The sequence below is a fragment of the Bradyrhizobium sp. USDA 241 genome (assembly GCF_049739505.1).
Taxonomy (GTDB): Bacteria; Pseudomonadota; Alphaproteobacteria; order Rhizobiales; family Xanthobacteraceae; genus Bradyrhizobium; species Bradyrhizobium liaoningense.
Genome location: NZ_JBMGPZ010000005.1, coordinates 3,922,603 through 4,035,483, shown reverse-complemented (window position 1 = coordinate 4,035,483; position 112,881 = coordinate 3,922,603). Strand labels below are relative to the sequence as shown.

Annotated in this window: 97 protein-coding genes and 13 pseudogenes (1 of these 110 only partly in view); 65 read left to right on the top strand and 45 right to left on the bottom strand. The window is 64.4% G+C overall.

The window, feature by feature from the left end; translation table 11 throughout:
* Positions 1-254: 254 nt before the first annotated feature.
* From ABIF91_RS41365 to ABIF91_RS41340, 6 genes are all read right to left on the bottom strand, one after another.
* Complete coding sequence (locus tag ABIF91_RS41365; protein WP_028180896.1) at positions 255-986, bottom strand: aspartate/glutamate racemase family protein; 732 nt, start codon at positions 984-986, stop codon at positions 255-257.
* A gap of 20 nt (positions 987-1,006) precedes the next feature.
* Complete coding sequence (locus ABIF91_RS41360; protein WP_028180897.1) at positions 1,007-1,861, bottom strand: ABC transporter permease; 855 nt, start codon at positions 1,859-1,861, stop codon at positions 1,007-1,009.
* Positions 1,862-1,864: 3 nt separating this feature from the next.
* Positions 1,865-2,698, bottom strand: coding sequence for an ABC transporter permease (locus ABIF91_RS41355; RefSeq protein ID WP_245285506.1), 834 nt, complete (start codon positions 2,696-2,698; stop codon positions 1,865-1,867).
* Between the two features lie 110 nt (positions 2,699-2,808).
* Positions 2,809-4,035 (bottom strand): IS256 family transposase, encoded by a 1,227-nt coding sequence (locus ABIF91_RS41350; RefSeq protein ID WP_038960272.1) that lies wholly within the window; start codon positions 4,033-4,035, stop codon positions 2,809-2,811.
* A gap of 158 nt (positions 4,036-4,193) precedes the next feature.
* The gene (locus ABIF91_RS41345) at positions 4,194-5,483 is read right to left on the bottom strand and encodes an ABC transporter substrate-binding protein (RefSeq protein ID WP_028181538.1); all 1,290 of its coding nucleotides are present in this window, start codon (positions 5,481-5,483) and stop codon (positions 4,194-4,196) included.
* Between the two features lie 41 nt (positions 5,484-5,524).
* Positions 5,525-6,511 carry an ABC transporter ATP-binding protein gene (locus tag ABIF91_RS41340; RefSeq protein WP_028181539.1) on the bottom strand — a complete coding sequence of 329 codons (987 nt, stop codon included), beginning with the start codon at positions 6,509-6,511 and terminating at the stop codon, positions 5,525-5,527.
* A gap of 255 nt (positions 6,512-6,766) precedes the next feature.
* Between ABIF91_RS41340 and ABIF91_RS41335 the strand changes: the two genes are divergently transcribed.
* Entirely contained in the window at positions 6,767-7,474 is a 708-nt protein-coding gene (locus ABIF91_RS41335; RefSeq protein ID WP_028181540.1) for a GntR family transcriptional regulator, read from the top strand.
* Between the two features lie 112 nt (positions 7,475-7,586).
* Here ABIF91_RS41335 and ABIF91_RS41330 read toward each other — a convergent pair whose 3' ends face one another.
* Positions 7,587-8,303, bottom strand: a complete 717-nt coding sequence (locus tag ABIF91_RS41330; protein WP_424579770.1) for a TetR/AcrR family transcriptional regulator — start codon at positions 8,301-8,303, stop codon at positions 7,587-7,589.
* 82 nt (positions 8,304-8,385) lie between these two features.
* Between ABIF91_RS41330 and ABIF91_RS41325 the strand changes: the two genes are divergently transcribed.
* From ABIF91_RS41325 to ABIF91_RS41300, 6 genes and pseudogenes are all read left to right on the top strand, one after another.
* A complete protein-coding gene (locus ABIF91_RS41325; RefSeq protein ID WP_080660044.1) occupies positions 8,386-9,978 on the top strand; it encodes an efflux transporter outer membrane subunit in 1,593 nt (530 codons plus the stop codon).
* A 29-nt stretch (positions 9,979-10,007) separates the two neighbouring features.
* Entirely contained in the window at positions 10,008-11,090 is a 1,083-nt protein-coding gene (locus ABIF91_RS41320) for an efflux RND transporter periplasmic adaptor subunit (RefSeq protein ID WP_080660046.1), read from the top strand.
* 58 nt (positions 11,091-11,148) lie between these two features.
* Positions 11,149-13,455, top strand: a pseudogene (locus ABIF91_RS41315) (efflux RND transporter permease subunit); the annotation flags it as partial.
* 87 nt (positions 13,456-13,542) lie between these two features.
* On the top strand, positions 13,543-14,886 hold the full coding sequence (locus ABIF91_RS41310) for an IS1380-like element ISBdi2 family transposase (protein ID WP_208086440.1): 1,344 nt from the start codon (positions 13,543-13,545) through the stop codon (positions 14,884-14,886).
* A 292-nt stretch (positions 14,887-15,178) separates the two neighbouring features.
* Positions 15,179-16,522 carry an IS1380 family transposase gene (locus ABIF91_RS41305; protein ID WP_424578735.1) on the top strand — a complete coding sequence of 448 codons (1,344 nt, stop codon included), beginning with the start codon at positions 15,179-15,181 and terminating at the stop codon, positions 16,520-16,522.
* Between the two features lie 166 nt (positions 16,523-16,688).
* Positions 16,689-17,468 (top strand): annotated as a pseudogene (locus ABIF91_RS41300) (efflux RND transporter permease subunit); the annotation flags it as partial.
* A 106-nt stretch (positions 17,469-17,574) separates the two neighbouring features.
* Here ABIF91_RS41300 and ABIF91_RS41295 read toward each other — a convergent pair.
* Entirely contained in the window at positions 17,575-18,201 is a 627-nt protein-coding gene (locus ABIF91_RS41295) for a transglutaminase-like cysteine peptidase (RefSeq protein ID WP_028181889.1), read from the bottom strand.
* Positions 18,202-19,238: 1,037 nt separating this feature from the next.
* Between ABIF91_RS41295 and ABIF91_RS41290 the strand changes: the two genes are divergently transcribed.
* The gene (locus tag ABIF91_RS41290) at positions 19,239-20,582 is read left to right on the top strand and encodes an IS1380-like element ISBdi2 family transposase (protein WP_212303970.1); all 1,344 of its coding nucleotides are present in this window, start codon (positions 19,239-19,241) and stop codon (positions 20,580-20,582) included.
* A gap of 268 nt (positions 20,583-20,850) precedes the next feature.
* On the opposite strand, the gene ABIF91_RS41285 is transcribed toward ABIF91_RS41290, so the two are convergent.
* The 3 genes and pseudogenes from ABIF91_RS41285 to ABIF91_RS41275 form a co-directional block, all read right to left on the bottom strand.
* On the bottom strand, positions 20,851-21,462 hold the full coding sequence (locus ABIF91_RS41285; protein WP_024340745.1) for a PilZ domain-containing protein: 612 nt from the start codon (positions 21,460-21,462) through the stop codon (positions 20,851-20,853).
* A gap of 174 nt (positions 21,463-21,636) precedes the next feature.
* Positions 21,637-21,798 (bottom strand): annotated as a pseudogene (locus tag ABIF91_RS41280) (MFS transporter); the annotation flags it as partial.
* A 163-nt stretch (positions 21,799-21,961) separates the two neighbouring features.
* Entirely contained in the window at positions 21,962-23,305 is a 1,344-nt protein-coding gene (locus ABIF91_RS41275) for an IS1380-like element ISBdi2 family transposase (protein ID WP_208086440.1), read from the bottom strand.
* 456 nt (positions 23,306-23,761) lie between these two features.
* On the opposite strand from ABIF91_RS41275, the pseudogene ABIF91_RS41270 reads away from it, so the two are divergent.
* The 5 genes and pseudogenes from ABIF91_RS41270 to ABIF91_RS41250 form a co-directional block, all read left to right on the top strand.
* A pseudogene (locus ABIF91_RS41270) lies at positions 23,762-24,394 on the top strand (zinc-binding dehydrogenase); the annotation flags it as partial.
* A 54-nt stretch (positions 24,395-24,448) separates the two neighbouring features.
* Positions 24,449-25,578 (top strand): IS3-like element ISRj2 family transposase gene (locus ABIF91_RS41265; RefSeq protein WP_129557670.1). Its coding sequence is split into 2 segments (ribosomal slippage): positions 24,449-24,701 and positions 24,701-25,578, totalling 1,131 coding nucleotides; the frame shifts between segments, so codons are not numbered across the junction.
* 181 nt (positions 25,579-25,759) lie between these two features.
* A pseudogene (locus tag ABIF91_RS41260) lies at positions 25,760-26,827 on the top strand (serine hydrolase); the annotation flags it as partial.
* Between the two features lie 312 nt (positions 26,828-27,139).
* Entirely contained in the window at positions 27,140-27,553 is a 414-nt protein-coding gene (locus ABIF91_RS41255) for a VOC family protein (RefSeq protein ID WP_028181136.1), read from the top strand.
* Positions 27,554-27,803: 250 nt separating this feature from the next.
* The gene (locus ABIF91_RS41250; protein WP_424579858.1) at positions 27,804-29,729 is read left to right on the top strand and encodes a DEAD/DEAH box helicase; all 1,926 of its coding nucleotides are present in this window, start codon (positions 27,804-27,806) and stop codon (positions 29,727-29,729) included.
* 78 nt (positions 29,730-29,807) lie between these two features.
* Here ABIF91_RS41250 and ABIF91_RS41245 read toward each other — a convergent pair whose 3' ends face one another.
* Positions 29,808-30,101 (bottom strand): hypothetical protein, encoded by a 294-nt coding sequence (locus ABIF91_RS41245; RefSeq protein WP_028181138.1) that lies wholly within the window; start codon positions 30,099-30,101, stop codon positions 29,808-29,810.
* A 117-nt stretch (positions 30,102-30,218) separates the two neighbouring features.
* Entirely contained in the window at positions 30,219-30,725 is a 507-nt protein-coding gene (locus ABIF91_RS41240) for a GNAT family N-acetyltransferase (protein ID WP_028181139.1), read from the bottom strand.
* A 145-nt stretch (positions 30,726-30,870) separates the two neighbouring features.
* On the opposite strand from ABIF91_RS41240, the pseudogene ABIF91_RS41235 reads away from it, so the two are divergent.
* Positions 30,871-31,258: pseudogene (locus ABIF91_RS41235) on the top strand (hypothetical protein).
* Positions 31,259-31,322: 64 nt separating this feature from the next.
* Here the strand turns inward: ABIF91_RS41235 and ABIF91_RS41230 are convergent.
* Together ABIF91_RS41230 and ABIF91_RS41225 are read right to left on the bottom strand one after the other, a co-directional pair.
* The gene (locus ABIF91_RS41230) at positions 31,323-32,456 is read right to left on the bottom strand and encodes a DJ-1/PfpI family protein (protein WP_028181140.1); all 1,134 of its coding nucleotides are present in this window, start codon (positions 32,454-32,456) and stop codon (positions 31,323-31,325) included.
* Between the two features lie 131 nt (positions 32,457-32,587).
* A complete protein-coding gene (locus ABIF91_RS41225; RefSeq protein ID WP_028181141.1) occupies positions 32,588-33,142 on the bottom strand; it encodes a PAS domain-containing protein in 555 nt (184 codons plus the stop codon).
* A gap of 454 nt (positions 33,143-33,596) precedes the next feature.
* Between ABIF91_RS41225 and ABIF91_RS41220 the strand changes: the two are divergent.
* Together ABIF91_RS41220 and ABIF91_RS41215 are read left to right on the top strand one after the other, a co-directional pair.
* Positions 33,597-34,404 (top strand): annotated as a pseudogene (locus ABIF91_RS41220) (rhomboid family intramembrane serine protease).
* A 191-nt stretch (positions 34,405-34,595) separates the two neighbouring features.
* Positions 34,596-35,024: a CBS domain-containing protein gene (locus ABIF91_RS41215; protein ID WP_028181143.1), complete on the top strand. Its 429-nt coding sequence runs from the start codon at positions 34,596-34,598 to the stop codon at positions 35,022-35,024.
* Positions 35,025-35,042: 18 nt separating this feature from the next.
* On the opposite strand, the gene ABIF91_RS41210 is transcribed toward ABIF91_RS41215, so the two are convergent.
* Positions 35,043-36,062, bottom strand: coding sequence for a patatin-like phospholipase family protein (locus ABIF91_RS41210; RefSeq protein ID WP_028181144.1), 1,020 nt, complete (start codon positions 36,060-36,062; stop codon positions 35,043-35,045).
* A gap of 251 nt (positions 36,063-36,313) precedes the next feature.
* On the opposite strand from ABIF91_RS41210, the gene ABIF91_RS41205 reads away from it, so the two are divergent.
* Together ABIF91_RS41205 and ABIF91_RS41200 are read left to right on the top strand one after the other, a co-directional pair.
* A complete protein-coding gene (locus ABIF91_RS41205) occupies positions 36,314-37,387 on the top strand; it encodes a hypothetical protein (RefSeq protein WP_028181145.1) in 1,074 nt (357 codons plus the stop codon).
* A gap of 422 nt (positions 37,388-37,809) precedes the next feature.
* Positions 37,810-38,004 (top strand): hypothetical protein, encoded by a 195-nt coding sequence (locus ABIF91_RS41200; RefSeq protein ID WP_025037121.1) that lies wholly within the window; start codon positions 37,810-37,812, stop codon positions 38,002-38,004.
* A gap of 25 nt (positions 38,005-38,029) precedes the next feature.
* Here the strand turns inward: ABIF91_RS41200 and ABIF91_RS41195 are convergent.
* The 3 genes and pseudogenes from ABIF91_RS41195 to ABIF91_RS41185 form a co-directional block, all read right to left on the bottom strand.
* Positions 38,030-38,815, bottom strand: a pseudogene (locus ABIF91_RS41195) (zinc-binding dehydrogenase); the annotation flags it as partial.
* Positions 38,816-38,961: 146 nt separating this feature from the next.
* Positions 38,962-40,091 (bottom strand): IS3-like element ISRj2 family transposase gene (locus ABIF91_RS41190; protein ID WP_129557670.1). Its coding sequence is split into 2 segments (ribosomal slippage): positions 38,962-39,839 and positions 39,839-40,091, totalling 1,131 coding nucleotides; the frame shifts between segments, so codons are not numbered across the junction.
* A 37-nt stretch (positions 40,092-40,128) separates the two neighbouring features.
* Positions 40,129-40,389 (bottom strand): alcohol dehydrogenase catalytic domain-containing protein, encoded by a 261-nt coding sequence (locus ABIF91_RS41185; protein WP_424579769.1) that lies wholly within the window; start codon positions 40,387-40,389, stop codon positions 40,129-40,131.
* 103 nt (positions 40,390-40,492) lie between these two features.
* On the opposite strand from ABIF91_RS41185, the gene ABIF91_RS41180 reads away from it, so the two are divergent.
* Positions 40,493-41,353, top strand: a complete 861-nt coding sequence (locus ABIF91_RS41180; protein WP_035681351.1) for a LysR family transcriptional regulator — start codon at positions 40,493-40,495, stop codon at positions 41,351-41,353.
* 1,068 nt (positions 41,354-42,421) lie between these two features.
* Complete coding sequence (locus ABIF91_RS41175; RefSeq protein WP_424579768.1) at positions 42,422-44,884, top strand: putative bifunctional diguanylate cyclase/phosphodiesterase; 2,463 nt, start codon at positions 42,422-42,424, stop codon at positions 44,882-44,884.
* Here the strand turns inward: ABIF91_RS41175 and ABIF91_RS41170 are convergent.
* From ABIF91_RS41170 to thrS, 3 genes are all read right to left on the bottom strand, one after another.
* Positions 44,870-46,138 carry a serine hydrolase domain-containing protein gene (locus ABIF91_RS41170; protein ID WP_028180469.1) on the bottom strand — a complete coding sequence of 423 codons (1,269 nt, stop codon included), beginning with the start codon at positions 46,136-46,138 and terminating at the stop codon, positions 44,870-44,872. The genes ABIF91_RS41175 and ABIF91_RS41170 overlap by 15 nt on opposite strands.
* Positions 46,139-46,201: 63 nt before the next feature.
* Complete coding sequence (locus tag ABIF91_RS41165) at positions 46,202-46,765, bottom strand: nitroreductase family protein (RefSeq protein ID WP_028180470.1); 564 nt, start codon at positions 46,763-46,765, stop codon at positions 46,202-46,204.
* Positions 46,766-46,858: 93 nt separating this feature from the next.
* Positions 46,859-48,901, bottom strand: coding sequence for a threonine--tRNA ligase (gene thrS, locus ABIF91_RS41160; RefSeq protein WP_028180471.1), 2,043 nt, complete (start codon positions 48,899-48,901; stop codon positions 46,859-46,861).
* A 185-nt stretch (positions 48,902-49,086) separates the two neighbouring features.
* On the opposite strand from thrS, the gene ABIF91_RS41155 reads away from it, so the two are divergent.
* Positions 49,087-50,262, top strand: a complete 1,176-nt coding sequence (locus ABIF91_RS41155) for an MFS transporter (protein WP_028180472.1) — start codon at positions 49,087-49,089, stop codon at positions 50,260-50,262.
* A gap of 90 nt (positions 50,263-50,352) precedes the next feature.
* Complete coding sequence (locus tag ABIF91_RS41150) at positions 50,353-50,730, top strand: hypothetical protein (protein ID WP_028180473.1); 378 nt, start codon at positions 50,353-50,355, stop codon at positions 50,728-50,730.
* A 48-nt stretch (positions 50,731-50,778) separates the two neighbouring features.
* Here the strand turns inward: ABIF91_RS41150 and ABIF91_RS41145 are convergent, their stop codons facing one another.
* Positions 50,779-52,116, bottom strand: a complete 1,338-nt coding sequence (locus ABIF91_RS41145) for an alpha/beta hydrolase (RefSeq protein WP_028180474.1) — start codon at positions 52,114-52,116, stop codon at positions 50,779-50,781.
* A 327-nt stretch (positions 52,117-52,443) separates the two neighbouring features.
* On the opposite strand from ABIF91_RS41145, the gene ABIF91_RS41140 reads away from it, so the two are divergent.
* Both ABIF91_RS41140 and ABIF91_RS41135 read left to right on the top strand, forming a co-directional pair.
* Complete coding sequence (locus ABIF91_RS41140; RefSeq protein ID WP_028180475.1) at positions 52,444-53,811, top strand: APC family permease; 1,368 nt, start codon at positions 52,444-52,446, stop codon at positions 53,809-53,811.
* Between the two features lie 2 nt (positions 53,812-53,813).
* The gene (locus tag ABIF91_RS41135; RefSeq protein WP_028180476.1) at positions 53,814-55,028 is read left to right on the top strand and encodes a hypothetical protein; all 1,215 of its coding nucleotides are present in this window, start codon (positions 53,814-53,816) and stop codon (positions 55,026-55,028) included.
* Positions 55,029-55,049: 21 nt separating this feature from the next.
* Here ABIF91_RS41135 and ABIF91_RS41130 read toward each other — a convergent pair whose 3' ends face one another.
* Positions 55,050-55,607, bottom strand: coding sequence for a helix-turn-helix domain-containing protein (locus tag ABIF91_RS41130; RefSeq protein WP_028180477.1), 558 nt, complete (start codon positions 55,605-55,607; stop codon positions 55,050-55,052).
* 356 nt (positions 55,608-55,963) lie between these two features.
* Here ABIF91_RS41130 and ABIF91_RS41125 point away from each other — a divergent pair.
* The 3 genes and pseudogenes from ABIF91_RS41125 to ABIF91_RS41115 form a co-directional block, all read left to right on the top strand.
* Positions 55,964-56,794 (top strand): annotated as a pseudogene (locus ABIF91_RS41125) (MFS transporter); the annotation flags it as partial.
* A 121-nt stretch (positions 56,795-56,915) separates the two neighbouring features.
* On the top strand, positions 56,916-58,259 hold the full coding sequence (locus ABIF91_RS41120; RefSeq protein WP_424578699.1) for an IS1380-like element ISBdi2 family transposase: 1,344 nt from the start codon (positions 56,916-56,918) through the stop codon (positions 58,257-58,259).
* A 446-nt stretch (positions 58,260-58,705) separates the two neighbouring features.
* Positions 58,706-59,143 (top strand): helix-turn-helix domain-containing protein, encoded by a 438-nt coding sequence (locus ABIF91_RS41115; RefSeq protein ID WP_284278657.1) that lies wholly within the window; start codon positions 58,706-58,708, stop codon positions 59,141-59,143.
* A 20-nt stretch (positions 59,144-59,163) separates the two neighbouring features.
* Here the strand turns inward: ABIF91_RS41115 and ABIF91_RS41110 are convergent, their stop codons facing one another.
* Positions 59,164-60,432, bottom strand: a complete 1,269-nt coding sequence (locus tag ABIF91_RS41110) for an IS256 family transposase (protein ID WP_038952271.1) — start codon at positions 60,430-60,432, stop codon at positions 59,164-59,166.
* 98 nt (positions 60,433-60,530) lie between these two features.
* Here ABIF91_RS41110 and ABIF91_RS41105 point away from each other — a divergent pair.
* Positions 60,531-61,250 (top strand): annotated as a pseudogene (locus tag ABIF91_RS41105) (IS256 family transposase); the annotation flags it as partial.
* A gap of 137 nt (positions 61,251-61,387) precedes the next feature.
* Here the strand turns inward: ABIF91_RS41105 and ABIF91_RS41100 are convergent.
* Positions 61,388-61,585, bottom strand: coding sequence for a DUF3606 domain-containing protein (locus ABIF91_RS41100; RefSeq protein WP_035682196.1), 198 nt, complete (start codon positions 61,583-61,585; stop codon positions 61,388-61,390).
* A 36-nt stretch (positions 61,586-61,621) separates the two neighbouring features.
* Between ABIF91_RS41100 and ABIF91_RS41095 the strand changes: the two genes are divergently transcribed.
* The 8 genes from ABIF91_RS41095 (at position 61,622) to ABIF91_RS41060 (ending at position 68,626) form a co-directional block, all read left to right on the top strand.
* Positions 61,622-61,894, top strand: a complete 273-nt coding sequence (locus ABIF91_RS41095; RefSeq protein ID WP_284282952.1) for an HNH endonuclease — start codon at positions 61,622-61,624, stop codon at positions 61,892-61,894.
* Positions 61,895-62,253: 359 nt separating this feature from the next.
* The gene (locus tag ABIF91_RS41090; protein ID WP_035675059.1) at positions 62,254-62,733 is read left to right on the top strand and encodes a helix-turn-helix domain-containing protein; all 480 of its coding nucleotides are present in this window, start codon (positions 62,254-62,256) and stop codon (positions 62,731-62,733) included.
* The gene (locus ABIF91_RS41085) at positions 62,723-64,423 is read left to right on the top strand and encodes a terminase large subunit domain-containing protein (RefSeq protein WP_284282951.1); all 1,701 of its coding nucleotides are present in this window, start codon (positions 62,723-62,725) and stop codon (positions 64,421-64,423) included. Before ABIF91_RS41090 ends, ABIF91_RS41085 begins: the two co-directional genes overlap by 11 nt.
* Positions 64,420-65,775, top strand: coding sequence for a phage portal protein (locus ABIF91_RS41080; RefSeq protein WP_284282950.1), 1,356 nt, complete (start codon positions 64,420-64,422; stop codon positions 65,773-65,775). Before ABIF91_RS41085 ends, ABIF91_RS41080 begins: the two co-directional genes overlap by 4 nt.
* A complete protein-coding gene (locus ABIF91_RS41075; protein WP_284282949.1) occupies positions 65,772-66,491 on the top strand; it encodes an HK97 family phage prohead protease in 720 nt (239 codons plus the stop codon). Before ABIF91_RS41080 ends, ABIF91_RS41075 begins: the two co-directional genes overlap by 4 nt.
* An 11-nt stretch (positions 66,492-66,502) precedes the next feature.
* A complete protein-coding gene (locus ABIF91_RS41070) occupies positions 66,503-67,849 on the top strand; it encodes a phage major capsid protein (protein ID WP_424579767.1) in 1,347 nt (448 codons plus the stop codon).
* 112 nt (positions 67,850-67,961) lie between these two features.
* Positions 67,962-68,147, top strand: a complete 186-nt coding sequence (locus tag ABIF91_RS41065) for a hypothetical protein (protein ID WP_284282947.1) — start codon at positions 67,962-67,964, stop codon at positions 68,145-68,147.
* Positions 68,148-68,248: 101 nt separating this feature from the next.
* Positions 68,249-68,626 carry a hypothetical protein gene (locus tag ABIF91_RS41060; RefSeq protein ID WP_035675067.1) on the top strand — a complete coding sequence of 126 codons (378 nt, stop codon included), beginning with the start codon at positions 68,249-68,251 and terminating at the stop codon, positions 68,624-68,626.
* A gap of 116 nt (positions 68,627-68,742) precedes the next feature.
* Here the strand turns inward: ABIF91_RS41060 and ABIF91_RS41055 are convergent, their stop codons facing one another.
* Entirely contained in the window at positions 68,743-68,985 is a 243-nt protein-coding gene (locus ABIF91_RS41055) for a hypothetical protein (RefSeq protein WP_035675068.1), read from the bottom strand.
* 128 nt (positions 68,986-69,113) lie between these two features.
* On the opposite strand from ABIF91_RS41055, the gene ABIF91_RS41050 reads away from it, so the two are divergent.
* The 11 genes from ABIF91_RS41050 (at position 69,114) to ABIF91_RS41000 (ending at position 76,816) form a co-directional block, all read left to right on the top strand.
* Positions 69,114-69,761: a head-tail connector protein gene (locus ABIF91_RS41050; protein WP_284282944.1), complete on the top strand. Its 648-nt coding sequence runs from the start codon at positions 69,114-69,116 to the stop codon at positions 69,759-69,761.
* Between the two features lie 9 nt (positions 69,762-69,770).
* Positions 69,771-70,112: a head-tail adaptor protein gene (locus tag ABIF91_RS41045; protein ID WP_035675082.1), complete on the top strand. Its 342-nt coding sequence runs from the start codon at positions 69,771-69,773 to the stop codon at positions 70,110-70,112.
* Positions 70,112-70,543, top strand: coding sequence for a DUF3168 domain-containing protein (locus ABIF91_RS41040; RefSeq protein ID WP_284282943.1), 432 nt, complete (start codon positions 70,112-70,114; stop codon positions 70,541-70,543). Before ABIF91_RS41045 ends, ABIF91_RS41040 begins: the two co-directional genes overlap by 1 nt.
* A gap of 43 nt (positions 70,544-70,586) precedes the next feature.
* Positions 70,587-71,087, top strand: a complete 501-nt coding sequence (locus tag ABIF91_RS41035; protein ID WP_284282942.1) for a hypothetical protein — start codon at positions 70,587-70,589, stop codon at positions 71,085-71,087.
* A 40-nt stretch (positions 71,088-71,127) separates the two neighbouring features.
* Positions 71,128-71,595, top strand: coding sequence for an HK97-gp10 family putative phage morphogenesis protein (locus ABIF91_RS41030; RefSeq protein ID WP_284282941.1), 468 nt, complete (start codon positions 71,128-71,130; stop codon positions 71,593-71,595).
* Between the two features lie 39 nt (positions 71,596-71,634).
* A complete protein-coding gene (locus ABIF91_RS41025) occupies positions 71,635-72,051 on the top strand; it encodes a phage tail tube protein (RefSeq protein ID WP_284282940.1) in 417 nt (138 codons plus the stop codon).
* A complete protein-coding gene (locus tag ABIF91_RS41020) occupies positions 72,048-72,647 on the top strand; it encodes a gene transfer agent family protein (RefSeq protein ID WP_424579766.1) in 600 nt (199 codons plus the stop codon). Before ABIF91_RS41025 ends, ABIF91_RS41020 begins: the two co-directional genes overlap by 4 nt.
* Positions 72,647-74,593: a hypothetical protein gene (locus ABIF91_RS41015; protein ID WP_424579765.1), complete on the top strand. Its 1,947-nt coding sequence runs from the start codon at positions 72,647-72,649 to the stop codon at positions 74,591-74,593. The genes ABIF91_RS41020 and ABIF91_RS41015 overlap by 1 nt, the downstream gene beginning before the upstream one ends.
* Entirely contained in the window at positions 74,593-75,156 is a 564-nt protein-coding gene (locus ABIF91_RS41010; protein WP_424579764.1) for a hypothetical protein, read from the top strand. Before ABIF91_RS41015 ends, ABIF91_RS41010 begins: the two co-directional genes overlap by 1 nt.
* Positions 75,157-75,193: 37 nt before the next feature.
* Positions 75,194-76,323 (top strand): IS3-like element ISRj2 family transposase gene (locus tag ABIF91_RS41005; protein WP_129557670.1). Its coding sequence is split into 2 segments (ribosomal slippage): positions 75,194-75,446 and positions 75,446-76,323, totalling 1,131 coding nucleotides; the frame shifts between segments, so codons are not numbered across the junction.
* Between the two features lie 238 nt (positions 76,324-76,561).
* Complete coding sequence (locus ABIF91_RS41000) at positions 76,562-76,816, top strand: hypothetical protein (protein WP_424579763.1); 255 nt, start codon at positions 76,562-76,564, stop codon at positions 76,814-76,816.
* Between the two features lie 101 nt (positions 76,817-76,917).
* Here the strand turns inward: ABIF91_RS41000 and ABIF91_RS40995 are convergent, their stop codons facing one another.
* The gene (locus tag ABIF91_RS40995) at positions 76,918-77,478 is read right to left on the bottom strand and encodes a TetR/AcrR family transcriptional regulator (protein WP_284278711.1); all 561 of its coding nucleotides are present in this window, start codon (positions 77,476-77,478) and stop codon (positions 76,918-76,920) included.
* Between the two features lie 185 nt (positions 77,479-77,663).
* On the opposite strand from ABIF91_RS40995, the gene ABIF91_RS40990 reads away from it, so the two are divergent.
* The gene (locus tag ABIF91_RS40990) at positions 77,664-78,638 is read left to right on the top strand and encodes an alpha/beta fold hydrolase (RefSeq protein ID WP_028178803.1); all 975 of its coding nucleotides are present in this window, start codon (positions 77,664-77,666) and stop codon (positions 78,636-78,638) included.
* A gap of 137 nt (positions 78,639-78,775) precedes the next feature.
* Here the strand turns inward: ABIF91_RS40990 and ABIF91_RS40985 are convergent, their stop codons facing one another.
* On the bottom strand, positions 78,776-79,015 hold the full coding sequence (locus tag ABIF91_RS40985; RefSeq protein ID WP_028178804.1) for a hypothetical protein: 240 nt from the start codon (positions 79,013-79,015) through the stop codon (positions 78,776-78,778).
* A gap of 560 nt (positions 79,016-79,575) precedes the next feature.
* On the opposite strand from ABIF91_RS40985, the gene ABIF91_RS40980 reads away from it, so the two are divergent.
* Positions 79,576-80,547, top strand: coding sequence for an SDR family NAD(P)-dependent oxidoreductase (locus tag ABIF91_RS40980; RefSeq protein WP_424579762.1), 972 nt, complete (start codon positions 79,576-79,578; stop codon positions 80,545-80,547).
* Between the two features lie 250 nt (positions 80,548-80,797).
* Positions 80,798-81,906, top strand: a pseudogene (locus ABIF91_RS40975) (alpha/beta hydrolase family protein).
* 27 nt (positions 81,907-81,933) lie between these two features.
* Here ABIF91_RS40975 and ABIF91_RS40970 read toward each other — a convergent pair.
* On the bottom strand, positions 81,934-82,440 hold the full coding sequence (locus ABIF91_RS40970; protein ID WP_028178807.1) for a MarR family winged helix-turn-helix transcriptional regulator: 507 nt from the start codon (positions 82,438-82,440) through the stop codon (positions 81,934-81,936).
* Between the two features lie 394 nt (positions 82,441-82,834).
* Between ABIF91_RS40970 and ABIF91_RS40965 the strand changes: the two genes are divergently transcribed.
* The gene (locus ABIF91_RS40965) at positions 82,835-84,358 is read left to right on the top strand and encodes a porin (protein ID WP_424579761.1); all 1,524 of its coding nucleotides are present in this window, start codon (positions 82,835-82,837) and stop codon (positions 84,356-84,358) included.
* A gap of 274 nt (positions 84,359-84,632) precedes the next feature.
* On the opposite strand, the gene ABIF91_RS40960 is transcribed toward ABIF91_RS40965, so the two are convergent.
* The 3 genes from ABIF91_RS40960 to ABIF91_RS40950 form a co-directional block, all read right to left on the bottom strand.
* Positions 84,633-85,124, bottom strand: coding sequence for a GcrA family cell cycle regulator (locus tag ABIF91_RS40960; RefSeq protein ID WP_028178809.1), 492 nt, complete (start codon positions 85,122-85,124; stop codon positions 84,633-84,635).
* A 74-nt stretch (positions 85,125-85,198) separates the two neighbouring features.
* Entirely contained in the window at positions 85,199-85,396 is a 198-nt protein-coding gene (locus ABIF91_RS40955; RefSeq protein ID WP_024341172.1) for a hypothetical protein, read from the bottom strand.
* Positions 85,397-85,595: 199 nt separating this feature from the next.
* The gene (locus tag ABIF91_RS40950; protein WP_424579760.1) at positions 85,596-86,537 is read right to left on the bottom strand and encodes an acetamidase/formamidase family protein; all 942 of its coding nucleotides are present in this window, start codon (positions 86,535-86,537) and stop codon (positions 85,596-85,598) included.
* 168 nt (positions 86,538-86,705) lie between these two features.
* Between ABIF91_RS40950 and ABIF91_RS40945 the strand changes: the two genes are divergently transcribed.
* Genes ABIF91_RS40945 through ABIF91_RS40935 form a run of 3 tightly spaced genes read left to right on the top strand, consistent with a single transcriptional unit; the run spans position 86,706 to position 89,502 of the window.
* Complete coding sequence (locus ABIF91_RS40945) at positions 86,706-87,473, top strand: YdcF family protein (protein ID WP_035673866.1); 768 nt, start codon at positions 86,706-86,708, stop codon at positions 87,471-87,473.
* A 58-nt stretch (positions 87,474-87,531) separates the two neighbouring features.
* The gene (locus ABIF91_RS40940; protein WP_028178812.1) at positions 87,532-88,314 is read left to right on the top strand and encodes a DUF169 domain-containing protein; all 783 of its coding nucleotides are present in this window, start codon (positions 87,532-87,534) and stop codon (positions 88,312-88,314) included.
* A 9-nt stretch (positions 88,315-88,323) separates the two neighbouring features.
* A complete protein-coding gene (locus ABIF91_RS40935; protein WP_028178813.1) occupies positions 88,324-89,502 on the top strand; it encodes a saccharopine dehydrogenase family protein in 1,179 nt (392 codons plus the stop codon).
* A 91-nt stretch (positions 89,503-89,593) separates the two neighbouring features.
* Here ABIF91_RS40935 and ABIF91_RS40930 read toward each other — a convergent pair whose 3' ends face one another.
* On the bottom strand, positions 89,594-90,790 hold the full coding sequence (locus ABIF91_RS40930) for an FAD-dependent monooxygenase (protein WP_028178814.1): 1,197 nt from the start codon (positions 90,788-90,790) through the stop codon (positions 89,594-89,596).
* Positions 90,791-90,937: 147 nt separating this feature from the next.
* On the opposite strand from ABIF91_RS40930, the gene ABIF91_RS40925 reads away from it, so the two are divergent.
* On the top strand, positions 90,938-91,414 hold the full coding sequence (locus ABIF91_RS40925) for a MarR family winged helix-turn-helix transcriptional regulator (RefSeq protein ID WP_050995134.1): 477 nt from the start codon (positions 90,938-90,940) through the stop codon (positions 91,412-91,414).
* On the opposite strand, the gene ABIF91_RS40920 is transcribed toward ABIF91_RS40925, so the two are convergent.
* The 3 genes from ABIF91_RS40920 to ABIF91_RS40910 form a co-directional block, all read right to left on the bottom strand.
* Complete coding sequence (locus ABIF91_RS40920; RefSeq protein ID WP_028178816.1) at positions 91,383-92,639, bottom strand: O-antigen ligase family protein; 1,257 nt, start codon at positions 92,637-92,639, stop codon at positions 91,383-91,385. The two genes, ABIF91_RS40925 and ABIF91_RS40920, sit on opposite strands and share 32 nt — an antisense overlap.
* 156 nt (positions 92,640-92,795) lie before the next feature.
* Positions 92,796-94,346 (bottom strand): undecaprenyl-phosphate glucose phosphotransferase, encoded by a 1,551-nt coding sequence (locus ABIF91_RS40915; protein ID WP_028178817.1) that lies wholly within the window; start codon positions 94,344-94,346, stop codon positions 92,796-92,798.
* 118 nt (positions 94,347-94,464) lie between these two features.
* Positions 94,465-95,598 (bottom strand): glycosyltransferase family 4 protein, encoded by a 1,134-nt coding sequence (locus ABIF91_RS40910; RefSeq protein ID WP_028178818.1) that lies wholly within the window; start codon positions 95,596-95,598, stop codon positions 94,465-94,467.
* Between the two features lie 200 nt (positions 95,599-95,798).
* Between ABIF91_RS40910 and ABIF91_RS40905 the strand changes: the two genes are divergently transcribed.
* Positions 95,799-98,084 (top strand): GumC family protein, encoded by a 2,286-nt coding sequence (locus ABIF91_RS40905; RefSeq protein WP_028178819.1) that lies wholly within the window; start codon positions 95,799-95,801, stop codon positions 98,082-98,084.
* Positions 98,085-98,357: 273 nt separating this feature from the next.
* Here ABIF91_RS40905 and ABIF91_RS40900 read toward each other — a convergent pair whose 3' ends face one another.
* A complete protein-coding gene (locus ABIF91_RS40900; protein ID WP_028178820.1) occupies positions 98,358-99,539 on the bottom strand; it encodes a GNAT family N-acetyltransferase in 1,182 nt (393 codons plus the stop codon).
* Positions 99,540-99,667: 128 nt separating this feature from the next.
* Between ABIF91_RS40900 and ABIF91_RS40895 the strand changes: the two genes are divergently transcribed.
* Positions 99,668-100,714 carry a polysaccharide deacetylase family protein gene (locus ABIF91_RS40895; RefSeq protein ID WP_028178821.1) on the top strand — a complete coding sequence of 349 codons (1,047 nt, stop codon included), beginning with the start codon at positions 99,668-99,670 and terminating at the stop codon, positions 100,712-100,714.
* Here the strand turns inward: ABIF91_RS40895 and ABIF91_RS40890 are convergent.
* Entirely contained in the window at positions 100,711-100,932 is a 222-nt protein-coding gene (locus ABIF91_RS40890) for a DUF2842 domain-containing protein (protein ID WP_028178822.1), read from the bottom strand. The two genes, ABIF91_RS40895 and ABIF91_RS40890, sit on opposite strands and share 4 nt — an antisense overlap.
* Before the next feature lie 93 nt (positions 100,933-101,025).
* Between ABIF91_RS40890 and ABIF91_RS40885 the strand changes: the two genes are divergently transcribed.
* Positions 101,026-102,108 carry a COX15/CtaA family protein gene (locus tag ABIF91_RS40885; protein WP_028178823.1) on the top strand — a complete coding sequence of 361 codons (1,083 nt, stop codon included), beginning with the start codon at positions 101,026-101,028 and terminating at the stop codon, positions 102,106-102,108.
* A gap of 26 nt (positions 102,109-102,134) precedes the next feature.
* On the opposite strand, the gene ABIF91_RS40880 is transcribed toward ABIF91_RS40885, so the two are convergent.
* The 4 genes from ABIF91_RS40880 to ABIF91_RS40865 all read right to left on the bottom strand — a co-directional run bounded on the left by ABIF91_RS40880 (position 102,135) and on the right by ABIF91_RS40865 (position 105,614).
* Positions 102,135-102,479 (bottom strand): hypothetical protein, encoded by a 345-nt coding sequence (locus ABIF91_RS40880; protein ID WP_028178824.1) that lies wholly within the window; start codon positions 102,477-102,479, stop codon positions 102,135-102,137.
* A 183-nt stretch (positions 102,480-102,662) separates the two neighbouring features.
* Positions 102,663-103,943 carry an O-acetylhomoserine aminocarboxypropyltransferase gene (locus tag ABIF91_RS40875; RefSeq protein WP_028178825.1) on the bottom strand — a complete coding sequence of 427 codons (1,281 nt, stop codon included), beginning with the start codon at positions 103,941-103,943 and terminating at the stop codon, positions 102,663-102,665.
* A gap of 138 nt (positions 103,944-104,081) precedes the next feature.
* The gene (locus tag ABIF91_RS40870; RefSeq protein WP_028178826.1) at positions 104,082-104,666 is read right to left on the bottom strand and encodes a CoA-binding protein; all 585 of its coding nucleotides are present in this window, start codon (positions 104,664-104,666) and stop codon (positions 104,082-104,084) included.
* Between the two features lie 123 nt (positions 104,667-104,789).
* Entirely contained in the window at positions 104,790-105,614 is an 825-nt protein-coding gene (locus ABIF91_RS40865) for an enoyl-CoA hydratase (protein ID WP_028178827.1), read from the bottom strand.
* 86 nt (positions 105,615-105,700) lie between these two features.
* Between ABIF91_RS40865 and ABIF91_RS40860 the strand changes: the two are divergent.
* From ABIF91_RS40860 to ABIF91_RS40835, 6 genes and pseudogenes are all read left to right on the top strand, one after another.
* Positions 105,701-106,104, top strand: a pseudogene (locus ABIF91_RS40860) (PaaI family thioesterase).
* A 156-nt stretch (positions 106,105-106,260) separates the two neighbouring features.
* The gene (gene rplM, locus ABIF91_RS40855) at positions 106,261-106,725 is read left to right on the top strand and encodes a 50S ribosomal protein L13 (protein ID WP_018642440.1); all 465 of its coding nucleotides are present in this window, start codon (positions 106,261-106,263) and stop codon (positions 106,723-106,725) included.
* 1 nt (position 106,726) lies between these two features.
* Positions 106,727-107,206 (top strand): 30S ribosomal protein S9, encoded by a 480-nt coding sequence (gene rpsI, locus ABIF91_RS40850; RefSeq protein ID WP_028178828.1) that lies wholly within the window; start codon positions 106,727-106,729, stop codon positions 107,204-107,206.
* A 229-nt stretch (positions 107,207-107,435) separates the two neighbouring features.
* Positions 107,436-108,655: pseudogene (locus ABIF91_RS40845) on the top strand (diguanylate cyclase).
* Positions 108,656-108,711: 56 nt separating this feature from the next.
* Entirely contained in the window at positions 108,712-108,948 is a 237-nt protein-coding gene (locus ABIF91_RS40840) for a hypothetical protein (RefSeq protein WP_028178830.1), read from the top strand.
* A gap of 132 nt (positions 108,949-109,080) precedes the next feature.
* Positions 109,081-109,377: an antibiotic biosynthesis monooxygenase family protein gene (locus ABIF91_RS40835; RefSeq protein ID WP_035673823.1), complete on the top strand. Its 297-nt coding sequence runs from the start codon at positions 109,081-109,083 to the stop codon at positions 109,375-109,377.
* A gap of 90 nt (positions 109,378-109,467) precedes the next feature.
* Here ABIF91_RS40835 and ABIF91_RS40830 read toward each other — a convergent pair whose 3' ends face one another.
* On the bottom strand, positions 109,468-110,619 hold the full coding sequence (locus ABIF91_RS40830) for an AI-2E family transporter (protein ID WP_284278680.1): 1,152 nt from the start codon (positions 110,617-110,619) through the stop codon (positions 109,468-109,470).
* A 281-nt stretch (positions 110,620-110,900) separates the two neighbouring features.
* Positions 110,901-112,244 (bottom strand): IS1380 family transposase, encoded by a 1,344-nt coding sequence (locus ABIF91_RS40825; RefSeq protein ID WP_424579759.1) that lies wholly within the window; start codon positions 112,242-112,244, stop codon positions 110,901-110,903.
* Positions 112,245-112,869: 625 nt separating this feature from the next.
* On the opposite strand from ABIF91_RS40825, the gene ABIF91_RS40820 reads away from it, so the two are divergent.
* Positions 112,870-112,881, top strand: partial view of a gamma-glutamyl-gamma-aminobutyrate hydrolase family protein gene (locus ABIF91_RS40820; RefSeq protein ID WP_028182122.1) — the beginning only. 762 nt of this gene lie beyond the right edge of the window; 12 of the gene's 774 nt are visible here — the first part of the coding sequence; it begins with the start codon at positions 112,870-112,872; its stop codon lies beyond the right edge, outside the window.

Below are 112,881 nucleotides of genomic sequence, written 5' to 3'. Positions count from 1 at the left end.
AAAAAGAGGCTGGTTGGGATTAATGGGACGGGCGGGTGCAAAAAGAGGTTCAATAACACCTTTTTTGCCGCTTTTTCGCGAGATTCGCTCAATCCGGTCGCAGGCGTCCCCAAGGACGCGTTGCTGATCCGGTCGTCGGGGCTGCGCTCGTCAGTGATTCCGCATCAGAATCGGTAGGCGAGGCCGACCGCCGCGGTGCGGGCCGGGCACACTGACCCTGTGCTCATGCCGTCCATAGGTATCTGCTGCTGCGCCTACGGCCGAAACTGCGACAACAATCCATCATAGGGCTTCGATCGCGGCGCGGCATAGGGCCCGAGCCGGGAGGTCTTCAGCCCGAGCCGCACCAGCGATTCCGCCAGCGTCACCGCAGCAGTGACGCCGTCGACCACGGGCAGGCCGTGCGTGGCGGCGAGTTCGGTGGCGAGGTCGGCCATGCCGGCACAGCCGAGCACGATGGCTTCGGCGCGGTCGTCGCGGATCGCGGCAGTGATCTCCGCCGAAATTCTGCCGAGCGCATCGGTATTGCGCTCTTCCAGTGCCAGCACGGGCACTTCGGCCGCCCGGACGCCGACGCAGCGCGCGGCGAGGCCGTATTTTTTCAGATTGTGCTCGATCGGCACGATGGACACACCGAGCGTCGTCACCACGGCGAAGCGCGCGGCGATCAGGCTCGCCATGTGGAAGCCGGCTTCGCCGATGCCGATCACCGGCGCCTTTGCGGCGGCGCGCGCAGCGTCGAGGCCGGTGTCGTCGAAGCAGGCGATGATGTGTGCTTCCGCACCGTCGCGGTCGGCCTCGCGGATGCAGCCGAGCATGCCGGGGACCGCGAAGGCTTCGTCGTAGAATCCCTCGATCGAGACCGGGCCCATCGTCGGCTGACGTGCGTCGATCACCGTGCCGGGCAGGGCGACGCTGCGCGCCGCAGCGGCGATCTTCGCCGTCATCGACGCGGTGGTGTTGGGGTTGACGACGTGCAGCCGCATCGGATCAGACAAGTCCCTTGTCAGACGAGTCCCTTGCCGGCGTCCGAACCCTTGGCCGCCTGCCGCTTGTTGAGCACGTGGATGGTGCCGAGCGCAAGCGAGATCACGGTGCCGAGCGCATAGATGTCGGGGTTCGTCACGGTGGTGGTGAGGCCCTGCAGATCGAGCGGCAATGTATTCACCGCGCCGATGGCCTGGCTGGAGCGGGCGAGCTCGTCCCAGGACAGCGTGAAGCCGAACAGGCCGATGCCGATCACCGACGGCAGGATGATCGGCAGCACGACGTGACGGAAGGTCTGCCATGGTGTCGCGCCGAGATCGCGCGCGGCCTCCTCGAGGCGCGGGTCGAAGCGGTTGAAGATCGCGAACATGATGAGCAGCCCGAACGGCAGCGTCCAGGTCAGGTGCGCGCCGAGCCCGGAGGTGAGCAGGCCCATCGAGGTTTCGAAATTCTCGTTCCAATGCGCCTTGATCAGATCGTCGATGATGCGGAATTCGAGCGAGATGCCGAGCGAGGTGATGATCGAGGGCACGATCAGGCTCGCGATCGCCGAATAGAACAGGATGCTTTGCGCCTTGAATTTACGGCGGAACGCCATTCCTGCGGCGACCGACAGCACGACGGTGAGGACCATCACGACGAGGCCAAGCAGCAGCGAACGGCGGAAGGCCGCGCCGAGATCGACGATGCCGGTGCCTTGGAACAGTTTCGCGATCCAGAAGGTCGAGACGCCGTTCATCGGGAAGGTGAGGCCGCCCTGCGGCCCCTGGAACGACAGCACGTAGATCGCGATCATCGGGCCATAGAGGAACAGCACATAGGCCGCGAAGAAGATCGCGAGCACGTAGAAAGAGCGCGGGCGTCCTTCCGTCATGCTCTAGAGCTCCTTCTTGATGTCGACGATGCGCGACATCATGGTGATGATCAGGAAGGTGATGACGAGCAGGATCACCGCGTTCGCGGCGGCAGCCGGGAACTGCAGAGCATTCACCCGCGTCTCGATGATCTTGCCGGCGGCGGCGATCTGCTGGCCGCCCATCACGCCGATGGTGATGAAATCGCCCATCACGATGGTGATGACGAAGATCGAGCCGATCACGATGCCGGGCTTGGACAGCGGAATGATGACGTTGACGAGGGTCTGGAATCCGGTGGCGCCGGCGTCATAGGCCGCCTCGATCAGCGACTTGTCGATGCGCACCATGGAATTGAAGATCGGCACCACCATGAAGAAGGTGAAGAGGTGCACCAGCGCCAGCACGACGGAGAACTCGGAGAACAGCAGCCATTCGATCGGATGGTTGATCAGGCCCGTCTTCATCAGGCCTGAGTTCACCAGGCCGTTGCGCCCGAGCAGTGGAATCCAGGCGATCATGCGGATCACGTTGGAGGTCCAGAACGGGATCGTGCAGAGCAGCGACAATCCCATCTGCCAGGTCTTGGACCTGACGTGGAAGGCGAGGAAATAGGCGACCCAGAAGCCGATGAAGAGGGTGATGGCCCAGACCAGGAAGCACAGCTTCAGCGTCTTCAGGTAGGTCTTGCCGATGGTGCAGAGATCGGGGAGCTGCGCGATGCAGCCCTCGAAAGTGTCGGTGTAGCCGCGGCCAGAGAAAGCCGGCAGCAGCTGGTATTCATTGTAATCCCAGAAGGATACGATGACGACGAAGACGAGCGGAATGAGGAAGAAGGCGAGAAACACCAGCATCATCGGCCCGGCCTGGAGCCAGGAGATGAAGGACGGCGATGGGAGTGTCAGAAGTTTTGTGTAAGAGCGTCTCTGTGAGGGGTTTGCGGGGTCAGCGGACTGACCCCATGGGGTCAGTCCGCTGAGCCTGCAAAGCGCTCGCCGAACTGGATGGCAAACTGGCCCATTGCGGCCGTCCATGCAACCGGTCGTCGCCAATGGATGCCGGCATTTCTGATGGCGAGGTAAAGCAGCTTCATCGCCGCCTCGTCGTTGGGGAAGCTGCCGCGTGTTTTGATGATCTTGCGCAGCGAACGGTTCAGCGCCTCGACCGCGTTGGTGGTATAGATCATTTTGCGTATCTCCGGCGCGAAGGCGAAGAACGGAATGACGTGCTCCCACGCCCGGCGCCAGGCCGCCCCGATCGCGGGATAGCGCTTGCCCCACTCGGCTTCGAAGTCCTCGAGCCTGAGCAGAGCGGCGTCGGCATTCTCGGCATGATAGATCGCCTTGATCGAGGGAAGGATCGCCTTGCGATCCTTCCAGGACACGAAGGATAGGCTGTTGCGGATCAAATGCACGATGCAGGTCTGGACCATCGCCTTGGGAAAGACGCTGTTGATCGCCTCGGGAAAGCCCTTCAGACCGTCGACGACGGCGATCAGGATGTCGGCGACGCCGCGGTTCCTCAGATCGTTCATGACCTTGAGCCAGAATTTGGCGCCTTCGGTTTGCTCGATCCAAAGCCCGAGCACGTCTTTCTCGCCCGATGCAGTGATGCCCAGCACGACGTAGACTGCCTTGTTCTTGACCATCCCCTCATCGCGAATCTTGACCCTGAGCGCGTCGAAGAAGACCACCGGATAGATCGCTTCCAGCGGCCGGCTCTGCCATTCGCGGACCTCGTCGAGAATCGCGTCGGTGACCTTGCTGATCAGATCGGGGGACACCTCGGTGCCGTAGAGCTCGGCCAGATGGCCCTGGATCTCCCGTACCGTCATGCCCCGCCCGTAGAGACTGATGATCTTCTCGTCGAAGCCGTCGAAGCGGGTCTGGCCCTTCGCGACGATCACCGGTTCGAACGTGCCGGCGCGGTCGCGCGGCACCTCGATCTCGATCTCGCCGTCGTCCGTCAACAGCGCTTTGCTGCTTGTGCCGTTGCGGCTGTTGCCCGACCCGCGGCCCGCCGGGTCGCCCTTCTCATAGCCAAGGTGGTGGGTCAGCTCCGCACCCAGTGCGCGCTCCAGAAGCGCCTTCTTCAGTCGTCTGAAAAGCCCGTCTTCGCCGGCTAAGTCTTCTGGCTTGAGACTGCCCCCGGCAAGAAGCTGGTCCAAAATCTCAGGTGAAAAATCCGTAGCCATGTGAGTCTCCTGTCAAAGGTAAACTCACAGAAACCATCTTACACCGAGTTACTGACACCCTCACGGCGATAGGCGCGTCGGCTTTGCGGCGCGCGCTGTGCCCGACCCCGGGATCAAGCCCGGGGTTGCCTGTTGCAGAACTTCTTCCGACATGTCCGTTACGCCGCGATGAACTCATTCCACTTGCGGACCATGTAGTCGTTCTCGTCCATCACAGCGTTCCAGCACGCGACCGCGCCCATGCGGTCTTCGTAGGAGCCGCCGTCACGCACGGCGCCCGCCTTTTCCAAGAGCGAACCGTCGGGCGCCTTGATGTCCTTCTCGGCCGGCTTGCCTTCCATCCAGTACGCCCACTCGTAGGGCTCCATATGCGCCTTCGCGGTGGAGAGGACGGCCGAGTAATAGCCCTGGCGGTTGAGATAGGCGCCGGCGTAGCCGGACAGGAACCAGTTGACGAACTCATAGGCCCATTCGAGCTTCGCGCCCGAGACGCCCTTGGAGACGCAGAAGCCGGAGGCCCAGGAGCGGTAGCCTTCCTTCAGCGGCTGGAAGGTGCAGGCAATCCCCATCGAGCGCACCTTCGTCACCGCCGGCGACCACATCGATTGGATCACGGTCTCGCCCGAGGCCATCAGGTTGACGCTCTCGTTGAAATCCTTCCAGAAGGCGCGGAATTGACCGGCCTTCTTGGCCTCGGTCATGACCTTCATGGTGAGATCGATCTCTTCCTTGGTCATGTTGCCCTTGTCGGCATATTTGTACTTGCCGGAGGCTTCCACGACCATCGCAGCGTCCATGATGCCGATCGAGGGGATGTTGAGGATCGAGGCCTTGCCCTTGAACTCGGGGTTGAGCAGCTCGGACCAGGAATTGATCGGCCGCTTGATCAGGTCGGGGCGGATGCCGAGCGTGTCGGCGTTGTAGACGGTCGGGATCAGCGTCACGAATTCGGTCGCCGACGTCGCGAACTTCTTGGAGTCCTTGCCTTCGAGGTAGAGCACCTTCCAGGGTGCCGTGCCCTGGCCGCCGATCTTCTTGCCGCCGGGCGTCTCGCCCTTGGTGAAAACAGGCGTGATGTTGCCGAACTGTTTGATCTTCCTGGCGTCGAGCGCGAGGATGTTGCCAGACGGCACGATCTTCTTCAGCGAGAAATATTCGGTGTCCAGCACGTCGAAGGAGTTCGGCTGGGTCATCACGCGCTTGGTGACGTCGTCGGTGGTCGCGGTGATGTATTCGATCTTGATGCCGGTGTCCTTCAGGCACTGCTTGGCGATGTCGTCGCCCTCGTTCACGGCGGTGCCGAGATAGCGCAGCACCTTCGCGTCGGCCGACTTCACGTAGGGAAAGCCGGTGATCGCCCCCGAGCCTGCGGCAAGGCCGGCGAGACCTGCGGTGCCCTTGAGCAGCGTGCGGCGGCTGACGCCCTTCGTCCTGGTGGTCTCGGTCATGTCATCACTCCTCTGTTGCGCATTCCGGTGATTGATCGGCGCTATTGCAGGGGTTGCGCCTTGGCGGGATCCCAGGTGGCCAGCACGCGATCGCCCGGACGGAACGGGTGGACGTCGAAGGCGGCCTCGGGAAGGTGGGAGAACAGGGCGGTGCCGTCGTCGAGCGTGAGCGAGACGGCGATGTAGGAGCCCTGGTACTCGGTCTGGGTCAGCAGCGCCGGCGCGCCGAACGCGCCGTCAGCGAACGGCACGATGCCGAGCTGATCGGCGCGCACGGCGATGAGCTTGCCGGAGTCGCTGAGGACGTTGTGGCCGCCGATGAAGCGGGCCACGAATTCGGTGCGGGGATGGTGGAAGATGTCGCGTGCCGTGCCCTGCTGCTCGATCCGGCCCTGGTTCATCACCACGATGTGGTCGGCGAGGGCCATCGCCTCTTCCTGACCGTGGGTGACCTGTATGAAGCTGATGCCGAGCTCGCGCTGCAGCCGCTTCAACTCGCCGCGCATCTTCACCCGCAGGAACGGATCCAGCGCGGAGAGCGGCTCGTCGAGCAGGAGGATCTGCGGCTCGGTGATCAGCGCGCGGGCGAGCGCCACGCGCTGCTGCTGGCCGCCGGAAAGCTGCGCCGGGAGACGGCCCGCATATTGGCTCATCGCGACCAGCTCGAGCAATTCGCCGGCGCGCTTGTGCCGCGTCGGCTTGTCGATCCCGCGCATCTTCAAGGCGAAGGCGACGTTGTCGAGCACGCTGAGGTGCGGAAACAGCGCGTAGGACTGAAACATCATCGCGGTGCCGCGCTTGGCCGGCTCGAGATCGGTGACGTTCTGCGCGCCGAGGATGATGTCGCCCTCGCTGACCGCCTCGTGGCCCGCGATCATGCGCAGGGTCGACGTCTTGCCGCAGCCGGAGGGGCCGAGCAGGCAGCAATAGGTGCCGGCCGGGATCTTCAGGTTGACGTTGTCGACCGCCAGCGTGGTGTCGTAGCGCTTGGTGACGGCGACCAGTTCGAGAGCGGCGGGAGTGGCCATGGCGTGTCCGAGCAGGGGCGATGCTTCCCGCGTCTCTCCGCAAGCTCCGTGCCAACACCCCTCAGCCAACCGATTTCAGAAAACTGTGCAGTGGAGTCAGATCGTTAGGTCAATTCCGACCCCGGCTGGCTGGCCGACGCCGGCGCACCCCTCTGCACACAAAACGGGCGCAGATTGTATAAAGTTTCGCCTGTGATTGGATACAGCTCGTCGACTACCATTCGGCCGAACGTCGCCGATCGAGCCCTCACACCAATGGCCCTCAAGACCCGCCCGAAATCCGATGCGCCAGATGCGAGCGATCGGGTCAGCCGTATCCGGGAGGGCGTGACCGCCGCGATCCTCGAACATCGCCTGCTGCCGGGCACGAAGCTCGGCGAGGACGAGATCGGCGACATCTACGGCGCGAGCCGCACGCTGGTGCGGACCGCGCTGCAGCAGCTCGCGCATGAGGGCATCGTCAACATCGAGAAGAACCGCGGTGCCTTCGTCGCGCGGCCGACGCCCGCCGATGCTCGCGAAGTGTTCGAGGCGCGGCGCCTGATCGAGCCTGCCATCGTCGATCACGCGATCGATGCGGCGTCTCCGGCCTGGATCAATCGCCTGCAGCGCCATCTCACCGAGGAGCGCGAGGCGGAGCTGCGCGGCGATGCGCGCGCCTCGGTGCGGCTCTCCGGCGAGTTTCATCGTCTCGTCGCCGAGATGAGCGGCCACAGCATCTATCTCGGCTTCCTGAAGGAGCTGATCGCGCGCTCCTCGCTCATCATCCTGCTCTACCGCCGCCACGACACGCCGGCTTGCGGCACCGATCACCACGCCGGGATCGTCGAGGCGATCGGCCGGCGCGATGGCGAGGCCGCGCGCGCGCTGATGTTGTCGCATCTGCAGGAGATCGAGGCCGAACTGTTCCTGAAAGAGCTCGACGCCGCGGATAGGCGGCTCGCCGACGTGCTGGGCGCCTGAGCGGTCCTGATACTAAAGCATGATCCGGAAAAGTGCGCAGCGGTTTTCCGAAAAGATCATGCTTAAACGACACCTAAAGCGCGATCACGATTCATCCTATTCGCATCGCGCTTTAGCGGCGCGCGGATGCCTTCGCCGGGTTTCGCCCCGTCTGCTTCGCAGCCGCGGGACGTCGCTCATAGGCCGCGAGAAACACCTTGATGCCATTCTCGATCAGCGCGCGATGGCGGGCCGGGCTCGGCGTCTTCATCGAGAGAGCCCATTTCAGGATCTCCTTGCCTTGGATCAGGCTGAGAAACTGCGTCGCCGCCATGGCGACGTCGGGAACGTCGACAAGGCCCTGCGCCTGCGCTGCACGCAGGAAGGCAGCCACCTCGGCGTCGCAGCGCTCCGGTCCGGACTTCATGAAAACCTCCGCCACGCGCGGATAACGCGAGGCGCAGGACATCACGAGTCTGTGCACGGCAAGCCCGCGCTCGAGAAAGGCTTCGAGGAACGTCGTGCCAATGGCGTGGAGTTCTGCCCTGAGATCGATCTTGCCGCCGTGGTCGCGCCATAACGTCTTCGGCCCGAAGCGCTTGCACTCCTCATTCACGAGCGCCAGCAGCAGATCGTCCTTGTCGTCGAAATGAACGTAGAGCGTCGCCTTCGAGACCCCGGCCTCGCGCGCGATCGCGTCCATGCTGGTGGCATCGAAACCCTGATCGAGAAAAAGAACGCGAGCGCTGTCGAGAATCTGGCTGTGCTTGGCCCTGGCGCGCGGCTTCTGACTCGTATCGGCCAGTCCTTTGGTCTCTCGCATCTGCGCCTTATGCACCGTCGTCGTCATTGACCCGTAACCCCACGGCTTGACTTTTGGTTCCAACCTGCAACATACAGCCTCCCGGACAAAAACGAAACGGTTTAGTTCTTTGACAGCTTCTCTTCCAGGCAGGTCCAGGCACGTCCCCGTCGTCGCAGGAGGGTGGCGGCCGGCGCGGGCCTCGGCCTGGGCCGGCGTCTCGCTCTGCGGCGTCGTGCTGGCGTCCTGTGCGGTCGGACCGGACTTCGTGTCGCCGGCCGGACCGGCCGTGGACGGCTACACACGCGAGCAGCGCCCGTCCGCCACCACGAGTGCGCCGGTGACCGGCGGCAATTCGCAGGGCTTCGAAACAGGCAGGGATATTCCCGGCGCCTGGTGGGCGCTGTTCCGCTCGCGGCAGCTCAACGCCTTTGTCGAGGAAGCCATCCGCAATCATCCCGACGTGCAGGCGGCGCAGTTCGCCTTGCGCTATGCGCGGGAGAATACGCTGGCGCAGCAGGGCAGCCTGTTTCCGCAAGTGTCCGGCAGCGCCTCGGCGGAGCGCGACCGGACGAGCACGTCGCAGTCGGGGGTGTGGCCGGCGCAAGGTTCGACCTACACGCTCTACAACGCTTCCGTCAGCGTGTCCTACGCGCTCGACATCTGGGGTGGCACGCGGCGTCAGGTCGAGGCGCTGCAAGCCCAGGCCGACTATCAGGGCTTCAAGCTCGAAGCGACCTATCTCGCGCTCACCGCCAACGTAGTGACGGCCGCGATCACGGATGCCTCGCTCCGCGATCAAATCCTTGCGACCGAGGAGATCATCAAGGCGGAGTCGGATCAGCTGGCGCGCATCCAGCGCCAGTTCGAGATCGGTGCGATCTCGAAATCCGACCTGCTGTCGCAAGAGGCGACGCTGGCGCAAGCCAGGGCGACGCTGGCTCCTCTGCAGAAGCAGCTGGCGCAACAGCGCAACCAGTTGATGGCCTATCTCGGCCGGCTGCCGAGCCAGGACCGCGGCGAGCATGTGCGGCTGGCCGATCTGCGCCTGCCCGGGCGGCTGCCATTGTCGCTGCCCTCGACGCTGGTACGGCAGCGCCCGGACATCCGTCAGGCCGAGGCGACCTTGCATCAGGCGACCGCGACCGTCGGTGTCGGCATCGCCAACCTGCTGCCACAGCTCACGCTCTCGGGCAGCTACGGCGCCACCAGTCCCGAGCGGCTGTTCTCGCCCGAGACGATCGTCTGGAGTGCCGCTTCCAGCGTCAGCCAGAAGATCTTCGACGGCGGAACGCTGTACCACACCAAGGAAGCCGACGTGGCGGCGTTCGAGAAGGATCTCGCGCTCTACAAGAGCACGGTGGTGACCGCGTTCCAGAACGTCGCGGATTCCCTGCGCGCCATCCAGTACGACGCCGCGACGCTGAAGGCGCAGACCGCCGCCGAGAAGGTGACGGCCGACAGCCTCGCGATGGCGGTCGAGCAGTTCAAGACCGGCGCCGTGCCGTACGCCAACATCATCAACGCCCAGCAATCCTACCTCAACGCACGGGTATCGCGCGTCAAGGCGCAGGCGACCCGCTTTACCGACACCGCCGCGCTGTTTCAGGCGCTCGGCGGCGGCTGGTGGAATCGCGTGGATGAAACGCCGGACGCGCTGCCGCGCGCCAATGCCGGTTACTTCGCCGGCACCGACAAGAAGACCGAGGACGCGTTGCGATGATCAAGCGGATGACAATCATGCTGTGCGGGATGGCGATCCTGTTCGGCGGGCTTTATGGATTCCAGACCTTCAAGGAGATCATGATCAGGAAGGCCATCGGCGCGTTGGCCAATCCGCCGCAGACCGTCTCCACCGTGGTTGCCGCGAACGCGCCCTGGCAGTCCAGCCTGAACGCGGTCGGCTCGCTGCGCGCCGTCAACGGCGCCGATCTCGCGCTGCAGGTCGCCGGCATCGTGCAGAGCATCGAGTTCTCCTCGGGTGACAGCGTCACGGCGGGACAGACCCTGCTGTCGCTGGTCGCGACCGACGACCTCGCCAAGCTACGTTCACTGCAGGCGACGGCGGAGAACTACGCGATCGTGCTCAAGCGCGACGAGGAGCAGATCAAGTTCAACGCAGTGAGCCAGGCGACGGTCGACAGCGACAGGGCCAACCTGAAGAACGCCCAGGCCTTGGTGGACCAGCAGAAGGCCCTGCTCGAGCAGAAGACGTTGAAGGCGCCGTTCTCCGGGCGCCTCGGTATCCGCGCCGTCGATCTCGGCCAGTATCTCTCCGCCGGGACCAGCATCGTCACGCTGCAGAGTCTCGATCCGATCTATGTCGACTTCTACCTGCCGCAGCAGGCGCTGGCCTCGATCCGCATCGGGCAGGACGTGTCGGTCGCAGTCGATGCCTTTCCGGCTGAGCGGTTCACCGGGCAGATCACGGCAATCAACGCCAAGGTGGATTCAAGCAGCCGAAACGTCCAGGTTCGCGCCACCTTGCGCAACGGCGAGGCCCGGCTGCTGCCGGGCATGTTCGCAAAGGTCGAGATCGCCGTCGGCAAGCCCGAGCAGGTCGTCACCCTCCCGCTCACCGCGATCGTGAACAATTCCTACGGCGACCTGGTCTATCTCGTCGACGATCTCCATGACGGGCAGGGCACCGCGCGGCAGATGTTCGTCAAGACGAGGCCCCCGAAAGGCGACCGCGTCGCGGTCAACGATGGGATCAAGCCGGGCGAGACCGTGGTCATCGCCGGCCAGCTGAAGCTGCGCAACGGCAGCCCGGTCAAGGTCGACAATTCACACGTGCCGCAGGCCGAGGCCGCGCCAGACATCGTCGACCAATAGGCTTCGCGACGGCGCGGATACCGCGACAAAGAGTGCCGAGAAACGAGTTCAGGACAAGATGCGCTTCACTGATATCTTCATCCGCCGGCCGGTGCTGGCGCTCGTGGTCAGCGCCCTGATCCTCGTGCTCGGCCTGCGCTCGATGGCGACGCTGTCGATCCTGCAATACCCGCGCACGCAGAACGCCATCGTCACGGTGAGCACCGCCTATGCCGGCGCGGATTCCGACATCATCGCCGGCTTCATCACGACTCCGCTCGAGAATGCCATCGCCCAGGCCAACGGCATCGACTACATGACCTCGAGCAGCGTCACCGGCTCCAGCACCATCACGGTCAATCTGCGGCTGAACTACGATTCCGGCAAGGCGATGACGGAGATCAACGCCAAGGTCAATTCGGTCCTCAACCAGTTTCCGAGCGGCACGCAGCAGCCCACGCTGACGCTCAAGGTGGGTCAGACCATCGACGCCATGTACATCGGCTTTGCCAGCGACGTGCTGGCGCCGAACCAGATTACCGACTACCTGACGCGCGTGGTGCAGCCGCGGCTCCAGGCCGTCGCCGGCGTGCAGACGGCCGAATTGCTGGGCGCCAAGAAGTTTGCGCTCCGGGCCTGGCTCGATCCCGACAAGCTGGCGGCTTACGGCCTCACCGCAAGCGAGGTATCGACCGCGCTGTCGGGCAACGACTACATCTCCGGCCTCGGCACGACCAAGGGCCGGCTCGTGCAGGTCGACCTTGCTGCCTCGACCAACCTCCATTCGCTGGAGCAATACCGCAACCTCGTGGTCAAGACCGTCAACGGCGCCATCATCCGCCTGCGTGACGTCGCGAACGTGACGCTCGGCAACGACGATTACGACAGCGAAACGAAATTCAACGGCAAGACGGCGGTCTATATCGGCATCCAGACGGCGCCCACGGCCAATCTGCTCGACGTCATCAACGGTGTGAAGGCGGTCCTGCCCGACATCAAGGCGCAGCTTCCGAACGGTCTGGCCGGCGAGGTGCTCTACGACTCCACCGACTTCGTCAATTCCTCGATCGACGAGGTCGTCCACTCGCTGGTGGAAGCGGTGCTGATCGTGATCGTGGTGGTGTTCCTGTTCCTGGGCTCGTGGCGATCGGTCCTGATCCCGGTGATCGCGATCCCGCTGTCGCTGATCGGAACATTCGGGCTGATGCTGCTGATGGGCTTCTCCATCAATCTGTTGACCCTGCTTGCACTCGTGCTCGCCATCGGGCTCGTGGTGGATGATGCCATCATCGTCGTGGAGAGCGTGCACCGGCTGATCGACGAAGGCGTCGCGCCGGTCGAGGCCGCGATCCAGTCCGCACGCGCGCTGGCAAGCCCGATCATCGCCATGACCGTGGTTCTGATCGCGGTCTACGTGCCCGTGGGATTCCAGGGCGGCCTCACCGGCGCGCTGTTCACCGAGTTCGCCTTCACGCTCGCAGGCGCGGTCACGGTATCTGCGGTGATCGCGCTGACGCTGTCGCCGATGAACTGCGCCTGGCTATTGCGCAAGACCGAGCGCGATGCGACGAACTGGGAGGCGCGCTTGGTCCGGACGATCGACCACGTGCTTGAGTGGCTCTCAGGCGCCTATCGCCGCCGGCTGGAGGCCGTCTTTGCCATGAAGCCGGTCGTGGCCGTGTTCGCGCTGCTGCTGTTGGCCGGCATTCCCTGGCTCTATGCGACCTCGACCAGCGAGCTCGCGCCCGACGAGGACCAGGGCGTCGTGCTCTCGCTGACGACGTCGGCGCCCTCAGCGACACTTCAGCAGCGGCAATTCTACAGCCAGCAGGTCTACGATCTCGTGGCCAAGCGCCCGGAAACGAAGACCCTCTTCCAGATCGACACGCCCACCCAGGCGATCGGAGGCTGGGTGCTCAAGCCCTGGGACCAGCGCAGCCTGACCACGAAGACTCTTCAGCCGGATTTCCAGAACCTGCTCAACACCATCGCCGGCACGCGCTCGGTCGCCTTCCAGCCGTCGCCGCTGCCCGGCAGCAACGGCCTTCCGATCCAGTTCGTGATCGGTGCGACCGGTTCATACAACGAGCTCGACCAGGTCTCGCGCAACTTCATGGTGCAGGCGCTGAAGAGCGGCCAATTCATCTTCCTCGATACCGACCTGAAAATCGACAGGCCCCAGACGCTGGTCTCCTTCGACCGCGACAAGGCCGGTGATCTCGGCCTGAAGATGAGTGATCTCGGCGGTGCGCTCGCGACCATGCTCGGCGGCAACTATCTCGACTATTTCAGCCTCGACGGCCGCTCCTACAAGGTAATTCCTCAGGCCAAGCAGAACGATCGGCTGACGGCAGACCAGTTGCTAGCCCGTCTTATTCGTAAGAGTGCGCCTGAGGGGTAAAGCGCTGATGCGGCGTAGGATTCGGTTGCGAAGCCAACCCCATCACCTCCAACCGCGAACGCCACGCCCGCCATGACCGACGATACGATTCCGCCCTTCTCGTTTCCAGCCGTTCACGCCAAGAAAGTCACAGCTGCCTTCGATGGTGGGCGCCTAACCTCGAACGGGGGCGTGATGCTTCTGGCGATGGCCGAGCGGCGTCTCGGTTTGGCCAACAATCTGGCCCGGGTGTTCCCGGATCGGCGCGATCCGACGCGGGTCGTGCACAGCCTGGTCGATATGTTCCGCGCTCGCATGTTCGCGATCTGCTGCGGCTACGAGGACGCCGACGACCTCGATCATCTGAGGTCCGATCCGGCATTCAAACTGGCCTGCGGTCGCCTACCGGACACGGGCCGGGATTTGTGTTCCCAGCCGACGCTGTCGCGGCTGGAGAATGCTCCGCGCCTGCGCGACGTGATCCGGCTGACCTACACTTTGGTCGACGCATGGATGGATAGCTACCCGCGCGAGCCGGCATCCGTCACGCTCGACATCGATGATACCTGCGACGTCGTCCACGGCCATCAGCAGCTCTCGCTGTTCAACGCTCATTATGACGAACGCTGCTTCCTGCCGATCCACGTCTACGACACGGAGAAGAGCCGGCCCGTGGCCGTCGTGCTGCGGCCCGGCAAGACGCCGGGCGGCGTCGAGGTGCGTGCCCATCTGCGCCGCCTGGTACGGCATATCCGGACGCGATGGCACAACACGCAAATTACGTTCCGTGGCGACGGGCACTATGCCCGGCCGGAGGCAATGGCGTGGTGCGAGACCAACGGCATCGACTACATCTTCGGTCTGTCCGGCACCAAGCCTCTCGCCAGAAAAGTCGACGAGGTCGCCGACGACATCCGCACGCGACGCGCCATCGAGAACCTGCCGGTTCTGCGTGGCTATACCGAGACGCGCCACAAGGCAAAGTCCTGGGATCGCGAACGGCGCACTGTCGCCCGTATTGAGGCGACGATGCTCGGCCTCGACATCCGCTTCGTCGTCACCAGCCTCGATGTCGGCTCGGCCGAGTGGATCTACGACAGCCTGTATTGCGCGCGCGGCCAAGCCGAGAATCTGATCAAGCTGCATAAGACGCAGCTCGCCTCCGATCGCACCAGCTGCCGTTCGGCGCTCGCCAACCAGGTCCGTCTCGTGCTCCATACGGCCGCTTATTGGCTGATGCTGACCGTGCGCGACGCCATTCCCAAAGCCCGGGAATTGGCCGCTGCCGAGTTCGCGACGCTGCGTCTTCGGCTCTTGAAAATCGCCGCCCGTGTCGTCGAGACCACGAGCCGCATTCGCCTTGCGTTTGCCGCGGCATGTCCCGAAGCCGACCTGATCTGCGGCTTGCCCGGCGCGCTGCTGCCGCTCGGTCCTTGACCGGCGGGGCGTCCGCCCCCGTTCGCCCAACCCATCCCTCAAGCGCGTTGCAAAGTACCGGTCGTCAGGCGGCGAAAAGCCGAAGGCAATCCTGTGCGCCTCGTCAGACAAGATGTGCGGCCGCATCAATCGGGCCCAAAAGCCGCACTCTCACGAATAGGACGGGCTAGCCCGTCTTATTCGTAAGAGTGCGCCTGAGAGGCTGGCGATCGTGGTGTAAAGCGCTGATGCGGCGTAGGATTCGGTTGCGAAGCCAACGCTATCACCTTCAACCGCGAACGCCACGCCCGCCATGACCGATGATACGATTCCGCCCTTCTCGTTTCCAGCCGTTCACGCCAAGAAAGTCACGGCTGCCTTCGATGGCGGTCGCCTGACCTCGAACGGGGGCGCGATCCTTCTGGCGATGGCCGAGCGGCGTCTCGGCTTGGCCGACAATCTGGCCCGGGTGTTCCCGGATCGGCGCGATCCGACGCGGGTCGTGCACAACCTGGTCGATATGTTCCGCGCTCGCATGTTCGCGATCTGCTGCGGCTACGAGGACGCCGACGACCTCGATCATCTGCGGTCCGATCCGGCATTCAAGCTGGCCTGCGGTCGCCTACCGGACACGGGCCGGGATTTGTGTTCCCAGCCGACGCTGTCGCGGCTGGAGAATGCTCCGCGCCTGCGCGACGTGATCCGACTGACCTACATTTTGGTCGACGCATGGATGGATAGCTACCCGCGCGAGCCGGCATCCGTCACGCTCGACATCGATGATACCTGCGACGTCGTCCACGGCCATCAGCAGCTCTCGCTGTTCAACGCTCATTATGACGAACGCTGCTTCCTGCCGATCCACGTCTACGACACGGAGAAGAGCCGGCCCGTGGCCGTCGTGCTGCGGCCCGGCAAGACGCCGGGCGGCGTCGAGGTGCGTGCCCATCTGCGCCGCCTGGTACGGCATATCCGGACGCGATGGCACAACACGCAAATTACGTTCCGTGGCGACGGGCACTATGCCCGGCCGGAGGCAATGGCGTGGTGCGAGACCAACGGCATCGACTACATCTTCGGTCTGTCCGGCACCAAGCCTCTCGCCAGAAAAGTCGACGAGGTCGCCGACGACATCCGCACGCGACGCGCCATCGAGAACCTGCCGGTTCTGCGTGGCTATACCGAGACGCGCCACAAGGCAAAGTCCTGGGATCGCGAACGGCGCACTGTCGCCCGTATTGAGGCGACGATGCTCGGCCTCGACATCCGCTTCGTCGTCACCAGCCTCGATGTCGGCTCGGCCGAGTGGATCTACGACAGCCTGTATTGCGCGCGCGGCCAAGCCGAGAATCTGATCAAGCTGCATAAGACGCAGCTCGCCTCCGATCGCACCAGCTGCCGTTCGGCGCTCGCCAACCAGGTCCGTCTCGTGCTCCATACGGCCGCTTATTGGCTGATGCTGACCGTGCGCGACGCCATTCCCAAAGCCCGGGAATTGGCCGCTGCCGAGTTCGCGACGCTGCGTCTTCGGCTCTTGAAAATCGCCGCCCGTGTCGTCGAGACCACGAGCCGCATTCGCCTTGCGTTTGCCGCGGCATGTCCCGAAGCCGACCTGATCTGCGGCTTGCCCGGCGCGCTGCTGCCGCTCGGTCCTTGACCGGCGGGGCGTCCGCCCCCGTTCGCCCAACCCATCCCTCAAGCGCGTTGCAAAGTACCGGTCGTCAGGCGGCGAAAAGCCGAAGGCAATCCTGTGCGCCTCGTCAGACAAGATGTGCGGCCGCATCAATCGGGCCCAAAAGCCGCACTCTCACGAATAGGACGGGCTAGGCTATTACATCAAGGCGAGCGACAATTCGATGGTGCCGCTCTCGACCGTAGCCCATCTGGAGAACAGGACCGTTCCGCAATCGCGCAATCATTTCCAGCAGATCAATGCGGCGACGATCTCGGGCGTTGCGATGCCGACCGTGTCGATGGGCAGCGCGCTCGCCACGCTCAAGGATCTCGCGAAGACCCTGCCGGCCGGCTACACGGTGGATTTCGGTGGCGCCTCGCGGCAGCTCGAGCAGGAGTCGGGCGGCTTCGTCACGACGTTCGCTTTCGCCGTCATCATCATCTTCCTGGCGCTGGCGGCGCTGTTCAACAGCTTCCTCGATCCCATCGTGATCCTGGTGTCGGTGCCGATGTCGCTGGCCGGCGCCCTGATCTTCATCAGCCTCGGCATCGGCGGTGCCAGCCTCAACATCTACACCCAGGTCGGGCTGCTCACGCTGATGGGCCTCGTCAGCAAGCACGGCATCCTGATGGTCGAGGTCGCCAACGAACTGCGCCTCGAGGGCAAGGGGGTGACCGAGGCGATCATCGAGGCGGCGACGATCCGGCTGCGGCCGATCCTGATGACGACCGCGGCGATGGTGCTCGGCGTCGTTCCGCTGATCACCGCGAGCGGGGCGGGCGCGGTGTCGCGCTACAACATGGGCCTCGTGATCGCGACGGGGCTGTCGATCGGTACGCTGTTCACGCTGTTCGTGGTGCCGGTCGCCTATGCCCTGATCGCACGGCCAGCGGCGGCTCCGGCTGCGAACGAGGCAGCGCCCGCATAGCCGAAAAAGTTGCGCCCAGCCATTGGGGGATGGCTGGGCGCGCGCGAACCGGTCTGGGACGGGGGGGTGGGGATGTGACCGGGCCGCGTAACTCGTTGTCTCGTTCCTACTGATCCTTCGCGCTGGCGGTGGAGACCGCCGGCTTGGTATCGCCCAGCGAGACCCAGACGTTGGGATCGCTCTGCGACTGGCGCTTGACGAAGCGGTAGCCGGTCTCCGTCCAGGCAACGACGTTCTCGTTCTGATTGTCGAGAACGAACTCGCCCTTGTCGGTCTTCACCGTCAGCACCGCGTGGCCTTCGCCCTTCTTGTCGCGCACGACGGTGATCAGCAGGGCCTGGCGCGGCCATCCGGCGTCGATCAGCATCTTGCGCTTCAACAGCACGTAGTCTTCACAGTCGCCGTAGCCGTCTGATGGCAGCGACCACTTCTCGATCACGCCCCAGTGCTCCTGGTCGGTCAAAGGCTTGACGGTCTCGTTGACCCAGCGATTGACCTTGACGAGGTCGCGCCATGCGGCTTGCGACATCACGATGTCGCGCGGCTGCATCGGTGCGCCCTGGCACTGAGCGGCGTTGTCCGCGCAGAACTCGACCCAGCCGATCGGCGCACGCGTGGTGTCGCCGAGGCTCGCGTAGAGCAGACGGCTTTCGCCGGCGTGCGCCGCCGCGCTGATCCCGAAGAGCATGGCGGCCAGCGCCAGCCTCTTCCCCTGTCCCCTGAAGTCAAACATTGCGGTCCCCGTTTCTTGTTGGGACCACATTTCGCATGGAGCTTTTGCGTTGCCACTAAGTCAGTCAAGTCAAGTCGAGACGAATGCAAGTAAAAGGCGCGGCGAATTCGATCTATACTTGAATCGAATTCGAGTAAAATTTGATATGACTGCAATCGATTCAAATTTTACCAATTAACGCGGAAACGCTGGCGGAAGCGGCGGTCGCGCCCATTCGCGACCGACGCGTTAACCCGTCTTATTCGCGAGAGGGCGCCTGAGAGGCTGGCGAGCGTGGTGTAAAGCGCTGATGCGGCGTAGGATTCGGTTGCGAAGCCACCCCATCACCTTCAACCGCGAACGCCACGCCCGCCATGACCGATGATACGATTTCAGACCACTATCGAGAAGCAAGAATTCAACACAAATAAAACCTCTGCCTCGCGCTCGATCTCTTCATGCTTGATAGTCTCGTTTCGGAGGCTGAGCACCTACCGCGTCTAATAGGCCGCTCGCGCCGGTTTCTTTGGACGCGGCACGACCGCGACTCCACGTTTCGGCACAGAAATGATCGGGAGTCACTCAATCTTTCTTCAACTTAACCCGTCTTATTCGCGAGAGGGCGCCTGAGAGGCTGGCGAGCGTGGTGTAAAGCGCTGATGCGGCGTAGGATTCGGTTGCGAAGCCACCCCATCACCTTCAACCGCGAACGCCACGCCCGCCATGACCGATGATACGATTTCAGACCACTATCGAGAAGCAAGAATTCAACACAAATAAAACCTCTGCCTCGCGCTCGATCTCTTCATGCTTGATAGTCTCGTTTCGGAGGCTGAGCACCTACCGCGTCTAATAGGCCGCTCGCGCCGGTTTCTTTGGACGCGGCACGACCGCGACTCCACGTTTCGGCACAGAAATGATCGGGAGTCACTCAATCTTTCTTCAACTTAACCCGTCTTATTCGTAAGAGTGCGCCTGAGGGGTAAAGCGCTGATGCGGCGTAGGATTCGGTTGCGAAGCCAACCCCATCACCTCCAACCGCGAACGCCACGCCCGCCATGACCGACGATACGATTCCGCCCTTCTCGTTTCCAGCCGTTCACGCCAAGAAAGTCACAGCTGCCTTCGATGGTGGGCGCCTAACCTCGAACGGGGGCGTGATGCTTCTGGCGATGGCCGAGCGGCGTCTCGGTTTGGCCAACAATCTGGCCCGGGTGTTCCCGGATCGGCGCGATCCGACGCGGGTCGTGCACAGCCTGGTCGATATGTTCCGCGCTCGCATGTTCGCGATCTGCTGCGGCTACGAGGACGCCGACGACCTCGATCATCTGAGGTCCGATCCGGCATTCAAGCTGGCCTGCGGTCGCCTACCGGACACGGGCCGGGATTTGTGTTCCCAGCCGACGCTGTCGCGGCTGGAGAATGCTCCGCGCCTGCGCGACGTGATCCGACTGACCTACATTTTGGTCGACGCATGGATGGATAGCTACCCGCGCGAGCCGGCATCCGTCACGCTCGACATCGATGATACCTGCGACGTCGTCCACGGCCATCAGCAGCTCTCGCTGTTCAACGCTCATTATGACGAACGCTGCTTCCTGCCGATCCACGTCTACGACACGGAGAAGAGCCGGCCCGTGGCCGTCGTGCTGCGGCCCGGCAAGACGCCGGGCGGCGTCGAGGTGCGTGCCCATCTGCGCCGCCTGGTACGGCATATCCGGACGCGATGGCACAACACGCAAATTACGTTCCGTGGCGACGGGCACTATGCCCGGCCGGAGGCAATGGCGTGGTGCGAGACCAACGGCATCGACTACATCTTCGGTCTGTCCGGCACCAAGCCTCTCGCCAGAAAAGTCGACGAGGTCGCCGACGACATCCGCACGCGACGCGCCATCGAGAACCTGCCGGTTCTGCGTGGCTATACCGAGACGCGCCACAAGGCAAAGTCCTGGGATCGCGAACGGCGCACTGTCGCCCGTATTGAGGCGACGATGCTCGGCCTCGACATCCGCTTCGTCGTCACCAGCCTCGATGTCGGCTCGGCCGAGTGGATCTACGACAGCCTGTATTGCGCGCGCGGCCAAGCCGAGAATCTGATCAAGCTGCATAAGACGCAGCTCGCCTCCGATCGCACCAGCTGCCGTTCGGCGCTCGCCAACCAGGTCCGTCTCGTGCTCCATACGGCCGCTTATTGGCTGATGCTGACCGTGCGCGACGCCATTCCCAAAGCCCGGGAATTGGCCGCTGCCGAGTTCGCGACGCTGCGTCTTCGGCTCTTGAAAATCGCCGCCCGTGTCGTCGAGACCACGAGCCGCATTCGCCTTGCGTTTGCCGCGGCATGTCCCGAAGCCGACCTGATCTGCGGCTTGCCCGGCGCGCTGCTGCCGCTCGGTCCTTGACCGGCGGGGCGTCCGCCCCCGTTCGCCCAACCCATCCCTCAAGCGCGTTGCAAAGTACCGGTCGTCAGGCGGCGAAAAGCCGAAGGCAATCCTGTGCGCCTCGTCAGACAAGATGTGCGGCCGCATCAATCGGGCCCAAAAGCCGCACTCTCACGAATAGGACGGGTTAACCGCAAGGCGGCCGCCTTGGGACGTGAAAAAGGCGGCGTCCGCATCGCGGAGGCCGCCTTCGAGCCTGGAAATAATGAGGTTTTCGCGTCCGCGCGCTTTACCGCGCGGTAACGCTCTCTTCGAGTGTCTCGATCGGCTGCTCGTGCAGGAACTCCAGCGCGAAGCCGTCTTCGAGGTTTCGGACCACGCGGCCCTGGACCCGGCCGAGCAGAACGGTCGATTTCAGCGGCGGGCGGTTCTCCGCGGCGATCGCGGCCCCCGACAGCGAGAGGTCGATGATGCGGCAGGTCATCTTGGTGCCGTCCTCGAGCGTCAGCACCGCGATGGGGTTGCGCGGCACGATACGGTCGTGGCGGCGGTCCTCCGGCAGGTTGAGGATGTCGCGATTGGCGAGCCAGGTCAGCTGGGCCGCGAGCTTGTCGCGCTTCCTCGGCGTCGCACCGATCGTCATGGCGAAGCCGTTGTCGATGATGCGGGTGATCTTGCCCTCGACGCGGCCGATATGGTCGAGATAGGCGACGACGCGGTCGCCGACATTGCCGATGCCGGGCGCGAGCAAAGCGAGGCCGCCCGGCGACATGTTGATCACCTGGCAGGGGAATTCCCGGCGGTCCGGCAGCATGTAACGGCCGAGCAGGTGCACCTTCACCCGCTGGAAGCGCCTCCGCTCCTCGGCGGCCGGAAGAAATTTCTTGTTCGCCAACGCCATTTTCAACACCCGACCCCCCGCCCGGGCGGAGTCCGGGACGACCCTAAGGTGCATAGGGTTAATGTCGCGTTAGGATTGGGCGCTGGCGTTTCCGAACGGAAACAATGCGCTCGGAAGGCCACACCGGGGGCGATCGCAGCGCAGCCGGCGGGGCTGGCTGCCATCCGGCTGCCTTCAGGTCTTCTTCGTCGCGCGCCCGTAGAGAAGGCAGAGCAGGGCCAGCAGCAGCAGAGCCGAGAGCCCAAGCGACCAGTGAATGCCGATCGCCGCGCCGAACAACCCCACCGTGATGCCGCTGAAAGCCCGCATCCCCAGCCCCGCCATGTTGTATAGCCCGTCCTATTCGTGAGAGTGCGGCTTTTGGGCCCGATTGATGCGGCCGCACATCTTGTCTGACGAGGCGCACAGGATTGCCTTCGGCTTTTCGCCGCCTGACGACCGGTACTTTGCAACGCGCTTGAGGGATGGGTTGGGCGAACGGGGGCGGACGCCCCGCCGGTCAAGGACCGAGCGGCAGCAGCGCGCCGGGCAAGCCGCAGATCAGGTCGGCTTCGGGACATGCCGCGGCAAACGCAAGGCGAATGCGGCTCGTGGTCTCGACGACACGGGCGGCGATTTTCAAGAGCCGAAGACGCAGCGTCGCGAACTCGGCAGCGGCCAATTCCCGGGCTTTGGGAATGGCGTCGCGCACGGTCAGCATCAGCCAATAAGCGGCCGTATGGAGCACGAGACGGACCTGGTTGGCGAGCGCCGAACGGCAGCTGGTGCGATCGGAGGCGAGCTGCGTCTTATGCAGCTTGATCAGATTCTCGGCTTGGCCGCGCGCGCAATACAGGCTGTCGTAGATCCACTCGGCCGAGCCGACATCGAGGCTGGTGACGACGAAGCGGATGTCGAGGCCGAGCATCGTCGCCTCAATACGGGCGACAGTGCGCCGTTCGCGATCCCAGGACTTTGCCTTGTGGCGCGTCTCGGTATAGCCACGCAGAACCGGCAGGTTCTCGATGGCGCGTCGCGTGCGGATGTCGTCGGCGACCTCGTCGACTTTTCTGGCGAGAGGCTTGGTGCCGGACAGACCGAAGATGTAGTCGATGCCGTTGGTCTCGCACCACGCCATTGCCTCCGGCCGGGCATAGTGCCCGTCGCCACGGAACGTAATTTGCGTGTTGTGCCATCGCGTCCGGATATGCCGTACCAGGCGGCGCAGATGGGCACGCACCTCGACGCCGCCCGGCGTCTTGCCGGGCCGCAGCACGACGGCCACGGGCCGGCTCTTCTCCGTGTCGTAGACGTGGATCGGCAGGAAGCAGCGTTCGTCATAATGAGCGTTGAACAGCGAGAGCTGCTGATGGCCGTGGACGACGTCGCAGGTATCATCGATGTCGAGCGTGACGGATGCCGGCTCGCGCGGGTAGCTATCCATCCATGCGTCGACCAAAGTGTAGGTCAGCCGGATCACGTCGCGCAGGCGCGGAGCATTCTCCAGCCGCGACAGCGTCGGCTGGGAACACAAATCCCGGCCCGTGTCCGGTAGGCGACCGCAGGCCAGCTTGAATGCCGGATCGGACCTCAGATGATCGAGGTCGTCGGCGTCCTCGTAGCCGCAGCAGATCGCGAACATGCGAGCGCGGAACATATCGACCAGGCTGTGCACGACCCGCGTCGGATCGCGCCGATCCGGGAACACCCGGGCCAGATTGTTGGCCAAACCGAGACGCCGCTCGGCCATCGCCAGAAGCATCACGCCCCCGTTCGAGGTTAGGCGCCCACCATCGAAGGCAGCTGTGACTTTCTTGGCGTGAACGGCTGGAAACGAGAAGGGCGGAATCGTATCGTCGGTCATGGCGGGCGTGGCGTTCGCGGTTGGAGGTGATGGGGTTGGCTTCGCAACCGAATCCTACGCCGCATCAGCGCTTTACCCCTCAGGCGCACTCTTACGAATAAGACGGGTTAAGTTGAAGAAAGATTGAGTGACTCCCGATCATTTCTGTGCCGAAACGTGGAGTCGCGGTCGTGCCGCGTCCAAAGAAACCGGCGCGAGCGGCCTATTAGACGCGGTAGGTGCTCAGCCTCCGAAACGAGACTATCAAGCATGAAGAGATCGAGCGCGAGGCAGAGGTTTTATTTGTGTTGAATTCTTGCTTCTCGATAGTGGTCTGAAATCGTATCATCGGTCATGGCGGGCGTGGCGTTCGCGGTTGAAGGTGATGGGGTGGCTTCGCAACCGAATCCTACGCCGCATCAGCGCTTTACACCACGCTCGCCAGCCTCTCAGGCGCCCTCTCGCGAATAAGACGGGTTAGGGGCGCTGTCCGAGCCGCTGACCTCCTGCATCCGCGCCTTCAATCGCGCGAGTCGCGCCGGCGGTTTCAGCTGGGGCGACACGGTGGTGATCCAGGGCTCGGGCCCGATCGGCATTTTGGCGGTCGCAGCCGCCAAGGAGATGGGCGCAGGGCGCGTGATCTGCGTCGGCGCGCCGGAGGAGCCGCGGCTCAAGCTCGCGCGCGAATTCGGCGCGGAGGCGACGGTCAACATCGAAGAGCTGAAGTCGCCGCAGGAGCGCATCGCGCGCGTGCGCGATATCGTGGGTGGCTTCGGCGCCGATCTCGTGATGGACTGCTCGGGCCATCCGACCGCGGGCCCCGAAGGCATCGAGATGCTGCGCGACGGCGGCACCTATGTCGAAATGGGCCAGTTCACCGACGCCGGATCGATCGACACCTCCTGGCACCGCATCTGCACCAAGGACCTCAACGTGCTGGGCTCCTGGGGTTTTACCGGCAACGACCTGCCGCTCGGCGTCGACATGCTCTACCGCACGGCCGGCAAATATTCGTGGCTGAAGATGCAGACGATCTATCCGTTCACGGAAGAGGGCGTCGCACAGGCGGTGAGGGAAGAGCTGGCCCCGCAAATTCGGACAGTAGCTTGAGTGGATTTTCTGCCTGACAGCGGCGAGGATTCTTGCTGCGAATCAGGAGCGAAGATGACGAAGAAGAGCCGCCGGACGCATTCTCCGGCATTCAAGGCGAAGGTTGCTTTGGCTGCGGTCAAAGGCGACAAGACACTGGCGGAGCTGGCGCAACTGTTTGATGTTCATCCGAACCAGATCACGATCTGGAAAAACCAGCTCCTGGAAGGCGCCGCCGGCGTGTTTGGGCATGACAAGACATCGGCCGAGACGCCGGTCGATTTGAAGGCGTTACATGCCAAGATCGGCGAGCTGGCGTTGGAAAACGATTTTTTGTCCGGCGCGCTCACCAAGGCGGGCCTGCTGAGCGCAAAGCGATGATCGACCGCGATCATGATCTTTCTATCGTGCGCCAGGCGAAGGTCCTGAAGCTGGCTCGCAGCACGGTCTACTATGAACCTCGGCCAGTTTCGGCCGAGGACCTTGCCTTGATGCGTCGGCTCGATGAGCTGCATCTCGATTATCCCTTCGCGGGAGCGCGTATGCTGCGATCGTTGCTGCGGCGGGAGGGCGTATACGCCGGTCGCCGCCACATCGCGACGCTGATGAAGCGCATGGGGATCGAGGCGGTCTATCGTCGCCCGAACACGAGCAAGCCGGCTCCGGGTCACAAGATCTACCCGTACCTGTTGCGCGGATTGAAGATCGAGCGGCCCGACCATGCGTGGGCAATGGACATCACCTACATTCCGATGCGGCGTGGCTTCGTCTATCTCGCGGCGGTCGTCGATGTGTTCAGCCGACGGGTCCTGGCCCATCGCGTCTCGATCACAATGGAGGCGGCCTTCTGCGTCGAAGCGGTCCAGGAGGCGTTGGCGAAGCACGGCAGGCCCGAGATTTTCAACACGGATCAGGGCAGCCAGTTCACCAGCCTCGAGTTCACCGATGTGCTGCTGGACGCGAAGATCGCCATCAGCATGGACGGCAAGGGCGCCTGGCGCGACAACGTGTTTGTCGAGCGGCTCTGGCGCACGGTCAAATACGAAGAAGTATATCTCCGCGCCTACGACAGCGTGTCCGAGGCGCGAGCGTCAATTGCCAAGTATCTGGCCTTCTACAATCAGGGACGCCCTCACTCGAGCCTTGACGGGCGCACGCCCGACGAGGCTTACTTCGGCACGCAAGCTATGGTGATGGCCGCATGACCGTCGCCGACGAAGCCCCGCGTTCAGCATAACCCGGCAGGAATCCACTTAAATCCAGCGGGGCGCTGTCCAAACAACCGGGGCCAGCTCTCGGTACGCGACTATCTTCCGGAGTTTCGGCTGCATGACGCGATTGCCACCGAGCGCGTCACCATTCGCGACCTGCTGATCCCATCAATCGGGGCTGCCGCGGCACGACTGGCTTCACTTGCCCGGCGACCTTGCGCCAGCTGAAATGCTGCCACTCATGCGACACCTCGAATTGAGCCGCGACATTCGCACCAGCTGGCAATACAACAACCTCTGCTACAACGCCGCCGGTCTCCTGATCGAGCGGCTCAGCGGGAAGAGCTTTGAAGCCTTTGTGCGCGAGCGCCCGACGGATCGGCTCGGCATGACGGTTGGCTTCTCGCTGGACGAGCTCGAAGCCGTGGCCGACGCGGCACTTCCGTACATGATTCACGTCGACACGCGGCTGCCGGGACTACGGTTGCCCATCCGGGTCACTGCCGCAGGCGCGATCAATACGTCGGTGATTGATCTCGCGAACTGGATGCGCCTGCATCTTGGGATGGGCGAGTTTAATGGTGAGCGCCTGCTACCGGCGGCACTGGTGGAGCAATTGCATACGCCGTTGGCACACGTTGGAAAGTCGGAATTCTCCGAGTTCGGCCACGGTCACTATGCATTGGGATTTCAGTCCAACACCTATCATGGCGATCGCCTAATGTGGCACGGCGGCGGATGGAATGGCTGGGGCTCACTGATGACGTTAGTGCCGAATGCCGGCATAGGGGTGGCCGTGCTTACCAATCGCAGTCCGAGCGCAGTGCCGCAGATCCTGACGTGGTACATTGTCGACCGGTTGCGCGGACGCCAGCCCGTAGACTGGTTCGCGCGCTTCCACAAGCTTCGTGACGACTTCATCGCACATATCCCGGCCGACAAGGAGGCGCGAGAGAAGACGCGCCACAAGGATACAAAGCCGGCGCATGCGTTGTCCGCCTATGCCGCCGACTATGCGCATCCGGCCTACGGCGTGATGTCGATCCGCATGCAGGATGGCGTGCTACATTGGTCGTGGCGCGGCATGCACGCGCCGCTCGCGCATCGGCATTTCGAGACGTTCGTGACTCCGGAGGTCGTCGAACGACTTCTACCTGACAATCTTCCGATTACGTTCCATACCGATCGCGACGGCAATATCGTCCATCTGTCCACGCCGTTGGAGCCGATGGTCAGGGATATCGTGTTCGAGCGGCGCGCTGCCGGGGATTGTACGGACCCTACCTTTTGTGAGCGCTGCGCCGGGCATTTCAAGAGCGGCGGCGTGAATCACCACGTGACTCTTGACGCTGACGGCCGGCTGATCCTGAAGTCCGACTTCCAGCCGGCCTATCGTCTCGAGCCGCAGCAAGGATGCAGGTTCCGCATTGTCGAGCTGGACGGCTTTGCCGTCGAGTTTCGCGGCGAAGATGGCGAAATTGATCAGATCGTCTTTCACCAGCCGAACGGCGTCTTCGTCGCCGACCGCATGGCGGATTTAGGAGCGAAGCCGACGATGGAGCCGCAGTCGAACAAGGCACGCTCCCCCTTCAGCGCCATCCGCGCGATCGACTACACCGTCATCTTCGTGCGCGACATGGCGGCGATGCGCCGCTTCTATGAGGATGTCCTCGCCTTCCCGCTGCTGCGCGAGCTGTCGCCGAACTGGATCGAATACGGCTTGGGCAGCAACACGCTGGCCTTGGCGAGGCCGAGCCGGACTGCCTCCGATGCGCCGATCCCGGCAGGCAGCGCCTCGCTGCAACTGGCCTTCAAGGTCTCCGCCGCCGAGGTCGACCAATGTGCCGATGAACTCCTGCGGCAAGGCGTAGCGCTGCTGTCGCCGCCGACGGACCAGCCCTTCGGTCACCGTACGCTGTTCTTCCGCGATCCCGACGGCAATCTGCTGGAGATGTATGCGGAGATCTGAAAGGATTGGGGTAGTACAAGCGTCGCGCTGAACGCGACTACAGAGATCGCCTGCAATCTTCGGGCGCGGTGCTTTTCGTCAAGCCATGCAACATAGGCATGGCGATTTGCCGGCGCTTGGCGTAAAGAGCGCCCAGATCAAATCGCCAGCGTGCGGCCAAGCCGTTCGCCGCGCATGCAGCTCAGGTTCGCCGGATCACCGTTCCGCGCCTGAATCAACCAAGGTTCTCCATCTCGTGTCCCTTCCGGCCCTGACCCCGCCGCTCGCCCGCGCTTTGGCCGAGCGGAACTATGATTCACTGACCCCCGTCCAGCTCGCCGTGCTTGCCCACGAAGCCAGCGGCCGTGACCTTCTGGTGTCGGCCCAGACCGGCTCCGGCAAGACGGTCGCCTACGGATTGGCCATCGCGAAGAATCTTCTTGATGACGCCGAGCAGTTCGGACCTGCGGCCGCGCCGCTCGCCCTGATCGTGGCGCCGACCCGCGAGCTCGCGCTTCAGGTTCAGCGCGAGCTGGCCTGGCTCTACGAGCATGCCGGCGGGCGCGTCGTCTCCTGTGTCGGCGGCATGGATCCGCGGCGCGAGCAGCGCGAACTGGCGGCCGGCGCGCACATCGTCGTCGGCACGCCCGGGCGGCTCTGCGATCATTTGCGGCGCGGCCGTCTCGACATCTCCGAACTCGCCGCCGTCGTGCTCGACGAGGCCGACGAGATGCTCAATCTCGGCTTTCGCGAGGACATGGAATTCATTCTCGAGACCACGCCGGAGACGCGCCGCACGCTGCTGTTCTCGGCGACGTTTCCGCGCGGCATCGTCGCGCTGGCGAGGCAATACCAGCGCGACGCCTTCCGGATCGAGGTCGCCGGCGACGAAGGCGGCCACGCCGATATCGAGTATCGCGCGATCCGCATCGCGCCCGCCGACGTCGAGCACGCCGTCGTCAACGTACTGCGCTTCTACGAGGCGCCGAGCGCGCTGGTGTTCTGCAGCACGCGCGATGCGGTCAGGCATTTGCAGGCGGCGCTGCTCGAGCGCGGCTTTTCCGTCGTCGCGCTGTCGGGCGAGCTGACGCAGAACGAGCGGACCCTGGCATTGCAGTCCTTGCGGGACGGACGCGCCCGCGTCTGCGTCGCAACCGACGTTGCCGCCCGCGGCATCGACCTGCCGAGCCTCGACCTCGTCATTCATGCCGATCTGCCCAACGACGCCGAAGTGATGCAGCACCGCTCCGGCCGCACGGGGCGCGCGGGCCGCAAGGGGACCAGTGTCCTCCTGGTGCCGTCCGCACGTCGGCGCCGCGCGGAACTGCTGCTCAACGTCTCCGGCATCGATGCGGCCTGGGGCACCGCGCCGCAGGCGGAAGAAATCCGCAAGCTCGATCATGAGCGCATGAAGGACGTTCTGTTCACCGAGGAGACGACGGCCGACGATCTGGTGCTGGCGCAGGCGCTGTTGGCCGAGCGCTCGGCGGAGGACATCGCCGCCGCGCTGGCGCGGCTTTACCGCGCGCGGCTGCCGTCGCCGGAGGACATCATCGATCCCGGCGAACGAAGCGGCCGGACGCGCGACGATCGTGGTCGCGACAGATCTCAAGGCGCGGATGGCGAGGATCGCCCAGCGCGGCTCCGATCGAAGCCTGGTAAAGCATCGTCGAAACACGGCATGGCGGAAGGCAGCGTCTGGTTCCGCGCCGCCATCGGGCGGCGCAAGAATGCGGAGGCGCGCTGGCTGCTGCCGATGATCTGCCGCCGCGGCGGCATCGACAAGCACGACATCGGCGCCATCAAGATCATGGACACCACCACCGAGTTCGAGATTTCCGAGCGGGTCGCGGAGTCTTTCGCCGCCAAGATCAAGCGTCCGGACAAGGAAGACAGCATCCGCATCGAGCCGATGGCGGAGGCGTCGCGCCGGCCGGAAGATTCGGAGGAGCGGTCTCACGCGCCCCGGCGCGAGGCCGGCGATCATCGTGAACGTCGCGACGATCGCCCGCGCGAGGCAAGTGGATTCAAGCCACGCAGCAAAGCTCACGGCGAGCGCGCGCCGAAATTCGCCGATGCTCCTTCTTTCGGAAAGAACAAGCACAAGAGCAGGCCGGGTCCCGCAGAGCCGTCGGTCACGCCGTGGCCCGCAAAGGGCGCGCCTGGAAAGAAGGCCAAGAAGAAACGGCGAGGCTGACCGGCCACCGATCAACCCAGACAGCAATGATGCCGCCGGATTGCACCGGCGACATCATCTGAAAGGGCAGGTGTGGGCTCAGCGGCCTCCGCCGCCACCACCACCTCCGCCTCCGCCACCACCGCCGGCATCACGCATCGACGAGCTGTAGCGGGGATCGGTCTGCTTCATGTAGATTGGCGAGGTGTCGCGATGGATTACTGTGGTGGGTTTTCTGCCCACGTTCGGCGTCTCGATCAGGAAGCCGCAGCCTTCGAAGAACGCGGTGTCGCAGCCATAGGTCCGGTACTGCGCACCGGTGGCGCTGGTCGCGGTGAACGCGACCGTCCCAACGCATGCAATCAAAGCAACTTTCGACAATGTGAGCTTCATGGATTCTCCAGCCTCGGTTCGGCGAGGCCGTAAGGGCTCGCACACATCTTCGACGGAGGCTGATCTGACTCGGTTCGAGGAGGCGGTTTCACGCCCGCGTGAGCCCGGGGCGGGATGTTACGTCGCAGCGAGGTCGCGCAACATATAGGTCGCGCCTTGTCCGTAGGAGGCCAGCTTCGCCTGCAGCGACGCATCCGCCGCCACGGGACGAAAGCCGAGACGTTCCCACAGCGGCCGCGTGGCGTAGACCGAGACCAGCGCGAGCGTCGCGATGCCGGAGGCGCGCGCCAGCTCCGCGATCCCGGTCATATAGGCGCGCGCAACGCCGCCGCGCCGATCCGGCAGCACGGCGATATCGTGCACGTAGAGACAGTCTGCATCCTCGGGGAGTCGTTCCAGGAAACGATCGAGCGGCGGGATCTGATGCTGCTTCCAGGGATGTGCAAGCCCGTAGCCGGCGATCTCGTCGCCGGCGACAAGCACGCGGCATCCGCCGGGATAGAGCCGCATCTTCTCCGCGAACACCTCGGGGCGTTCCGGAAGATCAGGATGGATCCGCGCCGCGATGGCGCCGATCGCGGGCAGATCGGAGGTGTGCGCGGGACGCCAGTGCGGCTTGCTCATGTTGATCCGTCGTTACGTCTCGGTTGGTCCAGTTTATTCCGCCGCGTTGGCGCGCGCAGCGAAAAATATCTTTCTGCGATCCGAGGAATACGAGGCCGCGTGCGGCGTCCTACCCATGCAGGCCAATTGCATGACAGGAGATATCATGACGTCCTCGATCCGCCTCGCGCTCGCGCTGGCAATATCGCTCGCGATCGTTCCCGCCGCCTTTGCCGCCCCGCCGACCAAGACGGGCAAGACCGACAAGGGCAGTGTGCTTACCGATGCCAAGGGCATGACGCTCTACACTTTCGACAAGGATGCGGACGGCAAGTCGGCCTGCAACGGTCCATGTGCGACGAACTGGCCGGTGCTGAAGGCCGAGGCGGGCGACGCCGCCGGCGACGGCTACACCATCATCACGCGCGACGACGGCTCCAGGCAGTGGGCCTACAAGGGCAAGCCGCTCTACACCTTCGCCAAGGACCAGAAGCCCGGGCGACATCACCGGCGACGGCTTCTTGAACGGTGCCTGGCATCTGGCGACGCCGTAACGGCGCTCTGCGCAAACACGGTGCGTCGGCCGTTGCACGCGACAGCCGACGCGTTGCCGCGCCGTTATCTCGGATATTCGAGCTGCATCGCGACGAAGTCGGCCGTGCGCGGCCCGTAGCGCGCATGGATGGCGTGGAGCGTCTGGTGCAGTGCCCGCGCCGGCGGCAGGTCGACGGCGGCCGGCGGCGTCTGCTGTGCCGGCCAGTCGGCCGCGATCCTGTCCGGCAGGATGCGGAGGCCGTTGCGGCTCGTCCGCGCCTCCGCCGTGGCGGCAAAGGTGAGGGCGTGCGAGCGATAGGTGCGCGACCACGCATCGGCGATCAGCGCAAGCGACACCTCGTCGATATCAGGCGTCAGCGCGATGCCGAGTTGCTCGCGGTTCCAGAGTGCGAGCGTGTTGGCGATCGCCGTCAGTGCAAAAGGACGTGTGAACCGGAAGGCCTCGCTGCGGTGGCGCGCATCCCATTCCGCAAGTCCGATGTCGCGGGCGACGGCTAGCGCCTTGGCGCGGCCGGCAATGGCCTCGACCAGGGTCAGGGCCATCGGCATGGATGCGGTGATGCCGGTCGTCGTCGCGACGCCGCGGTCGACCACCAGCCTGCGGTCCGCGACATAGCGGATCGCGGGATGCTTTTGCAGATCGCGCACGGAATACCAATGCGTGGTGGCCTGGCGGCCGTCAAGCAGCCCGGTATTGGCAACGACCATGGCGCCGACGCAGACGCCGATGACGATCGCGCCCTTGCCGGCCTGGCTTTTGATCCACTGCAGGGCCACGGCTTCGTCTTCGCGGCTCATCGCCGGCACGATGACGTAATCCGCACCGTCGGGATGCGTAGCATCGAACTCGGCGATCGTCGCGTGCGGCTGCACTTTCAACGCGGGATAGAGCGCGACGGGTCCGGGCTGCGTCCCCAATGTGAGGACGTCGGCGACGTCGGCGCGCGCGAGGATGCCGTACGGCATCAGATAGTCGGTGGTCTCGCTCATCTCGTTGATACCGACGATGGCGATCAGGGGACGTTTGCGCTTCGGCGGCTGCAATGCCGCAAGCGTCGCCTCGGTCTCGTCCTTGGATATCGCAGGCGCGGTCCCCTGAGCCGGCGAGCCAGGCAGCAGGAACAGCCAGGTTCCACCGATCGCCGCCAGCAGTGCCACGCAGCCGACGCCACACAACGCCAGAATGCGCCATATCATGATGGTCTCACCCGATCCTCGTTGCTTCACGCGAGGCGGAAGCTAACCGCTGGCGACGACATCAGGAATGACGCAAATCCGGCAAAAGCGGCCATCCGCGCGTTGGCTTGTCGCGCGGCGGACGGCGGAGGCTATCTCAGCCCCTCATACACCATCAGCCCGCGTGCGATCTGCAATTTGCGGATGGCGCGCGGCAGGAGTTTCTCCGGCTGGTGCAGATAGCGCCAGGAGGTGAGGGTGAAGGCGGAGAGCGTGCCGCATTCGTCGTCGAACGGCGCGAGCACGCCTGTCACGCTCACCGGCGTGTGCGGGCGGGCGTTGAAGGGGAGCAGCAGCAGTTCGAGATGCGCCTTGCTGCCGTCCTCGCGCACCGCGGTGACGCCGGCGATCGCGCCGAGCGTCTCGTCGGCGACGATTGTCGTGATCTCCTCGATCTCGCTGCGGCTCGCGTCAGTGAACAGCGCCGCAAAGCTCTGGTCCTTGAGGTCTGTTCCTGCGAGCGCGCAGACGCGCGTGCCGGCGACGCGAAACGGGAAGCCGAGGTTCGGCTCGCAGGACAGCACGAAGATGTCGCCGAGCAGGCCGCGGACCGCAGCCGGATCGATGTCGGCCCGGTCAGGGGCTCGCGCAGTGCCGCGCTTCTTGTTCCAATACGCGAAGAACGCGCGGCTCGACGGATGTTTCATGTCTGAACGCTAACCCCCGGGCGCGACCTCACGGGACAAACCTGTCCCGCTTCAGTGCACCCGCGATCCCATCTCTTGTTGTGCAGGAGGGGATTTGCAGCGTCCATGCCGCAGCGGCGTTTTCGGCCCTCTTGTGCCTGCCTTTGCGTTGTTAACGTTAAATTAACTATGCGCTTTGTGCCGGCCGCGTGCCTGCTATGGTGACCGCGGTCGCAAGCCTTGCCGCTTTCTCCAGGTTCTCGGCAAGGCCTGTACACAGGGCGTCAAACAGTTTGGTCACGGGCCGCGGGGAGGGGTGGGGATACTCCTTATCTCTCCGGCCACCGGAAGACCGACACGGACAGGCAGGGCTTTCCCAGGGCCCTGCCTTTTCCGTTTGTGCACTTGCGCAGGGACGGTAAAGGCGACTATCTCCAAGCCTACCGCTCCGATCGCGCCTGAAAGCGAAGCTGCCTTGGATTCCCCGCAAGATTCGTCACCGGACGTGCCTGCCGTCGTCGAGGAAGCTCCGCGCGAGCCGATCCTGACGCTGCCCGCGGCGCTGACCGCCTATATCCTGCTTTTGGCGGTGATTCATCTGCGGGTGTTGCTGCCGCCGGAGCTCGAGAACTGGACCATCGACGTATTCGGCTTCATCCCGAAGCGCTACGATTCCTCGCTGCTCAATCTGCAGATCCCGGGCGGGGCGGGCGCGAAGGTCTGGACTTTCGTCACCTATTCGCTGCTGCACGCCAATCTGACCCATCTGGGCTTCAACGTGCTGTGGCTGCTGCCGTTCGGCAGCGCGCTGGCGCGGCGCTTCGGCGCGGTCAGGTTCTTCGTCTTCCTGGCGGTGACGGCGGCGGCCGGCGCGCTGGCCCATCTCATCACCCACGAGCATGCGGTGGCCCCGATGATCGGCGCCTCGGCCTCGGTGTCGGGCGCGATGGCAGCCGCAATCCGCTTCGCCTTCGTCCGCGGCAGCTTTCTGTCGTTCAGCGCGCTCGGACGCCGATACCGCCGCAAAAGTTCCAGCGCTGCCGCTGTCGCGCGCGCTGCGCGACGGACGGGTGATCGGCTTCCTCAGCGTTTGGTTCGGCGTCAACATCATCTTCGGCGTTGGGGCGATCGGGATCGATTCCGAGACCACGAGCGTCGCCTGGCAGGCGCATATCGGCGGCTTCTTTGCCGGTCTGCTGCTGTTCGCCCTGTTCGATCCCGTGCCGCGCGTTCGAGGCGATGCTGCGGATGCGTCATCACAGGACATTTCAAACCGTATTTGAAGCGGCGCTTGCGGCGCGGCCCGAATTCATCCATCATCCGCGAGAACAATGTTTCGAAGCCGCAAGCTGCTAGCGGCGATGCTTCGCAACGCGCCTGAGCGTGAAACCGGCGCCAAAACTGTTAGTTGAAGACTCGAAGAACAAGTTCGGATCGCCTCGAGGGCGGACGGCTCCGATTCAGGGAGGCTGCAATGACGGTACGTTCCATTCTGAACACCAAGGGGCACCAGATCGTGAGCGTCGAGCCCGACGCCAAGCTGGGCGCCACGATCAAGCTGCTTGCTGAGAAGAAGATCGGCGCGGTGCTGGTGATGAACCAGAGCCGGCTCGAGGGCATCCTGTCGGAGCGCGACATTGTGCGCGTGCTGGGCGAGCGCGGCGCCGGCGTGCTGGAGGCGCCGGTCTCGGACGTCATGACCCGCAAGGTCGTGACCTGCAAGGAGACCGACACCGTGGCCGAGCTCATGGAGATGATGACGTCGGGCAAGTTCCGCCATTTGCCCGTGATCGACAACGGCAAGGTGGTCGGCCTGATCTCGATCGGCGACATCGTCAAGCGCCGGGTCCAGGAATACGAGTCGGAGCAGGAGGCCCTGCGCGACTACATCAAGACGGCCTGACCTACCTCACAACTGACCTCATTCCTGTGCTTTTGGCGCGGTGCCCTCGGGCGCCGGCGCCAGCACATGGATGGCCTCCTGGATCGAATCCAGCGCGCGCTCGGCTGCGCGGGTGCCGAAGGCGATGAGGTCATCGGCGCGGTGGAAGTCGAACCAGCCGATCTGGCCGACGCGTGGCGTGATCAGCATGTCAGGCGGATCGCCGGCGAGGCGGGCGCGGGTGATGCGGTCCTGCATGATGTTGAAGGCATCGACCATCACCGAGGAGATGCCGGGCCGGCCGCCGCCGCCGAAGAACTCGCGCTTCACGGTCTTCTCCGGCGAGAACAACCGCGGAAAGCGCCGCTTGACCGTCGTCTCCCCGGCCTCGGGCGCCACCGTCTCCGGCATCGCGCCGTGCGAATAGATCGTCGTGGAATGGGTGAAGATGTCGCTGGAAAGATTTGCAGCGATGACGATTTCGGCGCCGAGCGCCCGGGCGGCCGAAACCGGTACCGGATTGACCAGCGCGCCGTCGACCAGCCAGCGGTCGCCGATCAGCACCGGCGCGAAGATGCCCGGCAGCGCATAGGAGGCGCGCATCGCGTTGACCACGCGGCCGCGCGTCAGCCAGATCTCGTGGCCGGTGCGGACCTCGGTCGCCACGGCCGCGAACTTGATCGGAAGGTCCTCGATCTGGGTTTGGCCGCAGGCCTCCTCCAGCCGGATTGCGAGCTTCTCGCCGCCGATCAGGCCGGAGCCGTTGAGGCGGATGTCGAGATAGCCGAGGATGTTGCGCATGCCTTGCAGGCTGCGGCCCCATTCTTCCAGCGTGTCGAGCTGGCCGGCCGCATAGAGGCCGCCGACCACGGCGCCGATCGAGGTGCCGACCACGACGTCAGGCACGATGCCGTTGGCGAGCAGGGTCCTGATGATGCCGATATGGGCGAAGCCGCGGGCCGCGCCGCCGCCGAGGGCAAGGCCGATGACCGGCCGGCGGATGCTGCCGAGTCCTACCTTCTCGCCATTGGAGCCCCGACCCTTCAATCTGTCCAGCACCGAAACCCTCCTAACGCCGAGGCCAGCCCGTATCACCAGACTAGGCACCGCTGCTGCGCTCCGCCATATCAGGGGTGAAGCATGGTTTATGCCGCTTTGCGAAGGGTACGGGGCAGGAGTATGGCGAGGGATGGCTGGCTCCGGGGTAATCACGTAAGCGTCAATCGGGTTCCAGCGATCGCGCGCGAGGCCGTATTTCCTGGGGTTTCAGAGGCTTGAATTTGCCGCGTTTTCAGTGAAAAGCAGGGGGTATGACACGCGGGGGTGACGGCATCATCGGATGGCGGCGCAGCGGCAGGCTGCTGCCGGCGCTGATCCTTGCTGCGTGCCTCGTTACCTCAGGCCAAACTGCTGCGCAGGCGCAGCTTTTCTCCGATCGCCCGCCGCCGGTGCCGCCGGCATCGGTGCCCGACCCCGGCGGCGCCGTCAGCCTGGCGCCGCCCTCCGGCCTTGGCGCGGGACCCCCAAGCCTGCCGCCGACGCTGATGCAGCCCGCGACGCCCAGCATGCCGCCGCCCGCGGTCACGACCGTGCCGCCGGCCGCCCCGCTGAACGCGGCCGTGCCGGGGCAGGGCGTGCTGTCACTGACGGCGAAATACGGCAAGGACACTCCGCCCATCACCAGCGGCCTGGTCTGGCGCGTGTTCGCCGACCGTCCCGACGAGAACGGCACCTACAAGCTGATCCGCGAGGACCGCAACGCCACGCCAGACATCGTGCTGCCGCCCGGCAATTACGTCGTACATGTTGCCTTCGGCCTCGTCAGCGCGGTGCGCACCGTCGCCCTGAAGGCGGAGACGGACCGCGAATCCTTCGTGCTGCCGGCGGGCGGCCTGCGCATCGAGGGCCGCGTCGGCACCAGCCGCATTCCGCAGAACCAGATCTCGTTCGCGATCTACAAGGGCAGCCAGTTCGAATCCGGCGAGCGCGCATCGCTGGTGCCGAACGTCGCAGCCGGTGACGTCGTGCTGATTCCGGAGGGCACCTATTACATCGTCTCCAACTACGGCGACGCCAATTCGGTGGTGCGCTCGGACATCCGCGTCCAGGCCGGCAAGCTCACCGACGTCACCATCACCCACCGCGCCGCCGTCATCACCCTCAAGCTGGTCAGCGACAGGGGCGGCGAGGCGCTCGCCAACACCGCCTGGTCGGTGCTGACCCCCGGCGGCGACGTCATCAAGGAATCGATCGGCGCCTTCCCGCGCGTCGTGCTCTCCGAAGGCGAATACCGCGCCATCGCCAAGAACGAGGGCAAGGTCTACGAGCGCGGTTTCAACGTCGTCAACGGTGTCGACGGCGAAGTCGAAGTCGTCGCGCGCTGACGCATGATCCGGAAAAGTGCGTAGCGGTTTTCCCACTGATCGCATCGCGCTTTAGAACCCAGGCGGCGCTGCGCGCAGCCTGACTTGATGCACCGCACGATCGTTCTCATCCAGCGCACGGACGTGCATCTCTTGTTACCGCTAGATCGGTCCCGGGTGCCGGGAGCAACCGCTCTTCGCCGCCGCACCCCCGTGTTTGACCAAATGGCCTCTTGGGGGCGGAGGTAACACCGCTGACCAGGGCTTATTCCCGCACCTCGCGGCTTCGTCACACTCTGGCGCACGATACGAATTTCCGATCATCTATTTTATTCTCTTTCCACCGCGCTGGGTTATATGTCGGGAATCCATCTAATGGGGGTAGCCGGAGCAGGCCTGTGCGTCTGCGAGACCGGCAAGGAGCAGGGACCAAGCCCGTCGGCATGTTCGAAGTGATCCTTACCAGGCGCAAGCGGTTTGGCTGGCGGTGGCAGGTGTGCGACCAGTCCGGCAAGATATTTGCCGATGGCTTCGAGCGCACCCGGCCGTCTGCCAAATATCAAGGCGAGCGCGCGTTGTTCTTTCTGTTGTCGCAGGCCTATCTGCGCAACCGCTCCGCCGCGTCCAGCGAGGACTAGCGGCGCCAACGGGCGACAGGCCCGCCTAGACGTCGACGACCAGCTTGCCCTTCGCTGCGTGATCGCGGATCAGCGCATAGGCGTCGCCGACATTCTCCAGCGTAAAATTCCTGGGATCGAGCAGCGGCACCAACTTGCCCGCCTCCACCAGGCGCGTCGCCTCCATCATGATCTCCCCATGATGCGCGCGCCCTTCGCCCGACAGCAGCGGCAGCAGCGTGAACACGCCGGAATAGGTTGCGGCGCGGAACGACAGCGGCGCAAGCGCGTGCGTCCCCCAGCCGAGCGCACTCACCACATGGCCGAAGCGGCGCACCGCTTCAAAGGAGGCGTCGAGCACCTTGCCGCCGACGGTGTCGTAGACGACGTCGAAGCCGCGGCCGCCGGTATGCTGCGCAACATAGGTTTCGACAGGCGCGTTGCGGTCGATGAACATCGCGCCAAAACCTTCGATCGTGGCGCGCTGCGCCGCCGAGCCGGTTGCGAACACGTTCGCTCCGAAGGCGCACGCGATCTGGATTGCGACATGGCCGACGCCGCCGGCGCCGCCATGGACCAACACCTTCTGGCCGGCCCCTAGCGAGGCGCGGTCGATCAGGCCTTCCCAGGCCGTGATGAAGATCAGGGGCAGGGCTGCCGCTTCCCGCATGGCGAGATTGGCGGGCTTCGACGCCAGCAGGTCGGCATCGACTGCGGCGAATTCGGCCAGCGATCCCTGCACGCCGCCGACGCCACCGGTCATGCCATATACTTCATCGCCCGGCTTGAACCGCCTCACCTCGTGCCCAACCTGCTCGACCACGCCGGCGAGAGAGCTGGCCCCGGTTGTTTGGACAGCGCCCCGCTGGATTTAAGTGGATTCCTGCCGGGTTATGCTGAACGCGGGGCTTTACGGTTTTGTCGTTGCGTCGGGAGGGCGTAGCCCGACCAGAGCGACGACAAAACCGTCGGCGACGGTCATGCGGCCATCACCATAGCTTGCGTGCCGAAGTAAGCCTCGTCGGGCGTGCGCCCGTCAAGGCTCGAGTGAGGGCGTCCCTGATTGTAGAAGGCCAGATACTTGGCAATTGACGCTCGCGCCTCGGACACGCTGTCGTAGGCGCGGAGATATACTTCTTCGTATTTGACCGTGCGCCAGAGCCGCTCGACAAACACGTTGTCGCGCCAGGCGCCCTTGCCGTCCATGCTGATGGCGATCTTCGCGTCCAGCAGCACATCGGTGAACTCGAGGCTGGTGAACTGGCTGCCCTGATCCGTGTTGAAAATCTCGGGCCTGCCGTGCTTCGCCAACGCCTCCTGGACCGCTTCGACGCAGAAGGCCGCCTCCATTGTGATCGAGACGCGATGGGCCAGGACCCGTCGGCTGAACACATCGACGACCGCCGCGAGATAGACGAAGCCACGCCGCATCGGAATGTAGGTGATGTCCATTGCCCACGCATGGTCGGGCCGCTCGATCTTCAATCCGCGCAACAGGTACGGGTAGATCTTGTGACCCGGAGCCGGCTTGCTCGTGTTCGGGCGACGATAGACCGCCTCGATCCCCATGCGCTTCATCAGCGTCGCGATGTGGCGGCGACCGGCGTATACGCCCTCCCGCCGCAGCAACGATCGCAGCATACGCGCTCCCGCGAAGGGATAATCGAGATGCAGCTCATCGAGCCGACGCATCAAGGCAAGGTCCTCGGCCGAAACTGGCCGAGGTTCATAGTAGACCGTGCTGCGAGCCAGCTTCAGGACCTTCGCCTGGCGCACGATAGAAAGATCATGATCGCGGTCGATCATCGCTTTGCGCTCAGCAGGCCCGCCTTGGTGAGCGCGCCGGACAAAAAATCGTTTTCCAACGCCAGCTCGCCGATCTTGGCATGTAACGCCTTCAAATCGACCGGCGTCTCGGCCGATGTCTTGTCATGCCCAAACACGCCGGCGGCGCCTTCCAGGAGCTGGTTTTTCCAGATCGTGATCTGGTTCGGATGAACATCAAACAGTTGCGCCAGCTCCGCCAGTGTCTTGTCGCCTTTGACCGCAGCCAAAGCAACCTTCGCCTTGAATGCCGGAGAATGCGTCCGGCGGCTCTTCTTCGTCATCTTCGCTCCTGATTCGCAGCAAGAATCCTCGCCGCTGTCAGGCAGAAAATCCACTCAAGCTACTGTCCGAATTTGCGGGGCCAGCTCTGAGATCGATCCCGGGGATCGCAGGCAGCGGATGCCGCGCATGCGGCGCCGCGCCGGCGTGGATCTTGGTGTCGAGCGGATTGACCCCGCTCGCGCGCACCCGGACCAGCACCTCGCGCGGGCCGATTTCGGGCGTGGAGATGATCGAGAGCCGCAGCGGCGCGTTGTGCGCCTCCAGCACGGCTGCGCGCATTGTCGATCGTTTGGTCATGATTGTTCTGCTCCGTTGTCGCCCTCCAATATGCCCATGAATTTTTGCATGGAAAGCAACAACGATGTACGATCACCGTGCATTATTGCATGAGGACTGTTTGATGGACTGGAGCGATCTGCGCATCTTCCTTGCGATCGCGCGCGAAGGCACGCTTGGGGCTGCGGCGCGAAAGATCGGCCAGACCCAGCCGACCATGGGCCGGCGGCTTCGCGCGCTCGAACAGGCGTTGGGGCAGACGCTGTTCCAGCGCACCGCCGACGGCTTCGTCCTCACGGACGAGGGCACCGCCGTGCTGCGTCACGCCGAGCGGATCGAGGAGGAAGCGCTCGCCCTTCAGCGTCACGCCTCCGGCGCGGAGACGCAGCTCGATGGCCTTTTGCGCCTGTCGTCGTCGGACTGGTTCGGGACGGTGATGCTGGCGCCGGTGATCGCCGCCTTCGGCAAGCGTCATCCGAGGGTGACCGTCGAGCTCCTGACCGATGCGCGCCTCTACAGCCTGCCGCGCCGCGAAGCCGATCTCGTCTTCCGCATCAAGCCGTTCAGCGAGCCGGAGATTATTTCCAGGAAGCTGCTGCACATTCCCTACGCGCTCTATGGCAAGAAGGGCAGCAAGCCGCCGCGCGCCGGCGACGGGCGTGGCGTCCGCGTCGTGACCATGAACGTCGAATTCGCCGACATGCCCGATGTGGCCTGGCTGAAACGCGCACTGCCCAATGCGGAAGTAGCTTCGCGCAGCAACAACAGGCAGGCGCAGGCCGAGCTCTGCGCGAGCGGCGGCGGATTGGCGGTGCTGCCGCGCCCGCTCGGCGACCGCGACCGCCGCCTCGTCGCGCTTGACATCGGTACGTCGCCGCCCGGCCGCGATACTTTCGTCGGCTATCACCGCGACCTCAAGCGCCTGGCTCGCCTGCGCGCGCTGCTGGATGTGGTGATCGAGCGGTTGGCAGGCACGCACCCGTAGCAGCCCGGATGGAGCCAACTCCAGGGCTACAAGACCTTGCGTTGCCCGTCGGGCAAAACACCCAAACCGTCGGTCAAGACGCCTCGCCGAAAATATTCCGCTTTACCGAAATTCGGAAACGGCGTATGTGTCGCTTCAACCCGGCCCATGGAAGAGGGGCGTATCGCGATCGTCACGAACGCGGGCCGGGCGGCGGTGGACGCAGATGGCGTTGGCGCGAACGGGCTTGCAGGGCGGGAGACCGTGAGCAAGGTCGTCGCGCATACGACCGGTGCCATCAGCGTACGGCAAAATCGTGTGGTCTTGGCGCCCGGGGTCTGTGCGCCAAGTCTTGCGGTGACGTTGCGGCCCGATCGGGTTCGCACCGTCAGTCATCCGCAAGGCGACGGGGGCAATAGTGCATCGCTCCCCGGGGAGATCACGACATAAGCCGTAAAACCACTGCGCAGGGAAGGCCGGGATGTCTCCGGTTGCCCTGTTACCCGCTGTGCATCGAAGCGCACGCAGTTTGCGTCCGGCATGGCGGTCCACGGGAGCCAACCGGCTCCCAGCCTTCCCTGCGCCCTCTTTCATGAGGGGGTGAGACATCCAAGCAAAGCTCGGGCGAGATGAGCCGCGGGAACGTGAAGGCGTGTCTGCGGGCGAGATACGAATTGGAATGGCGATGGCTGTCCGCATTCCGTCATTGCGAGCGCAGCAAGGCAATCCAGAGTCTTTCTGCAGCGGCAGTCTGGATTGCTTCGCTGCGTCGCAATGACGGCGCTGAGACGGTGCATCCCAACATCACATCTCGTGCCCCGGACGCAGCGCAGCGCTTCCCCGGCGATGCGAAGCATCGTCCGGTTCAGCGGTGCGCTGCAGAGCCGGGGCCCATGCAACAGCGCGTTGCGGCGTTGCGCCACACGAAAGCATCGCCTTTGCACAACTGTCATAGTCTCTAACGCCCACTAACCAACGCCTGACTTAAAACTGTCATAATCGCCGAATGGAACCCGCGCCTGCGCGCTTTTTACACGTCGTTAAGCGCGTCTGCATTGGATGCGCCGGCAAAGTGCGTTGGGGACTGCCATGAGTGCCGCGAAGAGGGGGTCGGGAAAACCGGCCACCGAAATGTTTGACGACATCCCGGTGCTTCAGCGCAAATGGCATGCGGCATTGAAGCCAGGCGAGCGGCTGCCGCGCTATGAGGACGTGATGCTCGGCAGCCTCGGACGGCTCGCCGACCACATCGCGCTGCTGAAGAACGACGGCGCGCTCGAACTGTCGCGCAGCGGACGCTACGTGCAGAAATGGCTCGGCGAGGAAGCCTGGGACATTCCCGTCGCCGAGCTGTCGCCCGATTGTGCCACGGCGCTGTCGGAAGCCGCGGCGAGCGCGCTTGCGACCGAACGGCCGCACCGGGGAAGAGCGCATTGCGTGCGCAACGGCATGGTCAGGACCTACGACGTGCTGGCGCTGCCGACGTCCTCGCGCTGGGGCGCGACGCTGGTTGGCGCCTATGTCAACGAGCGAGGCGCGCAATACAATCTCCTCGACGCGATCTTTTCCTCGACCGACGATGCGGTGGTCTCCCTCGTGATGCTGCGCGATGCGGGCGGCAAGCCGTTCGATCTTCAGGTCGTGCATCACAACAAGAGCGCGGGCGCACTGCTGAAGGTTGCGAGCGGAAGCCTGTTGTGGCGACGGATCGGCGAGGGCGGCACGCTGCTGGCCTTGCCCGAGGTGATGGAATTCCTGTTCAAGGCCGTTCTGAGCGGCCGCGGCGAGCAGCTCGAGATCGAGAACGAGGGACGCTACCTCAGGCTCAGCGCCACCGCCTTCGCCGACGTGGTTTCGCTGACGATCTCCGATGTCACCGCGCTGAAGCGGCGCGACGCCTCGTTCCGCCTGCTGTTCGACAACAACCCGATGCCGATGTGGGTGTTCGACGCGCAGACCAAGGCGTTCCTCAGCGTCAACGACGCCGCGGTCCAGCATTACGGCTACAGCCGCGCCACCTTCCTGCGCATGAAGCTGCACGAGATCTGGCCGGAGGACGAGTGGGACAGCCACGCCGAGGCGCTGGAGCGCCTCGGCGACGCCTATCACTCCTCGCGCAACTGGCGGCATCTGCGCGCCGACGGCAGCGAGATCGAGGTGCTCACCTTCGGCCGCCGCGTCGCCTTCGACGATCGCGACGGCTATCTGGTGGCGGTGGTCGACATCACCGAGCGGCGCAAGGCCGAGGCCCGCATCGCCCATATGGCGCACCATGACGGGCTCACCGACCTGCCGAACCGCGAGTTCTTCCAGGAGCGCCTGAAGCAGGCGCTGGGCCAGGCCGATGGAAAACGGGTCGGCGTGCTCTACATGGATCTCGACCTGTTCAAGAATATCAACGATTCCTTCGGTCATCCGGTGGGCGATCGCCTGCTGAAGCAGGTCGCCGAGCGCCTGACCACCGCGGTCCGCGGCGCCAATCTCGCGGCGCGGCTCGGCGGTGACGAGTTCGCCGTCATTTTGGCCGCCGACGTCTCGCCGAACGAGGCCAGCGCCTGCGCGTCCTTGCTGATCGATATGGTGAAGGCACCTTATGATCTCGAGGGGCAGGAGATGGTGATCGGCGCGAGCATCGGCATCGCGCTGTCGCCGGGCGACGGCACGACGCCGGAAGAGTTGATGCGCAATACCGACATGGCGTTGTACCGGGCGAAGTCCGATGGCGGTGGCGTGCACCGCTTCTTCGAGCGCGAGATGGACCTCCAGGCGCAGAGGCGCCGTGACATGGAGCTCGACCTGCGTCGTGCGTTCGCCAATGGCGAGTTCGAGCTGCACTATCAGCCGCTGGTGTCGATCGCCTCCGACCGCATCTCCGGCTTCGAGTCGCTATTGCGCTGGCATCACCCCGACAAAGGCATGATCTCGCCGGCGGAGTTCATCCCTGTTGCCGAGGACATCGGCCTCATCATCCAGCTCGGCGAGTGGGTATTGCGCGAGGCCTGCGCCGAGGCCGTCAAATGGCCTGCCGACGTCAAGGTCGCGGTCAATCTGTCGCCGGCGCAATTCCGCAGCCGCAACCTGGTTCAGGTGGTGATTTCGGCCTTGGCGCAGTCCGGCCTGTCGCCGAAGCGGCTCGAGCTCGAAATCACCGAGTCGATCTTTCTGGCCGAGACCGATGCCAATCTCGCGACCCTGCATCAGTTGCGCGAGCTCGGCGTCGGCATTTCGATGGACGATTTCGGAACCGGCTATTCCAGCCTGAGCTATCTCCGCAGCTTTCCATTCGACAAGATCAAGATCGACCGCTCCTTCGTCAAGGATATGGCGCAGCGGCCCGACTGCGGCGCGATCGTGCGCGCGATCTCCGGGCTCGGCCGCAGCCTCAACATCACCACGACCGCGGAGGGCGTGGAGACTGAAGATCAGCTCGACTGGCTGCGCGCCGAAGGATGCAACGAGGTGCAGGGATTCCTGTTCAGTGCCGCGCGGCCCGCGGCCGAGATCGGAAAGCTCCTTGCCGATTTCGGTGAGCGCACTTCACGGGCGGCGTAGTGCGGGCGGGTAGCAGTCGTAAACCAGCGCCTTGAACGCCGGTGTGATGCGGCTGCGCTCGTTCTGGGTCTGTTGCATCATGAGGTAGACCATGTCGAGCTTGGGATCGACGCCGAAATAGGTGCCGCTGCCCGAGTCCCATTTCAGTTCGCCGAGCGAGCCCGGCGGCGGCGGTTTCGCGTTGCCGGGATCGGTCCGCACCGCAAGGCCGTAGCCATAGCCGAAGCCGTCGCCCGGGAAATAGAAATAGTCGCGTGCGACGCCGGAGCCCGGTCCGATGTGATCGGTCGTCATGGCCTCGAACGCGGCCGGGCTGAGGTAGCGCTTGCCCGCGAACTCGCCGCCGTTGAGCAGCATCTGCGAGAAGCGTTGATAGTCGGTGATGGTCGAGAGCAGGCCGCCGCCGCCGGATTGCCATTCGGGATGGGCGAGGCGCTCGCGTTCACCGGCAAGCAGGATGAAGTCGTTCGGCAGCGGCCGCGCCATCCGCGCTAGCTCGTCCTCGGTCGCGAGCACGAATTTGGTGCTGTTCATGCCGAGCGGGTCGAAGATGCGCTGTTTCAGGAATTGATACAGCGTCTGGCCCGAGACGATCTCGATGATGCTGCCGAGCACGTCGGTGGAATGGCCGTAGCGCCACAGCGTTCCAGGCTGCCGTGCCAGCGGCAGCCTGGCGATCCGGTCCGCGAACTCCCTGTTGTTGAAATGACCTTCGAAGATGTTGGCCGCCTTGTAGGCATGCTCGACCCATTCGGCTCCGATATAGTCGTAGCTGATGCCCGAGGTTTGCCGCAGCAGATCCTCGATGTTGACGGGACGGACCGGAGGCACGAAGTCAAGTTCCAGCTCGCCGTGCGGATCGGTGGTCTGGAGGCCCACCCTGGTCTTGGCAAAGAGGGGGACGTATTTGGACACGGGATCGGTGAGCGCAAGCTTGCCCTCGTCGATCAGCATCATGGCGCCAAGGCAGGTGATCGGCTTGGTCATGGAGTGGATGGCGAAGATCGTGTCCGGCGTCATGGCGAGGCCGGTCCTGGTGTCGCGCACGCCGAAGGTCCTCAGATAGACCGGCTTGCCGTGCTGCTGGATGAGGATCACCGCGCCCGGCAGCCGGCCGCTCGTCACCTCATTGTCGAAATACGCCGTGATGCGGTCGAGCCCGTCGGGCGAGGGGGCGGGAATATCGGCAGCACGGCTTCGCGCCATCGAGCCGGCGAGCATTGCGGCTCCGATAAGAAATTCACGCCGTCGCATCCGAGCTTCCTCCCTCGCCGGGATCAAAGCCGCACAACGTTTAGGGCGTCAACAAGCCTTCGATTAAAAGCGCGTCACAATTTCCGAAAGGCACGGTCGCGGACGGTCCTCGCTCGGTTTGGTCGGCGTGCCGATATGCACGAGGCCGGCGAGCTTCTCGTCCGGCTTGAGGCCGAGCCCGTCAAGCACGTCGCGATCGAAGGCGAACCAGCCGGTCAGCCAGCAGGCGCCGTAGCCGAGCGCGGTGGCGGCCGTGACGATGTTCATGGCGCTGGCGCCTGCCGACAATTCCTGCTCGAACGCCGGCACTTTCGGATGCGGCTTGGTGAAGCTGACGATGCCGATCACCAACGGTGCGTCGGTGAGGCGCTTGCGCTCGATCTCGAAGTCGGCCGCCGGCGCGCCGGGATTCTTCCGGGCGAAGACCCTCGCGATCACCTCGCCGGCACGCTGGCGGGCATCGCCCTCGAAGATGATGAAGCGCCAGGGCGCGAGCTTGCCATGATCGGGCACGCGTGCGCCGATCGTGAGGATCGTCTCGAGTTCGGCCGGCGAGGGGCCGGGCCCGGTCATTTCGCGCGGCTTGACCGAGCGGCGGGTCTTCAGGAGTTCGATGGCGTCGGGCACTGCGATATCCTCTTCAAATGGCCAGCGGGCGTGCCATGCCGAGATAGGCATGCACGCCCGCAACCGGAAGCGAATTTAGATCGATTTCAGGGATCAGACGCCGCCACGCATCCGGCGCACATCCGGCGGGGTCGCTTCCTCGACCAGCGCGGCGATGGCCTCCTGCGTCGTCATCACCTTCTGTCCGTCGCTGCCGAGGCGGCGGACCGAGACCGAATGCGTCTCGGCTTCCTTCTTGCCAACCACGAGCAGCGCCGGGATCTTGGCCAGCGAGTGCTCGCGGACCTTGTAGTTGATCTTCTCGTTGCGCAGGTCGATCTCGACCCGAAGCCCGGCGCGCCGCGCCTGCTCCAGCACGACCTTAGCATATTCGTCGCCTTCGGAAGTGATGGTCGTGACCACCGCTTGCACCGGCGAGAGCCAGAGCGGGAAGTTGCCGGCATAGTGCTCGATCAGGATGCCGATATAGCGCTCCATCGAGCCGCAGATCGCGCGGTGCACCATCACGGGCGGCTTCTTGCCGCCGTCATGGTCGATGTAGAACGCGCCGAACCGCTCCGGCAGGTTGAAGTCGACCTGCGTGGTGCCGCACTGCCAGTCGCGCCCGATGGCATCGCGCAGCACGTATTCGAACTTCGGCCCGTAGAAGGCGCCTTCGCCGGGATTGATCTCGGTCTTGATGTGATTGTTCTGCGACTGGATCTCGCGGAGCACGGTGGCCATCACGCGCTCGGCGTGATCCCACATCGCATCGGTGCCGACGCGTTTCTCCGGCCGGGTCGAGAGCTTCACCGTGAGGTCTCCCGTGAAGCCGAAGTCCGCATAGGTCGACAGGATCAGATCGTTGATCTTCAGGCACTCCTCGGCGAGCTGGTCCTCGGTGCAGAAGATGTGCGCGTCGTCCTGGGTGAAGCCGCGCACGCGCATCAGGCCGTGCATGGCGCCGGACGGTTCATAGCGATGCACCACGCCGAACTCGGCAAGCCGCAAGGGCAGGTCGCGGTAGCTCTTCAAGCCATGCTTGAAGATCTGCACGTGACCCGGGCAGTTCATCGGCTTCAGCGCAAACCAGCGCTTGTCCTCGGCCTCGTCGCCGGCCGATTGCGCCGCGAACATGTTCTCGCGATACCAGCCCCAATGGCCCGAGGTCTCCCACAGCACCTTGTCGAGGATCTGCGGCGCGTTGACCTCGTTGTAGTCGCCGGAGAGGCGCCGGCGCATATAGGCGATCAGCTGCTGGAAGATGGTCCAGCCCTTCGGGTGCCAGAACACGACGCCCGGACCTTCCTCCTGGAAATGGAAGAGGTCGAGCTCGCGCCCGAGCTTGCGATGGTCGCGCTTCTCGGCTTCCTCGATCTGCTTGAGGTAGGCATCGAGATCCTCCTGCTTGGCGAACGCCGTGCCGTAGATGCGGGTCAGCATCGGGTTGTTGCTGTCGCCGCGCCAATAGGCGCCTGCCACCTTCATCAATTTGAAGGCATTGCCGACCTTTCCGGTCGAGGTCATGTGCGGGCCGCGGCAGAGATCGAACCAGTCGCCCTGGTAGTAGATCTTGATCGGCTCGTTGCCGGGAATGGCGTCGACCAGCTCGACCTTGAAGGCCTCGCCCTTGTCGCGGAACACCTGCTTGGTCTTTTCGCGATCCCAGACCTCTTTCGTGAACGGTTTGTCGCGCGCGATGATCTCGCGCATCTTCTTCTCGATCGCGGCAAAGTCTTCCGGCGTGAACGGCTCGTTGCGGAAGAAGTCGTAGTAAAAGCCGTTCTCGATCACGGGACCGATGGTGACCTGGGTGCCCGGCCACAGCGTCTGCACGGCTTCGGCCAGCACGTGTGCGCAGTCGTGGCGGATCAATTCCAGCGCGCGCGGATCGTCGCGATTGACGAACTCGATCTTGGCGTCATCCTCGATCGGGTCGTTGAGGTCGGCGACCACGCCATCGAGTGCCATCGCAACCGTGCGCTTGGCCAGCGACGGCGAGATGCCCTTGACGATCTCGAGGCCGGTGATGCTCTTGTCGAATTGGCGCTGGGCGCCGTCGGGGAAGGTGAGGGTGACTTTGGCGGCAGGGGTCACGGGCTTCAGATTGGACAGGCTGTACTGGAAGCCGGACTCGGATTTGGGCTGGTCGGTCATGCTTTTCTCCTGAGGCTCACTCCTGCGAACGAGCGCAGGTAAGCGGGAACGAGCGATATATCAGGCGATTCGGCCTGCGCAATCCGGCAAATCCAAGAAAGTGACGCGCAAAAGCCGGGACATTGCACCAACTATCTCGAGCAGCGCCCTTCAACTGGCCGCAAGCCTGCTCTACATGCACTTGCATGGAAAAAGCTCCCGCCGCCGGCCGTTTCGCGCCAACCGCCCTGATGCTCGGCAATCTCGTCACTGGCTGCTCGGTGCTGGCGCCGGCGGGCATGCTGCCGGAATTGGCGACGGGACTTGAGGTCAGAATCCATGCGGCCGGGCTCCTGATCACGTTCGGCGCGGTCACGTTGTGCATCGGCTCGCCGCTGACGGCCTGGCTCACCAGCCGCATCGAACGGCGGACGCTGCTCGCAACGACGCTTGCGGTGCTCGCCTTCGGCAATCTCGCTTCGGCCTTTGCGCCCGACTACGCGAGCCTCCTTGTCATTCGCCTCGTGATGCTCGCGGTCGGCGCGCTCTACACGCCGCAGGCCGCCGGCACGGCAGCGCTGATCGTGCCGGCGGAACGGCGCGGCAGCACCATTGCATACATTTTCCTTGGCTGGTCTTTGGCAGCCGCCGTCGGCCTGCCGCTGATCACCTTCATCGCCAGCCGCTATGGCTGGCGCGCGGGCTATGGCGGGATCGGCGCGCTCGGCTGCATCAGCTTGCTGTTGTTGCTGCTGCGCCTTCCGGCGGGCCTGAAGGGCGCACCGGTGGATCTGAAGACATGGGCCGCGGTCGGGCGGAGCAGGACGATCCTGCTGCTGCTTGCGATCACGATGTTGCAGATGTCGGGGCAGTTCGTGGTGTTCACCTATATGGGCCCGCTGCTCAACAGGCTCACCGGCGCGGGTGCCGATGCGATCGGCATGGTGTTCGCGCTTTACGGCATCTGCGGCTTCCTTGGCGTTGTCATCGCGACCCGCATCGTCGACACCTCGGGGCCCTATCGCACCTCGTTGCTGTTCACCTGCCTGCTGCTTGCCGGGATGACCGGATGGGCGCTCGGCGCCGGCTCGCTCGTCTTGATGGCGGGCGCGGTCGCGACCTGGGGCCTTGGCTTCGCGTCGACCAATTCGATGCAGCAGGTGCGGCTGGTCGCGGCCGCGCCGCCGCTGGCATCGGCGACCGTCGCGCTCAATACCTCGGTCCTCTATATCGGCCAGGCGGTCGGCTCCGCCGTCGGTGGGCTGCTGTTTGCCCGCGAGCTCCTGCACGCGCTCGGCTTTGTCGCGGTCGGGTTCGTCGTGCTGGCGCTGATCCTGTTGGTGCTGACCCGGCCACGGCCGGCGGCTGCCACAACCGCCTGAATGCCGTCTTTCCTGTGCGCAAGGTGCTTGGCAAACCTCGCGCGAGGGCGCTAGAAGGCCGGTCATGGGGACCAAAGAGAGTTGACTGAGATGAGGATGATTTTGGCGGTTGCCGCGGTGCTCTATTCAACCTCCGCATTTGCGCAAGCCGACAAGCCCCCGATGGTGGGGGACAAGCCGCTGGTGCAGGTCAAGCCCAAGGGAACCAAAGAGGCCGCGGCCAAGCCCGCCGCGGCAGCGAAGGGCAAGCCGCAGTCGATTGCCGTCCGGCTCCAGGCCTGCCTCGAGATCGACGACGGCACCAAGGATCGCCTCAACTGCTACGATGCCGTAATCCCGCCGGCGCCGAAGCCGAAGCCGGCGAAGGCCAAGGGCTACGCAGATTGCCGTTTCCTCAAGGAAGAGGACGAGCGGCTGACCTGCTTCAACGGCTTTGCCGAGAGCATTCCGAAGCTGCCCAAGAACTGATATTCGCCAGGTCAGGGCTCAGTCGCTGATCGAGCTGAGCAATTGGGCCTAGCGGCTCGATGCGGATGGATTGGTCGAGGCGACGCGCGTGAGCGCGAGCGACGGCGTTGCCGACATCTTCACCAGCACGTCCTTGAGCGGATCCCGCGTCCAGGCGCGGGTCACGTAATCGCGATGGGTGATGCCGTCGCCGGTCTCCACGAACACCACGCTGCCGGGACGGAGCGGCCCCTCCATGTCCTCGGCGACGCTGATGCCCTTCTGCCGCAGCATGCTCATCAGCTCACGGTCGCGCCGCGCCGTGTAGCGGGTGTAGGAGCTGACGAAGAAGCCGGAACGGTGGCTCTCGATCCAGGAGGCGAACTTGTCCAGCTCGCCGTAGATGGCGTCGAGCAGTACCACGCCGCGGACGCGGTCGCTGATGCCGCCGACCTCAAGGCTCCAGGCCGTCGGCAAGAAGCCGCCGCTGTAGCCGACGATCACGATCGGCATGTTGGCGAAAGCGCGCGCACTGTTGGGATCGCCGGTGAGGCGGGCGAGATGGTCGGCCGATTCCGCCATGAAGCGCTTGAACCCGCCCGGTTGCCAGAACTTGCCGGCGCTGGAATCGGCGGCATCGACGGCCATTTGCGGTGCAAGGAGCACGGCATTGGCGCCGGAATCGCTGATCTGCTTGGGCACCAGCTGGCGGTCGCGTACGTCGCGCTCGAGCGTCGCGCCATTGCCGTGGAAGAACACCACGATCACACCCGGCTTGTGCACGTCGAAATGCTCGGGCACGTGCACCAGCACCCGGCTGTCGCTGTAGGTCTCGTCCTGCCAGAACACCCGACCGGAATAGCTGCGGTGGCCGCGGCGATCGCCCTTGGAAATGTTGAGGAAGGGCGCGTCGGAGGCGGGGTTGTTGCCGAAGTAAGGGAAGGCCGACGACTTCATGCTGACGAGTGTCGTCAGGTCGTCGCGCGGCGGACGCTTGTAGGGGACCTGCGGCTCGAGCGAAGCCACCTTGTAAGGCGCTTGCTCCGGCGGTTGTTGCTGAACGGCGCGCCTGGGCGAGAAGTCCGACACCTGCCGCTGCAGGAAGCTCTCGCTCGCCGAGGGAAAGCGCTCCTTGAACTGCGGGGCGGGGAAGCGGTCCTCGAACGTGTCGCCGCTTGCCACGCGTGGGTTGGAGGTTTGCGAACTGGTCTTGGCGACGACCTGGACATTCGCCTGGGAGTTCGTTGCCAGCGCCGCCGGATCGGGCGCCTTGCCGCATTGAACCAGCGTCAGCGACAGCGGCACCAAGGCCGAGACCAGGCCGATCCGGAGCGCACGATCGCGCGCACCGGACGTTGTCCGATCGGCACGACAGTCAGCTCTCAGTCTCGGAACGGCCCCGAACATCCACCCATGACCCCAAGTCACGACATCAAGTCCGTCGGCATGCTTTAAGACAATTGAGCCGACTGGCGTTTAGGCGACGTTAAGCGTCCGGAGCAACTTCCCCACATCCGGAACGCTCAAAAAGACCATGCAATCGTGTCCTGATTGTGGGGAGCGCGAACGGGAAATTTCGGGGCAATCCAGGCGTCATTGTCCAAAAGCGTGGTTAGTCGGTGTTTTGGTACCCGCTGCCGTTGCCTCATTTAACCCTTGTTAACCCTGCTTGAATTGACTGGGCCGAACTGCACGATGGCCTGCGAGGCGAGACGCCTGAGGTTAAGGACCGCGATGACGGCATCACATGCGGGAACCGCAGCCTGGATGGGCCGGTTGACCGGGAGCGGGGCCGGGGTCTCCGTTCCGGTCGCAACCGCCATCGTCGTGGCCGACATGATCGGGGTCGGCGTCTTCACCAGCCTCGGGTTCCAGGTCAAGGACATCCCGTCCGGCTTCTCGATCCTGCTGCTCTGGACCGTCGGCGGCATCGTCGCCTTGTGCGGGGTGTTCGCGTACAGCGAATTGGGCGCGATGTTTCCGCGCTCGAGCGGTGAGTACAATTTCCTCGGCCGCGCCTATCATCCGGCCTTCGGCTTTCTCGCCGGCTGGGTGTCGGCCACGGTCGGCTTCGCGGCGCCGGTTGCGCTCGCGGCGATGGCGTTCGGCGAATACGCCAAATCGGTTGTCCCGGATCTGCCGCCGATCCCGCTTGCCATCGGCGTGGTGTGGCTGGTCTCGCTCGTGCAACTGACCGGCGTCCGGCACTCCTCGACCTTCCAGCTGATCTCGACCATCCTCAAGGTCGTCCTGATCGTTGCCTTCCTGGTCGCAGGCTTCGTCGTCGGCGCGCAGCAGCCGATCGCCTTCACGCCGCAGCCGGGCGATCTCGCCCACATCGTCAGCGCGCCGTTCGCGATCGGCCTCGTCTTCGTGATGTATTCCTTCTCGGGCTGGAATGCTGCGACCTACATCATCGGCGAGATGAACACGCCGCAGCAGAGCCTGCCGCGCGCGCTGCTTGCGGGCACGCTGATCGTGCTCGTGCTGTACGTCGCGCTGAACGCGGTCTTTCTCTACACCACGCCGGTGAGTGCCCTCGCCGGCCAGCTCGACGTCGCCAGCGTCGCCGGCAGCGCCATCTTCGGCAACCTCGGCGGCCGGATCGTCGGCGCCATGATTTGCGTCGGCCTGATCTCCTCGATCAGCGCGATGATGTGGATCGGGCCGCGCGTGATGATGACGATGGGGGAGGATATTCCGGCCCTGCGCGTGTTTTCGAAGCGATCGGTGAGCGGCGCGCCGGCCTATGCCGTCCTGTTCCAGCTCGCCATCGCCAACCTGCTGTTGTTCACGCGCAGCTTCGAGGCGGTGCTCGACTTCATCCAGTTCGCGCTGTTGTTCTGCTCGTTCTTCACGGTCGCCGGCGTCATCAAGCTGCGCATGACCGATCCCGACCTGCCGCGGCCCTATCGCGCCTGGGGATACCCGTTCACGCCGCTGGTTTTCCTGCTCGTGACCGCGTTTATGATGTACTACCTCTTGACCGAGCGGCCGGTGCAGTCGCTCTCGGGGATGCTCGTCATGCTCGCGGGCCTGTTGATCTATGCTGTGTTCCGCAGGCGGCCGGCTGCCGCCGGCAACTCATCACACCGCGAATAGAGATGTTTCTACCCATGAGAATTGCGGCGCTCGCTCTTGCCCTGCTGGCTGCGGTCGTCTCGTCCGCGCATGCTGCCGACGCCAGCTTCGACGACACCGCGCGCTTCCTTGCAGGCATGCAGCCATCGGCGGACTCGCCGCTGGTGCCGCTCACCAAGGATCCGGGCTGGCAGCGCCATGCAAAGTTCTTCGACGGCGCCTTCGCCCAGCTCGAACAGCGGCAGCTATCCAATATCCGCAGCTGGGCCGACGCCAATCTCGCCGCGCCCCGGCCGACCATGTTCTACATGTTCAGCGGCCCGGATTTCCTCTACGCCGATGCCTTCTATTCCAAGGCCAGCACGTATGTGCTCGGCGCGCTGGAGCCGGTCGGCGCCGTGCCCGACCTGACGCGGCTGCCGCGTGGTTCGGTCGCCGCCGCGCTCTACAATGTCGAGCGATCGCTCGGCTCGATCCTGAGCTTCTCCTTCTTCATTACCAAGCAGATGAAGGTCGACCTGCGCGCCAACCAGGTCAACGGCACCTTGCCGATCCTCTATGTCTTCCTCGCGCGCTCCGGCAAGACCATCCGCAATGTCGAGATGATCGCGCTCGACGACAAGGGCGGGGTGCATGTCGGCGACGACAATCCGGGACGAAACGCAACGCGCGGCGTCCGCATCACCTTCGCCGGCAGCGATGGGGAAGCGCGCACGCTGTATTATTTCTCGACCGATCTATCCAATTCCGGCGCGCGCGCCGCAGGCTTCCTGAAGTTTTGCGAGACGCTCGGGCCCGGCAACAGCCTGCTCAAGAGTGCCTCCTATCTGTTGCACTCCGGCAATTTCTCCGTCGTGCGCGACTGGCTGCTTGCCAACAGTGCCACCATCATCCAGGACGATTCCGGCATTCCGCTCGCGAACTACAACGCACGGCAATGGCGGTTCTTCCCGTTCGGCCGCTATCTCGGTCCGATCGACGAATTCCCCGGCCGCTACCAGGAGCGCTACGCCGAACTGTTCACGCGCGCCCAGCCGATCGATTTCGGCGTCGGCTATCGATGGCGGATGCGCGAATCGAATTTGCTGCTGTCGGTGAAGGTGCCGGGCAGCGACACTGCGCCGACTGCGGAGACCACTTCGGCTACCGAGCCGCCGCCAAGGCCGCCGCGCCCGAAACGGCTGCGGCCGCCGGAGTCCATCCCACCGTCACAGGGACGTTTCTTCTGGTTCCGGTAGGCTATTTGCCGAGGCTGGACGTCAAGGCGTCTGGGCCACGACGACCAGCACTTCGGCCTTCTGCCGGCCGAGGCTCCTGACCTCGTGCGGCGTCTCGCCTGAAAAATACAGGCAATCGCCCCTTCCGAGGACGAGCTCTTCGCCATCGAGCTTGATCGCGATCCTGCCGTTGATGACGAACAGCAGCTCCTCGCCCGCATGCGAGGCGCGCGTCGCCGACTTGTGCGGCGGGCTCAGCAGAAAGGGCTCCATCATCTTGCGGGTGCGACCGGTCGCCAGCGGGACCACGCCAAACGTGTCCTGGAACAGCGGCACATTGCCGTCCTGGCGACGGAACAGCGTGTAGCGCGGTGCCGGCTCGGCGTTCGGGTCGAAGAAGTTCGCGACATTGACCTCGAGCGCGGCGGCCATCCGCAGCAGCGCGGCGAGGGAGGGGATCTTGAGGTTGCGCTCGACCAGCGAGATGTAGCCGCGGGTGAGGTCGCTTTGCTTCGCAAGCTGGTCCAGCGTCAGGCCCTTGGCGATCCGCGCCTGGCGGATGTTGGCCCCGACCGCTGTCGCTTTGCTGACGTCAAGCACGCATGAGTCTCCCGAACTGCTGAAGCCTGTTTTGCAACAGAAGGCGCCGGACTGCCAGCCCGGCGGCCGGCAAGGCCCCGAGCCGGGTCGCCCGCAGCGTATTCCACTGGAAAACTTCTGAGCAGAAATTTCGGGCAAGGGCGCGGATATTATGAGCAGGTGAATTGGTATAACGCGGAAAATCGCCGAATTGTGGTGCAATTCGCCCGCATTGCCGCGATCGTCGGCATTTGCCGCGTTCCGTGGCGTCGATTTCCAATAGTAAACATGATCGATTTTTACCGTCGCGGCTGCCGATGGGCACCGCGACCGCACCAACTGCTTTTCCCAGGCGCCGGTACCTTTTGGAGAGATCGATGACCGTAGCAGACGACGTAACCCTGAACGTAGCGCCGGACGAGGCGGCGAGCTTGCGACGGATCGTGTGGTCGAGCGTGATCGGCACCGCGGTCGAATGGTACGACTTCCTCATCTATGGCACGGCGACCGCGCTGGTGTTCAACAAGGTCTTCTTCGCCGCAGGCAATCCCGCGCTCGCCACCATCGCGGCCTTCGGCACCTACGCCGTCGGATTTCTGGCGCGGCCGCTCGGAGCTGCGATCTTTGGCCATTACGGCGACCGGGTCGGCCGCAAGGCGATGCTCGCGATCACGATCATGGTGATGGGCATCGGCACCTTCCTGATCGGCCTGCTTCCGACCTACCAGCAGATCGGCATTGCCGCGCCGGTGCTGCTGATCGGATTGCGCTTTCTCCAGGGTATCGGCCTCGGCGGCGAATGGGGCGGCGCCGTGCTGATGGTGGTCGAGAATTGCCCGACGCATCGCCGCGGCCTGCTCGGCAGCATGGTGCAGGTCGGCAACCCCATCGGCAATCTCGCCGCGATCGGCATGTTCGCGCTGGTGGCGAGCCTGCCGGAGAGCGACTTCATGACTTACGGCTGGCGCATCCCCTTCCTGATCTCGATCCTCCTGGTCGGCGTCGGTCTCTACATCCGCCTCAACATGGAGGAGACCGCCGCCTTCCGTCAGGTCCAGGCCAAGAAGGAAGTCGCAAGCCTGCCACTGCTCGAGATCTTCAGGCACCACCGCCGGCCGTTCTTCACCGCGGTCGGCCTGAAGATCTCCGAGATCGCCTATGCCAGCATCGGCGGCGTGTTTGTGATGTCCTATGCCACCGCCAATCTAGCCCGTCTTATTCGTAAGAGTGCGCCTGAGGGCTGGCGAGCGTGGTGTAAAGCGCTGATGCGGCGTAGGATTCGGTTGCGAAGCCACCCCATCACCTTCAACCGCGAACGCCACGCCCGCCATGACCGACGATACGATTCCGCCCTTCTCGTTTCCAGCCGTTCACGCCAAGAAAGTCACAGCTGCCTTCGATGGCGGTCGCCTGACCTCGAACGGGGGCGTGATGCTTCTGGCGATGGCCGAGCGGCGTCTCGGCTTGGCCGACAATCTGGCCCGGGTGTTCCCGGATCGGCGCGATCCGACGCGGGTCGTGCACAGCCTTGTCGATATGTTCCGCGCGCGCATGTTCGCGATCTGCTGCGGCTACGAGGACGCCGACGACCTCGATCATCTGCGGTCCGATCCCGCATTCAAGCTGGCCTGCGGACGGCTGCCGGACACGGGCCGCGATCTGTGTTCCCAACCGACGCTGTCGCGGCTGGAGAATGCTCCGCGCCTGCGCGACGTGATCCGACTGACCTACATTTTGGTCGACGCATGGATGGATAGCTACCCGCGCGAGCCGGCATCCGTCACGCTCGACATCGATGATACCTGCGATGTCGTCCACGGCCATCAGCAGCTCTCGCTGTTCAACGCTCATTATGACGAACGCTGCTTCCTGCCGATCCACGTCTACGACACGGAGAAGAGCCGTCCCGTGGCGGTCGTGCTGAGGCCCGGCAAGACGCCGGGCGGCGTCGAGGTGCGTGCCCTTCTGCGCCGCCTGGTACGGCATATCCGCACGCGGTGGCACAACACGCGAATTACGTTCCGTGGCGACGGGCACTATGCCCGGCCGGAGGCCATGGCGTGGTGCGAGACCAACGGCATCGACTACATCTTCGGTCTGTCCGGCACCAAGCCTCTCGCCAGAAAAGTCGACGAGGTCGCCGACGACATCCGCACCCGACGCGCCATCGAGAACCTGCCGGTTCTGCGTGGCTATACCGAGACGCGCCACAAGGCAAAGTCCTGGGATCGCGAACGGCGCACCGTCGCCCGTATTGAGGCGACGATGCTCGGCCTCGACATCCGTTTCGTCGTCACCAGCCTCGATGTCGGCTCGGCCGAGTGGATCTACGACAGCCTGTATTGCGCGCGCGGCCAAGCCGAGAATCTGATCAAGCTGCATAAGACGCAGCTCGCCTCCGACCGCACCAGCTGCCGTTCGGCGCTCGCCAACCAGGTCCGTCTCGTGCTCCATACGGCCGCTTATTGGCTGATGCTGACCGTGCGCGACGCCATTCCCAAAGTCCGGGAATTGGCCGCTGCCGAGTTCGCGACGCTGCGTCTTCGGCTCTTGAAAATCGCCGCCCGTGTCGTCGAGACCACGAGCCGCATTCGCCTTGCGTTTGCCGCGGCATGTCCCGAAGCCGACCTGATCTGCGGCTTGCCCGGCGCGCTGCTGCCGCTCGGTCCTTGACCGGCGGGGCGTCCGCCCCCGTTCGCCCAACCCATCCCTCAAGCGCGTTGCAAAGTACCGGTCGTCAGGCGGCGAAAAGCCGAAGGCAATCCTGTGCGCCTCGTCAGACAAGATGTGCGGCCGCATCAATCGGGCCCAAAAGCCGCACTCTCACGAATAGGACGGGCTAGTCACCGATGTCGATACCGTGGAAGACTTGCTAGCTCTGAACGGCTATCTCGATGTGACGTTTGTCTTTGTGCAAGCTGAGTGCGGATTCCGATTTATTCCGGCCGGGTATTCCGACTTGAAGCCGGCCATCGTTCCGATTTGAAGCCGGCCACGATTCCGAAATGAAACCGGCCGGCATTCCGATTTGAAGTCGGCCGGGTTTTTGGAAGTCGGCGTTTTCGTTTGGATCAGTCCCTCAGGCATCAAGTCCCGCGTTGATCAACGTGGGGAAGCGGATGCCGGCCAAGAGAGAACTGACCATGCGACAGATACGACAGATGCTGCGGCTTGCCCGTGATGGGGTGAGCGCCCGGGAGATTGGGCGCACGCTCGGCGTGGCGCGCAGCACCATCCAGGACAACCTCAAGCGTGCCTCGACTGCCGGGCTGGCGTGGCCTTTGGCGGGCGATCTGACCGACGCCGTTCTTGAACAACGTCTGTTTGCCCATGCCGGCGTCAGGCGCGGCTTTCGCCGGCGCCGGGAGCCGGATTGGGCCTCGCTGGCCTGTGAGCTGAAGCGGCCTGGCGTCAATCTGATGGTGCTGTGGGAGGAGTACCGGGCGGTCCACCCGGAAGGTTATGGCTACAGCCGGTTCTGCGATTTATTCCGAGAATTCGACCGGCGGCTGTCTCCGACGATGCGGCAGGACCATCCGGCCGGGAGCTATGGCTGATTTTGGGTGACGCGGCCTGATCAGGCGGCGTGGCTTTCAGTGTTCGGAATGACTTCGATTCCGTCGATGAACTTTACACCGGCGATGACTTTCGGCAACTGGTTCGTGCTCTTCAATCGCCGCCAGGTCTTCGATGCGGCGTCGATGAGCTTGAACACCATCAGCTTCGCAGTTTGTTGCGACAGCGATCCCTTGGTCCGCACCGTTCGGTGGCGCACCGTGGCGAAGACGCTCTCGATCGGGTTCGAGCTGCGTAGGTGGATCCAGTGCTCAGCAGGGAAGTCGAAGAAGGCGAGCAGCGCATGGCGATCCTTGATCAGGCACTCCACCGCACGTCCGTATTTGACGTGGTATTTCTCGACGAAGACGTCGATCGCGGTTTCAGCTTCGGCCCGGTGTGGGGCCAGATAGATGTTCCGCAGGTCGTTCTTCATGGGGCCCTGCACGGATTTGGCGACCTTGTCGAGTACGTTGCTCACTTTATGGCACCAGCATCGTTGGTGCCGCGTGCCGGGAAAGGCCTCGTCCAGTGCCTTCCAGAAGCCGAGGGCGCCGTCGCCGATGGCGAGTTGCGGGGCAATCCGTAACCCGCGTTGCCGCAGGTCGATCAGGAGTTCGCGCCAGCTCTGCGCGCTCTCGCGCACGCCGACCTGGAAGCCGATCAGCTCCTTCTTGCCTTCCGGCGTGGTGCCAATCAGCACCAGCATGCATTCGCTGTGATCTTCCATGCGGGCCTGCAGGTACACGCCATCGGCCCAGATGTAGACATAGCGACGCGCCGACAGATCGCGTCTCTGCCAGCGTTCGTACTCGACCTGCCAATCGGCCTTCAGGCCGGCGATCACCGAAGGCGACAGGTTCGGCGCATCCTTGCCGAGCAGCGCCGAGAGCGCCTCCTGGAAGTCGCCGGTCGAGATGCCGCGCAAATAGAGGACCGGGATCAAGGCATCCAGGCTCTTCGTCCGCCGCGCCCATAGCGGCAGGATTGCCGAACTGAAGCGGAGGCGGTCGCCTGGCCCGCTCGCTCCGCGGTCGCGGACCTTGGGACGAGCGACCTCCACCGGACCGATGCCGGTCGCAATCTCGCGCACCGGACCGTGCCCATGTCGGACCAGGCGCGCTCGACCGTCGGGCAGCGTCAGATTGGCCGTGCTGGCCAGAAACGCGCCAACCTCGATCTCGATCGCCCTGGCAAGCAGGTCCCGCGCGCCGGCACGAACGATATCGGTCAGTGGATCATCAACCGCGGACGGCTGACGGAAAGCAAGAACATTGGTAGTCTCGGTCATGGCGTATCGCTCTCCTCGAGAGGTTCTGGCAGGCTCGTCACCCGCCTCGATACGCCGCCTTCCTCACACCGTCATCACCCAGATTCCGCCATAGCTCCTTCTTCGACGCGCTCAGGGTCAAGATTCGCGATGAGGGGATGGTCAAGAACAAGGCAGTCTACGTCGTGCTGGGCATCACTGCATCGGGCGAGAAAGACGTGCTCGGGCTTTGGATCGAGCAAACCGAAGGCGCCAAATTCTGGCTCAAGGTCATGAACGATCTGAGGAACCGCGGCGTCGCCGACATCCTGATCGCCGTCGTCGACGGTCTGAAGGGCTTTCCCGAGGCGATCAACAGCGTCTTTCCCAAGGCGATGGTCCAGACCTGCATCGTGCATTTGATCCGCAACAGCCTATCCTTCGTGTCCTGGAAGGATCGCAAGGCGATCCTTCCCTCGATCAAGGCGATCTATCATGCCGAGAATGCCGACGCCGCTCTGCTCAGGCTCGAGGACTTCGAAGCCGAGTGGGGCAAGCGCTATCCCGCGATCGGGGCGGCCTGGCGCCGGGCGTGGGAGCACGTCATTCCGTTCTTCGCCTTCGCGCCGGAGATACGCAAAATGATCTATACCACCAACGCGGTCGAGGCGCTGAACCGTTCGCTGCGCAAGATCATCAAAACACGCGGCAGCTTCCCCAACGACGAGGCGGCGATGAAGCTGCTTTACCTCGCCATCAGAAATGCCGGCATCCATTGGCGACGACCGGTTGCATGGACGGCCGCAATGGGCCAGTTTGCCATCCAGTTCGGCGAGCGCTTTGCAGGCTCAGCGGACTGACCCCATGGGGTCAGTCCGCTGACCCCGCAAACCCCTCACAGAGACGCTCTTACACAAAACTTCTGACACTCCCGCCGGCCCTCGCGTTTTCTCTCGGGACGACTACCTCCAAGGCCTGGTGCAAGCGGCCTTCCATTCTAAGCGTAGCCCCCGCCCTTCTTCTTCTGCTTGATGTACTCGTAGACCTTGTCCCGCATCGGTCCAGCCGCACGGATCGCACCAGAGGCCGCTTGACCGCTGATGTTGAACTTGTTCGCGATGTACTTCACCTCGTGCGGCTGCTGAGAGGCGCGAATGCGGTCGCCTTTCCCTACGTTCTTCCGGTCGTCTGCCATCGGTTCCTCCTTGTTGGCCGTCCAAGGTTAGCACAGATGCCGCCATGGAAGCGCTGGTACAAGACAGCCCGCTGGCAGGCGCTGCGTATCGAGATCTTCGTGCGCGATCTCTTCACCTGCCAATGCGGGTGCGGCGTGATTGAGGGTGATACCTCGAAGCTGGTGTGTGACCACAAGATCCCACACCGTGGTGATGAGCGCTTGTTCTGGGACAAGACCAACCTGCAGACGCTGCTCAAGACCTGCCACGATCGAGACAAGCAGAAGGCCGAGCAGTCCTCGCTGCACACCCGCGGCGTCTGGCACTGACCTTAGCGCAACTTATTCTCGGATTTCACGATCGTTCTAATCCAGCTCAGCATCTCCATGGCGTGCAGCGACGCTTCGGAAGGTTCGTTCCGCACAGTGTTGTAGTGCTCTTCCACGCCCTGCACGAAGCGCTCGGCGACACCAGGTTGACTCTCTTCCAGAGCTTTAAGGCGGCAAAGGCCATCGAGGTGGCCCGCTTCAACTGATCGAGTTCTGTTCCCTTGTCGACTTTCGTCATCTCAGTACGGTTCCTCAAGTGGCAGTTGCGATGGCTGTCAACGTAAGGGAGGGGCGGGTCAAAAGTCCACAAACCCGTGCCTCTGGGACCGGCGGCTCTCCCATTCGCGGATTTTTTTCTGATGGACGATGTTTTTGACCTCTTCGGCAATCCGGTTCGCCCTGGCCGCGGCCAGCGCGGGCGGCCGCCGTATGAGCCGACGCCGGAAGATCGAAACAAGATCAAGCTGTTGCTGGCGCTCGGCAAGTCGATCCCGGTGATGGCGAATGCGATCGGCGTCTCGCCGGCGACGGTGAAGCGGTATTTTAGAGCCGAGCTCAAGGTGCGCGACGCGATGCGCGATCGCATGGAGTCGGCTTTCGCGCTGCAGCTCTGGCGAGGCGTCCAGGAGGGCAACGCCGGCGCGATGCGCCTGTGGCTCGCCTATGTCGAGCGCAACGATCGTATGCAGATCGAGACCACCTTCGCCGCGCAGCCGGCCGACAAGCCCGCGGCCGAGCGCATCGGCAAGAAGCTGGTCGACGAGCAGCGCGCGCTCGACGCCGACGCCGACCTGATGGCCGAGCTGGAACAGGAAGCGACGTCGCAGAATGTCCATTGAGACGCTGCCGCGCTTCGCGTGCCCGGATTGGTGGGAGCGCATCCAGGCGGGTCAGATCCCGATGGCTGATGTGCCGCTGAACCAGGCCAAGGCGGCGAAGGCGCTCGCGTTCTTCAATCGGCTGCGGCTTCCCGATGTCCCCGGCAATCCGTCGATGGCGGAGGCCTGCGGCGACTGGTTCAAGGCCATTCTCTGCGCCTTCCTGGCGAGCGAGGACCCGGCCACCAGGCGGCGGCTGGTCTGGGAGCTGCTCTGCATGGTGCCGAAGAAGAATTCCAAGACGACCTATGTCGCGGCGCTCGGTTTAACCGCACTGTTCCTCGAAGAGGCGCCGAACCGCCAGATGCTGATCGTCGCGCCGAGCCAGAACATCTCCGAGCGCTGCTTCGAGCAGGCGCAGGGCATGATCCGCCTCGACAAGAAGCTGGATGCGATCTTCAAGGTGCAGGATCACCTCAAGTGCATCACGCGTCGGAAGACGGGAACCCAGCTGGACGTCAAGACCTTCGACACTTCGATCGTGACGGGCGAGATCCCGATCCTCACCATCATCGACGAGCTGCATGAGCTCGGCAAGAAGGCCAAGGCGGCTGCGGTCATGCAGCAGATCCGCGGCGGCGGCATTACGATGCAGGGCGGCCAGGTGCTGATGATCACGACCCAGTCGGACGAGCCGCCGGCGGGGATCTGGCGCACCGAGCTGAAGAAGGCGCGCGCGATCCGCGACGGCAAGGGCGGTCCGAATCCGATTCTGCTGCCCGTGTTATACGAGTATCCGCACGATCTGCAAAAGGACCAGGACTACTGGCGCAACGTCGACAATTGGGGGCTGCTACTGCCGAACCTCGGCCGCTCGATCGACCCACAGCGTCTCCTCGAGGACTATCAGAACAACGGCAAGGTCAACGAGGAAGCCGAGCAGATCTGGGCTTCGCAGCATCTCAACATCGAGATCGGCGTCGGCCTCGGCGCCGACGGCTGGCGCGGCGCCGACTTCTGGGAAGGCGCGGCCGACGAGACCCTGACGCTGGAGTCGCTGCTCGCACGCTGCGAGGTGGTGACGCTCGGCGCCGATGGCGGCGGCCTCGACGATCTCCTCGGCCTCGCCGTGATCGGCCGCGATCGCGAGACGCGCGAGTGGCTAGCCTGGTGCCATGCCTTCGCCGATCCCAAGGTGCTGGACCGCCGCAAGGAGATTGCGCCGCTGCTGCGGGACTTCGCCGAGGAGAAGTCGCTAACCATCGGTGACGGCGCAACCCGTCACAAGCGGTTCGTCGACCTGGTGTCACAGGTGCGCAGCTCCGGCCTGCTGCCGCAGAAGGACGCCGTTGGCGTCGACCCGAACAACGCGGCGGCTGTCTTCGAGGCGCTGGCGGAGGGTGGCATTCGCCCCGAACAGATTCGGCGGCTGATGCAGGGGCCCGCGCTGGCGCCGGCGATGTATGGCCTTGAGCTCAAGCTCGATGACGGTACGTTTTGGCACGCCGACCAGCTGCTCATGGCGTGGGTGATGGGCAATGCCAAGGTCGAGCCGCGCGGCAACCACCTTCTGATCACCAAACAGATCTCCGGCCGCGCCAAGATCGACCCGCTGATCGCGCTGTTCGAGGCCGCGATCCTGATGAGCTGGAATCCGCAAGGCGTCATGGACATCAGCGATTTCCTCAAGAACGCGGTGATGGCCGGATGAGCTGGCTCACGTCGTGGTGGCAAAAGCCTGCGCTGAAGGTGCAGGACCCCCAGAATTCGCGGCGGGGCTCTGGCGACAATTGGGCCGGCCGCGACGTCGGGCCCGATGGCGCCATGCGGCTGTCCTCGTTCTGGTCGTGTGTCCGCCTCAACAGCGAGACCATCTCGACGCTGCCGCTCGGCATCTATGAGCGCCAGCGCGACGGCAGCAAGGCGCCGGCGGACGGGCATCTCCTGTACGGCACACTGCATGACAGCCCGAACGCGGACCAGACCGCGGCGGAATTCTGGGAAAGTCAGGTCATCTCGCTCTGCATCTTCGGCAACGCCTATTCGCTGAAGGACAAGCGGGAGGATGGTTCGATCATCTCGCTGACGCCGCTGTCGGCGGCGCCGGGCGACATGGATCGCAAGCGCGACGACCGGGGCGTGCTTCGCTACAGCTTCACCCATCGCGGCAAGCGCTATATCGGCCTGACCGAGGATGACGTCTTTCACATCCGTGGCTTCGGCGACGATGGCAACGGCGGCGGTCTCTCGGTGATCGCATTCGCCCGGCAGAGCCTGGCCATCGCCGAGGCGATCGGCGCCTCCGCCGGCGCGACGTTCAAGAACGGGATGAAGAGCTCGATCTTCTTCACGGCTCCTCCCGGCGTGAAGATGGACCAGGGGCAGCGCAGCGACTTCCGCAAGGTCTTTATCGACCCCTATATCGGCGGCGAGGCGGTCAATGCCGGACTGCTCGAGCACGGCTTTGACGTCAAGGCCGTGAGCCTGCCTCCCAAGGATGCCGAGATGCTGCTGACCTGGCGCTTCTCGGTCGAGGACATCTGCCGCTGGCTTCGCGTGCCGCCGGTGCTGATCGGCCACTCCGCCGACGGGCAGACCATGTGGGGATCCGGCATCGAGCAGATCATGCTCGGCTGGCTCACGCTCGGCTTGCGGCCGTACCTGACGCGCATCGAGCAGGCCATCAAGAAGCGCCTGGTGGTGCCGAAGGAGCGCGGCAGGATCTTCGCCGAGTTCAACGTCGAGGGCCTGCTGCGGGCCGACAGCGCCGGCCGTGCCGCGCTGCTGTCCTCGCTCGGGCAGAACGGCTACCTCACGCGCAACGAAGGCCGCGCGCTCGACAACCGGCCGCCGATGCCAGGCGGCGACGTGCTGACGGTCCAGTCCAACCTGGTGCCGCTCGATCAGCTCGGCAAGCTGCAAGTCGGGCCGGTTCAGCAACTGCGTTCGGCGATGATGAATCTGTTGTTCGGCGGCGATATCGACGCCGTCGTCGAAGCCAAGATGAAGGCCTTGATCGGCCACAATGGTGGGCCGCCTCTCGACGGGAGCGATGCGCAATGAAGCTCAAGAACGCTGCGGCCGCGCCGCGGATCAAGGACTTCTCGTTCAAGGTCAAGGCCGCCGGCGACACCGGCGCGATCGAGGGCTACGCCTCGGTGTTCGGCGTGCGCGACAGCTACAACGAGGTCGTCATGCCCGGCGCCTTCGCCGACAGCCTGGCGAAGCACACGCGCGAGGGCACCTATCCGCTGATGCTGTGGCAGCACAATCCGGATGAGCCGATCGGCGTCTGGAACGAGATGTCCGACGACGGCAAGGGGCTCTTCGCCAAGGGCCAGCTCCTGCAGGGTGTGCGCCGCGCCGACGAGGCGCTGATCATGCTGAAGGCCGGCGCGATCCAGGGCATGTCGATCGGCTATCGCGAGGTCGACGTCGAGCCCGCCACGAACGGCGATCCGCGCAAGCTGATCAAGCTGGATCTGCTCGAGGCCTCGATCGTCTCGTTCCCGGCGAACCGCCGGGCCCGTGTCGACAGCGTCAAGAGTGAGGGGCGGCTTTCCGAGTTCGCGCAGCGCCTGCGCGATGGCGAGCCGCCGCCCATCAAGGAATTCGAGGATGTCCTGCGCGAGGCAGGCATCCCGAAAGCCATGGCCGTTCAGATCGCCTCTGTCGGCTATGCGAAAGCTGTTCGGAGCGAGTCCGAGAGCGGCGAGGCGATCAAGTCCGCGCTGAGTGACGCACTCGCGTCGCTGCGCTCCATCACCACCAAATCCTGAAGGGGAATCACATGAAGCGTTACACGCCGTTGCTGGCATTCGCCGGCATCGTTGCGATCGCGTTTGTCGCGGTCGTTATTCTCGACTACTCGGCCGTGGCCCATGCGCATGCCTGGGGCGGCGTCGTCGCCGACGCCGCCAGCCTTGCCACGCTCGAGAAGCAGATCACCGAGATGGCTGCCCAGCTCAAGACCGCAGCGGACGACGTGAAGAAGTCGGCCGAGACCACGCAAGTGGAGCTGAAGAACCTCGGCACCACCACGGCCGACACCAAGAAGGCCGCCGACGATGCGCTGATCAAGCACAACGAGATCAGCCAGCGCATGACCGAGCTCGAGCAGAAGATGACCCAGCTGCGCCAGGGCGGCGGCCCGGAGCGTCAGAAGACGATCGGCGAGCAGGTCACCGAGAACGCCGAGGTGCTCGACTTCCTCAAGTCCGGCCGTAAGGGCCGGGTCTCGATGAAGCTGAAGGCGATCATCTCCTCGCTGACCACGGACGCCAATGGCTCGGCAGGCGACTTGATCGTGCCGCAGCGCCTGGCTGGCATCATCACGCCGCCCCAGCGCCGCATGACGATCCGCGATCTCATCACGCCTGGCCGCACCAACTCCAACGCGATCCAGTACGTCAAGGAGACCGGCTTCACCAACAGCGCCGCGACCGTGTCGGAAACCTCCGGCGCCACCAAGCCGCAGTCCGAGATCAAGTTCGACCTGATGACCACCAGCGTCACCACGGTCGCACATTGGGTGAAGGCGACCCGGCAGATCCTGTCGGACGTGCAGCAGCTGCAATCCTACATCGACGGCCGCCTGCGCTATGGCCTGGCCTACGTCGAGGAGGGGCAGTTGCTCAACGGCAGCGGGACTGGCACGGACCTCAACGGCATCAACACCCAGGCGACCGCTTACGCGGCGCCGATCGTGCCGTCCGCCGCCGGCAGCCTGACCAAGATCGACGTCATCCGCCTCGCGATCCTGCAGGCCTTTCTTGCGGAATACCCGGCCAATGGCATCGTGATGCATCCGTCGGACTGGGCCGATATCGAGCTGACCAAGACCGACGTCGGCGATTACCTGATGGCGAATCCGCAAGGAGGCATCGAGCCGCGGCTGTGGCGTCTGCCGGTGGTCGAGACGCAGGCCGAGACCGTCGACAACTTCCTGGTCGGCGCCTTCCAGCTCGGCGCGCAGATATTCGATCGCGAAGATGCCAGCGTCGAGATCTCGACCGAGGACGGCGACAACTTCGTCAAGAACCTGGTCACCATCCTCGCCGAGGAACGCCTGGCGCTCGCGGTCTATCGTCCCGAGAGCTTCGTCAAGGGCACGTTCACGGGAGCGCTCGCCGCCTGATCGAGCGCAGGCAGCGAGTCTTGGGGGGAGCCCGGGCCGGCAATGGCCCGGGCTTTTCCATGTCTAGGGTAAGGGCAGAGCAAACCGGGAGCGAGAAGCCATGAGGCTCAGGATGACGGACCAGCTGCACATCAGCTCGGTGTCGCGTGACACGCTGAAACCAGGCCAGGAGATCGAGGTCAGCGATTCCCTCGGCGCGGAGCTTTTGAAGAAGCACCCCGACAAGGTCGAGCGGATCGGCGGCAAGGCCGAGCGCACGCCGCGCAACAAGGCCGAGAAGGCGCCGGACAACAAGTAGGAGCCGGGCGCAGGCCGGCTCCGGATTTCAGGAAGCGGGCATTCCGCCCGCCGACGACCAGCGGCACGCACTGAGCGGGCCATAACGAGAAGGGAAGACACATGCGTCGCTACAAGGTCAGCGTCACCACGGCAGCGGACGGCACCGCGACTACCTACACGCCGCGCTTCGACGGCAAGATCCACAGCATCCACTACCTCAAGGACGGCAGCAACGGCTACGCCAATGGCGTTGACTTCACCATCACGGCTGAGGCGACCGGCGAGAACATCTGGACCGAGAGCGACGTCAACGCCTCGACCGTGCGCTATCCGCGCGCGCCGACGCACTCGCAGGCTGGCGTTGCTTCGCTCTACGCCGCCGGCGGCACGGCGGTCCAGGCGCCGGTCGGCATGGCCAGCGATCGCGTCAAGATCGCGTTGGCACAGGGCGGCGCCTCCAAGGTCGGCGTCTTCCACGTCCTGGTCGACAATCGCTGAACGGGCCGCTGCGGGCCGGATTTCTCGGAGAGCATTATCATGAGCACTGGTCTGACGATCCGGTCCGCCCTCGTCTCAAGTCGGGCGAGCATTTCATTCCCTCGGGACAGTGAAGCCTACTCCGCAGGTCGGGAGACGCCCCGGATGTCGGCTATCACTGCCGCAACGCCATTGATGAAAGCTTGGCACTCAGCGTGTGTTTTGAAATTGCCTTTGTACTTTCCGAACAAAAAGACGGTCCGGCCGTGCCCTTTTCCAAAAAAATACTGACCGACGAGAGTGCCGGCCTCATCTTTAAGTTCAATGCTGCCGAGGCTCTGAGTTGCCTTGAGGTCTGTCTCGGGAAGATCGATCCGCACATCTGTCTCCGCGGGGTATGCAAGGCCGGCACCAGAGCTTATCGCAACATCTGCAGGAATGGCTACTCCCTCAGGGGCAGTGAACTTCCCGCGCGCTTGGTTAGAACACCCCCTCGAAAGACCCCACCATGCCCCTGAGCAAGCGCGTGCTGATCACGCCGCCGACCGAGGACGTCTTGACCCGGGACGAGGTCAAGCAGCACCTCCGCGTCGACTTCGACGACGACAACGCCCTGATCGACGGCATGATCCTCGCCGCGGTCGGCCAGCTTGATCCCGCCGCCGGCGGATGGCTGGGGCGGGCGCTGCGGCCGCAGACCTGGGAGCTGCAGCTGCGGGACTTCTGGCAGCGGGATTGCGGCAAGCCCGATCTCATCGTGCTGCCGTATCCGCAGCTGATCTCGATCGACAGCGTGACCTATGTCGACGGCACGGGCGCGACGCAGACGCTGGCCGCCGGCACCGGCTATCGCGTGCTTGGGCAGGGCGCCAATCAACAGGCGATCGCGCCGCCTTACGGGCAGAGCTGGCCGTCGGTGCGGTGCGACGCCGCAGCGGTGAAGATCCGCTTCACCTGCGGTTATCCGCCGGCGGATGCGCAAGCCGATCCGCCCGTGATCGATCGCCTGCCGGCGGCGATCAAGGCCTGGCTGAAGCTTTATGTCGGCGCGCTCTATCAGTTCCGGGAGAACGTCGTCTCTGGCCCGGGCGGCCAGCCGGTCGAGCTGCCCGCGCACATCATGCAGATGATTTCGACGTACCGCGTCTACAGCTAAGGTGAAACGATGGACGCTGGCTCTTTGCGCGAACGCGTGGCCTTCGAGGCGAGAGCCTTTGTCGACGATGGCATGGGCAATCCGCAGTCAGGTGACTGGACTTTGCGACACACCTGTGCCGCTCGCATTGCCCCGAAGCTGGGCGGAGAGACGGTGCTTGCGAGCCGGCTGACAGGCACTCAGCCGATGTTAATCACTGTTCGGCTGTGCCGTGCGCTGGCCGATTTCGGGACGGACTGGCGGATCCGTGATGTCCGCACCGACGCCATCTACAACGTCAAGGCAATGTCGAATCCCGACGAGAAGAAGCGGTACCTCGAGATCCTGGCGGTTTCGGGCGAGGCAACCTGATGCTGACCGATCCAAGATTTGACCTGCAGAAGGCGATCGTGCAGTTGCTGAAGAATTCTGGCCCGGTCGCCGCCCTGGTTGGCGATCGCATCTATGATCGTGTTCCGCGTAACAACGCCGGAACGATTACTGCGAAGTTCCCGTTCGTTGGCTTGGGCGAGACTCAATTGTTGCCGGAGCTCGGCGAAGAGACCAATGCAGCCGAAACCACATTGACGCTGCACGCATGGTCGCAAGAGGTCGGTTTCCCTGAGGTGCTGCGCATCGCGCGCGCCGTGGCGTCGGCCCTGCATGATGCGGATCTGCCGATCGAGAACTGCGGGGTGCAATCGGTGTTGCTGTCGACGTCACGCGTGCTTCGTGACCCCGACGGCATCACCAGCCATGCCGTTCTGACGTTCTCGATCCTGACGGACGCCAACGCACATTGAGTAGTTCCCTCGCGTCTCTTCCAACCTCGAATAGGAGCCTGCCATGACCTCGCTCAATACCATTGTGCGTGCCTCGATTGCAGCGGTGAACAAGAAGACCCTCGACGGCCGCGACGTCGTCGACCGCATGCCAGATGCTGCCGACGTTCAGCTCGGTAGCGGCACCGGCTACGGCAAAGCCGATATCGCCTTCAAGGACAAGCGTACGCTTTCGGCCTCCACCAGCGAGAACATCGATCTGGCTGGTTCGCTCAGCGATGCGTTCGGCCAGACCATCACCGCGGCCAAGGTCAAGGCCATCCTGATCGAGAATCCGGAGGCTTCGACCTCGAACCTCAGTGTCGGCGGCGCGGCGTCCAACACTTTCGTCGGGCCATTCGCCGATGCGACTGACATCATCGTCCTGAAGCCTGGCGACCGCTTTGTCGCGGTCAGCCGCACCGGCTGGACCGTCACGGCCGGCACCGGCGACATTCTCAAGGTTGCCAACGGCGCCGGCGGCAGCGTCGATTACGACATCGAGCTCATCATGGCGTCGGCCTGAAGGCCGGCCACAACCTGAGGCAATTGGAGCGGCGCGCGCCATGGGCAACAACGCCAGCGTCAAGCAGTTCAAGACCGACATGCTGTCGCTGAAAAACCAGATGGCGAAGAATTTCCGCAATGAGTTCCTGGCGCAGGCCGAGGAGCTCAAGGGGAATATTCAGGCTGCGATCGAGCACAGCATCACGGGAAATCTTCGGGACTCCGTGCGGGTCAAAGACGTCTCGACCGACACGAAGCCCTCCGTCCTGGTCATTGCCGGCGGATCGTTGACCACCAAGCGCACGCAGGCGGGTGTGTTCGATTACTCGCTTGCCGAGGAGTTCGGCACGGTCAAGCAAGAGGCAGCGCCGTTCTTCTACCCGACCGTCCGCGGTTACAAGAATGCGTATCGTCAAGGCGTACGTGAGACGTTCGAGCAGACGTTGGCCGAGAGCAACAAAACCCGTGCGATCCGCTCCGCGGGCAACTCCGGCGCCTACCGCGGCGCGCTGACGGTTCGCCGTTAACAACCCGACACCTTCCGCAACCCACAGGAGATCGCTGTCATGGCGCAGGCTCAGACGCTCAAATATTCCACCTTCCTGATCCAGATCGGCATCGGCTCGCCGGTCGTCTACGCGTCGCCTTGCGGGCTGAATTCGAAGGGGTTCTCGCGCACGGCCGCGACCAACGACACCAACGTGCCGGACTGCGACGATCCCGATGCAGCGTCCTGGCTCGAGCGCGACGTCGTCTCTCTGTCCGGTCAGATGACAGGCTCCGGCGTCGTGGCCGACGAAGATTTCGACGTCTGGAACGACTGGTTTGAATCCGGCGCTTCCAAGCCGGTCCAGGTCAAGCTCGGCACGCGCATTTGGCAGGGAAATGCCATCCTGTCCAAGCTGGACGTTACCGGCCAGCGCGGCCAGCGCGTCCAGTTCTCCGCGACCATCGACAGCGACGGCGAGATCGTGAAGCTGTGAGCGAGATCGAGCTGATCTGGGGCAGCGGGCTGCAGGCCTTCAAGTTCGGGCTGGGGCAGTTCCGCGCGCTCCAGGAGAACGTCAACCGGCGGCGCCTCGCGATCGGCGCACCGCTGGTCGGGCCGATGGACTTGGTCGAACAGCTTCGGGCCAAGAACGTCTGGCCAGACGATCTGCGCGATATCCTGCGGCTCGGCCTGATCGGCGGCGGCATGGCGCCGCGCGACGCGCATCTCGAGATGGCGCAGCATTTCGACGACAAGCCGCCATTGCCGCACATGATGCCCGCCTTGACGGTGCTGATGGCCGGCCTGGTCGGCCCGCCGGAGGCGGCGGCCGGTGATGACGCAAAAAAAAGAAGCCGGCGAGCGCGAAGGCGGGCCCGTCGACTTCGCCGTGATCTATGGCAACGGCGCGGCCATGGGCTTCGCGCCGGATCAAGTCGACCGCATGTCGTTCTGGCAGTTCCGCGCCTGCATCGACGGCTTCAACAAAGCCAACGGTGCGGAGGAGGCAATACCGCCTCCGACCGATGCCGAGTTCGATGCGCTCCTGGAAGGGAGATCGCTGAATGGCGAATGATCTCATTGCCGTGATGGGCGCCCGGCTCGATCAGTTCGGCGCCGATCTGGAGCAGGCCGGCAACATGGCGGATTCGGCGGTTTCCCGCATCGAGTCGGCATTCAGCAATCTCAATCCCGGCTTCGGCGGACTCACCGGGCTTGGCACGGTACTGGGCGGCGCCACGGCGGCCGCCGGCGCGCTGTTCGCGGCCTTGACCACCGTGAACTCCGAGGTCGCTGCAATCGGCAAGAATGCGGAGTATGTCGCACTGACCGCTGAGGACTTCCAGCGCAAGCTGTTCGCGGCGGGGCAGGGAGGCGTGTCGAGCGAGCAGGCGACCAAGGATCTGCGCAATCTCGCCGGCCTGCTCGCGGACGCCAGGGACAACGAGAATTCGCTGACCAAGCTACTCGACGCCAATAACGTCAAGTATCGCGAGCGCAACGGGCAGGTGATCGGCATCAACCAGGCGCTGAAGGTCGCGGAAGAGCTGCTCGGCCGCTTCCAGTCCTTGCCGGAAAAGACGAAGGCGGCCGAGATGATGGGCCTCTCAGAAGGCTGGGTGCGGGCGCTGACGTCCGTGGCTGGCGGATTTGACGCGATCGCCGGCAGGGCGGACGCCGCCGGCGTCGTGATCGACGGCGCGACCGTTGCCAAGGCCGAGCTGTTCGAGCGGGCGTGGCAGCAGTCGACAGATGCTTGGGGCCGCCAGTTCAAGGCTGTGGCCCGCGATATCGCTGTGGCGCTCGGTAGCCTGGTCGACCAGGCCGGTGACCTTCTCAGCAAGGCGCTCGCGGCCAGCAACGTCCAACCCGGCAGCGGCCAGGACAGATTCAACGCGCTGGCGGACGCAGCCGATCTGGTTCGCAAGGACATTCAGGGTCTGCCCCAGGATCTCGAGCAGATCGACCGTGTGCTCGAGCGGCTGCGTGGCAAATCGGGTGTCGACCCCGCGCTCATTGAAGGCCTTGAGGATCTGCGCGCAAAGGCCAAGGCGACGGCCGACGAAATGCGCGGGCTGCAGATTCTTGCGGCGAAGATGCAGTTCCCGGAGGGCGTGCCGCTGCCGGCGGCACGGCCGGCCGGCGCCAACGAGCCAGACCCGAATGCTGCGAGACTGCCGACCCGCAAAAAGGAGAGCGATGGACGCGATCAGTTCGACGTTGCGGTCGATGGCATCACGAAGCGGACGGCCACGCTGAAGGCTGATACCGCGGCCGTACTCGAAAACAACGCGGTCCAGGCGCAGCTCCGGGCGGAATTCCAGGAGTTGACCGCCATCATGCGCGACAATGGGGAGGTAACGCAGGAGCAGATCGATAACTACGAGCAGCTGCGCAAGACGATGTCTGCGCAGCAGGCGCTGGAGGCGGCCGGCATCACGCTCACCGCCGACCATGCGCAGAAGTTCATCGAGTCATCTGAGGCGATCAAGCAGGCCACGCTCGGCTATGATCAAGCAAGAGAAGCGTTGGTCCGGGTCAATAGCGTCAGCGCGCTGCTCGGTCAGTCGCTCTCGACCGCGTTCGCGGATGCGGTCGTCGAGGGCAGGAACCTCAACGAGGTGGTGGCAAATCTCGGCAAGACGCTGGCAAAGGCGGGCATCAACTCTTTGTTTCAATCGTTCTTCAATGCGCCGGCCTCGGGTGGCTTGGCGCCGTTTGCAAGTCTGCTGAAGGGCTTCATTCCCGGCTTTGCAGAAGGCACTGAAAGTGCGCCTGGAGGCTTTGCCTGGGTTGGCGAAAACGGCAAGGAGCTTGTGAATCTGCCGCGCGGCTCGCAGGTGATTCCGAACGACGTGGCGCGCTCGGTCACCTCGGGTACGACCATTCAAAACACCTTCATGGTGGCTGGCGACGTCGCGCCCGGCACGATCGACAAGCTGCAGGCGGCCGTCGTCGCGGCGCATCGCAAGGTCGACAAGATCTCCAAGGTGATGGTCTCGACGCAGCGCATGCAGGCAACCGGGGTCGGCTGATGGTGCGAGAATTTCCCCGTCTGCTGCTGCGTGAGACGCAGCACGGCTGGAATCTGGCCGGCGTGGCCGCGGCGCCCGGCAGCACCGCGGACAATACCTCGGTCCTGACCCGCAGCGACGGCGGCGGCTATTGGACCTGCACCATGTCGGACGTGCAGCTCTCCGGCGGCCGGCCCAAGGCGATCGACAGGCAGCGCCAGAAAAACGCCACGCTGCTGTGGCGCGCCGTCCGCCAGATCAGCAACGGCGGCGCTACTCCTCTGATCGTGCCACGCAACGATGCGCTGTTCGTGCCATGGCCGCCCGGTGTCTCGCGCGGAAGCGGGCTCAACGTGCCGCATGAGGACGATACCCTGTTCGGTGATGGGTCCGGATATTACCAGTCCGCCATCGACATCACTGCGTCAGAGGATGCGGATCTGCGCGCGATCTCTATGGTCCTCGACATCAATTCCGCAGGCGAGCTCGTCGGCGGCGAGGCGTTCTCGATCCAGCACCCGACAATGGACTGGAGAGCTGGCCCCGCAAATTCGGACAGTAGCTTGAGTGGATTTTCTGCCTGACAGCGGCGAGGATTCTTGCTGCGAATCAGGAGCGAAGATGACGAAGAAGAGCCGCCGGACGCATTCTCCGGCATTCAAGGCGAAGGTTGCTTTGGCTGCGGTCAAAGGCGACAAGACACTGGCGGAGCTGGCGCAACTGTTTGATGTTCATCCGAACCAGATCACGATCTGGAAAAACCAGCTCCTGGAAGGCGCCGCCGGCGTGTTTGGGCATGACAAGACATCGGCCGAGACGCCGGTCGATTTGAAGGCGTTACATGCCAAGATCGGCGAGCTGGCGTTGGAAAACGATTTTTTGTCCGGCGCGCTCACCAAGGCGGGCCTGCTGAGCGCAAAGCGATGATCGACCGCGATCATGATCTTTCTATCGTGCGCCAGGCGAAGGTCCTGAAGCTGGCTCGCAGCACGGTCTACTATGAACCTCGGCCAGTTTCGGCCGAGGACCTTGCCTTGATGCGTCGGCTCGATGAGCTGCATCTCGATTATCCCTTCGCGGGAGCGCGTATGCTGCGATCGTTGCTGCGGCGGGAGGGCGTATACGCCGGTCGCCGCCACATCGCGACGCTGATGAAGCGCATGGGGATCGAGGCGGTCTATCGTCGCCCGAACACGAGCAAGCCGGCTCCGGGTCACAAGATCTACCCGTACCTGTTGCGCGGATTGAAGATCGAGCGGCCCGACCATGCGTGGGCAATGGACATCACCTACATTCCGATGCGGCGTGGCTTCGTCTATCTCGCGGCGGTCGTCGATGTGTTCAGCCGACGGGTCCTGGCCCATCGCGTCTCGATCACAATGGAGGCGGCCTTCTGCGTCGAAGCGGTCCAGGAGGCGTTGGCGAAGCACGGCAGGCCCGAGATTTTCAACACGGATCAGGGCAGCCAGTTCACCAGCCTCGAGTTCACCGATGTGCTGCTGGACGCGAAGATCGCCATCAGCATGGACGGCAAGGGCGCCTGGCGCGACAACGTGTTTGTCGAGCGGCTCTGGCGCACGGTCAAATACGAAGAAGTTTATCTCCGCGCCTACGACAGCGTGTCCGAGGCGCGAGCGTCAATTGCCAAGTATCTGGCCTTCTACAATCAGGGACGCCCTCACTCGAGCCTTGACGGGCGCACGCCCGACGAGGCTTACTTCGGCACGCAAGCTATGGTGATGGCCGCATGACCGTCGCCGACGGTTTTGTCGTCGCTCTGGTCGGGCTACGCCCTCCCGACGCAACGACAAAACCGTAAAGCCCCGCGTTCAGCATAACCCGGCAGGAATCCACTTAAATCCAGCGGGGCGCTGTCCAAACAACCGGGGCCAGCTCTGAATAAACAAGTTCATCCTTTACTGCGAAAAACGCCGCGCAGTCTTGCTCGCTATCTTCGATGCTCTTCGAAGGGATACTGAACTAATGAATATGGCCGCCCATTCGCTCTTGATCGATGGACGGGTGTATCCGGTGAGTCCTGATTCCAAACGAATTCAAAACGGACTGTTCAATGTCGCCTACAGTCTATCACAAAAGGAAATCTTCGCCCTTCGAAAGGGGGAGAATGTTGGAGTGGCGATTCAGGCCGCGTATGAGGCACCTATATTCTTCGGGTTCGATGGAATGAGCATCGGGAGCGGCAAGCCGAAGCTAATCGGCATACTCAATCAGTGCGCTCAATAAGGTTCCCCATTTTGTGGACGTGCATGTTTTCCTCCGCGCTATGAAGCGCAACCTTTCCTCGCAGGTTAGCAAGCGTGTCGAGGTTTCGGGCATCGTTCCACCTACCTCAGATACCCCACCACCATCCGCGTCGTCTCGTCCACCAGCGTCCGCACCATCTTCTCCGACAGCGTCTCGGCGTGGTTCAGCACCGTGTTGTGCGCGACCGACTCGATCGCGCTGACGCAGATGAAGGTTGCGACATCGAGGTCCAGCTTGCGCATCTCCTTGCGCCGGCTTTCGAGATAGGCGCGCACCAGGGTGTGGATCTCGCGGTTGAATGCTTCGACATCCCTGAACTGGCCAGTGCGGGGGATCTGCTCGGCGAGCACACGGTGCAGTTTCGGGTTGATGCGGTGGGCGTCGATGGCGACGGTGACGAGTTGTCGCACGGCCTTGTCGATCGGCGTGTCGGCGATTTCGGTGAGCGCCGTGCGGACGATGGCCATGATCTCCTCGTTGTGACGGTCGATCACTGCGGCGACGAGCGCCTCTTTGCTCGGAAAGTATTGATATAGCGAGCCGACGCTGACGCCGGCGATCTCGGCGATGTGGTTGGTGCTGGCCTTCTCGAAGCCTTCCTTGACCAGAATGCGAGCAGTTGCCTCGACCAGCGCGTCCACCGTGGCGCGGGATCGCTCCTGCGAGGCATTTTTTCGGGGGGTTGTGGGCGGTTTGCGGGCCACGGCTTTGTGATCTGAATGCGAGTAGGAAAAGCGAGTGAATGCTCGCATTATATCGGCAAGTGGCGGCGGGTCGGCAAGCCTCTTTGTCGCCGTATCGAAAAGAGCCAGATGGGGATGTGGCGATGAGCGTTGCCAGGATCGTGTCGGCCTTGCAGTTCTGCCCGGGCGGCTGCGTGTTCGGTGCGCGAGCCTCGCGCGATCCCGCGCCGAGCCTGCAGAGCCGCGCCTTCAACCTGCTGCTCGGGCTGCTTCCGCACAAGGAGCGGTTGGCCTCAGCCGAGGCGGTGCAGGCGCATGTGCAGAAGCTCGCCTTGCAGCCGGCCTCGTTCGAGCCGCCAAATCTCGGCGGCGGCGTCGAGGTGACGCTGACCAAGATGGGCGGATGGCCCGTGTACTACACCGCGCCGTCGTCGGGCCATGAGGGCTGCAACTACGTCATGTTCCTGCATGGCGGCGGTTACATCAACGAGATCGCGGCGGCGCATTGGCGCTTCATTGGCGAGATGACGCGCAAGGCGCGCGTGTGTTGCGTCGTGCCGATCTATCCGCTGGCGCCGCGCGCCACCGCGAAGGATGTGGTGCCGGCGACGGCCGAGCTGCTGCGGATGCTGCTGGAGGATGCAGGGCCGGCAAAGGTCACGGTGGTCGGCAATTCGGCCGGTGCGGGCCTCGCGCTCGCCGCCTGCCAATGGCTGCGAGATCGCGGGCACCGGCAGCCGAGCCGGATGGTGCTGATCTCGCCGGCGGCCGATGCCTCGGTCAGCCGTCCAGAGCAGGTGGCGATCGCCGCACGCGATCCGATCCAGGACATTCCGGGGATTGTCGAAGCGGGCCGGCTCTATGCCGGCGAGCTCGATCTCGGCCATCCCTTCGTCAGTCCGCTCTACGGCGCGTTTCGTGCGCTCGCGCCGATGACGATCTTTGCCGGTACGCGCGATCTGCTCTACCCTGACAGCGTCGATCTGGCGGAAAGGGCGAGGGCGGCGGGCGTGGCGGTCGAGCTGCATTTGCTGCGCGACCAGCCGCACAACTACGCGTTGATGCCGACGCCGGAAGGGCGGCAGGCGCGTGCGATCATTTTGCGTGAGGTGGCCTAGGGACGTGGCGTGATCATCGTCACAGAGCGCGCGGCCGCGAACGGTCTGGCGCTTGCGGTGCCCGCGGGGAGGGACAAGGCGGCCTCCGGGGCGTTTCCTCGATCCGTCGTGTTCGGATCAGTAGTTTTGCGGGGCCGTCAGGCGTGGCCCTTGATCTCGTAGTGACCCGGCACGCATTTGTAGCGCTCGAGGCGCCAATTGGCGTGATAGATCGGATGCTCACCCATCCATTTCGCTAAGGGTGCCTGTGCGCCGACCGCGCACTGCATCATCGAAATCTCGGGCGTCATGTTGCTGTCGGTCACGATTTCCTCGACGCAACTGCCTGAGCTGGCTGCGCCAAGCCGGCAAAGTACGGCAACGACGGTCACGAACATTCCTGTCACCTCATCGGTTGTTTCTGACCACGAGGAGGATGCAAGCGGAGTGCCAAAGCCTGTTGCACGCAAGCGACACGCTGGCCTGGCCGACTTGACCCAGCGTCCGGTGTCCATTTGACGATTCGGATTGAAAAAATTGCCCATAAACCGAAGCCGGACAAATACGGGAACCCTAGGAGTGCTGCTCCGCGCTGCCGGTGATCCGAGCCGGGCTTCGGGGGACGACGGAGCAAGCGCCTCGTCCTTCGAGACGATGGGATGAAGCTCAGCGGCAGTGGTGCTCGTCAAACTAGCGCAACGCACTTCGGTCCTCGTCCTGAGGGCCCGCCGGGGGCGGGCGTCTCGAAGGATGTGCCGCGGGCGCTGCTGCCTCCGTGTCTGGACGGCGTGGCGACCGACCTGAAGCGGACGATAATCCGCGCGCCGAAATAACGCCGAAGACTGCATCGCCGATCCGCTTTCTTTTGCGGATGCGGCGCTGCTACAGTTTTGCGCGCGGCCCGCTGAGCGGCGCTGTGACGAAGAAACATACCGACAAGGGGAGGGACCGAAGTCCCATGAAGGATTTTGCTGGAAAGATCGCGGTCATCACCGGCGGCGGCACGGGAATGGGGCGCGAGCTCGCGCGGCAGCTCGTCGCCGAAGGCTGCAACGTCGCGATGTGCGACGTCTCGGAGGCCGCGATGGCCGAGACCAGGCGGCTGTGCGAGGCCGAGAAGCTGCCGCAGGGCCTGCGCGTCACGACGCATGTCGCCGACGTCGCGATCGAGGATAACCTGAAGCGCTTTCGCGACGAGATCGCCGAGCAGCAGAAGACGGACAAGATCCATCTGCTGTTCAACAATGCCGGCATCGGCGGCGGCGGCAGCCTGTTCACCAACACGCGCGAGCAGTGGGAGCGCACCTTCAACATCTGCTGGGGCGCGGTCTATCTCGGCGTGCGCACCTTCCTGCCGATGCTGGTGGCCGCGGACGAGGCCCACATCGTCAACACCGCGAGCGTCAACGGCTTCTGGGCCTCGATCGGCATGAACCAGGCGCACACCGCCTACAGCTCGGCCAAATTCGCCGTGAAGGGATTTACCGAAGCGCTGATCAACGACCTTCGTCTGCACGCGCCGCACGTCAAATGCTCGGTGGTGATGCCCGGCCACATCGGCACCTCGATCGTCTCCAATTCGCGCAAGGTGCAGAGCACGGACGGCTCGGAACGGCTCAACGCCGACGAGGTGGCGCTGACCCGCAAGCGCATGGTGGCGGCCGGCGTGCCGGATGCGGACAAGATGTCGGACGAGGACATCCAGGCGGTGTTCGCCGAGCGCGCTCGCAGCTTTCTGGAGGATGCGCCGACGACGGCCGCGCAGGCGGCGAAGATCATTCTCGACGGCGTCAAGGCGGAGCGCTGGCGCATCCTCGTCGGCGAGGACGCAAAACGTCTCGACGAGCGCGTGCGCGCCACGCCGGAGCAGGCTTGCGACCGCGCCTTCTACGAAAGTCTCGTGCAGGAGGTCGGCTGGCGGCTTGGTTGAGACGGTCTCCGAGCGGGCGCGAATGTACGTATGATGATCATCATGGCAAGAGATGCGCAGGGCAATCGTGCGTGCCACCTCTTGCCAATGTTCGCCCGCTCCATGACCTGCCGGTATGTCACGCATGCGACATGACGATGTTCAAGCGATGGTGATCTGAAACGCCTCTCATCGGGCGCTCGGCCGCTTGGTTGGCGGACTGAAATCGTTTAATTAATGGGGGTAACGCGACGATCGAGCGTAGCTCCCGATGATACCAGCATGCCTCTCCGACGGACCCTTTGCCCGGAACGAGAGGATATTTCCGCTGAGTTCACGCGGCTGCTCACTGCGGCCCAGGAGGGCGGCGCCACGATCGCGGAATGCCTCATGATCGCGCGACAGCTGAAGCGGGGCGACGACCGGTCCTGGCATCGCGAGTGGAAGAAGCTGGCGCAAACCAATCGGCAACGCGCCGAGGCCGCGTTCGCGGAGGGCCACAGGGCGAGCGCGCAGCGCAATTGGCTGCGCGCGATGAACTACTATGGTGCCGCGGCGATGCCGCTCGATCTGGCGGACGAGCGCCGCTGGGTCGCGGTGCTGGCGATGCAGGATTGCGCCCGCCGCTATCTCGCCGCGCGCAGCCCGGCCGGCGAAGTCGTGACGATCCCCTGGCTCGACGGGCATTCGCTGCAGGGCTACTTCCTTCCTGCGCCATCAGCAGGCGGGCGGGCTCCGACGGTGATCTGCATCGGCGAGCCCGGTCACCGCAAGGAAGAGTTCCTGATCAAGCTCGTGCCGCATGCGCGCGAGCGCGGTTTCTCCATGCTGGCCATCGACCTCTTCGGCGACCAGCGTGACGATTTTCTCGACGCGCTGTTGCGGCGTCGGGATCTCGAGAGCGCGATCCCTGGCGTCATGGACTATCTGGAGACGCGCGGTGACGTCGACTTCGCGCGCGTCGGCATCATCGCCGATGGCTGGGGCTCGTCCTTCGTCTCGCGCGCGGTGTTGCAGGAGCCGCGGCTTGCCGCCGCCGTCTGCGACGGCGGCCTGTGGGACCTGCACGAGCGGGCCTTCTTTGCCAGCCGATTCGCGATGAGCGACGTCAGCATCGTCCCGGTGCCGCATGCGCCGCTCATGGCCTCCAGCGCCGAGTGCCCGGTGCTGATCACGCTCGGCGAGGACGGTTGGCTCAAGGCCGATCGGGCGCGTCAGATCGTCCGGAACTCCAGGCTCGGCGGTTCGGACGTCATGCTGAAGGTGTTCACTGCGGCCGAGACCGGCGCGGCACAGAGCCATGCGGACAATCCCAGCCTTGCCAACGAATACATCTTCGACTGGCTCGAATCACGGCTCGGTGCCGCCGCGCGCATCTAGCGGCGGTGGCCCGGATCGGGCCGGGCGTCAGAAGTCCAGGCTCAGACGGACGCAGGCCTTTTCGAGACGGCTCTTCAGCGTCGCGAGCTTGGTGGTGAATTCGGTGAGCTCAGCCTCGTCGAATTCCTGGAAGACGAATTCCCTGATGGTCTTGTACTGCTCGTTGAGGCTCGCCAGGTGCTTCTGCGTCTTGTCGGTCAGGGACAGCCGGACCACCCTGGCGTCGGTCGGCGAGGGGCGGCGGCGCAACAGGCCCTTCTTTTCGAGCAGCTTGGACTGGGTCGTGACGAAGGACGGATCGACGTGGAGGAGCTTGGACACGACGTTGACCGGGATGCCGTCGTCCTTGTCGAGGTCGGAGATGGCCATCAGAATCAGCCATTGCGGCCCGCTGATGCCGAGCGTCCTCGCCCAGAACTGACGCAGCTCCTCGAGATACAGGTTGATCGACGATATCTCCCAGGTGAATCGCCTGATGATATCCAGGTTGCCGATGGTGCGCAGGCGCGCTCCCTCTTTCCTCGTCGCGGACACAGCGTCACTCCGTGAACCGGTTGTTCAGATCAGTGTTCGTGGAATGTCATAGTCCACGCAAGCCTGCTCTGACGCAAGTGCAGAGCAGGGTAATTTTGTCACCAAAACCACAAAGATGACCGGCTCAGCAGATTCGCCCGGCCCGGGTGTTGCGGCAGGGGCACAGGTTTAGCGAAACTAGTAACCTGAGCTAATAAACTATTTTGATTAGCGGAACAGCGCAGGCATATTGACCGCGACGGTGGGGGGTACTCGATCGTCCCGCGCTCACGTCCCTCGCCTCAAAAGCGGGTGTGTCCGAAAGCGCAAAGCGGCCGAGCGGATTTGAGAGAGACGGGGATCTGGGGGGCCTCACGGTCCGGTCTCCGCAAAATGAGCAACTTGGAGGTTTTAAATGAAAGTGGTGAAGAGCCTTTTGCTCGGCACTGCGGCGGGTCTGATCGCCGTCGGTGGAGCCCAGGCGGCCGATCTTCCGGTCAAGGCCAAGGCGGTCGAGTACGTCAAGATCTGCTCGCTGTACGGCGCGGGCTTCTACTACATCCCGGGCAGCGACACCTGCATCAAGCTGGGTGGCTACCTGCGTGCCGAAGTGGCGCTGAACGCCGGCGGCAACTACAGTGCCCAGTACAACGGCGTGTTCGCGGCCAACAACCGCCTGACCAACTACTACTCGATGCGCGCTCGTGAGGATCTCAACATCGACACGCGCACCGCGACCGAGTACGGCGTCGTCCGCACTTATTTCGACGCGGTCTTCACCTGGACGACCGGCAACTATGTCGGCACCGGCTCTGGCACGGGCGCGACCGCCTACAGTGCCACGACGGCCGGCACGTCCAACCTCAACCCGACTGACGGCGGCATCTCGGGCGGTTCGCTCGGCGTCTACTACGCCTTCATCCAGTTCGCCGGCTTCACCCTGGGCAAGTCGGTGTCGCAGTTCGACGCGCCCTGGATCAACTATCCCGGCAACAACTTCGACCAGCTCGTCGGCGGCAGCGGCACCACCAACGGCGTCCCGCAGATCAGCTACACGGCCGATTTCGGCCAGGGCGTGACGGCGACGTTCTCGGTGCAGGATCAGACGCAGATCTTCCAGACCAACATCTGGAATACCGCGGGCATGACGACCTCGGGCGTTCTCGGCGGCGCCTACGGCTCGAGCGATTTCGGCGGCACCCGGTCCCCCGACATCGTCGGCGCGGTGCGCGTCGACCAGGCCTGGGGCCTGTTCCAGGCGTCGGTCGCTGCGCACGACAACCATACCGGCTATTACGGTGCGACCGAAGACACCGGTCATCCCGAAGACAAGTGGGGCTGGGCGGTTCAGCTCGCTCTCTCGATCAAGAACATTCCGACCGGCGCCGGCGACGTGATCAACGTCTCGGGCGTCTACACCGAAGGCGCGAGCCGCTACAACTTCCAGGAGCTGGCCGCGACCAGCTACTCGATGTTCGGCAGCTCGAACGCCGCCTACCAGAGCATCGGCTTCGCCGGCGTCTCTGACGCGGTGTTCGGCCCGGGCGGCCAGCTCGAGCTGACCAAGACCTACGGCTTCCGTGGTGCCTACACCCACAACTGGAGCCCGTACTGGAATACGGCGCTCTACGGCGCGTGGGCCGCGGTCAACTACAACGGCACGGCGAAGGGCCTGATCTGCGGCAGCGCCGCGTTCGCGACCCTGACCGGCACCTGCAATCCGGACTTCAACATCGGCCAGGTGGGCGTCATCACCCGCTGGACGCCGGTGAAGAACCTGACCTTCTCGGCCGACTTCGTCTACAGCCATCTCGACCAGAAATATTCGGGCGTGATCACGACCCCGGCGGTGACGAGCGTCGCCAAGCCGGCTGCGACCTACGAGCTGAAGGACCAGGACACCTACAGCCTCCTGCTGCGCGCCCAGCGCAACTGGTAAGTTCGAAGGTTTCGACCTTGATGAAGCCCCGGCGGGAAAACCGCCGGGGCTTTTTCGCAAGGAAGGGCATTCGGAAAATCGGCTGGCCTTTGCGGAGGACGAAGATGAGCCATGCGATTCGATCGCCTCAAACTTATTTACTTACCTGAGTTACTAAGCTATATACCGACCAGCCAAATACGAAAGTTGCGGCTCTTAGCTTCACGCTAAGCCTCCAGAAACCTCCGGTGATGCCCCGCCGGAGATTTTTTGTTTTCTGGAGCACGGGGCGGCATCAGCCGCGCATCACGCGAGCGCGCGTGTTCGGCCGGTAGGCGAGGCGGCTGTGACCGGCGCAATAGGGCTGGCCGTCGGGAGCCGTGTTGCCGCAGAAGCAGAAATCGTCTTCGCCCGGCGTCGAGATCGGCCATCGGCAGCGGTTCGCGGACAGCTCCAGCAGAGAGCAGCGATTGGCCTCGTCGATGGGGCCCGCGACCGCGGGGCCATCGCTCTCGCCATAGATCGTGGCGAGCATCTCATATTGCAGCCGCGGCACGGCCCTCCGCGTGCGCGCCGGCGCAAAGCCTCTGTCCTGGTCCTTGCGGTCGTCGACCGCCCGGCCGCGCGTCAGATTCAGCCGGGACAGTTTGCCGATCACGGCGTTGCGGCTGACGCCGATGTCGGCGGCGATCTCGCGGCAGGAGAGGCCGGCCTCGAAGTGCCGCTTCAGCAGTTCAATGCGTTCGTCGGTCCAGGTCGGTGAAGAGGTCGGTGAGAGAACAGGCATGTGTAACGATCCCAGGTTGCAGATGTCGGCCATCCGCCCTCTCGAGATCCGTCCGCCTCACATCCGGCGCGCACTCACGTCCTGCCATTGTCGCGGATCGACAAAAGCCCGTCCTTGATGGCGAGACGGATGCCTTCCTCGATCAATGTCCGTGCGACGCCGGGAACGCTGGTGCCATGGGTGCCCTGTCTCACCAGCTTCTCCAGATAGGCGATGGTCGAGAGCGCCAAGGTAACGGGAATGCGGTCAGTCTCGGCTTTTTCGGTGGCCATGGCCGAACGCTAGCCTCTTACTCGGGTACATAAAAGTAACGATTAAGACTCTATTTAGGTTAGGGGGTGGAAGTCAAATCAGCGCCGGGGCAGCGGCTCACCTTGTTGGACTCGCTTGAGAATCGAACACGGCGCGGCGCGCCGCGGGAAGGCCGGGCCGCGGCTTGATGTCGGCAGGTTGGGGGAGGGCCCGGCGGGCTCAGCCGTGCACGATCGCCTTTTCGATCATGCAATGGATGCCCTTGGCGCCGTTGACGGTCTGGGTCACCCGCAAATCGGCGGCCAGGCTGCACAGCGTGTAGGCATCCTCGCGCGACAGATTTCGCGTCTCGCCGAGCAGCGCGATCATGTCGCGCAGCGCGCGCACCACGCACTGGTCGAGGTCGGGGTCCATGGCCATGGTCATGTAGTGCGTCGCCGTCTCGGCGCGGGGGTAGTCGAGCCCGAGGTCCTTGCGCAGCGTCAGGCGGAAGCGGCCCTGGAGCGCGGTCTCGATCGCGGTGACGCAGACCTCGCCATCGCCCTGCACGTCATGGCCGTCACCGCAGGAGAACATCGCGCCCGGAACGAACACCGGCAGATACAGCGTCGCGCCGGCGCCGAGCTCCTTGTTGTCGAGATTGCCGCCCATCGCGCGCGGGATCAGCGAGGAGATGCAGCCCCAGGCCGGCGGCGGCGAAACGCCCATCACGCCGAAGAACGGCTTGAGAGGCAGGTCGAGGCCCCACGGCATGCGGCCGGTCATCCGCGACCGGTCGAGCGGGATGTTCAGGATGCGCGTCCCGTGGAAATCGTCGGGCAGGGTCCCGGACAGCGGCTTGATCATGTTCCAGCCCCAATCCTGCCGGAGCTGGACATCGAGGATCTCGACCGCGAGCACGTCGCCGGGCTCGGCCCCCTCGACCGCGATCGGACCGGTGAGGATGTGGCCGGGCAGCACGCGCTCGTTCTTCGCATGAACCTCGTGCATCTCGGGCGGAATGTGAAACTTGTCCCGGTCGGGCAGCATGTCGGGGCCGCCGCTGATGGTGTCGACCGTCACCTCGTCGCCGCTGGCAATGGTGAGGACGGGCCGAAGCGCGGCTTCGAAGAAGCCCCAATGGCAGGTTTCGGGGCTGGAATGCAGGTGATGATGGGTCATTTGCCGCGTCCGCTTGGTTTCATCGGCCGCGGGCTTGACCCAACGATCGATCCTCTTTCAAGAAGATTTCTGAAGATGGCGGGGCCGGTCAAGCCCTGCACAGACAGGCACGATGATTTCAGCGAGGCTCCCCTGTTTTTTGTTCTTTCCAAGACCCTCGGCGTCGCGCTGCTGCCGATCAATCTCCTGGTCGAGCTCGGGATCCTGTCCGTCGTGCTGATGGCGACGCGCTTTGCCGCGCTCGGCCGCAGGCTTGCTGTGATCACGCTGGTGGTGCTGGGGCTCGCTGCGTTCTCGCCGCTCGGCAATCTCCTGATCTATCCGCTGGAGTCGCGCTTTCCGGCGTGGGATCCGTCGCGCGGCGCGCCGGACGGCATCATCGTGCTCGGCGGCTCCGTCGACACCGATCTGTCGGCGGCGCACCGCACGCCCGTCGTCGCGCACGCGGCCGATCGTCTGTTCGCGCCGGCCGAGCTCGCGCGGCGCTATCCGAACGCGCGCATCGTCTTCACCGGAGGCTCAGCGAACCTGGTTTCGACCGAGGCGAAGGAGGCCGACTACTCTGCGCCGATCCTGGAGAATCTCGGCATACCGAAGCAGCGCCTGATCCTCGAACGCGACTCCCGCAACACCTGGGAGAATGCGATCTTCACCAAGAAACTGGTATCGCCAAAGCCGGGCGAGCGCTGGCTCCTGGTCACGTCGGCCTTCCACATGCCGCGCTCGATGGGGATCTTCCGCAAGGCCGGATTTGACGTCGAGGCCTATCCCGTGGACTGGCGGATGGGGGGACGAGACGATCTGTTTTCCTTCACCAATGTCGGAGCGGACGGGCTGGGCCGAACCGAAGTCGCCGTCCGCGAGTGGATCGGCCTCGTGGCCTACCGTCTGATGGGCCGGACCGGCGAGTTGCTTCCGGGACCGGGCAAGGACTAGAACGAGGGCCGCAAAACAACAACACACGGCGCGCGATCGCCGGCCGGGAGGGACCGCCATGCAGGAGCAGAGCGCAGAGAGGATCGATCTTGCCGGCCTCGTCGCCGACCTCAACAGCCTGCTGCGGCTGAAGACGACGGTGATCGGCATGAAGTTGTTCGCAACGGCCGCGGAGATGGAGGCGATCCCGAAGATCCGGCGTCCGAACGCAATTCACACCACCGATCAAATCGTCAGCATGGCCGCGCGCCTCGGCTGGACCGTCGGCATCACCGCCGACGACCTCGTCGGCGCGCAATGCCGCGCGGTGATCGGCCTTGCGCCGCAGGACGAGAAATGGCTCGCCGGCGAAAACTATGTCGGGGTCTGGCATGGCACGGCGGAAGACGCGCGCAAGCGTCAGGAGGCGCTCGACGTGGTTCCGTTCGGGCAATATCAGGCGCTCGCCGTCAGCCCGCTGGCGAGCGGCCGGCTCGATCCGCCCGACATCTGCCTGGTCTATGCGACGCCAGGGCAGATGATCATCCTGATCAACGGGCTGCAATATACCGGCTACAAGAAGTTCGAATGGGGCGTGGTCGGCGAGACCGCTTGCGCCGATTCCTGGGGGCGGGCGCTCAAGACCGGGGAGCCCAGCCTGTCCTTGCCATGCTATGCCGAACGGCGCTATGGCGGCGTGCCGGACGAGGAGATGCTGATGGCCTTGAAGCCGTCGCATCTCGCCAAGGCAGTCGAAGGCATGAAGGCGCTGGCCAGGAACGGCCTGCGCTATCCGATTCCGCCCTATGGCATTCAAAGCGACGTCCGTGCCGGCATGGGCGTGAGCTACGCGAAGAAGTAAAGGCCGACCATGAGCTCTGCGAAATTCGACATCGTCGTCTACGGCGCGACCGGCTTCACCGGCCAGCTCGTCGCCGAATATCTGACGGCGCACTACGAGGACGACAAGTCCCTGAAATGGGCGATGGCGGGCCGCAGCCTCGACAAGCTGAAATCGGTGCGCGACGCGATCGGTGCGCCCGCGGATACGCCGCTGATCGTCGCGGATGCGTCGGATGCGGCGTCGCTGAAGGCGATGGTCGCTCAGACGAGGTCGGTGATCACGACGGTGGGGCCGTATCAGTTCTATGGCGAGGACCTGTTAGCTGCCTGCGTCGCTGCGGGCGCGGATTATTTCGATCTCTGCGGCGAGCCGGTCTGGATGCGGCAGATGATCGACAAGTACGAGGCGGCGGCCAAGGCGAGCGGCGCGCGCATCGTGTTCTCCTGCGGCTACGACTCCGTGCCGTTCGAGCTCGGCACGTTCTTCGTGCAGGAAGAGGCCAGGCGCGTGTTCGGTGCGCCGGCCGCGCGCGTGAAGGGCCGTGTGCGCGACATGCGCGGCACGCTGTCAGGCGGCACCGCGGCGAGTGCGAAGGCGACCTTCGATGCCGTCGCCAAGGACCTCAGCCTCGTCGCCATTCTCAACGACCATTTTGCGCTGACGCCTGATTTCACCGGCCCGAAGCAGCCCAAAGGCAACCGGGCGGCCTACGAGGAGGATCTGCAATCCTGGGCCGCGCCGTTCATGATGGCGCTGATCAACACCCGCAACGTCCATCGCTCCAACATGCTGATGGGCTTTCCCTACGGCAAGGACTTCGTCTACGACGAGATGGTCCTGACCGGTCCCGGCGAGAAGGGCGAGGCCAACGCCAAGCGCGTGATGGCGGTCAACGCCGAGAAGACCGGTCCTAACGCGCCGAAGCCGGGCGAAGGGCCGTCGAAGGAGGAGCGCGAGAACGGCTTGTTCGATCTGCTCTATGTCGCGATCGCACCGGACGGACGCCAGGTTCGCGCCGGTGTCACCGGCGACCGCGATCCCGGCTATGGCTCGACCTCCAAGATGATCTCCGAATGCGCGATCTGCCTGCTGCGTGATGCGACGGATGTTCCGGGCGGCTTCTGGACGCCGGGCGCAGCGATGCAGCACAAGCTGATCAAGCGGCTGCAGGACAATGCGGGGCTGACGTTCAGGGTGGAGAGCTAGGTCGGCTCTCGTAGGGTGGGCAAAGGCGCAATGCGCCGTGCCCACCATCTCTCAGTGGTGGGCACGCTGCGACCCTATGGCACCGTCTCTGTCACACCGCCCGCGCGTCATACGCGTACATGAAGTCCATGCCCTTGGCGCCGAGCGGCAGCAGCCATTTCATCATCTGATTGCGCATCCACGCGCCGGTGGCGCTGAACTCGCGCTTGCTGTTGCCGTTGCGACGCGCCATCGCGACGATCTTCTCGGTGCGCGGGCGCCGCTCGGCCTCGAAGGCCTGGAAGGTGGCGCCGAGCTCCTGGCCCTCCTGCATCAGCCGCGCAAGGCGCATCGCATCTTCGAGCGCCAGCGAGGCGCCCTGGCCGGCATGGGGACTGGTCGCGTGTGCGGCATCGCCAATCAGCAGCGAACGCTTGCGCGACCAGGTCGGCAGGGTTGCGAGGTCGAGCGTGTCGGTGACGACGATGTTTTCGGCTGCCTCGATGATGGCGGGGATCGGATCGTGCCAGCCGCGGTGGAAGCCGCGCAGATGCTGCTTCAGCGCGGCGTGGTCGAGCGCGCGAAACATCGCCGCGTCCATGCCGTGCGCCGGCTGCGTGCTCCACCACATCACGCCGTCGTTCGGATCGGGGCTGCAATAGCCGTAGCCGAAGAAGCCGCTTTGTCCGAACGTGGTCTCGACGCGAGGGCCGATCGGCCTGCCGTCGAGCACGGCGTGCGGGACGAAGCCGCCGAAGCCGATCAGTCCGGTGTTGAACGGCTGCGGCCCGTCCGGAGCCACCTGGCGGCGTACAACCGAGTGCACGCCGTCGGCGCCGATCAGGAAGTCGCCTTCGACGGTGGTGCCGTCGGAAAAGTAAGCGATGATCGGCTGGTCTCCGCGATCCTCGATCTTGATCAGGCGCTTCTCGAAATAAAGCGAGACGCAGGCGCACCAGGCCTTGTCGATCAGGATCTCGTTCAGCGCGGCGCGTGAGATGTTGACGGCCGGCTGGCCGAAGCGCCGGGCCATGTCGCGGTTGATCGAGCCGAGCTTCTCGCCGTCCTGCGAATAGAAGTCGAAGGCTTCCGCGACCGAGCCGCGGCTGATCAATTCGTTCGCAAGCCCGATCTCCTCCAGGACATGCATGCCGTTCGGCGCGATCTGAAGGCCGCCGCCGATGCCTTTCGAATAAGGCCAGGCCTCGTAGATCGCGGACTCGATGCCGGCGCGGCGCAGCAGGATCGCGACGACGGGCCCGGCGATGCCGGCGCCGATGATCAGGGCCTTGCGGGGACGGTGCGACATGGCTTGCTCGCGACGTTTCCGTGGTGCTAGGAGAAATTACGGTCACTAAATCTCTTAGTGACTAAGATATATATCGAGTAAGAGAAGAGGTCGACCTTGTCAAGGGCGAAGGCGCGCGCTGCGCTGTTGCAGGAGCTCGAGGACGCCATGCGCAGGTCTTCCGCACAGGGTGTGCTCTACGGACAGACCGTTGCGAACGTTGCCGGAATTGCCAATTCCGATCTCGAATGCATGGACATCCTGTATCTCGAAGGCCGCGTAACGGCAGGGCGGCTTGCCGAGGTCACCGGCCTGACCACCGGTGCCATCACCGGTGTTGTCGACCGGCTCGAAAAGGCCGGCCTGGTGCGTCGCGAGCGCGACGAGAAGGATCGTCGCAAGGTCTTCATCGCGGTCGTGCCGGAGGCGATCGCCGGCCTTGGCCAGTACTACGTGCCGATGCAGCAGGCGATGGAGAAAGTCTGCAACGGCTATTCCGACGAGGAATTGCGGCTGCTGCTTCGCTTCTCCAATGAAGCATACAAGGGGACGCTCGCGGCGACAGAGGCCCTGAAGGGCCTGCTCGACACGCCGCCGGAAAAGCGGCCCGATCTCAAGCTGAAGAAGCGTCCTCGCCAGCCCTGATCTTGTAGGCCTGCGCGGCCGCGATCATGCCCCACATCGCGCCCAGCATCATCCAGAAGTGCCGCCAGTGATCGGTGTCGATCACGAAGTTTTCGCCGACGGTGCCGAGGAAGGCGGAGAAGACCGCGAGATAGGCGCGCTGCCAGGGCACACGCACGAAGATGTGCCTGAAGCCCATGATGACGGTGGTGAAGACCAGCGCGGGATAGCACACGCCGGAAAGCCAGCCGCCGGACATGAAGGCGTTCAGGTAGGAGTTGTGGGTGTCCTCGGGGAAGTAGCGGTGGAATTGCAGGGGGCCGATGCCGAACGGCAGGTCGAGCGCCATCTCCGCGCCGAGGATGTGCCGGCCGAACCGGCCGAAGCGGCCTTCGTCATAGCTCTGATCGAAGCTCGCGCGCTGCTTGAACATCTCGGCGGTAGAATCGAACGACAGCAGCACCGCGATCAGCGCGAGGCCCAGCACCGCGGCGACGATCGCCATGACGATGATGCGCGAACGCTGTGCGTTGGTGCGGCTGGTCAGCACCATCAGCGCCAGCATGAAGGCGGAGGTCAGCACCAGTCCGCCCCAGGCGGCGCGGGAGAAGGCGAGCAGGATCGCCAGCGACATGATGCCGAAGGCGAAGACGTTGCGGAACGCCTTGCCGAACTTGTCGGAGACGACGCTCTGGAGCGCGAACAGGGCCGGCAGGATCAGGAAGGCGCCGAGCACGTTCGGGTCCTTGAAGGTGCCGCGCGCGCGGCCGTAGAGCGTGAGCAGGTCGTTGCCGCCCGGCACCAGGTGGAAATAGCCGGCGACCGCCAGCAGCGAGGCGACCATGGCGCCGACCACGAGCCCGCGGCGGAGCATGTCGAGCCGCGCCGCGGTGTCCTCGGACGTGACCATCGCGAAGAACACCACGGTCACCGCCATGTACCAGGAGGTCGCGATCCAGCTCGCCACCTCAGGCTTATCGAACAGCGGGATCGCGCTGATCGTATAGCCGACATTGAGCAGGACCAGCATCAGCACAAGCGGCATCAGCGCGAGCCGCAGGCGCAGGCCGGTGGCAAAGAAGGTGACGGTGGCGAGCAGCGTCGCGATCTCGTAGGGGCTCGGCTCGATGAAGACGATCGCGCCGGAGGCGCCGACCAGCCACACCAGCGCGCGCTGCAGCGCCAGCACGCCGGGCGCAGCACGGACCGCTGCATTCATCTCCCCGGCTGTCGCCGCATACGTCATCGCACGCTCATACGCTCACGCAACTCTTACGCCACAAAACACGCCGTCATCGCCCGGCTTGACCGGGCGATCCAGTACTCTGCGGCGCCCCTTGCGGAAAACGGCTGGCGCTGCGGGGTACTGGATGCCCCGGTCAAGCCGGGGCATGACGGAAACTCAATACGCGTTCTCGTTCTTGGTCAGCAGCGAGATCGGCGTCTTCAGGAGGATGTAGAGGTCGAACAGGACCGACCAGTTCTCGATGTAATAGAGGTCGAACTCGACGCGCTTCTGGATCTTCTCTTCGTTGTCGATCTCGCCGCGCCAGCCGTTGATCTGGGCCCAGCCGGTAATGCCCGGCTTGACGCGGTGACGGGCGAAATAGCCGTCGACGGCTTCGTCGAACAGACGGCTCTGGAGCTTGCCCTGCACCGCATGCGGCCGCGGGCCGACCAGCGAGAGATTGCCTGAAAACACCACGTTGAAGAGCTGCGGCAGCTCGTCGAGGCTGGTCTTGCGGATGAAGCGGCCGACGCGGGTGACGCGCGAATCGTTCTTGGTCACGACCTTCGATGCGGTCGGGTCGGCCTGATGGTGGTACATCGAGCGGAATTTGTAGACGTCGATGCGCTCGTTGTTGAAGCCGAAACGCTTCTGGCGGAACAGCACCGGGCCGGGGCTGTCGAGCTTCACTGCCAGCGCCACCAGTCCCATCACCGGCAGCGCTGCGAGCAGCGCGAGGCTGCCCACGACGCGGTCGAACAGCCACTTCATCACCAGATCCCAGTCGGTGATCGGCGCCTCGAACACGTCCAGCGTCGGCACCTCGCCGAGATAGGAATAGGAGCGGGGACGGAAGCGCAGCTTGTTGGTGTGCGCGGACAGGCGAATGTCGACCGGCAGCACCCAGAGCTTCTTCAGCATCTCGAGGATCCGCGTTTCCGCCGAGATCGGCAGCGCGAACAGCACGAGGTCGACGCGGGTGCGGCGGGCGAACTCGACGATGTCGTCGACCTTGCCGAGCTTGCGCGCGCCGGCGCAGGCGTCGAGCGCGCGGCTGTCGTTGCGGTCGTCGAACACGCCGAGCACGTGGATGTCGGAGTCTTCCTGCGCCTTCAACGCCTCGACCAGCTGCTCGCCGTTGCTGTCGGAGCCGACGATGATGGTCCGGCGGTCGAGCCGGCCCTGGCGCGCCCAGCCGCGCACCAGCGCGCGCAGCACCAGACGCTCGGCAATCAGCGCGGCGAGTCCGAGGAAGTAGAAGGCGGCAAGCCACAGCCGCGAGATTTCGCTGCCGTACTTGGCGAAAAAGGAGATGCCGATGAACAGCAGGAAGACGAAGGACCAGGACGAGATCATCCGCGTCATCTGCCGGAGCTGACCACGGAACAGCTGCACCTGGTAGATGTCGGCGGCCTGGAAGCAGACCACGGCGGCGCCCGCGACGGCGACGACCTCGGCGGGATAGATCCAGCTGAAGGCGCCGGAGAGCGGCATGACATAGCCGACATAGAGCGCAATGCCGACGAGGCTCAGCAGCACGAAATCGGCCAGACGGACGAAACCGGCGATCACGACCGGCGAATAGGCGCGGGCGACCTTCTGGTTGACCACGTCGAGCGCGGCAGGCGAGAGCCGGCGACGGCGCTCCACGAAGGGCTGGTCAGCAGGTTTTGCCGCGGCACTGGTCGCGGCATCGAGCATCGAGCGTGCGTTGAGCGGTTCCACGGGTGTCCACGTCCATTCCAAAGCCCGCGGCACGGTCTTGCGCGCCCTGGGCAGGCATCCCCTGGCGCCTCGATTATCGAACAAATCGGAAGATTTTCTAAAGCGAGCTTAAGGATGGTTAATGATTGGCAAATGCGTCGCGATAGCCGGCGAGCACGCCCTCGACCATGGCGGCTTGCGAGAAATGTGCCGAGATGCGCTCGCGCAAGGACGTCGCGCGCTGTGCGGTCGTTTGCGGATCGTCCAGCGCCGCGGCGATCGCCTCCGCCATGGCCTCGGGATTGCTCGGTGCGAACAAAGCGGGGCTGTCGGAGCCGAAGATCTCGGGAATGCCGCCGATGCGTGACGCGATCATCGGAATACCGGCGGCACCCGCCTCGATCACCACGTAAGGCATGGAATCGCCGCGAGAGGGAACGACCAGCAGCCGCCCCTTGGAGAAGCCGTAGCGCGGCTTGACGTGGCCGATGAAGCGGATGGCGTCGGAGAGGCCCAGCCTCTCGACCTGCGCTTTCAACGCCGCCGTTTCCTCGCCGTCGCCGCCGAGCGTCAGCGTGACCTTCCTGCCGCCCGCATGCAGCTGCGCCACGGCATCGACCAGCAGATCCGCGCCCTTGATGTGCCTGAACTCGCCGACATAAGCGAGGTCGGTGGCATCGTCGGCCGTTACGACAGGCTCGAACTCCTCGGGAGTGACACCATTGAAGACGCAGCGTACCACGCCCTTGGGCGTGCCGACGATGCGTTGATAGGTGTCGCGGGCAAATGCGCTCTCGAACAGGAACAGGTCGGTCGAATCCATCAGCGCGCGCTCGAGCCGTGCGTAGAACTCGCCCTTGAAGGTGTTGAGGGGATAGTGCAGCGAACCGCCATGCGGGGTGTAGATGCGGATGGTGTCGTCGGAGCGCCGCCGCATGCGGATGAAGGCGCCGGCCTTGGCGCCGTGGCCGTGCATCACGTCGGGCTTGAGCGTGGCGATCAGGCGCCGCATGCGAAGCCATACCAGGACATCGTCGGGCGACGGCTCGCGGCGGATCGCGAGCCGGTGCACGCCGAGCTTCAGCCGAGGCGCGAGCTCGGCGAGCGCCTTGTCGGCGCGCTCCCCTCCGGTGAGGCTGTCGGCGAGAATGCCGACATGATGGCCGCGGTCGACCTGGCCGTTGGCGACGTCGAGGATGTGGCGGAAGATGCCCCCGACCGGAGCACGCACGGCGTGCAGGATGCGAAGTGGCCGGTCGGGAGAGGAGGACATGATCGAAACCAGCTCGACGGCGACTGCCGAACAATTCACGCGAAATAATCGTGAGGGATTAAGGGTCCTCGTGGTTAACAAACGGTGACGAACGCGCGTGGGCCGGCCGCGGCCGTCGCGATTAACCCAGCGGCAACCTTAATGGAGTGTAATCGCCCCGGTTGAGGTAGAGTCGCAGCGTTGCCCTGCGGGAGTGTTCGATGCGTTTAGCGTTCTGGCGTGACAGCAAGGCCAAGGCGGTGATCGAGCGGGCAGTCTCGAAGTCCAGACCCAAGCCTGCGCCCAAGGTCGAGGCCAAGGTCGAGCCCAAGATCGAAGCCGAGGTTGAAGCGGGCCCTGCGCCCGTCGCCGCGAAGCAGGCACAAGTCGAATCCGGCGACATCGATCTGCGCGCGCTTGGAGCGGCATTGGCGCGCAAGCGCAGCTGGATCATCGTGCCAACGGTGCTGGCGCTCGTTGCGTCCCTCGCTGTCGTCAATCTCGTCACGCCGCGCTACAAGTCTGAAGCCCGCATCCTGATCGATGGCCGCGAGAACGTGTTCCTGCGCCCGAACAGCGACCGCACCGAGGAGCGGCAGGCGCTCGACGCCGAGGCCGTCACCAGCCAGGTGCAGCTGGTGTTGTCGCGCGATCTCGCGCGGGAGATCATCAAGAAGAACAAGCTCGCGGAACGCCCCGAATTCGACCCGGTGCTGCAAGGCGTCTCGCCTCTGAAGTCGCTTGCCGCGCTCATCGGTATCGCCCGCGATCCGTTCTCGATGACGCCGGAAGAGCGCGTGCTCGACGCCTATTACGAACGCCTCCAGGCCTACGCGGTCGACAAGTCGCGCGTGATCGTGATCGAATTCCAGTCCGCCGATCCCGAGCTCGCCGCCCGCGTCGCCAATTCGATCGCCGACGGCTATCTCGTGCTCCAGCAGGGCGTGCGCCAGGAGCAGGCCAAGAACGCCAGCCAATGGCTGGCCGGCGAGATCGAGAGCCTGCGCAAGAAGGTCTCGGAGGCCGAGGCGAGGGTCGAGGACTTCCGTTCCAAGTCGAGCCTGTTCGTCGGGACCAACAACACCACGCTGTCGAACCAGCAGATGGGCGAGGTGAACACCCAGCTCAACAATGCGCGCTCGATGAAGGCGGATGCGGAATCCAAGGCCCGGCTGATCAAGGAGATGCTCCAGACCGGCAAGCCGATCGAGGCATCCGAGGTCGTGAATTCCGAATTAATGCGCCGGCTGTCGGAGCAGAGGGTGACCCTGCGCGCTCAGCTCGCCGAACAGTCATCCACGCTGCTCGGCAATCATCCGCGGATCAAGGAGCTGAAGGCGCAGCTTGGCGATCTCGACAATCAAATCCGCGACGAAGCGGCCAAGATCTCGCGCTCGCTCGAAAACGACGCCCGGATCGCCAGCGGCCGGGTCGATGGCCTGACCGTGAGCCTCGAGCAGCTCAAGAAGCAGGCGGCCTCGACCAACGGTCAGGATGTCCAGCTCCGCGCCCTGGAGCGCGAAGCCAAGGCGCAGCGCGACCTGCTCGAGACCTATCTGGCCAAGTATCGCGAAGCCAATACCCGCGAAACCATCGATACCGCGCCGACGGACGGCCGCATCATCTCGCGCGCCATGGTCTCGAATACGCCGGCCTATCCGAAGAAGCTGCCGATCGTGCTGATCGCGACCATCGCGACGCTGCTGCTGTCGTCCGGTGTCGTCGTCACCGGTGAGCTCTTGCGTCAGACTGCGCCGCGCGCGGCCGCCGTGTTCACGCCGGCGGCGGTTCGGCGGGAGCCGGCGGTGGCTCGGCGAGAATTGGTGGTGGAGCCGGTCGTCGAACCCGTCACGGAAGAGCCGGCGCCGCTTCAGCCGGAGATCACGGCCGATGCCGGTGTGGCGGAGTTCGCCGAGATCGAGCACCTCGCCGACCGCCTGCGTGCCGCGGGCGCGGCGGCGAAAAAGGTCACGGTGCTCGGCACGGCGCCCGGCGAAGCCATCACGCTGTCGACGTTGACGCTCGCCCGGCACCTGGCGCGCGATGCCCGCGTCGTCGTCGTCGATCTCGCCGCAGCCTCGCCGACGATTGCCGCGGTCTCCGTCGATGCGTCGGCGCCGGGCCTCGCCGAGCTGATGCAGGGCGAAGCCTCGTTCGCCCAGATCATCACCCGCGACAAGCTCTCGCGGCTGCATCTGGTCATGGCCGGCCGCCCCGGCTTCGACCGCAGCCTGTTGCAATCGCCGCGCGTGGCGCTCGCGATCGACGCGCTGCTGCGCGCCTACGACCACGTGCTGGTCGATGCCGGCAGCGCCTCCGATCTTCCGGCCGAACTGCTGACGGCGCATGCCCGCGCCGTCGTGGTGCCCGACGCGTCGATGGCCGCTGATGCCCGCACGCTGATGTGCGAGCAGCTGAGGGAGGTCGGCTTCAGCGAGGTGACGATGCTGAGCAAGCCGGTGCAGCCGTCAAATGCGATGGAAGCGCCGCGCGTCGTGGCGGCGTAGTTTTTCTTTCCCTCTCCCCTTGCGGGAGAGGGTGTCTCGCCGCGTAGCGGCGAGACGGGTGAGGGGTATCTTTCCACGAGTCTGGAATCGTAGGGTGGGCAAAGGCGCACTTGCGCCGTGCCCACCCCATTCCAGCGGTTTTCGACAGACGTGGTGGGCACGCTTCGCTTTGCCCACCCTACGATATCTGTGTTCGCGGAGAGATACCCCTCATCCGGCGCTTCGCGCGCCCTTCTCCCGCAAGGGGAGAAGGGAAGCCAGCTCGCGAGTTCTTTATCCGAACGCCTGCCGCAGCCGTCGGGCCATATCGAACAGCATCTGGTTCTGCTTCACCAGCCGCTTGCCGTGGCTGAGCGAGGACATCGCCATCGCCGCGAGCTTGCCGCGGGAGGTCAGGGGCACGAAGCTGTCGAAAATGTCCTCGTCGTCCTTGCAGAACATTCGCTTGTACTCGTCCGAGCCGATGCCGAGGTCGAGCGAGCGGTAGCCGTATTCGGCACAGCGATCGATGATGTAGCGCATCAGGATCAGGCCCGGGCTGTAGTGGGCGTGCTCGGACATCGTGTAGGTGTTGAACATCATCGAGAAGCGCTCGCCGTCGGCGACGCCGGCGAAGATCGCGATCACCTCCTCGTCGCATTCCAGCGCATGGATGTCGATGACGCGGCCTCCATCGCGCGGCGCAAGGCAGGCGCTGCGGACGAACTGTTCGACGCCGGGCTCGGCGAAGACATTCGGGAGCTTCTGTTCCGCCATCCGCACCGGCTTGACGCGGAAGAACCAGTCGAGCAGGCGGGTGATGTCCGCGTCGGACGTGGCCAGGTGATAGCGATAGCCGGCGAGTGACTGAAGCTTCTTTTCCTTGCTCTTGAGGCGGCGACGGAGCGAATTGCTGATCCGCGATGCCGGCGGGCCGCCAGGCTCCATCACCAGCCGCGGACAGCCGTTGATCGCGCTCTGTCGCGGCAGTAGTGCAAACGGGTTCTGCTGGTCGTGCCAGCGCTGCGGCTGCTGCGTCAGCACGAGCACGTCGAGATGCTCTCGCAGCGGCGCAAGCAGTGCGTCGAGATCGGTGATGCCGGCCTGCGCCGCGAACTCGGCGTTCCACAGGCCCATGTTGAAGGTCGTATGCTTGCCGCCCATGAAGCAGGCCGTGCGCACGCCGTGGCTTTGGCGTTGCGAGAGCGGCAGCAGCAGCAGCGGGCGGCGCTCGGCGTCGCGGGCAATCACGATGAACGGCCGAGCGCCTTCATGGGCGCCGACCAGGCGTTGCCACGGGCTGAGCAGGTCGAAGCGTTGGTAGGGCGTGAAGAGATGGCCGTTCGCCTCGAAGGCACGCCAGATCGCCTCGGCCTCGGCGAGATCGGTAACGATATCGACCTGCGCGATACGGCTCGCTTTCGACCGCGCTGGCGCTTCTGCCGTCCGGCTTTGCATCGCCGCAGCCATGGTCATTCGCGAAACCTGTCGAGAAATCGAAAATACGTATTTCGGCCTGTGGCCGACCTTTGCAAACAAAGGTCAACAAAGGGTAATGACGATGGGAGAGGGAACAGGGGCCGGCGAGCGCGAAGGGTGGGAATTTGGCAGCCAACGACAGATGGCTGGAACGGCTGCGCCTCGAACTGGCCTGGTTCACTGGCCGGGCCATGCTGCACAGTCGCGGTGCCGGCGTCATCCTGCGCTTTGCGCATGTGCGGCCGCGGCGGCGCGGATTTCAGCCGTTGCGCGCGAACGAGATCACGCCGCAATTTCTTGATCGCGCGATTCGCGCGCTGAAGCGGTGGAGGTACGATTTTCTCGGCATGGACGAGGTCTGCCGGCGCGCCGTGACGCTGCCGGAGAAGCGTCGTTTCGTGGCGCTGACCTTCGATGGTGCGCCCAAGGATCTCATCAACTTCGCCTATCCGGTGCTGACGCGCCATGCCGTGGCTTTCACGATCTATGTCCCCACCGCATTTCCCGACGGCGTCGGCGAAGCCTGGTGGCTCGGTCTCGAACAGGTGATCGCGCGCGAGAGCCGGATCAGCCTGATGATGGGCGACAGGGAGCAGCGTTTCACCGTCCCCGACAATGCCGAGAAGCGGGCGCTGTTTTCGTATCTCGAGAGCTGGCTGCGCTCGTTGCCGCCCGCGGAGCTGTCGGCTGCGATCGCCGATCTCTGCACGCGCTACAGGATCGACCTTGCTGCGGTCTCGCGCGAGGCGTCGATGGATTGGGAGGACCTGGCGCAGCTGGCCGCCGATCCGCTCGTGACGATCGGCAGCGCGACCGTCGACTATCCCGTTCTCGCCAACATGAAAGATGCCGCCGCGCTGCGCGAGATGACGATGGGCAAGGCCGTCGCGGAAGCGGCTTTCAGCCGCGAGATCAGGCATTTCGCTTTCCCGTTCGGCGATCGCTCTTCGTTTCGGCGCAGCCACGTCGTGATGGCGGAGGAGGCCGGATTTGCCAGCGCAGTGTCGACGATCCCGGGCATCGTGGACGCAGAGGGGCGCACCAATCTGCGCGCGCTGCCGCGGATTTCCTGGGACGGACGAGTGCGTTCGCTGCGGATGATGCGCGTGCTGGCATCGGGTGTCGCCTTTGCGCCGGTGAAACCGACGGGCAGCGCGATGGGCCAGACTTAACGCGTGGACTTGACGCGGTCGGGCCGCTGCATCCAGCTCACGATCGGCATCGCGGGCAGCACCCAGCCCATGCCGACCACGACATAGTAGATCGCCTGCCGCCAGCCGGACTCGGCGATCCACGGCATCTGCGCGGCCGCCATCCCGAGCAGGGCCCAGACGGTGGCCAGCACCAGGAGCAGGATGGCGCCGAGGAACTTGCGGGTGCGGATCGTCATGGCGGGAGCTTGCTGCTTTCGCGTAACTTGCACTGAGGGAGCGGGGGACTATAAGGGGCACGCAGTCCGGTTCAAGCTTGGTTTTTGCCCCGAATGACGACGATTTCCACCCCGTCCGAGCCGCATCGCGCCGTGCGCTGGTGGCTGATCGCCGTGGCTGCGCTGATCGCACTGATGGTGCTGGTCGGTGGCGCGACGCGGCTGACGGAATCCGGCCTCTCGATCGTCGAATGGAAGCCGGTCACGGGCAGTGTTCCGCCGCTCTCGGAGGCGCAGTGGGTTGAAGCATTCGAGGCCTACAAGAAGATCCCGCAATACCGCGAGCTCAACGCCGGCATGAGCCTGTCCGAGTTCAAGGAGATCTTCTGGTGGGAGTGGAGCCACCGGCTGCTCGGGCGTTTCATCGGTATCGCTTATCTCTTGCCGTTCCTGTTCTTCCTCTGGCGCGGCGGCCTGTCGGGCGAGTTGAAGCGGCGGCTGTGGCTGCTGTTCGCGCTCGGCGGTCTGCAGGGGGCGGTCGGCTGGTGGATGGTCGCCTCGGGCCTGACCGAGCGGGTCGAGGTCTCGCAATACCGGCTGGCGACACATCTGGTGCTCGCACTTCTGATCTTCGCCGGGATCGTCTGGACGGTGCGGCGGCTCAAGGAGCGGCCGCAGATCTCAGCGCCCGCGAGGCTGCGGCTCACGAGCGCGCTGCTTCTCGTCGTGACCTTCGTGCAGATCTATTTCGGCGCGCTGGTCGCGGGCCTGCGCGCCGGGCGCGCCTACAACACCTGGCCGCAGATCGACGGCGCGTTCATCCCGTCGGCGGAGCGGTTGTGGTTCGAGACGCCGTGGTGGCGCAACATGTTCGACAATGTGCTGACCGTGCAGTTCGAGCACCGCATGACCGCCTATCTGCTGTTCGCGCTGGCGGCGCTGCACGCAATCGACGCGGTGCGCTCGCGCGCAGGGTCGGCGGCGAGCGGCGCGCTGTGGCTGTTTGCGGCAGTGAGCCTGCAGGCGGTGCTCGGCATCCTCACGCTTCTCAACCAGGTGCCGATCGATCTCGCGCTCGCCCACCAGGCGGTCGCGATGGTGGTGTTGACGCTTGCGGTGATGCAGGTCGAACGGCTGGCGCCGCGACAATCAGCGCAGGCACAGCCGCGCGCAGTTCCGGTCAGTCAGCCCGGCTGATCACCATCGGCCCGGCTGATCAGAGATCAGCAATAGCCGTAAACGCCGCACGCGTAGGGCAGGCGCCAGAAATAATCGACCTGTTTCCCGCCGTAATACGCGCCCTGATAATCGTAGCTCCAGGGGCGGCCGTAATAGCCCGGCAGCGCCTGGGAGCCCGGCAGCAGCGGCGTGCCCGGCAGGTTGCGGATGTAGCTGCCGATGCCATAGGCCGGCGAGATCAGCGCATCCGGATCGGTTTCGACATAGACCTGCGGCGGATCCTGCGGCGGCACGGCGGCGCGCCGCTTCGGTGTGGCCGGCAGATCGGCGGCCAGCGCGCCTGAAACCGTCAGCATCGCCGCAAGGGCAGGCACCATCCAGCGCAGCATCGTCGGCTCCGAATCAAAAGGGGCGATCCAAGGACGATGTATGGGGCAGATGTGGTTAATGACTGTTAACCGAGTCAAGTCATTCCGGGGCGGTCCGTAGGACCGAACCCGGAATCTCGAGATGACCAGACAATATCGAGATTCCGGTTCGGTGCTTTGCACCGCCCCGGAACGACTCCAAGTTCAAGCTCCCAGCGCCTGTTCCAGATCGGCGATCAGGTCTTCCTTGTCCTCGATGCCGACCGAGAGCCGCACCACGTCGGGGCCGGCGCCGGACTTGATCTTGGCGGCGTCGTCGAGCTGGCTGTGCGTGGTCGAGGCCGGATGGATCACCAGCGAGCGGGTGTCGCCGACATTGGCCAGATGCGAGAACAGCTGCAGTTTCGACACCAGGCTGACGCCGGCGTCATAGCCGCCCTTCAAGCTGAAGGTGAACACCGCGCCGGCGCCCTTCGGCGCATATTTGCGGGCGAGCTGGTTGTACTTGTCGCTCGGAAGGCCGGCATAGCTGACCGAGGCGACCGCCGGGTGGCCGGCGAGGAATTCGGCGACCGCCTTGGCGTTGTCGCAGTGTCTCTGCATGCGCAGCGGCAGCGTCTCGATTCCCGTGAGGATCATGAATGCGTTGAAGGGCGACAGCGCCGGTCCGAGATCGCGCAGGCCGAGCACGCGGCAGGCGATCGCGAAGGCGAAATTGCCGAAGGTCTCCTGGAGGCGGATGCCGTGATATTCGGGGCGCGGCTCCGACAGCATGGGATATTTGCCGCCCGTGGACCAGTCGAAGGTGCCGGCGTCGACGATGATGCCGCCGAGCGAGTTGCCGTGGCCGCCCAGGAATTTCGTCAGCGAGTGCACGACGATGTCGGCGCCGTGGTCGATCGGGCGGATCAAATAGGGCGAAGCCAGCGTGTTGTCGACGATCAACGGCACGCCTGCCTTGCGCGCGACCGTCGAGATCGCCTCGATGTCGGTGATGCTGCCGGCGGGGTTGGCGATGGACTCGATGAAGATCGCTTTCGTGCGCGGCGTCACCGCGCGCTCGAAGCTTGAGATGTCATCGGGATCGGCCCACACCACATTCCAGCCGAAACTCTTGAAGGCGTGCGTGAACTGGTTGATCGAGCCGCCATAGAGCTTTCGCGCGGCGATGAACTCGTCGCCGGGCTGCAGCAATTGCTGCAATACCACGACCTGCGCGGCATGGCCCGAGGCCACTGCGAGAGCGGCCGTGCCGCCTTCAAGCGCGGCGACGCGCTCTTCGAGCACGGCATTGGTCGGGTTGCCGATGCGGGTATAGATGTTGCCGAACGCCTGCAGCCCGAACAGCGAGGCGGCATGGTCGGCGTCGTTGAAGACGAAGGACGTCGTCTGATAGATCGGCGTTGCGCGCGCACCGGTGGTGGGGTCGGGCTGCGCACCGGCATGCACGGCAAGAGTCGAAAATCCCGGAAGGCGATCGCTCATTTGGGCGTCCTGTTTCTCGTTGTCTGAAATCGCGCGGCATGCTGATCGGCGCCGCGCTCGCCGTCAAGGCGCGGCTTCACATCGGAATGATCGTGCTGCGCATTGTCGCGTTCGCGAAAGAAATCCTTCGCAACTGCGTCAGCTCTGTTCGCTCTTGTTTTTCGCGGCGCGATCCGATGCCGCGGTATCGCCGCCGCCGACACTCATCCGATTGAGGGATAGCCGCATGCCCTGCGTCGGTGCCGGCGCCCGCTTCGAACTGAGCGTGCGCGAATTCACGCCCATCCAGGAGATTTCGGACGACAGCCGGCCATACTCGATCTTCGGGCAGCGGTTCATGACCACCTTGATGCCGACCGACTCCGCCTTTGCCGCCGCGGCCTCGTCGCGCGCGCCGAGTTGCATCCAGATCACCTTCGGCAGCGGATCGAGCGTGAGCGCCTCTTCGACGACAGGCATGATGTGGCTGGAATTGCGAAAGATGTCGATCATGTCGACGGGACGGCCGAGGTCGGAGAGCGAGGCGACGAACGGCTTTCCGAGCAGCTCCTTGCCGACATGGCCGGGGTTGATCGGGATCATGTCGTAACCGCGCTGCGCCAGAAATTTGAACGCGAAATAACTCGGCCGCACGTTGACCGGCGAGGCGCCGACCATCGCGATCGATTTCACGCTGTTGAGGATGCCGCGGATATAATTGTCCGGATAGGCGTCGTGGTTCATGTTTTTCTTTCTCTGACCCTCATGGTGAGGAGCGCGGCACGCGCGTCTCGAACCATGAAGCCGCAGTCGGGCCTCTATCCTTCGAGACGCCGCGTTCCGCGGCTGCTCAGGACGAAGAGTTGACTATTCATCCCGCCATGTCGGCGTGCGCTTCTCGATGAAGGCGCCGATGCCTTCCTCGGCGTCGCGCGCCATCATGTTCTCGGTCATCACCTCTGCCGCATAGCGATAGGCGTCTGCAAGGCTCATCTCGGCCTGGCGGTAGAACGCCTCCTTGCCGAGCTTGATCGTGTAGGCGGATTTCAACGCGACCTTCTGCGCCAATGCGATCGCGGCCTCGCGCTCGGTGCCGGCGGGGACGACGCGATTGACGAGCCCGATCTCGCGGGCACGCACGGCCGGAATCGGCTCGCCCGTCAGCAGCATCTCCATCGCCTGCTTGCGCGGCACGTTGCGCGACAGCGCCACCATCGGCGTCGAGCAGAACAGGCCGATGTCGACGCCAGGCGTCGCAAAGCTCGCCGCCTCGGAGGCGATCGCGAGATCGCAGCTCGCGACGAACTGGCAGCCGGCCGCGGTCGCGATGCCCTGGACGGCGGCGACCACCGGCTTTGGCAGGTGCACGATCGCCTGCATCATCGCACTACAGGCATTCATCATCTCGGCGAAGAAGGCGCGGCCGCGATCCGGATCGGTGCGGCGTGCGGTGAGCTCCTTCATGTCGTGGCCGGCGGAGAATGCGGGACCGTTGGCCGCGATCACCACGCCGCGGACGGCCTTGTCGTCGCGGATCTCATTGAGCTCGGCATGCAGGCTCGCGATCATCGCCTCCGACAGGCTGTTGCGTGCGGCCGGGCGGTTGAGCGTCAGGACCGCGATGCTGCCGATCGTTTCGCGCAGCAGGATCTGTGGTTGCGGGGAGGGGGCGCGGGCAACCTGGACGGACATTGACGCGATTTCCGCTAAATAATTGCAATTGGATGACGCAGATAACTTAATGTAACAGCACAAGCGAAGCGAGGGTGGGGAACGGCATGGCGGTAGCGAAAATGAGCGTGGCGGAGCTCGAGCTGTTCCTCCGTGATGAATTTCCCCAGGCCTTCAGCGGTGACGACATTACGATCGAGAGCGCGGACGGCCAGACCTGCCTCCTGCGCCAGCGCTTGGAACCGTGTCGGGCCCGACGCTGATGGCGCTCGCCGATTTCGCGATGTACGTGGTGCTTTTGTCGGCGATCGGGCCGATCGGGCTCGCGGTCACCACCAATCTCAACATCAATTTCCTGCGCAAGGGCCAGCCCGGGCAGGACGTGCTGGCGGAGGCGCGCCTGCTCAAGCTCGGCAAGCGCCTCGCAGTCGGGGAAGTGAACCTGCTGTCGGGGACCTCACCCGACCCGATTGCCCATGTCACCTCCACCTATTCCATTCCAAATGTTTGATGTTTTCGCAGGTAATATAGCACCATATTTATAAGTGATTGATTTAACGAATGTAATTTACGTCTTCGGGCATTGACCGTTGCGCGTCTCTTCTCTAGAAAACCGCGCAGTCCGGTGCGGTGTTCGCGCCGATGTCTCCCTCACGGAAATTCTGACATGAAAACCTTTTCGGCAAAGCCGGCCGAGGTGACGAAGAAGTGGGTGCTGATCGACGCCAAGGGTCTGGTCGTCGGCCGTCTCGCCACCATCGTCGCCATGCGGCTCCGCGGCAAGCACCTCCCGACCTACACCCCGCACGTCGATTGCGGCGACAACGTCATCATCATCAACGCGCAGCATGCGGTCCTCACCGGTCGCAAGCGCGAGCAGAAGACCTACTACAAGCACACCGGCTATGTCGGCCACGTCAAGGAGCGCACTGCGCGCCAGATTCTCGAGGGCCGTCATCCCGAGCGCGTGCTCGAGAAGGCCGTCGAGCGCATGATCCCGCGTGGTCCGCTCGGCCGCGTGCAGATGGGCAACCTCCGCGTCTACGGCGGGGCCGATCATCCGCACGAGGCGCAGCAGCCCGAGAAGATCGATATCGCCAAGTTGAACCGCAAGAACACGAGGGCCGCATAACATGGCCGAATCCATCCAGTCGCTCGACCAGCTCTCGCAGCTCAAGACGGCGGCAGCGCCCGAGGCGCCCAAGCACGAGAAGAAGGTCGACAAGTTCAACCGCGCCTATGCCACCGGCAAGCGCAAGGACGCGGTCGCCCGCGTCTGGATCAAGCCGGGTGCCGGCAAGGTCACCGTCAACTCGCGCGAGGTCGAGGTCTATTTCGCCCGTCCCGTGCTGCGCATGATGATCGAGCAGCCGTTCTCGGTGGCTCAGCGTTCGGGCCAGTACGACGTGATCTGCACCGTCGCCGGCGGCGGCCTGTCCGGCCAGGCCGGCGCGGTCCGTCACGGCATCTCCAAGGCGCTCACCTATTTCGAGCCGGAGCTGCGCGGCGTGCTCAAGAAGGGCGGCTTCCTCACCCGCGACTCGCGCGTGGTCGAGCGCAAGAAGTACGGCAAGGCCAAGGCCCGCCGTTCCTTCCAGTTCTCGAAGCGTTAATCGCTTTTGTCACATTCGCCGCGAAAGCGGCTTCAATGAGATGCAAAAGGGCGCTGATTTCAGCGCCCTTTTTGCTGTTCGTTTGTATGCAAATTGACGGCGTGTTTCCTGAAAACTTGGGCACCGGCGAAAACCTGAATGGAACCCGCCAGACATAGCGTCGCATTCGGAAGGGCGCGCAAATCGGATGTGCCGATCGCGTAACTGCTATGTTCTAGAGGGGGCCGACATGATGTCGCTCGATAGCATCACGCTCTATTTGGTCGCCACCATGGTTGCCGCACTGCTCGGCGCCATGATGGTGTTTTTCGGCAAGCAGGAGAACAGCCCCGCGCTGAAATGGTGGGGCACCGCCTATCTGCTCGGTGCCGCCTCGGTCGCGCTGTGGACCGCGGCGGGCGACAGGCTGGGTCCCCATATTTACCTTGCGCTGAACGCCGTCGGTTTCGTCGCCTGCGGCATGGTGTGGAATGCGGCGCGCGTCTTCCACGGCCGCAAGCCGAACTGGCCTGGTCTCGTGCTTGGTGCGCTCGCCTGGGTCACTGCTGCGACGCTGCTCGATCCCGCCGCGTCCATGCTGCGGATGCTTCTCGGCGCAGGTATCGTCTCGATCTATGCGGCGCTGACCGCGAGCGAGCTCTGGGTCGAGCGGCGCAAGAGCCTGCAACGGCGCTGGCCCGCCTTCGTGGTGCCGGTGATGCACGGCTGCGTGTTGATGCTGCCGATCCTGATCGGCAGCTTCCTGCGTCCGCACGACGCTGGCTTTTCATCGAGCATCTGGGTGACCGTGTTCGCGGTCGAGCTCGTGCTCTACGCCGTCGGCACCGTGTTCGTGATCTTCATGCTGGTGTCGGAGCGCACCGTCACCGCGCACCGGACCGCGGCGTCCACCGATCCTTTGACCGGCATGCTCAACCGCCGCGGCTTCTCGGAAGCCTGCGCGCGCGTGATCGAGCGCGAGGCCAAGGCCGGGCGGCCCGTGACCGTGATGATCTTCGACATCGACCACTTCAAGTCGATCAACGATCGCTTCGGCCATCCCGCCGGCGACGAGATGCTGAATTGTTCTCCACCGTCGTCGTCAGCAACTTGCGCATCTCCGACCTCTCGGGCCGCATCGGCGGCGAGGAGTTCGCCGCGCTCCTGCCGTGTTCGCTGGAGGAGGGTGTGCTGGTCGCCGAGCGCGTGCGCGAAGCGTTCGAGACCTCCGGCGTCGTGGTCGACGAGGGCCCGGTCGACACCACGGTCAGCATCGGTGTCGCCGGCGGTCCGGCCGGCACCGAGCTCGAAGTGCTGCTGGCCTCGGCCGACACCGCGCTCTACCAGGCCAAGCGCGGCGGCCGTAACCGCGTCGAGGCGGCCGAGGAGCTACCACTGTCGCTGGAGAACTGGCGCCGCCAGAGCGCGGCACGGATCGGCGTGCCGCAGGCGCGTCCGGCCACCGCCTGATCGTAGGGGCCTTGCGGTAATCCTCTGTTTACCGTTCGATTCCTACCATTGCGGTCATGGAATCGATCCGTCGACAGAATCCGCAAATCACCCTGATGTCGCTCGAAGCAGCCGCGGCCTCCGCTCGCGGCGGTTTCGGCTGTCTGTTCTCGACCGCCGACGAATACGAGACGGCGCTGATCGCCGAGCGTCGCGCGCAGGGACGCTATGGCCAGCACCGCAGCTATTGGCCGTTCGCAATGTTCGTCGGTTGCGTGTTCATCGTGGCGGGCACCGTGTTGCTGCTCGCCTGACAGGCCTGCATTCAAGAGACCTGCAATCAAGAGACCTGCATATTCCAGCGAGCCAGGCGCCGTTTCGGCGCCTTTTTCTTTGTCACCGTCTGCGGTAGACACGCCGATCGAACGAGAAAAGGGTGGAAACCGATGATCACCGAGATCGCGCAAATCGACGTCAAGCCGGGCAGCGAGAAGGATTTCGAGGCGGCCGTCGCCAAGGCCAAGGCCGCGTTCGGCCGCTCCAAGGGGTTTCACGGCTTCGAGTTGCACAAATCCATCGAGAAGCCGCAGCGCTACCGGCTGATGGTGAAGTGGGCGACGCTGGAGAACCACACCGTCGACTTCCGCGGCTCGGAGAATTTCACCGAATGGCGCGGCCTCGTCGGCCAGTATTTTGCCTCGCCCCCCGAGGTCGAGCACACCGAGACCGTGCTCACGACCTGAGCGGCTCTATTTCTGGAGCATGATCTCCGCGCAAACGCGTTCCGCGTTTGTCGCGAGGGAAAACCGCTGCGCACTTTTCCGGATCATGCTCTACGCCGCCTCAGCGAGCGGCGGCGCCTCATACGTCTTGAAATGGTCGATCATGACCTTGGCGATGGCGACCAGTGGCAGCGCCAGCGCGAGGCCCCAGATGCCGAACACGACGCCAAGCAGGATCTGGAACGCGAACAGCGTGGCCGGCGGGATGTCGAGCGCCTGCCGCTGCAGGATCGGCGTCAGCACGTAGCTCTCCATGGCGTGCACGCCCATGAAGAGGAGAAAGGCCGACAAGGCCGGGATCCAGCCCGAGGCGAGGCTTGCCAGCACCACGATGACGCCGGCGATGATGGCTCCGACGGTGGGGATGAACGCGAGCAGGCCCGCCTGGATTCCCAGGATGAACGCGCCGGGGATGCCGATGATCGCAAGCCCGATCCAGGTCACGACACCGACCGCGATCATGACGACGATCTGGGCGATCAGCCAACGCTCCAGCGTTTCGCTGATACGGTCGATGACGAGGGCGACACGCGTGCGGTGCCTCGCCGGTGCCAGGAACAGCAGGCCGTCATGATAGACGCCCGGCTGGGCGGCGAAGGCAAGGCCCAGGAACAGCACGATGAAGATGTTGCCCACGCCGTGAATGGTGCCGAGCAGCAGCTTGAAGGTCTGGCTGACGATCGCCCCGCCGCTGGAGGCGAGCGCGCCGGCACCGGGCAAGGACCCGCGCGATGGCGCCGCTGGCGCGGGCGTCGCGTCCCGCGACGTCGTGGCCGAGGCGTCCGACGCAGCGTTGCCGAGATCGAAGAAGCTGGTGTCGATGCCGTGGGTTTCCAGGAAGGACCTGACATTCACGATCTGCGACTTGATGGTCTTGCTCAGCAGCGAGGCCTGTTCGGCAATGGTGGCGCCGCCCAGATAGGCGATGCCCGCGAGAAGCAGGGCGAGCGCGACGCAGACGATCGCAAGTCGGACCGTATGAGGCAGGTGAACCCGGCGGCCGAGCGCATGGACCAGCGCGTTGAGGCCGAGTCCGAGCAGCATGCCCGTGAAGATCAGCAGCAGGGTGGCCGCAAAATACCATGTGAAGGCGAGCAGTGCGGTGAACAGCACGACGCCGATGCCTCCGACCGAAATCGCCCAGGCCTGGTCCCGAGCCAGGTCGCTGCGGGTCCGGGAGCGTTCATCTCTGGGAATCGTCACATTTTGGGTCCTTTTCGAGGGAGGCGGCGCCAGCGCACTCTTTCGCGAAATCCTGGCGCGGATCAAGCGGGACACGCGCCGGATTGGCGCGCTGGCCGCCAACGCGGGGCTGTAGCCCGTCCTATTCGTGAGAGTGCGGCTTTTGGGCCCGATTGATGCGGCCGCACATCTTGTCTGACGAGGCGCACAGGATTGCCTTCGGCTTTTCGCCGCCTGACGACCGGTACTTTGCAACGCGCTTGAGGGATGGGTTGGGCGAACGGGGGCGGACGCCCCGCCGGTCAAGGACCGAGCGGCAGCAGCGCGCCGGGCAAGCCGCAGATCAGGTCGGCTTCGGGACATGCCGCGGCAAACGCAAGGCGAATGCGGCTCGTGGTCTCGACGACACGGGCGGCGATTTTCAAGAGCCGAAGACGCAGCGTCGCGAACTCGGCAGCGGCCAATTCCCGGGCTTTGGGAATGGCGTCGCGCACGGTCAGCATCAGCCAATAAGCGGCCGTATGGAGCACGAGACGGACCTGGTTGGCGAGCGCCGAACGGCAGCTGGTGCGATCGGAGGCGAGCTGCGTCTTATGCAGCTTGATCAGATTCTCGGCTTGGCCGCGCGCGCAATACAGGCTGTCGTAGATCCACTCGGCCGAGCCGACATCGAGGCTGGTGACGACGAAGCGGATGTCGAGGCCGAGCATCGTCGCCTCAATACGGGCGACAGTGCGCTGTTCGCGATCCCAGGACTTTGCCTTGTGGCGCGTCTCGGTATAGCCACGCAGAACCGGCAGGTTCTCGATGGCGCGTCGCGTGCGGATGTCGTCGGCGACCTCGTCGACTTTTCTGGCGAGAGGCTTGGTGCCGGACAGACCGAAGATGTAGTCGATGCCGTTGGTCTCGCACCACGCCATTGCCTCCGGCCGGGCATAGTGCCCGTCGCCACGGAACGTAATTTGCGTGTTGTGCCATCGCGTCCGGATATGCCGTACCAGGCGGCGCAGATGGGCACGCACCTCGACGCCGCCCGGCGTCTTGCCGGGCCGCAGCACGACGGCCACGGGCCGGCTCTTCTCCGTGTCGTAGACGTGGATCGGCAGGAAGCAGCGTTCGTCATAATGAGCGTTGAACAGCGAGAGCTGCTGATGGCCGTGGACGACGTCGCAGGTATCATCGATGTCGAGCGTGACGGATGCCGGCTCGCGCGGGTAGCTATCCATCCATGCGTCGACCAAAGTGTAGGTCAGCCGGATCACGTCGCGCAGGCGCGGAGCATTCTCCAGCCGCGACAGCGTCGGCTGGGAACACAAATCCCGGCCCGTGTCCGGTAGGCGACCGCAGGCCAGCTTGAATGCCGGATCGGACCTCAGATGATCGAGGTCGTCGGCGTCCTCGTAGCCGCAGCAGATCGCGAACATGCGAGCGCGGAACATATCGACCAGGCTGTGCACGACCCGCGTCGGATCGCGCCGATCCGGGAACACCCGGGCCAGATTGTTGGCCAAACCGAGACGCCGCTCGGCCATCGCCAGAAGCATCACGCCCCCGTTCGAGGTTAGGCGCCCACCATCGAAGGCAGCTGTGACTTTCTTGGCGTGAACGGCTGGAAACGAGAAGGGCGGAATCGTATCGTCGGTCATGGCGGGCGTGGCGTTCGCGGTTGGAGGTGATGGGGTTGGCTTCGCAACCGAATCCTACGCCGCATCAGCGCTTTACCCCTCAGGCGCACTCTTACGAATAAGACGGGTTAAGTTGAAGAAAGATTGAGTGACTCCCGATCATTTCTGTGCCGAAACGTGGAGTCGCGGTCGTGCCGCGTCCAAAGAAACCGGCGCGAGCGGCCTATTAGACGCGGTAGGTGCTCAGCCTCCGAAACGAGACTATCAAGCATGAAGAGATCGAGCGCGAGGCAGAGGTTTTATTTGTGTTGAATTCTTGCTTCTCGATAGTGGTCTGAAATCGTATCATCGGTCATGGCGGGCGTGGCGTTCGCGGTTGAAGGTGATGGGGTGGCTTCGCAACCGAATCCTACGCCGCATCAGCGCTTTACACCACGCTCGCCAGCCTCTCAGGCGCCCTCTCGCGAATAAGACGGGGTAGTCCCCTCCGAGCGATCGGACTCGCCGCCGCCCGGCCTGCCACGACGCTCCAGGCCGGGCATTTGCGCGAAAATAGCATTGCCGTCCCGCGATCCCTTCTGTTGAATTTGTTCCATCGGAGGGGCATGTTGACGGAATCTTCTTACCCGGAGGCGCGAAACGACAGATGAGAAAGCCG

Excerpts from the sequence above, each read along its gene's own strand:
- ABIF91_RS41365 (WP_028180896.1), bottom strand. The coding sequence starts at position 986 with ATGCGGCTGCACGTCGTCAACCCCAACACCACCGCGTCGATGACGGCG.
- ABIF91_RS41360 (WP_028180897.1), bottom strand. The coding sequence starts at position 1,861 with ATGACGGAAGGACGCCCGCGCTCTTTCTACGTGCTCGCGATCTTCTTC.
- ABIF91_RS41355 (WP_245285506.1), bottom strand. The coding sequence starts at position 2,698 with ATGATGCTGGTGTTTCTCGCCTTCTTCCTCATTCCGCTCGTCTTCGTC.
- ABIF91_RS41350 (WP_038960272.1), bottom strand. The coding sequence starts at position 4,035 with ATGGCTACGGATTTTTCACCTGAGATTTTGGACCAGCTTCTTGCCGGG.
- ABIF91_RS41345 (WP_028181538.1), bottom strand. The coding sequence starts at position 5,483 with ATGACCGAGACCACCAGGACGAAGGGCGTCAGCCGCCGCACGCTGCTC.
- ABIF91_RS41340 (WP_028181539.1), bottom strand. The coding sequence starts at position 6,511 with ATGGCCACTCCCGCCGCTCTCGAACTGGTCGCCGTCACCAAGCGCTAC.
- ABIF91_RS41335 (WP_028181540.1), top strand. The coding sequence starts at position 6,767 with ATGGCCCTCAAGACCCGCCCGAAATCCGATGCGCCAGATGCGAGCGAT.
- ABIF91_RS41330 (WP_424579770.1), bottom strand. The coding sequence starts at position 8,303 with ATGACGACGACGGTGCATAAGGCGCAGATGCGAGAGACCAAAGGACTG.
- ABIF91_RS41320 (WP_080660046.1), top strand. The coding sequence starts at position 10,008 with ATGGCGATCCTGTTCGGCGGGCTTTATGGATTCCAGACCTTCAAGGAG.
- ABIF91_RS41310 (WP_208086440.1), top strand. The coding sequence starts at position 13,543 with ATGACCGACGATACGATTCCGCCCTTCTCGTTTCCAGCCGTTCACGCC.
- ABIF91_RS41305 (WP_424578735.1), top strand. The coding sequence starts at position 15,179 with ATGACCGATGATACGATTCCGCCCTTCTCGTTTCCAGCCGTTCACGCC.
- ABIF91_RS41295 (WP_028181889.1), bottom strand. The coding sequence starts at position 18,201 with ATGTTTGACTTCAGGGGACAGGGGAAGAGGCTGGCGCTGGCCGCCATG.
- ABIF91_RS41290 (WP_212303970.1), top strand. The coding sequence starts at position 19,239 with ATGACCGACGATACGATTCCGCCCTTCTCGTTTCCAGCCGTTCACGCC.
- ABIF91_RS41285 (WP_024340745.1), bottom strand. The coding sequence starts at position 21,462 with ATGGCGTTGGCGAACAAGAAATTTCTTCCGGCCGCCGAGGAGCGGAGG.
- ABIF91_RS41275 (WP_208086440.1), bottom strand. The coding sequence starts at position 23,305 with ATGACCGACGATACGATTCCGCCCTTCTCGTTTCCAGCCGTTCACGCC.
- ABIF91_RS41255 (WP_028181136.1), top strand. The coding sequence starts at position 27,140 with ATGGAGCCGCAGTCGAACAAGGCACGCTCCCCCTTCAGCGCCATCCGC.
- ABIF91_RS41245 (WP_028181138.1), bottom strand. The coding sequence starts at position 30,101 with ATGAAGCTCACATTGTCGAAAGTTGCTTTGATTGCATGCGTTGGGACG.
- ABIF91_RS41240 (WP_028181139.1), bottom strand. The coding sequence starts at position 30,725 with ATGAGCAAGCCGCACTGGCGTCCCGCGCACACCTCCGATCTGCCCGCG.
- ABIF91_RS41230 (WP_028181140.1), bottom strand. The coding sequence starts at position 32,456 with ATGATATGGCGCATTCTGGCGTTGTGTGGCGTCGGCTGCGTGGCACTG.
- ABIF91_RS41225 (WP_028181141.1), bottom strand. The coding sequence starts at position 33,142 with ATGAAACATCCGTCGAGCCGCGCGTTCTTCGCGTATTGGAACAAGAAG.
- ABIF91_RS41215 (WP_028181143.1), top strand. The coding sequence starts at position 34,596 with ATGACGGTACGTTCCATTCTGAACACCAAGGGGCACCAGATCGTGAGC.
- ABIF91_RS41205 (WP_028181145.1), top strand. The coding sequence starts at position 36,314 with ATGACACGCGGGGGTGACGGCATCATCGGATGGCGGCGCAGCGGCAGG.
- ABIF91_RS41200 (WP_025037121.1), top strand. The coding sequence starts at position 37,810 with ATGTTCGAAGTGATCCTTACCAGGCGCAAGCGGTTTGGCTGGCGGTGG.
- ABIF91_RS41185 (WP_424579769.1), bottom strand. The coding sequence starts at position 40,389 with ATGACCAAACGATCGACAATGCGCGCAGCCGTGCTGGAGGCGCACAAC.
- ABIF91_RS41180 (WP_035681351.1), top strand. The coding sequence starts at position 40,493 with ATGGACTGGAGCGATCTGCGCATCTTCCTTGCGATCGCGCGCGAAGGC.
- ABIF91_RS41175 (WP_424579768.1), top strand. The coding sequence starts at position 42,422 with ATGAGTGCCGCGAAGAGGGGGTCGGGAAAACCGGCCACCGAAATGTTT.
- ABIF91_RS41170 (WP_028180469.1), bottom strand. The coding sequence starts at position 46,138 with ATGCGACGGCGTGAATTTCTTATCGGAGCCGCAATGCTCGCCGGCTCG.
- thrS (WP_028180471.1), bottom strand. The coding sequence starts at position 48,901 with ATGACCGACCAGCCCAAATCCGAGTCCGGCTTCCAGTACAGCCTGTCC.
- ABIF91_RS41155 (WP_028180472.1), top strand. The coding sequence starts at position 49,087 with ATGGAAAAAGCTCCCGCCGCCGGCCGTTTCGCGCCAACCGCCCTGATG.
- ABIF91_RS41150 (WP_028180473.1), top strand. The coding sequence starts at position 50,353 with ATGAGGATGATTTTGGCGGTTGCCGCGGTGCTCTATTCAACCTCCGCA.
- ABIF91_RS41145 (WP_028180474.1), bottom strand. The coding sequence starts at position 52,116 with ATGTTCGGGGCCGTTCCGAGACTGAGAGCTGACTGTCGTGCCGATCGG.
- ABIF91_RS41140 (WP_028180475.1), top strand. The coding sequence starts at position 52,444 with ATGACGGCATCACATGCGGGAACCGCAGCCTGGATGGGCCGGTTGACC.
- ABIF91_RS41135 (WP_028180476.1), top strand. The coding sequence starts at position 53,814 with ATGTTTCTACCCATGAGAATTGCGGCGCTCGCTCTTGCCCTGCTGGCT.
- ABIF91_RS41120 (WP_424578699.1), top strand. The coding sequence starts at position 56,916 with ATGACCGACGATACGATTCCGCCCTTCTCGTTTCCAGCCGTTCACGCC.
- ABIF91_RS41115 (WP_284278657.1), top strand. The coding sequence starts at position 58,706 with ATGCCGGCCAAGAGAGAACTGACCATGCGACAGATACGACAGATGCTG.
- ABIF91_RS41110 (WP_038952271.1), bottom strand. The coding sequence starts at position 60,432 with ATGACCGAGACTACCAATGTTCTTGCTTTCCGTCAGCCGTCCGCGGTT.
- ABIF91_RS41100 (WP_035682196.1), bottom strand. The coding sequence starts at position 61,585 with ATGGCAGACGACCGGAAGAACGTAGGGAAAGGCGACCGCATTCGCGCC.
- ABIF91_RS41095 (WP_284282952.1), top strand. The coding sequence starts at position 61,622 with ATGCCGCCATGGAAGCGCTGGTACAAGACAGCCCGCTGGCAGGCGCTG.
- ABIF91_RS41090 (WP_035675059.1), top strand. The coding sequence starts at position 62,254 with ATGGACGATGTTTTTGACCTCTTCGGCAATCCGGTTCGCCCTGGCCGC.
- ABIF91_RS41085 (WP_284282951.1), top strand. The coding sequence starts at position 62,723 with ATGTCCATTGAGACGCTGCCGCGCTTCGCGTGCCCGGATTGGTGGGAG.
- ABIF91_RS41080 (WP_284282950.1), top strand. The coding sequence starts at position 64,420 with ATGAGCTGGCTCACGTCGTGGTGGCAAAAGCCTGCGCTGAAGGTGCAG.
- ABIF91_RS41075 (WP_284282949.1), top strand. The coding sequence starts at position 65,772 with ATGAAGCTCAAGAACGCTGCGGCCGCGCCGCGGATCAAGGACTTCTCG.
- ABIF91_RS41070 (WP_424579767.1), top strand. The coding sequence starts at position 66,503 with ATGAAGCGTTACACGCCGTTGCTGGCATTCGCCGGCATCGTTGCGATC.
- ABIF91_RS41065 (WP_284282947.1), top strand. The coding sequence starts at position 67,962 with ATGACGGACCAGCTGCACATCAGCTCGGTGTCGCGTGACACGCTGAAA.
- ABIF91_RS41060 (WP_035675067.1), top strand. The coding sequence starts at position 68,249 with ATGCGTCGCTACAAGGTCAGCGTCACCACGGCAGCGGACGGCACCGCG.
- ABIF91_RS41050 (WP_284282944.1), top strand. The coding sequence starts at position 69,114 with ATGCCCCTGAGCAAGCGCGTGCTGATCACGCCGCCGACCGAGGACGTC.
- ABIF91_RS41045 (WP_035675082.1), top strand. The coding sequence starts at position 69,771 with ATGGACGCTGGCTCTTTGCGCGAACGCGTGGCCTTCGAGGCGAGAGCC.
- ABIF91_RS41040 (WP_284282943.1), top strand. The coding sequence starts at position 70,112 with ATGCTGACCGATCCAAGATTTGACCTGCAGAAGGCGATCGTGCAGTTG.
- ABIF91_RS41035 (WP_284282942.1), top strand. The coding sequence starts at position 70,587 with ATGACCTCGCTCAATACCATTGTGCGTGCCTCGATTGCAGCGGTGAAC.
- ABIF91_RS41030 (WP_284282941.1), top strand. The coding sequence starts at position 71,128 with ATGGGCAACAACGCCAGCGTCAAGCAGTTCAAGACCGACATGCTGTCG.
- ABIF91_RS41025 (WP_284282940.1), top strand. The coding sequence starts at position 71,635 with ATGGCGCAGGCTCAGACGCTCAAATATTCCACCTTCCTGATCCAGATC.
- ABIF91_RS41015 (WP_424579765.1), top strand. The coding sequence starts at position 72,647 with ATGGGCGCCCGGCTCGATCAGTTCGGCGCCGATCTGGAGCAGGCCGGC.
- ABIF91_RS41010 (WP_424579764.1), top strand. The coding sequence starts at position 74,593 with ATGGTGCGAGAATTTCCCCGTCTGCTGCTGCGTGAGACGCAGCACGGC.
- ABIF91_RS41000 (WP_424579763.1), top strand. The coding sequence starts at position 76,562 with ATGGCCGCCCATTCGCTCTTGATCGATGGACGGGTGTATCCGGTGAGT.
- ABIF91_RS40990 (WP_028178803.1), top strand. The coding sequence starts at position 77,664 with ATGAGCGTTGCCAGGATCGTGTCGGCCTTGCAGTTCTGCCCGGGCGGC.
- ABIF91_RS40985 (WP_028178804.1), bottom strand. The coding sequence starts at position 79,015 with ATGTTCGTGACCGTCGTTGCCGTACTTTGCCGGCTTGGCGCAGCCAGC.
- ABIF91_RS40980 (WP_424579762.1), top strand. The coding sequence starts at position 79,576 with ATGAAGGATTTTGCTGGAAAGATCGCGGTCATCACCGGCGGCGGCACG.
- ABIF91_RS40965 (WP_424579761.1), top strand. The coding sequence starts at position 82,835 with ATGAAAGTGGTGAAGAGCCTTTTGCTCGGCACTGCGGCGGGTCTGATC.
- ABIF91_RS40960 (WP_028178809.1), bottom strand. The coding sequence starts at position 85,124 with ATGCCTGTTCTCTCACCGACCTCTTCACCGACCTGGACCGACGAACGC.
- ABIF91_RS40955 (WP_024341172.1), bottom strand. The coding sequence starts at position 85,396 with ATGGCCACCGAAAAAGCCGAGACTGACCGCATTCCCGTTACCTTGGCG.
- ABIF91_RS40950 (WP_424579760.1), bottom strand. The coding sequence starts at position 86,537 with ATGACCCATCATCACCTGCATTCCAGCCCCGAAACCTGCCATTGGGGC.
- ABIF91_RS40940 (WP_028178812.1), top strand. The coding sequence starts at position 87,532 with ATGCAGGAGCAGAGCGCAGAGAGGATCGATCTTGCCGGCCTCGTCGCC.
- ABIF91_RS40935 (WP_028178813.1), top strand. The coding sequence starts at position 88,324 with ATGAGCTCTGCGAAATTCGACATCGTCGTCTACGGCGCGACCGGCTTC.
- ABIF91_RS40930 (WP_028178814.1), bottom strand. The coding sequence starts at position 90,790 with ATGTCGCACCGTCCCCGCAAGGCCCTGATCATCGGCGCCGGCATCGCC.
- ABIF91_RS40925 (WP_050995134.1), top strand. The coding sequence starts at position 90,938 with ATGCGCAGGTCTTCCGCACAGGGTGTGCTCTACGGACAGACCGTTGCG.
- ABIF91_RS40920 (WP_028178816.1), bottom strand. The coding sequence starts at position 92,639 with ATGACGTATGCGGCGACAGCCGGGGAGATGAATGCAGCGGTCCGTGCT.
- ABIF91_RS40910 (WP_028178818.1), bottom strand. The coding sequence starts at position 95,598 with ATGTCCTCCTCTCCCGACCGGCCACTTCGCATCCTGCACGCCGTGCGT.
- ABIF91_RS40905 (WP_028178819.1), top strand. The coding sequence starts at position 95,799 with ATGCGTTTAGCGTTCTGGCGTGACAGCAAGGCCAAGGCGGTGATCGAG.
- ABIF91_RS40900 (WP_028178820.1), bottom strand. The coding sequence starts at position 99,539 with ATGACCATGGCTGCGGCGATGCAAAGCCGGACGGCAGAAGCGCCAGCG.
- ABIF91_RS40890 (WP_028178822.1), bottom strand. The coding sequence starts at position 100,932 with ATGACGATCCGCACCCGCAAGTTCCTCGGCGCCATCCTGCTCCTGGTG.
- ABIF91_RS40885 (WP_028178823.1), top strand. The coding sequence starts at position 101,026 with ATGACGACGATTTCCACCCCGTCCGAGCCGCATCGCGCCGTGCGCTGG.
- ABIF91_RS40880 (WP_028178824.1), bottom strand. The coding sequence starts at position 102,479 with ATGCTGCGCTGGATGGTGCCTGCCCTTGCGGCGATGCTGACGGTTTCA.
- ABIF91_RS40875 (WP_028178825.1), bottom strand. The coding sequence starts at position 103,943 with ATGAGCGATCGCCTTCCGGGATTTTCGACTCTTGCCGTGCATGCCGGT.
- ABIF91_RS40870 (WP_028178826.1), bottom strand. The coding sequence starts at position 104,666 with ATGAACCACGACGCCTATCCGGACAATTATATCCGCGGCATCCTCAAC.
- ABIF91_RS40865 (WP_028178827.1), bottom strand. The coding sequence starts at position 105,614 with ATGTCCGTCCAGGTTGCCCGCGCCCCCTCCCCGCAACCACAGATCCTG.
- rplM (WP_018642440.1), top strand. The coding sequence starts at position 106,261 with ATGAAAACCTTTTCGGCAAAGCCGGCCGAGGTGACGAAGAAGTGGGTG.
- rpsI (WP_028178828.1), top strand. The coding sequence starts at position 106,727 with ATGGCCGAATCCATCCAGTCGCTCGACCAGCTCTCGCAGCTCAAGACG.
- ABIF91_RS40840 (WP_028178830.1), top strand. The coding sequence starts at position 108,712 with ATGGAATCGATCCGTCGACAGAATCCGCAAATCACCCTGATGTCGCTC.
- ABIF91_RS40835 (WP_035673823.1), top strand. The coding sequence starts at position 109,081 with ATGATCACCGAGATCGCGCAAATCGACGTCAAGCCGGGCAGCGAGAAG.
- ABIF91_RS40825 (WP_424579759.1), bottom strand. The coding sequence starts at position 112,244 with ATGACCGACGATACGATTCCGCCCTTCTCGTTTCCAGCCGTTCACGCC.